Raw genomic sequence first — 115,343 nt, forward strand, 5'->3', positions numbered from 1 at the left:
GGCCGCCTTGGTGAGCCCCACCACCCCGTGCTTGGCGGCGGTGTAGGCGGACGCGGTAGGCAATGCAACCGCACCGAGAATCGAGGACATGTTGACGATGGCGCCGCCGCCCTTTCCGAGCATGGCGGCGATCTCGTATTTCATGCAGTAGAAGACGCCGTTCAGGTTGACTTCGATCAGCCTGCGCCAATCTTCGAGCGGGTAGTCCGCGGTCGCTTGGCGCGGGCCCTCTATGCCTGCATTGTTGACCGCAAGATGCAATCCGCCGCATTCCCGCACGGTGAAGGCGACCATTTGCTCTACCGCCCCCGCGTCGGTGACGTCGACGGTGAAGTCTCGCGCCCTGCCCCCGGCAGAGCGAATCTCGGCCGCGACGCTGCGCGCCGCATCGGCGTCGCGGTCGGCGACTATCACTTCCGCACCCTCGCCGCCAAGTTGCCTGGAGACGGCGGCGCCGATGCCGGAACCCGCGCCGGTCACGATTGCGATTTTTCCTTCCAGGCCGAGTTTCATCGTGCCGCTCCTTGTCTCCGCTGCTTCCCCGAACCAGTCGATCAGACGCCGGTTCCGGTCGCAAGAGGTTTCATCCTTGCGGTCGTATCCGTTGCAAGGCTTGGCCGACACGCGCTTGGGTGTTAAACACGAAATCGTAGGGACTCACAATTTACTCAGCAGGTGAGAATGGAGAAGGATCGCATTACGCGCCGGGTACTCGTGCTGGGTAGCCTGGCTCTCTTCGCCTCTGGCTGCAGTTCGTTGCGCTCGGCGGACAGCCCGCAATCAGCCAGGACCCGTATAGACCCACGATACCGCAGGCAGGAGGTCGCCTATTATGGCGGCGAATCGCCTGGAACGATCGTCGTCAATACGGAAGAACGTTACCTCTATTATGTTCAGGGAGGCGGTTCGGCGATTCGCTACGGGATCGGCGTAGGCGAGGAAGGCCGCACCCTCAAAGGCCGGGCGAAAATCGGCCGCAAGGCGGAGTGGCCCTCCTGGACGCCGACTGCAAACATGATTCGCCGCAAGCCGCATCTGGCGCAATATGCCGGCGGAGTGAGCGGAGGGCTGCATAACCCGCTTGGGGCCGCCGCGCTCTATCTCTATCAGGGCGGAAACGACACCATGTTCCGGCTGCACGGGACGAATGAGCCCTGGACGATCGGCCAGGCCGTATCGAGCGGTTGCATTCGTTTGACGAACGACGACATCGTCGATCTCTACAGCCGCACCCCGGTGGGTGCGACCGTGCTGATCATTTGATGGCGTTTTCCGTTACATTTCGGTATAAATGACTAAGCCCCGTGTGTTCCGACGCGGTTGATAACCCGGTAACCATAAAGCGGTTATCAACTGTGTCCTTTCTGCACTAGGCCCCGGCGCAAATCGCCACTATTACTTGAAGTGTTGCCTTCGATAACCCATTCCGACTATTGAGGAAAGGACTACTTGATGAGCCGAATTCTAGTTGTGATGATTGCGTTGCTTTCTGTTGCCGGCCTCACCGCGTGTGATACGATCGGCAAGGGTAAGGGTAAGGCCCCGCCGCCTGCTGCCGTCGATACGGTAGAACCGGCGCCGGTATACAAGTAACAGTGACTTTGCGCCGTGGGAGAGCTCAACGACCGCCCTCCCACGGCGCGTTATTCAGGCTAGACCGGCTGTGAGACTGACGGCATAGTACGCGTCAAGAACTCCAGAGAGCCGGCCCGAGGTCTGGATTGTCAGACTCGGAAGACAATCTAAGTGGTGTGATGACGCTTGCACGAGGCCGCATATCCCTTGTGATCTTGGTCGCACTGGCAGCAGCTGCATGCCAGACACAAGACAAAAATCCCGAACCCCGCTACGTTTCCAGCAGCCTGAATGGGCCGGCGAAACTCGAATCTCAAGCGAGAGAGCAGGGATATTTCATCGAATTTCGCTCCCGCTACGCGCTGAGCTATGGCCACACCTACGTTATCTACGGGCGCACGAACAAGTCTGGTGCGGTCGTTCAGCGCCAGGTTGCCGGCCTTGCACCGGCTACCCTTGATCCGACACCGTATGTCCTTGGCCATTTCGTGCCCGTTCCGGCTGAAACCGGCGCGAGCGACGGTGACCTTGAGGAAGAATACCGCTCGGCAAGCTGGCGCGTCATGCTGACGCAGGCGGAATACAACAAGGTCGTGGCTTTCATCGACAAACTGAAAGCCAAGTCGAAGTTCTGGCACGCGTCGCTCTACAACTGCAACGCCTTCGTGGCCGAAATCGCCCGCTCCATGGGCTATAAGACACCCGGCATCTGGCTTAGGCCGCAGGAATTCATTACAAGGCTTCGGGAGATGAACGGAGGTTGAGAGGCGACGGGCACAGAGCTCGCGATCCAACCGTCACCGTTCGAAATAGAATCACGCTGCGAAGCATCGGCTGAAGAAGGTTCCCGCCCGATCGTTGACGCCAGGCGCAGGCTAAGGACTTGGGGAACTAGACATGTCGGTATCCTCCATCGGCGAGATCGCCTGGGTGCTCGGAATCGTTGCCTGGTACTTCATTCGCCGCCCTTATGAACGCCGCGCGAAGCGCGTGCGTGTCGTCAGCCACCGCCGCTCAACCTCCGAAAAGCTGGGCCTGGCGGCGGCCCTGCTTGGCCTCGCGATCATTCCCGCTTTTTATGTCGCTACCGGGATCCCGGAGGGGGCCGACCACCCTGCCCGGCTCTGGGCCGTCGTGCTCGGTGCCGTGATTTTCTGTCTGGCCATGTGGGTCTTTCGCAGAACCCACAAGGAACTCGGTCGCAACTGGTCGATCACGCTCGAGATTCGCGACAAGCACGAACTGATTCGCCGCGGTCCTTACGCCCTGGTCCGCCATCCCATGTATACTTCGTTCCTGCTGATGGGCGTAGGCCAGGCGTTTCTTCTGCCGAACTGGGTCGCAGGGCTGGCGGGTCTTGCCGGTTTCGCGGTCCTCTTTCTTCTGAGAGTGGACAAGGAGGAACGCATGATGATGGAAATGTTCGGCTCCGAGTATCGCGACTACATGGCGGACACCAAGCGGATCATTCCTTACATTTACTAGAGGTGCATGATGCGAGGCCGAGCCCTCAAGCTTTCAGCGTCTCGGCGCCTGGTCGGGGATCTCATGCGATTTTCGATGAAGGTGCCGCGGGTGAGCGTGCAGCGGCGGATGAATCTCGGGCCGTTGCTCGAGGCCAGAACATCGCTTGAAAGCAGGCCATCCTGGACGGCGCTCTTCCTAAAAGGATACGGCCTTCTCGCTCAGGAGACGCCCGAGTTGCGGCGCGCTTACGTCAAATTTCCCAGACCGCAGCTATACGAATATCCGGGAAGCATCGCTTCCATCGCGCATGAAAGGGAGTACGAGGGCGAACGAATCGTGCTGCTGACGACGATCAAGAATCCGGAGCGCCGTCCGATCGCGGAGCTGGGGTCCTTGATGCAGACGGCGCGAACCAGTCCCGTGCTGGAGGTCAAGGAATTCCGGCGCGCCCTGAAGATCGCCCGCCTCCCCGGTCCGATCAGATGGCTTCTCATGTGGCTCGGATTGAACATCGGCCGGCAAAGGGCGCGCCGTTTCGGTACATTTCAGCTGTCGGTCTATTCGGGCCTCGGCGCGGAATCGCTCAACCCCCTCACGCCGTTAACCTCGCTTCTCAATTACGGCCCGATCGACAACGATGGCTCGGTCACCGTGCGCATCCACTATGACCACCGGGTCATGGATGGCGCCAACGTCGCGCGTGCCCTCGAGCGGTTCGAGAGGATATTGAACGGCGAAGTCACCGCGGAGCTGGAAGGGCTTGCATCCGGGCGCGACGTAACCGCTGCGGCAGGTTCCGGAGCGGCGCGATGAGGCCGGGCGATCAACTTCGTCCCGCTGTCGTCGTCGTCGGTGCCTCCCGGGGAATCGGCAAGGCAATCGCCGAAGTGGCCGCGAGGGATGGTGCACCGGTCGTACTCGTGGCGCGTTCGGAAGTGGCGCTGGCGGCGGCCGCCGACGATATCCGGAACGCCGGAGGCGAGGCGTTCACGGTCCCGCTGGATTTCCTGGCTGATGATGCGGCGCTCGGTCTCGAGGACTTCCTGTCCGCAAACGGCCTGTTCTGCGACGTACTCGTCAACAGCGCCGGTTATGGATTGCGCGGAGGCGCGACGGTCCTGCCGCTCGATGAACAGCTCGGCCTCGTCGACCTCAACATCCGCGCCCTTACCGAACTCACCTTGCGCCTCCTGCCGGGCATGGTCGCGCGCCGTCGCGGCGGCGTCATCAATCTCGGTTCGGTCGCGAGCTTCACGCCGGGTCCGTATATGGCGCTCTACTATGCCAGCAAGGGCTTCGTCCGCTCCTTTTCGGAAGCGCTGCACCAGGAACTGCGTCACACGGGCGTGACCGTCACTTGCGTGGCGCCGGGCCCGGTCTCGACGGAATTTCTGGCAACCTCAGGCGCCAATCGCGTGGCACTGTTCAAGATCTTGCCCAAGCTCGAGGCGGGCTATGTCGCTGAAAAGGCGTGGCGCGGCTTCAAAACAGGCCGCCGCCTCGTCATACCCGGCCTCTCGGCCAAGCTGACGATCCTGTTGGCGGCGCTGGTGCCCTCCGCGATCATGCTGCCCCTGATCGGCCGATTGCAGCGCAGGAGCAAGGATCCGTGCCCCTGCGGCTCCGGCAAAAGTTTCGCGTCGTGCTGCGGTGCCCGCGGAAATTCGCTCGGAACCACCACGCAAAGTCGGTAGAGAAGCATTCGCGGATTAGGAGCGGTCACGAAACATCGCCCTCTCCATGACGTCGAGTCGTTACGGTCTCTGAATATAGACATTAAAAAGTTTAAATATCTTATTGATATTCAATCGCTATCTTCGATAATCCCCTCTAGCTAAGTCCAGGGAGGAAGCACGTCCCGGCAGGAAAACTGCTACGGCGATCAGCTGATTTCCAGATCCGAGACGTCCCATGGACGACGAGCGGCCTTTCCTTGACACGGGGAAGAACCAGGGCACCGGTTCCAGAAAGACCGAATGCTCTGTCTCCGCCTCACGGATTAGGCGTCTCCGAAGCCACTCTTCGTAGCGTTATCAGTCCTTGCTGTAGTCAGCGCCGTACCATTTGGTCGTCAGTTTTCCAAGCGTGCCGTCAGCCTTCATCGCTTTGATGATTTCACCGATCCTGCCGGTCCATTCCGAGTCGCCCTTATCGGCAATGACGACCGCAGGCGACCGAAAGGGATACACGCCCTCGAGGATACGAACGGGATAGCCGTTTCTGACTGCATTTTGGGCGGTCTGCTCGGGGGCGATGACAGCGTCCAATCGAACCCCGTTTCCAAGACGCAGGTCATCGAAGGGCATCATTGAATCCGGAAACGTGCGCACTTCGCCCGGTTCGAGATTGTATTGGACCGGCGGCAAGCCCGGTGCATCGATCTCCAGGCGACGGTTGATGAAGTCCTCGGATGCCGTACCTGTTTCGACGCCGATAATCTTACCATCCAGCTCCTCTTCCGATTGAATGCTGCTCTCGGCATGAACGACGTAGACATAAGGGCTGTAATAATAGATTCCGGCGAAATCGATGACCTCTGCCCGCGCCTTGGTTGGAGCAACGGAACCGACCCCGAGGTCGAAACGTCCCTGCCAGTGGCCTCCCGTCATGGTTGCCCATTCCGGGGTTTCGAAACGTACATTCGCGCCCAACCGTTTGCCGATTTCATTGGCGACATCGATGTCAAAGCCGACGAGGACGTTGTTCTCATCGAGAAAACCCTGCGGAGGCCAGCCGACATTGGTGGCGACGACCATCTCTTTTCTTTCATTGACGCGATCAAGCGTTGAGCCTGCCATTGCCGAACTGCAGAATATAAACAGCGATACCGATGCTATAGCTACCATGCTTTTCATGTTGTCTCCTACCCCCGTTGAACGGTCAACAATGCCCCGGACGTTTTTTGCTGGGATAGTTCTACAAGCGGACGACCTCCGCAAACCTATTTATTAGAATTCTGCTATCGGAATTTCCGATTCCGACTTCCAGAATAGAGCGATAAACTCAGATGCTGAAATGAAACCATCGCCGCCGGCAAGCTCATTTCGTTTCCGTCGGTGGAGGTCGTCGGCGACGACGTGGCTCAGGAAGCGCCTAACTTTCGGGCGCGCAGATTGCCGTTACCGGCTCAACGGCGTGGTCATGGTTGAGGCGGCGACAGCCGTGGCCTCTATCCTTCGGCCAGAACGTTGTGTGCAATCGTCGCTCGACTGCGCGGCGTCGGACGGACATTCCTATGAATGTTAAAGGGATGGAGCATTTCCGCGATCCCGAAAAAGAATGGGAATGCTCTGGCCGTGAAGCTCACACCGGTGGCAGATCGCCGCGTTGCCAGCCTTCCATGGTCTCCGCCATGAAATCGGTATAGCGCCCTTCTTCGATAGCCTTGCGGATGCCGGCCATCAGCTCCTGATAATAGGCCAGATTGTTCCAGCTGAGCAGCATGCCGCCGAGCGATTCGTTTGAACGAATCAGGTGGTGCAGATAGGCGCGCGAATAGTCGCGAGTCGCCGGACAGGAAGACTGTTCGTCGAGCGGGCGCGTGTCTTCCGCGTGTCGGGCGTTGCGCAGATTGATGCGGCCGTAGCGCGTGAAGGCGAGGCCATGGCGTCCGGAGCGGGTCGGCATGACGCAGTCGAACATGTCGATCCCATGCGCGACGGACTTCAGGATATCGTCCGGCGTCCCGACGCCCATCAGATAGCGCGGCTTGTCGGCCGGCAGGACGGGGCAGGTCACGTCCAGCATGCCGAGCATGACCTCCTGCGGCTCACCGACGGCGAGACCCCCGACGGCATAGCCCTTGAGGTCGAGATCCCTGAGTGCCAGGGCCGAGCGTTCGCGCAGTCTGGGAATGTCGCCGCCCTGTACGATCCCGAACATCGCCTTGCCAGGCTGATCGCCGAAGGCGACCTTGCAGCGCTCCGCCCAGCGCAGCGACATTTCCATCGCACGTTCGATTTCGTCGGGTTCCGCCGGCAGCGCCACGCACTCGTCGAGCTGCATCTGAATGTCGCTGCCGAGCAGGCCCTGGATCTCGATCGAGCGTTCCGGCGACATGTGATAGAGCGCGCCGTCGACATGGCTCTTGAAGGTCACGCCCTGTTCGTTGAGCTTGCGCAGGCTCGACAGCGACATGACCTGGAAGCCGCCGCTGTCGGTCAGGATCGGCCGTTCCCAGCGGATGAACTTGTGCAGCCCGCCAAGCCTGGCGACACGTTCGGCGCCCGGGCGCAGCATCAGGTGATAGGTATTGCCCAGAATGATATCGGCGCCCAGATCGCGCACCTGGTCGAGATACATCGCCTTGACCGTGCCGACGGTACCGACCGGCATGAAGGCAGGCGTACGGATCGTCCCGCGGGGGGTCACGACTTCGCCGCGGCGCGCATTGCCGTCAGCCGCAAGCAGTTTGAATTGGAACGTCTCGGTCATTTAATCTTTCCGGAAGAGCAGGCTCGAATCGCCGTAGGAATAGAAGCGGTAACCCGTTGCGATCGCGTGGGCATAGGCCGCGTGCATCGTTTCGAGCCCCGCAAACGCCGAGACCAGCATGAACAGGGTCGATTTCGGCAGGTGGAAATTGGTCATCAGCATATCGACTGCGCGAAAGCGATAGCCCGGCGTGATGAAAATCCCGGTTGCGCCCGACCAAGGACGGATGTTCCCGTCTTCGGCGGCTGCGCTCTCGATCAGCCGAAGCGATGTCGTGCCGACACAGACGATGCGGCCGCCGCGTTCGCGCACGGCATTGAGCTTCGCAGCGGTCACCGGGTCGACGTGGCCGATTTCCTCGTGCATCACGTGGTCGGCGGTATCGTCTGCCTTGACCGGGAGGAAGGTTCCCGCACCTACATGCAGCGTGACGAAATACCGTTCGATCCCGCCTTCGTCGAGTTTGGCGAAAAGGCGGTCGGTGAAATGCAGCCCTGCAGTCGGCGCGGCTACCGCCCCCTCCTCGCGCGCATAGACGGTCTGGTAGTCGGTCCGGTCCTGCTCGTCGTCGGCACGCTTGGATGCGATGTAAGGCGGCAAGGGAATGTGTCCGACGGCCATGATCGCCTCATCGAGCGAGGGGCCAGAGAGATCGAAGCGAAGCGTCACCTCGCCGGCATCGCCTTTTTCCTCGACCACGGCCTCCAGCGAACCGAGCAGGCAGGCATTGCCGCCATGTCCGAAGCTGATCCGGTCCCCGGGCTTCAATCGGCGGGCCGGGCGGGCGAAAGCTTTCCAGCGACTGGGTGCAACCCGCATATGCAGCGTCAGCGACACGGGCGTGCTTATATCCTCACCCCGGTAGCGAACGCCTTCGAGCTGCGCCGGTATGACCTTGGTGTCGTTGAAGACCAGCGCATCTCCCGGCCGCAGGAACGACGGCAGATCGAGGACGCCGCGATCTTCGAGAACCGGTGCGCCGTCGGGGCGAACGACGAGCATGCGGGCGCTATCGCGCGGGCTTGCGGGCCTCAGCGCAATGGAATTTTCCGGCAGGTCGAAATCGAACAGGTCTACGCGCATCTATGGTATCAATTAAAAGCAAACCCGCCCCGGCGGCTCGCGCGATCGGGGCGGGCAGGTCAGTGCGCTACAGCGCCGCGCGTCTGACAAGACGCGCAAAGGCCGTAGCACTTCGAACCGCTGCATGTTCCGTCCTTGGATCGGGGACGATCCAAGGAAACATGCAGTAGCCCAGATCAGGCGTCGGCGGCAACCCGCATCGAAACGATGGTATCCGGATCGCGGACCGGTTCGCCGCGCTTGATGTTGTCGATATTCTCCATTCCTTCGACGACCTGGCCCCAGACAGAATACTGCTTGTTGAGCCAGGGAGCATCGGTGAAGCAGATGAAGAACTGGGAATTGGCCGAGTTCGGCATCTGGCTGCGCGCCATGGAGCACGTTCCGCGCACGTGTGAAACATCGGAGAATTCGGCTTTCAGGTCCGGCTTGGAGGAGCCGCCCATGCCCGCACGGGACGGGTTAAACTGCTCGCCGCCGGTCTTGCCGTATTGCACGTCGCCGGTCTGGGCCATGAAATCCTCGATCACGCGGTGAAAGACCACCCCGTCATAGGCGCCTTCACGCGTCAGCTCCTTGATGCGGGCGACATGGCCCGGAGCCACATCCGGCCGCAGCTCGATCACCACCCTGCCCTTTGTGGTTTCCATGATGATCGTGTTTTCCGGATCCTTGATCTCGGCCATGATTCTTCTCCTTCTGTTTTCAGTCTTACCTGCCGACCTTAACGCTGATCATGCGGTCTGGATCGGCGACGGCACCATTATTGGCGTCATCGCCGAGCTTAATCTTGTCGACATTCTCCATGCCTTCGACGACCTTGCCGACGACCGTGTATTGGCCGTTGAGGAAGTCACCGGGCGCGAGCATGATGAAGAACTGCGAGTTGGCGCTGTCGGGATCCTGCGCGCGGGCCATTCCGACGGTGCCGCGCTCGAAGGGAACGTCGGAGAACTCGGCCGGAAGGTTGGGCTTGGACGAGCCGCCGGTTCCGGCGCGGTCGCCCTGGAAACCGTCCTTCATGTCGCCGAATTCGACGTCGCCGGTCTGGGCCATGAAGCCCTTGATGACACGATGAAAGGCGACATTGTCATATTCGCCTGCCGCGGCCAGTTCCTTGATCTGCTGGACGTGCTTCGGGGCGATATCCGGGCGCAACTCGATGACGACGGGGCCGTCCTCGAGCTGAACCGTCAGGATATTTTCGCCGGACTGCGCCAGCGCACCTCCCGTGAAGGCGGCGAGCGCCAAGGCTCCGGCAACAGCGAATTGGAGAATCTTCATTGGGACTCCTTGCGTGATGTAAAGCTTATTTGCGCTTCGCCTGCAGCGCCTGGTGAACCGCCCCAGGGACGAAAGCGCTGACGTCACCGCCCATAGCCGCGATCTGCCGAACCAATGTGGCCGTAATGGGCCGGGAGGCGGTACCTGCCGGCAGGAACAGGGTCTGAATGTCAGGGGCCATCTGCCGGTTCATGCCCGCCATCTGCATCTCGTAGTCGAGGTCCGTTCCATCGCGGAGCCCCCGGACCAGCAGCCTTGCGCCGTGCTCGCGGGCGGCATCCACCACCAGGTTGTCGAAAGAGACGACGGATATGTCGGCTGCCCTCTCCGGCAACGTCTCCTCAAGCGCGGCCCGGATGAGATCCGCCCTTTCGTCGAAGGAGAAAAGCGGTGCCTTGCCGGGATGCACGCCAATCGCGACGATGACTTTGGCTGCGACGTTCAATGCCTGCACGAGTACATCGAGATGCCCGTTGGTGATCGGATCGAAGGAGCCGGGATAGAAAGCCGTGGTCATCGCGCCTGTTTCCGTTTGGTGAAGCCTTTTGTCACGGACGGCCGCGGACCGCAAGGGTTGTACGATCCTTGCGCCCTGTTCCCCGGGAAACAGCGGCGGCAAAAGGCTGAATGCTAGATGAATGCAACGTTCAAGAGGGTTTCACACTGCAAGCCGTAACGTGAACCCAAGTTAACGGGAACTTTTTTGAGTACATGCCGTTTAAACCGACGAAAGGAGACGGCCATGGGACTTGCTCTATTTTCGATGGCGATGTTCTTCGCGATGGTCGTTGCGACGATCCATGCGCTGCGAGACGAGGACCGTGACCGCGCGACCGTACTGTTGCCGCTGGCCGATAGACGCAGGCGGAAATGACGAGTTCGAGTGTCGTCGCTTGCCACAGCTGAAACCAATGCCTCCAGGAAACTTCTCGCCGGAAGTTTCACAAGCGATCCCATTCTTCCCCTGATGCGATCGCTTCTACAAGCCGGACGGTCTCCCCTGCCCGTCCGGCTTTTTCTTTGCGCAGCTGCATATAGAACAGAAAGCTCCAGCAACACGCCGATGCCGTTCAGAGCATGGGCGCGCCTTGTATCTTTTCGGTTCGACGGCTCGCGATGAGGCCCGTGCGGTATCAAGCAGTTCCTTGAGGAGAAGCTTTCCATAGAGGTGGATGTCACTACTCGAAACAGCCTTCGTCCGATGCTCCGCACCGATATCGACAAATCCGCGGTCCGCGTTTTCTAATGGCCAAGCGCAAGGTTCTCGCCGAAATCCTGGAAGCCATCCACGGCATCGAGACTCATGCCGCCGGAAAGTCGCTGGGCGACTTTGAACGGGACTGGCTGTTGCGCCTCGCCATTCAGCGCGCTTTGGAAATCATCTCGAAGCAACCCGCCACGTTCCAGACGAACTGCTGACGATCGCGCCGGATGTTCCATGGAAGCAGATTCGCGGCATCGGCAACATCCTGCGCCACGAATACCATCGGATTGCCGACGACATTATATGGGTGGTCGTCACCGAACACATTACCCCGCTTGGGGTTGCTGTTGCAGCATATCGGCGACGAGCCACAGGCGTGAGCGACCAGACGTCTCGCCAAACACCACCGCAACACGTTTCCAGCAATCTGCTAAGAAGCGGCCGGCGCCGCGCTCACCCTACGGAGCAGACGGAAGAAGCGCCAATTGAGCAGCAAGGCCGCAGACGCGAGCCCCAGGACAAAACCGAACCAGACGCCGACGCCGCCGAAACCCAGCGGAAAGGCAAAAGCCCAGGCGCAGAAGAAGCCGATCGGCCAATAGGCTATCATTGCCAGGATCATAGGTATGGTCGTGTCCTTGAGGCCGCGCAGCATGCCGGCGGCGATGGCCTGGAGGCCGTCGACGAGCTGGAAGGCGCCCGCGATGACGATCAGCGGTCCTGCAAAGGCGAGAACCTCGGCTGCATCGGGCCGCCTCGTATCGAGGTAGAGGCCCGCAAGCTCATGCGGGAACAGAGCGAAGATGGTGCTGCCGACGGCAGCAAAGCCGACGCCGAGCGTCAGCACGGCAATTGCGGCACGCTTCACGCCTACCATGTCGCCGCTGCCATAGGCCAATCCAATGCGCACCGTTCCGGCCTGCGCCAGGCCGAGCGGGATCATGAAGGCAATCGATGCGAACTGGAGTGCTATGCCATGGGCAGCCAGTTCGATGGTTCCGATCGTGCCCATGAGCAGCGAAGCCACGGTAAACAGGCTGACTTCCGCGAGAATCGTCACCGAGATCGGAATGCCGAGATAGACCACCTCTCCGAAAGCCGGCCAATCCGGCCGCCAGAAGCGGACGAACAGCTCGAAGCGATGCAGTTCCGGTTGCCGGCGGATATAGCCGATCGTCAGGGCCGCACCGAGCAGCGCCACGCCGAGAGCGGCGACGGCCGCGCCGAAGATGCCCAGCTCCGGAAAACCGAAATGGCCGAAAATAAGGACATAGCAAAGCGCGGCGTTCAGAACCAATGTCACGAGCGTCACGTAGAGGATAACCCCTGCCCGCTCGAGCCCGCTCAAAAATGCCCTGAGGACCATGAAAATGAGGCTGGGGAAGATCGCCCACTGGGCGATATGCAGGTATTCTCCCGCAAGCGCCGCGACCTCGGGTTTCTGTCCGGCAAAGAGCAGGATCGGCTCGGCCATCCAGAGGACCGGCGCAGTCAGCACGCCGTAAAGCAGCACCACCCACATGCCCATTCGTACCGAGCGTCGCACGGAGACCTGATCGCCCCGGCCCTGCGCCTGAGCGACCATGGGAACCACCGCATTGGCAAATCCGCTGCCGAAGATGAAGATCGTGAAGAAGACCTGCGTCGCGAGGATGATGGCCGCCAGCTGAGTGGCACCCAGCTGGCCGACCATGAGCACGTCCGTCGTATTGATCGCCAATTGGGCGAGCTGGGCGCCGATGAACGGCACACCAAGATAGAGGCTCGCGCGAAAATGCGTGGGCCATGAATTGTCGCTCTGCGCAAGCACGAGGTCTTTGGTCGCGGTCAGCATGAGGAATCCTGGCTCTGCACCGGCAATGGGCAAAGGGAAAAATGAAGAAGAGAGAACGAATTAGAGCACCACCAGGGCTTGCGCCAGCGGTAAAGGCCGAACTGCTCAATTTTTCATCGATTGATCAAGAAAATTGATCAATCTGCAGGCATGGAAGCAACGGACCGCTAGGACCTGTGGACACTTATGGATAGGGATTTGACGGCCCATATTGCGAGGGACTTTCGTGGAAAATCCGGCGCCGCAGGCCGTCCGCCTGCAAGCCGGATTTTTCGCGACAAGGCACCGCAATATGGTCCGCCCGAAGGGTTTTGCACAAATCGCCCACTGCCGGCGGCTTTTCCCTTGCAAAGGGGCAACCCTTTGCTGCGGAAAAATCCTTGGCATTGACCGATTTGTGCAAAATCAAACCCCTATCCATAAGTGTCCACAGGTCCTAAGCCTCCGTCACGCTCGCACGGCACCGCGGACGGCGCCTCCCCGGCCGGCGCCGACCTTGGCAAGGAAGATAACCAGCGCGGCGACGATCAAGCAGCCTGCCAGGGCATAGGGAGCGCCGGCAAAGCTATGGGCGGCTGCAGGGTCGGTGAAAAAGGCGAAAATCTGCGTGAACATCAGAGGTCCGAGGATCGTCGTAATGCTCGATATGCTGGTGAGCGCACCTTGCAGCTCGCCCTGTGCCGACGGCGGGACATGGACGGAGGCTATGCTGCGGAGCGGTGGATCGGCTAGGCTTTCGAGCGCGGTCGCGACGATCACCGCGTAGACCATCCACCCCTCCCAGGCGGCCGCATAGCCCGCCATCCCGAGGGCCGTGAAGGTGAGCCCGAGTGCCGCCGTACGCCTTTCTCCCAGTGCCGGCACGACACGCGGGAGCACCAGCGCCATCACGATTGCGCCGCCCACGCCGAAGATCCCCAGCGAAAGCCCGATCTGCCCTTCGCTCCACCCGTAGCGATAGGAGCCGACGAAGGACCAGACGGCCGGGTAGACGGCGTGAGCCAGCCAGTAGAGGAAGAAGACGAGGCCTACCCAGCCGATGCCCGGGTAATGGCGCATCTGCTTGAGCGCGCCGAGCGGGTTTGCCCGGTGCCATTCGAAGCGCCGCCGGTTGGCCGGGGCGAGCGTCTCGGGCAGGAGAAAGACCCCCATGATGAAATTGAGGAATGAAAGCGCTGCCGCACCATAAAAGGGCACTCTCGGGCCCAATTCGCCGAGGAAACCTCCGATGACCGGGCCGAGCGCAAAACCGGTGCCGAAGGCAATGCCGATCAGCCCGAAGTTCTTGGCGCGGTTCTCATCGTCGCTGACATCGGCAATGTAGGCGGATGCCGTGCCGAAGCTCGCGCCGCTGATGCCGGCAAGGCTGCGCCCGATGAAGAGCATCCAATAGCTGGTCGCAAGCGCGCAGATCAGGTTGTCGAGCGCAAAGGTCAGCACGGACGCAAGCAGGACCGGCCGACGCCCGAATCGATCGCTCAGATTCCCGATAAGCGGTGCGAAGAGAAACTGCATCGCCGAGTAGACGAGCAACAGCCATCCACCGTCGACCGCGGCCTCGCCGATATCCGCGCCGGTCAGTTCCTCGAGATAGGCCGGCAACACCGGCACGATGATTGCGATGCCCATGATGTCGAGGAAGAGAATGAGGAAGACGAGGAACAGACCGCGTCTCACGAATTTCTTGTCGAGCATGAAGCTCTCTCCCCGCTTTCCGCCGGAGCGGAGACAGAACGTGAACGACGTTACCAGAATAGGTGTAACGGCTTGCCTGGTCCGAAACAATACGTGAACATGTCAAAGTTTCTGATCATACCGATCGGTTGTACTTATAGCTCGCATTCGCCTCCGCGTGCATCATTTGCCTCGCCGCTCCGACTTCAGGAAGTCCACGAAGGCGCGCAAAGGGCGCCGGGAGGTGCCGGCGACCCGCATGGTAGAGGTATGGTCCGGGAAAGCCGCTTCGGAAGCACAGCTCATGCACACGGACAGTGAGCGGCGGAAATGACGGAGAATCGCCGGACGGGCTGCCCGGTCCGGCGATGTGATCAGACAGCGCCGGAGAAGGTGTCGCAATCCGACATCTTGCCACTGTCGAAGCCCCGCTGGAACCACCGCATCCGCTGCTCCGACGTGCCGTGATTGAAACTTTCCGGGACGACATAGCCCTGCATGCGCTTCTGCAATGTGTCGTCGCCGATCTGGGTCGCAGCGTTCAGCGCCTCCTCCAGATCGCCCCGTTCCAGGAGCCCCTTCTGCTCGGTGTATTTGCCCCAGATCCCGGCGAAGCAGTCCGCCTGCAGCTCGACCCGGACCGACATCTGGTTCGCCTCGGCCTCGCTCATGCGCTGCCGCATCTCATTGAATTTGGGCAATACGCCGATCAGGTTCTGGACGTGATGACCGACCTCATGCGCAAGCACATAGGCCTGGGCGAAATCGCCGGAAGCTTCGAATTTCTGGGCCAGCTCGTCGAAGAAACTCATATCGAGATAGACTTTGCGGTCGCCGGGGCAATAGAAGGGACCCGAGGCGGAAGAGGCAAAGCCGCAGGCCGAACGGACCGAGCCGTTGAACAGCACCAGCCTCGGTTCCTCATATTGCTCGCCGCTCGCCTGGAAGATGCCGTTCCAGGTGTCTTCCGTTTCGGCAAGAACCGTGGCCATGAAGGCCTTCATCTCTTCTTCCTCGGCCGTGCCCTGCGGCGCCCCCGACCCGTCGCTCTGCTCGAAGCCCGGCATGTTCGCCGGACCGCCGCCTTCGAGCACCTGAAGCATGTCGATGCCCATTGCCTTCAGGACGAAATAGAGAATCACGAGGAAGATGAGCGTGCCAAAGCTCATGCCCCCGCCGGCGCGACGCATTCCGCCGCCGCCACCGGGCAGGCGGAATCCACCGCCACGACCGAAAGGGCCGCCTCCCCGGGGGCCGGCCCCGCGCTGATCCTCGATGTTTCCGGACTGGCGGCGGCCCTTCCATTCCATGATCTGTCCTCCAGAAGGCGTCGCCTCTACTTAGCGCGCTGAGTGATTTTATAAGCCGGGGCGGCGATCCTTGTAAAACGCAATCGCCGCCACCCGGTTGCATCCGGCGCATCGTTTTGTCGAGCGGAGCTGCCGGCCCAAAGGGCAAGGCGGCAGGATTGACGCTCGCGCCGTGTTCGGCTCCAATGGAAAACAGGCGGCGGGAGGAACAGATGAAGGCAGTGCGTCTGGAGTCGGTCGGCAATATCTCCGTTCGGAACGTTGGGATTCCTGAGCCCGGGCCTGACGATCTGCTCGTCAAAGTGGAAGCCTGCGGCATCTGCGGGACCGATCGTCATCTCCTTCATGGAGAATTTCCGTCGACGCCGCCGGTCACGCTCGGCCACGAATTCTGCGGCATCGTCGTCGAGGCCGGGAGCGCCGTTCGAGACATCGCACCGGGTGCGAGGATCACCGGAGATCCCAACATCTCCTGCGGCCGCTGCCCGCAGTGCCAGGCGGGCCGGGTCAATCTCTGCCGGAACCTGCGCGCGATCGGCATCCATCGCGACGGCGGCTTCGCCGAATACGTCCTGGTGCCGCGGAAACAGGCCTTCGAAATTCCGCTTACTCTCGATCCCGTGCACGGCGCTTTCTGCGAGCCTCTCGCCTGCTGCCTGCACGGTGTCGATCTTTCGGGAATCAAAGCGGGGTCGACGGTGGCGATCCTGGGCGGCGGCGTGATCGGCCTGCTGACGGTGCAGCTCGCAAGGCTCGCCGGCGCCACGACGGTCATTCTCTCGACACGCCAGGCAACGAAGCGTCGCCTGGCCGAGGAGGTCGGCGCCACCGCAACGGTCGACCCGTCGGCCGGCGACGTGGTCGAGGCGATCGCAGGTCCGGCAGGTCTCGTCCCCGGAGGCGTCGATGTCGTCATCGAGTGCGCCGGAGTCGCGGAAACGGTGAAGCAGTCGACGCGCCTCGCCAAAGCGGGCGGTACGGTCGTGATCCTCGGCGTGCTGCCGCAGGGAGAAAAGGTCGAAATCGAACCGTTCGACATTCTCTTCCGCGAGCTCCGTGTGCTTGGTTCCTTTATCAATCCCTTCGTCCACCGCCGCGCGGCCGACCTGGTTGCGACAGGCGCGATCGAGATCGACCGGTTGATTTCACGGCGCATATCGCTCGATGAAGCACCTGATGTCATTTCAAATCCCGCCGCTGCCGGCGAGGTGAAGGTATTGGTGATCCCGTCCGCCGAGCGGGTGGCGCAGCAATAGTGTTTCTATCGGAGAACCGTAGGTTCGAGAGGCGGAACAAATATCTTTGCTTTCTTGTCGATTCCCGAATTTTCGGGGTTCCGCTGGCGAAAACATTTGCCTATAAGCCGCTTCTAGCCTGAAAAGACCATAAATGCGCGACCCGGCCGGTGACCTCCCAACCTGGCCGGTTTTTCGCGCAGCTAGAAACGGATGATTGCCCATGCCGAAGCGCCAAGACATCAAATCGATCCTCATCATCGGCGCGGGGCCGATCGTCATCGGTCAGGCATGCGAATTCGACTACTCCGGCACCCAGGCGTGCAAGGCGTTGAAGGAGGAAGGCTACCGCGTCATCCTGGTCAACTCCAATCCGGCGACGATCATGACCGATCCGGGTCTGGCGGACGCGACCTATGTCGAACCGATCACGCCAGAGGTCGTCGCCAAGATCATCGCCAAGGAACGCCCCGACGCGCTGCTGCCGACCATGGGCGGACAGACGGCGCTCAACACGGCCCTGTCGCTGCGCCGCATGGGCGTGCTCGACCGCTACAATGTCGAGATGATCGGTGCGAAGCCCGAGGCGATCGACAAGGCGGAAGACCGCGCCCTGTTCCGCGAGGCCATGGCGCATATCGGCCTCGAGACGCCCAAGTCGCGCCTGGCGAACGCCACGGACATCAAGGACCACGACCGCAAGTCGCACGAGGCGGAGCGCTCAGCGCTCAAGGCGAAGCTTTCCGGTGACGAACTCGACAAGGCGCTGGACGAACTCGAAAACCAGTGGAACCTCGGCGAAGGCGATCGCAAGCAGCGCTATGTGAACCACGCCATGGCGATCGCCGCACAGGCGCTCGACGATGTCGGGCTCCCCGCGATCATCCGGCCGTCCTTCACGCTCGGCGGCACCGGGGGCGGCATCGCCTATAACCGTTCGGAGTTCTTCGAGATCGTCGGCAGCGGTCTCGACGCGTCGCCGACGACGGAAGTCCTGATCGAGGAATCGGTCCTCGGCTGGAAGGAATATGAGATGGAGGTCGTCCGCGACAAGGCGGACAACTGCATCATCATCTGCTCGATCGAGAACATCGATCCGATGGGCGTCCACACGGGCGATTCGATCACCGTTGCGCCGGCACTGACCTTGACCGACAAGGAATATCAGATCATGCGCAACGCCTCGATCGCGGTGCTGCGCGAGATCGGCGTCGAAACGGGCGGCTCGAACGTCCAGTTCGCCGTCAATCCCGAGAATGGCCGCCTCGTCGTCATCGAGATGAATCCGCGCGTCTCGCGCTCCTCCGCACTCGCATCGAAGGCCACCGGCTTCCCGATTGCCAAGATCGCCGCCAAGCTCGCAGTCGGCTATACGCTCGACGAACTCGAAAACGATATCACCGGCGGCGCCACGCCGGCATCCTTCGAGCCTTCGATCGACTACGTCGTCACCAAGATCCCGCGCTTCGCCTTCGAGAAATTCCCGGGAGCCGAGCCGACGCTCACGACCGCAATGAAGTCGGTGGGCGAAGTCATGGCGATCGGCCGGACCTTCGCCGAATCGCTGCAGAAGGCGCTGCGCGGCCTCGAGACCGGACTGACCGGACTTGACGAGATCGAGGTGCCTGATTTCGACGACAATGGCGACGGCCGCAATGCCATCCGCGCCGCGCTCGGCACGCCGACGCCGGACCGCCTGCGCATGGTCGCACAGGCGCTGCGTCTCGGCATGAGCGAAGCCGAAGTGCATGAAGCCTGCAAGATCGACCCCTGGTTCATTGCCCAGTTCAAGGCGATCGTCGACATGGAGGCGCGCATCCGCGAGCACGGCCTGCCCGCCGACGCCGAGAACCTGCGCATGCTGAAGGCAATGGGCTTCTCCGACGCCCGGCTTGCGACGCTTACCGGCAAGCGTCCGAAAGAGGTGGCCGAGCTCCGCAACGCACTGAACGTGCGCCCCGTCTACAAGCGCATCGACACCTGCGCGGCCGAGTTCGCATCGCCGACCGCTTACATGTATTCGACCTATGAGACGCCTTTCGTCGGTGCCGCCCGGTCGGAGGCGCAGGTTTCCGACCGGAAAAAGGTCGTCATCCTCGGCGGCGGCCCGAACCGGATCGGCCAGGGCATCGAATTCGACTACTGCTGCTGCCATGCCGCCTTCGCACTGAAGGACGCCGGCTACGAAGCGATCATGATCAACTGCAACCCGGAGACGGTTTCGACCGACTACGACACCTCCGACCGGCTCTATTTCGAGCCCCTGACGGCAGAGGACGTGATCGAGATCATGCGTGCCGAACAGGAAAACGGCACGTTGCACGGCGTCATTGTCCAGTTCGGCGGCCAGACTCCGCTGAAGCTTGCCGAAGCGCTGGAAAAGAACGGCATCCCGATCCTCGGCACCGCGCCGGACGCGATCGATCTCGCCGAGGACCGTGATCGCTTCCAGAAGCTCCTGATGAAGCTCGATCTCAACCAGCCGAACAACGGCATTGCCTACTCCGTCGAGCAGGCCCGCCTCGTTGCCGGCGAAATCGGCTTCCCGCTGGTCGTGCGCCCGTCCTATGTTCTCGGCGGCCGCGCCATGCAGATCATCCATTCGGAAAGCATGCTGCAGAGCTATTTGCTCGACACCGTTCCGGGGCTGGTTCCTGAAGATATCAAGCAGCGCTATCCGAACGACAAGACCGGCCAGATCAACACCTTGCTCGGCAAGAACCCGCTCCTCTTCGACAGCTACCTGACGAATGCGATCGAAGTGGACGTCGATTGCCTTTGTGACGGAAAGGATGTCTTCGTTTCGGGCATCATGGAACATATCGAGGAGGCCGGCATCCACTCGGGCGACTCCGCCTGCTCGCTGCCGGTGCATTCGCTCGGCACGGACATGGTCGACGAACTGGAGCGTCAGACGGGGGCGCTCGCCAGAGCGCTGAATGTCGGCGGCCTGATGAATGTGCAGTTCGCCATCAAGGACGGCACCATCTATGTGCTCGAAGTAAACCCGCGCGCCTCACGCACCGTTCCCTTCGTCGCCAAGACGATCGGCGCGCCGATCGCCAAGATCGCCGCCCGCGTCATGGCCGGCGAAATGCTCGACGAGGCGATCGCCGCCTATGGCAAGAAGCCGGATCCGCGCAACCTGAAACACATCGCCGTCAAGGAGGCCGTCTTCCCCTTCGCCCGCTTCCCGGGCGTCGATACGCTGCTCGGCCCGGAAATGCGTTCGACCGGCGAGGTCATCGGGCTCGACACCGATTATGCGCTGGCCTTTGCCAAGTCGCAGCTCGGCGCCGGCGTCGACCTGCCGCGCGACGGAACGGTCTTCGTCTCGGTTCGCGACGAGGATAAGGAACGGGTGCTGCCCGCGATCCGCATTCTCTCCGACATCGGCTTCAAGGTCATGGCGACCGGCGGCACGGCGCGCTTCCTCGGCGAGCAGGGCATCGTTGCAACCAAGATCAACAAGGTCCTGGAAGGACGGCCCCATGTCGAGGACGCCATCCGCAACCGGCAGGTCCAGCTCGTGATCAACACGACCGACGGCAACAAGGCGATCTCCGACTCGAAATCGCTTCGCCGCGCGACGCTGATGCAGAAGGTGCCCTATTACACCACGATGGCCGGCGCCGAGGCCGCGGCACTCGCCATCAAGGCACTGAAGGCAGGCAACCTCGAAGTGCGTCCGCTGCAGAGCTACTTTGAAGCCTGACACTTGCGGATTTACGCTTGTGAACGCAGCCTGAATGTCCGATTCAGGCTGCGTTCCATTGCGGCATGGTTCCATGTCCCAACATGCGGAAACGGATCACCCGTGACGCGCGTGGTTGGGGCAACGACATGCAGCTATATTTCTTCGATCTCCATTGGGACGACGATTGTTTCACCGATGACGAGGGTATCCTTCACTTCGATGAGGGATCGGCGCTCTATTACGCCTAGCGTATCGCCGACAGGATCGGCCGCGACGCGGATTATGGTTCCCTGAAGGTCAGGATACGCTCGCAGGCAGGCGCGCTCCTCGCAACCGTCACGCCTTCGCGGGGCCGCGTCGCCGAACAGGACGCCCTGCTCGGCCGCCGCCGCCCCGGCCTTTTCCCGCATCCGTTCAAAGCCGGCCTTGCGCCGTCCGCGGCTCGGTGAACGCTACTGGATGGTTGCCCTGCCTTCGCATCGCGCCAGCCGCAGGGTCCTGATCCCGAAGACGAGCGACGCGGCAGCGAGAACGCAGCCGAGCGCGAAAACACCCAGCATTGCGGCCGAAATCACCCGGGCGCTGACACCTTCGTCGAATCCTCCGGCGTTGGCGACCGCTCCGAAAACGGCCGCGCCGATCGCGTAGCCGGCTGATTGCAGCGTCGGCAGCAGCGCCGAGGTCTTGTCGCGTTCCTCGATGGACGAGACGTTCATCAGCAGCTGGCTCAGCGTTCCCCAGCAAAGGCCGAATCCGGCTCCGACAGCGCTCTGGCTGACGAAGACAAGGCCGTATTCGCCGGAGGCGACGGCGAGCGTCAATCCGCCGAGGCCGAGGCAAAGGAACAGCGGCCCGGTCCAGACCAGCCGCACGCGCGTCTCGTGGGAGCGCAGGCTCGCGACGATGATCGCCGTCAGGCTCCAGGATATGGCCATCAAGGCGTTTGAGAAGCCCGCGGCGGTCGGGCCGAAGCCCCAAAGATGTTGCAGTGCGTAGACGAGATAGACGGAGCCGGAGGCTTGTGCCAGAGGCATCAGCAACACGACCCAAAGCCCTGTTCCGAGCGGGCGATCGAACGAAAACGCGCCGAATGGGAGGATGGACTGCGGCGATCGGCGGTCGAAGTGAACGGTCGCGACGAAGACCGCAAGTGCCGCCGCCAGCAGCGCCGACATGCTGTAGCCGTCGGCAGCCGTATTCGAGAGCGAGATCAACATTATGCCGAAGCCGAACGCCACCAGCCGCAGCAAGGGAACCGATCCGGCCGCCCTTGGACTTTGCTTTGGCTGACGAAGGATTGCGACGACGAGCGCTATGAAGATTGCGGCTGCCGGTATGTTGACGAAGAAGGCGGCGCGCCAAGACCAATATTCCGTGAGCAGGCCGGATATGAGCGGCCCGCCGAAGGCGGCGGCAGCCCATACGATCGCTTCTGCGCCGAATATCTTGGGCACCAGCCGCTGCGGAAAGAGCTCCGGTATCAGTGCGTAGCACAGGGCGGCAATGATACCCTCCCCAAATCCCTGGAGCACCCTCCCGGCCAGAACCTGCGGCATGCTGCTCGCCATCGTCGCGATGGCCGTGCCCGTTGCGAAGACGAGCGCGGCAACGATCAGCGTGTTGCGCGCGCCGAACCGGACCTTCAGGCTTGCCGCCAAGGCGCCACCGACGATGGCGAAAACGAGGTAAAGCGTGAAGGCCCAGGACAACAGGGCGGCTCCGCCAAACTCCGCGACGCCGTCGGCAGTGCCGTCGAGACGAAGAACTCGTTGAAGGCAAAAAGCGCGACGCCCAGGCACAGCGTCACGGTTGCGGCGAGGTGGCGCGGGCGCAGGAGCTCGCTCCAGCTCCCCTCCTCCAGGTCGACCTCCGTCTGCGGCGCCGGATCGGCCACTTGTGATTCCTCTTCGACTAAACTCATGATTCGGCCCCGTGTAATTGGTATGGAGCCGGCACTGATACGACCTCAATCGCGGTTGAGGTAAAGAGGCTTTACTGCAGAATTTCACCTTTACCCCAACCCGCCGGAAGCCGCGGATCGATATGAAGCGCCGCGCGAGGATCGCGAAAAATCTGGCTTTCGGACTTCCGATTCTGTTATAAGATCGGTTCGGTTTGTTAGGACGGTTCCGGTGCTTGCGCTCCGGAGGCCGTTTTCTTTTGCGCTGGCGCCGCCGAAAGGCGGCGCCGCGTGCTTGATGAAGGATGATGAAATGGTCGACAAGGTGCCCATGACACAGGGTGGATTCGTCAATCTGCAGGAGGAGCTGCGCTGGCGCCAGCAGGAAGAACGGCCGCGCATCATCGAAGCGATCGCCGAGGCCCGCGCCCATGGCGACTTGTCGGAGAACGCCGAATATCATGCGGCAAAGGAAGCGCAGAGCCATAACGAGGGAAGAATTTCCGAACTCGAAGACCTGATCGCGCGCGCCGAAGTCATCGATCTTTCGAAAATGTCCGGATCGAAGATCAAGTTCGGCGCAAGGGTGAAGCTCGTCGACGAGGATACGGAAGAAGAAAAGACCTATCAGATCGTCGGCGATCAGGAGGCCGACGTCAAACAGGGACGCATTTCCATCTCCTCTCCGATCGCCCGCGCGCTGATCGGCAAGGAAGTCGGCGATTCGATCGAAGTCAATGCACCCGGCGGATCCAAGGCGTATGAGATTCTCGCCGTTCAATGGGGCTGACCTGCCTTTCGGGGCGCGCGCGCGGTCCCGCGCCGCCCCTCCTCCCTTGAATTGATTGTCGCAGGCGCAAGGAGAGCGCACAGGTGGTCGATATCCGCGACGTCGAAGTGATCGCGCCCAATTTCAAGCAGCGTCTGTCCGGCGTTACCTCGACAATCATCCAGCTGGTGCCTGTGCAGCGTGCCCTTGGACAGAAGATCGCGGTTCTCGGACCAGGCCTTCCCAAGAGCCTTCCGTCGGTTCGCTTTCGCGATCTCATTCATCTCTGGAAGAGGCCCGAAGGCCGGCCCTGCCGCGTTTGGCACGCGCGTCGAAACGTCGAAATGCTCCCGGCCATCCTTCTGCGCGACCTGCTGCGCATGAAGATCCGGATCGTCTTTACCTCCGCTTCGCAACGCCGGCACACCGGATGGAGCAAGTTCCTCATCCGCCGGATGGACGCGGTTATCGCCACCAGCGGCAGGACGGCCGCCTATCTCGATGTACCGAACACCGTCATCCTGCATGGGATCGACACCAAGCGCTTTCAGCCACCCTTCGACAAGACGGAGGCGAAGAAGGCGCTCGGCCTCGATCCCGCGAAGAAATTCGTCGGATGCTTCGGGCGCGTACGCCATCAGAAAGGGACCGACCTCTTCGTCGACAGCATGATCGCCCTCCTGCCCTGCCGCCCGGACTGGGGAGCTATCGTTGCCGGGCGGGCCACCGGCCCTCACCTTGTCTTCGAGTCGGAACTGAAGGAGCGCGTCGCCAAGGCCGGGCTCGCCGACCGTATCCTGTTCGTAGGCGAACACACGAATATTCCCGACTGGTACCGCGCTCTCGATCTCTTCGTCGCCCCGCAACGCTGGGAAGGCTTCGGCCTGACGCCGCTCGAAGCAATGGCGACCGGGGTCCCCGTGGTGGCAACCGATGTCGGCGCGTTTTCGGAACTGCTAACCGGCGGCTCCGAGGAGACGGGCCTCATCATTGCGGCCGACGATCTCAAGGCGATGGTCGATGCGGCAGCCGCCTTCATGGACGACCGGCCGCGGCTTGCCGCCGCAAGCGCCAATGGTCTGGCACGGACCTCCAAAAACTTCGCCATCGAGCAGGAAGCCCGCGCGATCGCAGCGGTTTACGAAAGCCTGATGCGTTGATCTTGGCTACGGCTTCGAGGCAAACAGCTGCAGATAGGCGTCAGTGATCGCTTCTCTGGAAAACTGCCCGACAAGCGTCTCGTGTCCGCGCTCGGCCAGGCGCGTTCTTAGGGAATTGTCGGCCACGATCTGCTCGATGGCGCGGGCGAAACCTTCGGCATCGCCGATATCGGCCATCAGACCGTTTTCGCCGTCGCGCATGAACCATTGCGGCCCTTCGGAACGGGTCGATACGACCGGCGTTCCCTGGGCCCAGGACTCGAGGATGACGTTGCCGAGGGGCTCGTGGCTGGACGACATCACGAAGACATCGGCCGCAGCCAGGAAAGGTCTCGTGTCTTCCTGCCAGCCGGCAAAGCGAACGCGGCCGGAAACGCCGAGGCCCGTCGCGAGCTTATGCAGATTGTCGCGCTCCTCTCCATCGCCAAGCAGCCAAAGATAGACCCCCGGCAGTCTGGCGACCGCTTCGATCAGCGTATGAAACCCTTTCCGCTCGACGAAGCGGCCCATGGACATCACGACGGGCGCATCGGCGGGCGTATCGAGCTTTGCGCGGTCAACCGCCACGACACGCCCGGTCCCGGTGAAATTGGAGATGACCCTTATCTCCCGTTTCCAGCCCAGGTCGCTGACGCGCTCGGCAATGCCCGGCGTGTTGCACACGATGCAGTCGGTGTTTCTGAAATAGCTCAGGCGGGTCGGATAATCGCCAAGGCGCGAGATCTTGAATGCGCCTTTGTAGTTCGGCATCAGTTCGCTTGCCCGGGGCGCCCAAGCCATCAGGACATCCGGCTTCTCGCGCCGGGCCATGTGCTTCACCTTCAACGGGAGCAGGATTCGATCGAGCGAGAGGTTGCGAAAATGGCTTTCCCGGATCTTCGCGGCGCCTTCGATGTCTCGCCGCCAGCCGCGCCCGGGGCGGATGATCGCCGTCTGCTCGACGCCGCGTTCCGCAAGCGCATTGACCAGGTGTACGAAGAAGCGCTCGGCGCCGCCGTCCTTGCCGAAGTGAAAGTGAGTGACTTTCATCGCTTTGCGACACCTCTGTCGAACAGGTCGAGATAAGCGTCGGTGATCGCTTTTTCGGAGAAGCGCGTGCGCAAGGTTTTGCTGCCGCCGGCGCTCAGCCTCTCGCGAAGCGCCGGATCGTCGCGCAGCCGGCGAATGGCCTCCGCAAGACCCACGTCATCGCCGCAATCGACCATGAGAGCGTCGCTCTCATGCGTCATCACCCAGGATGGCCCCTCAGCGCGCGAGGCTATCGTGGGCTTTCCGGCGCCCCAGCCTTCGAAGCAGACATTGCCGAGAGGCTCGTGCGACGAGTTGATGACGAAGGCGTCGCCAGCGGAGAGAAAACCATAGGCGTTCGTCTGCCATCCGGTGAAGCGTACGCGATCACGAAGCCCGAGTTCGTCGGTCAGCTGCTCGAGCTGCTCTCGTTCCGGGCCATCTCCGATAAGCCAGAGATAGGAGTTCGCCACCTCCTTCACGGCGCGGATGAGCCCTGCGAAACCCTTACGTTTGACGAAGCGGCCCATGCCGACCACGACGAAGGCGTCCGCCGGTGTCTGCAGGTCGGCCCGCGCTACGGGCGGTGCAGGCCTTGCGCGGGTGAAGTTCGCGATCACCTCGATGTCGCGCTTCCAGCCAAGTTCACGAACCTTGGCGGCCATATCCGGTGTGATGCAGACGAGCGTCTCGACATTGGTATAGTAGCCGAGATGTTCGGGATAATCCCCCAGCCGGGAGATGCGAAATGCCTTGGCATGAGCCGGCATGAAGCGGCTCGCCCGCAACTGCCAGGCCATTATGACGTCCGGCTCGAACTCGCGAAGGACCCGGTTCATCCGCCATTTCAGGAGGAAGCGAGAAAGCGAAATGCGCCGAAAAACCCCTTCATAGATCGTAGCACCGTTCTCCAGGTCCTTGCGCCAGCTGCGGCCCGGTCGGATCAGTGCCCGCTGTTCGACGCCCCTCTCGTGCAGCGCATTGACGAGATTGACGAAGAACCGCTCCGCACCGCCCTCCGTGCCGAAGTGAATATGCATGACCTTCATGCCGAACCCCTTGATCGATCAGTGCGAAAGCGCATCATCCACATTCGGGCGCGCCTTCAGAGCGTGCCGCTGGTAGATCTTCGCCGCCGTCAGGAAGGCATAGACCGCCCCGGTCATGGCCTCGATGAAGCCCGACAGGCCGCAGCGCCAGAGACCGTTGCGGAAATAGAGCCTGAGAAAATAGATCGGCGGAGTGAAGATGAGCTTGTAAAAGCGCGGCCGTTTTCCGGACTCGACCTGCTGGTCCGCCTTCAGCGTCGAGTATTTGTTTTCCTTCAGAATCTGCTCGTCCATGACCAGCGGGCGGAAATGAAGGAGACTGCCGGTCCGGGCATTGCCGACATTTCCCTCGGGCACGATGCCTTCATGGACTTTCTGACTGAGGTCGTAACGTCCCTTGCCGCGCCGGATCAGCCGCAAGTTCCGGCGCTCGCGGACGTTTTCGGGGGTATAGCCATAGCCGATCAGATAGGGGCGACGCGCCACCCGCCAGCCGACGATCTCGTCCGATGCTGCGAGCAGTTCAGGCAGCAGTTCTCGCAGCGCCTTGTCCAATCTCTCGTCCGCGTCGATGTTGAAGCACCAGGGCTGGCTGCATTGCTCGAGCGCAAACTGCTTCTGCCCGGCATAGCCGCGCCACGGCTCGTACATGAAACGGATGGGCCAGCCCGCGTCGATATAGGATTGCACCAAAGCGGCGGTGCCGTCCGTCGACCCGGAATCGACGATCACGATTTCCGCGCAGCGCTCGAGACTCTCGATGCATTTGCCGAGATAGGCCTCCTCATTCAAGCAGATGATGAAGGCTGAAAGGGGAAGCTTGGGGATCATATGGCCGTCCCGCGTCGCCGGAAGCGGCAGGGCTCCCTCGCTCTCGTCGTGGAAATTGTTCAATTCATTCGGTCCGCGAGGCGTTTGGTTGCGATGCGCGGCGGCCGGGCCGCCCTGCACATCAGATTTCTACCTGACATGCGTCCTTCACTTGACGGATCGTCAGCATCGTCCGCACCGTGTCGACATTCTCGGTGGCGGTCAGTTCTTCAATAACAAAATCCTGAAAGCTCGCAAGGTTTTCGGCCACGCACTGCAGCAGAAAGTCCGATTCCCCGGACACCATCCAGGCCTCGCGAACAAGCGGCCACGAGGCGGTGCGGGCGGCAAACGCCTTGAGATTGGCGTCGGACTGGTGCTTGAGGCCGACCATGCAGAAGGCGACGAGGTCGTATCCCAGCGCGGACGCATTCAGAAGCGCACGATAGCCTCTGATGACGCCGGCCTCCTCGAGCTTGCGCACGCGGCGCAGGCACGGAGGAGCCGAGATCCCCACTCTCTCGGCCAGTTCCACATTCGTGATCCGGCCGTCGTCCTGCAGTTCGCGCAGTATCTTCATATCGATGGCATCGAGCTCGACGCGTACGACCATTGCCCAAATCCCCAATCCTGTCGGCCTTGCGGGGAAGGCCTTATTTTATCCGCCGATCAACTGCACGACAGGCCGAAACCGCAGCGCCGATCCGTCCGCACCAAGAGCCGCCCGGCGGCGGCCTTCACGGCGCTTTCTCCGTGCTTGGGTAGCACGTAACCGAATGCCGATACGAGAGCGCTTGCAGTTGCATGCACAAAAACCTTGTGCGCCCGGGCGCTGGAGCGTCTTATGACGGTACTGCGGGTCAAAACCGATGCAAATATGCCCGATCTGGTGTCAAAACGACGCTGACCACGCAACCACTTGTGTGTATCAGAGCGCGCGCCCTTGAAAGTGCGCGCCGTGAATACCTAAAGTAAGGCAATATTTGCATTATCGGATTGCACCGGAGGACGCTCCCGGCTCTCTCCGGCGGACGAAGGACAAAAGCATGACTGCGCGCCACACGAAAGTGCTGATTATCGGTTCCGGACCTGCCGGTTATACCGCTGCCATCTATACCGCGCGGGCCATGCTTTCGCCGGTCCTCATCGCCGGCATGGAACAGGGCGGCCAGCTGATGATCACCACGGATGTGGAGAATTATCCGGGCTATGCCGATCCGGTCCAGGGACCCTGGATGATGGAGCAGATGCTGAATCAGGCGATCCACGTCGGCACGGAAATCGTCAACGACCTCGTAACCGATGTCGACCTGTCCGTCCGCCCCTTCCGGATCAAGACGGATAGCGGCACGGATTGGACGGCGGACGCTTTGATCATCGCCACCGGCGCCAAAGCGAAATGGCTCGGCATCGAAACCGAGCCGACCTTCATGGGATTTGGCGTTTCCGCCTGTGCTACCTGCGACGGGTTCTTTTACCGCAACAAGGAAGTCATCGTCGTCGGCGGCGGCAACTCCGCCGTGGAGGAAGCGCTTTATCTCTCCAATCTGGCGAAGACCGTCACCGTCGTTCACCGCCGGGATGCTTTTCGTGCTGAAAAGATCCTGCAAGAGCGCCTTTTCGCAAAGCCGAACGTCAAGGTGATCTGGGACCACGAGGTTCTGGAATATCTCGGGACGCCTGCAAAGCCGCCGATGCCGGCCTCGGTCAACGGCGTGAAGCTTCGCAACACCAAGACCGGGGAAACATCCGACATGGCAATCGACGGTGTTTTCGTCGCGATCGGTCATGCGCCTGCGGTCGAACTCTTCAAGGGCAAACTTCGCCAGAAGCCGAACGGGTATCTCTGGACTGCGCCGGATTCCACCGCGACCGACGTCCCGGGCGTCTTCGCCGCCGGCGACGTGACCGACGACATCTATCGCCAGGCGGTTACCGCCGCCGGCATGGGTTGCATGGCTGCGCTCGAAGCGGAGAAATACCTTGCGGGTCATATGCCCGTCGCAATTGCAGCCGAATAGAAGCTGCTGAACAGGGCGCGCGCCGGGATCGGGGCGCGGCTCTGAGTGGGAACATGCATCGGTCGTCTCCGGAGAAAAGTGGCAAGCTTCTCCGGCTGAGCCTTTATGGGGGATTCTATGTCGCTGGACTGGGACAAACTGCGCATTTTCCATGCGGCGGCCGAGGCTGGCTCGTTCACGCACGCGGCAGACAAACTCCACCTTTCGCAGTCGGCGATCAGCCGGCAGGTCAGTTCGCTCGAGCAGGACGTCGGCATCAAGCTCTTTCATCGGCACGCCCGCGGCTTGATCCTGACCGAACAGGGCGAAATGCTCTATCGCACGGCGCACGACGTGCTGATGAAGCTCGAAAGCGTCAAGGCCCAGCTTAGCGAGACGACGGACAAGCCGAGCGGCAAGTTGCGGATCACGACCACTGTCGGCCTCGGCCAGGGGTGGCTGACCGACAAGATCCAGGAATTCATGTCCTTGTATCCGGAAATCCAGGTACAGCTCATCCTCGACAACGAGGAACTGGACGTGAACATGCGCCATGCGGACTGCGCCATCAGGCTGCGGCAGCCGCAACAGTCGGATCTGATCCAGCGCAAGCTCTTCACGGTGCACATGCATGTCTATGCCGCGCCGTCCTACATCAACAAATATGGCGAGCCGCAGTCGCTTGACGATCTCGACAATCACCGGATCATCACCTTCGGCGAGCCCGCCCCCAACTATCTGCTCGACGTGAACTGGCTGGAGATTGCCGGACGCGATTCCGACAATCCGCGCATATCGCATCTGCAGATCAACAGCCAGACATCGATCAAGCGCGCCTGCCTGCTCGGCATCGGCATCGCCATGCTTCCGGACTATATCGTCGGTCGCGATCCCGGCCTCATTCAACTGCCGATAAGCGCCGACATCCCCTCTTTCGATACCTATTTCTGCTATCCGGACGAACTGAAGAACGCAGCGAAGCTGAAAGTCTTCCGCGATTACATCGTCGCTAAAGCGAGAAACTGGAACTTCTGACGATCCGTTCAATTGCCCGATTTGTGAGCAATTGCCAACAGCCTGCGTAAGCCTTTGTTATTCCTCGGCTCTTTTCAAGGGAAAGCGAAGCTCTTCGAAAACCGAATCCTTGTGCGCTGCAAAAATGAGCAGCGATGCGCAAACGGCATGGCTGTCATGCATATTAAATGATTGCCGATAGCCCAAAAAAGCAGCATACCACACCCAGCTGATGCATCTTTGGTGGCTTCTCCTCCCAGTGCCACCGCAGCAGCTGTTCCCCTCTGGAGGTTTTAATTACCTTCACAACTACAAGGGCCCAAGTTTTTCTTGTGGCCCTCTTTTTTTGCCTGGCGGAGCCCCACAGCCCTCAGTTGCGAAAATCTTGGGAACGGCTATTGAAAGCGGCTACGGCCCTACCCATATCTTTTTCAGCTGGTGCATCTAGCGGCTTTCTCCTCCCCAGCCGCTGCAGCAGCTGTTCCCCTCTGGAGGTTTGAAACCTTCACAACTGAAAGGGCCCAAGTTTCTTGTGGCCCTCTTTTTTTGTCCGCATTTTGCCCGGCGTTTATGGCCACTTCCTTTGTAGCCCACAGCATTCACGACGTTGTGACTTCCCGTATCGAATTTTAGCGATATATATATCGGGAAAACTGAATACGCCGAAATACGATGGATAGAGACGAAATTCTGAAAGCACTGGCGCATCCGACGCGCATGGAGATCCTGACCTGGCTGAAGGAGCCGCAGGCGCATTTCTCCGGCCAGGAGCATCCGCTCGACATGGGCGTCTGCGCAGGGCAGTTCGAAAGATGCGGCCTTTCGCAGTCGACGGTTTCATCTCATCTCGCCGTGCTGCAGCGCGCCGGTCTGGTGACGACCCGCCGCGTCGGCCAATGGGTCTTCTACCGGCGCAATGAGGAGACCATCGCAGCGTTTCTGAAGACCATCGGCGATCTCTGATAACCCCCACTTCCTCCCAAGTCTCAACCGCAATGGAAAGGACAATCCATGGCCTCTCTCTTCGACCCGATCACGATCGGCGATATCAGCCTCAGCAACCGCGTGGTGATGGCACCTCTGACCCGGAACCGTTCACCCCAGGCAGTGCCCAATGATCTTAACGTCGCCTATTACGAGCAGCGCGCATCCGCCGGCCTGCTGATCACCGAAGGGACGGCAATAAGCCACCAGGGCCAGGGCTATGCCGACGTGCCGGGGCTTTACAAACCGGAGGCCCTCGCCGGCTGGCGCAAGGTCACGGAATCGGTCCACAAAGCCGGTGGCAAGATCGTCGTGCAGATGTGGCATGTCGGGCGGATATCCCACGACTCGCTCCAGCCGCAGGGCGGAAAACCGGTCGCCCCTTCGGCTATCCGCGCCAAATCGAAGACCTACCTCGTCAACCCCGATGGGACGGGCAGCTTTGCCGAAACCTCCGAACCGAGAGCGCTCGAACCGGCGGAGATCGCCGGCATCGTCGAGGATTACCGCAAGGCCTCTCGGGCCGCGATCGAAGCCGGATTCGACGGCGTCGAGATCCATGCTGCCAACGGCTATCTGATCGACCAGTTCCTGCGCTCCGGCTCCAATGAACGCACGGACGCCTATGGCGGCTCGATCGAGAACCGCGCCCGCTTTCTCGTCGAGGTGGTCGATGCCGTTACCAAGGAGATCGGCGCTGGCCGGGTCGGGATCCGCATCTCTCCCGTGACCCCCGCCAACGACGCTTTCGATCCGGACCCGCAGCCGCTCTTCACCTATGTCGTCGAAGGCCTCGCCCGATATCCGCTCGCCTATGTGCACGTCATCGAAGGCGCAACGGGCGGAGCGCGCGACCACCAGCAGGGCGATCGCCCCTTCGACTACACAAGCCTCCGTGCCGCCTACGCAGCGGCCGGCGGCAGGGCGGCCTGGATGACGAACAACGGATACGATCGCGGTATGGCGCTGAAGACGGTCGAGAGCGGCGAAGCCGATCTGGTTGCTTTCGGCAAACCCTTCATCGCCAATCCGGATCTCGTTCGTCGTTTGAGAGACAACGTGGCCCTGAATGCACCGGACCAGGCGACCTTCTATGGCGGTGGCGCCAAGGGTTATACGGATTATCCGTCGCTCGAAAACGTCGCCTGAAATCGATAAGGAGGAAGGAGCCCCGCCCAATGCGCGGGGCTCCTTGCGCAGCGAATCGATTATGCTGCCCCGATGTTCACGTCTTTCATCGATGAATGGTCTCTCGAGCCCGCGGGCGACCCGATCCTCACGAGGACGAGCCGGCTGCTGCCCGTTCGCTGGCGCGGCGTGCCGGCGATGCTCAAGGTGGCAGACGAGCCGGAAGAAAGGTCTGGCGGGCAGTTGATGCGATGGTGGGACGGTCACGGCGCCGCCCAGGTTTACGCCGCAACCGATAGCGCCATCCTCCTCGAACGGTCGGAGAGCCGCCGTTCGCTTTTTCATATGGCGATGACCGGCAGCGACGACGACGCCACCCGGATCGCCTGCCGCGCCGTTGCCATGCTGCATGCAGCACGCCCCTCCCCGCCGGCGGGTCTCGCACCGCTCGAGCGCTGGTTCCAGGCGCTGGCCCCCGCAGCCCGCCTCCATGGCGGTATTCTCAGGACCTGCGCAGACGCTGCCCAACATCTCCTATCCACGCCCGATGTCCCGGTCGTCCTGCATGGAGACATTCACCATGGCAACATCCTCGACTTCGATGCCCGGGGCTGGCTGGCCATAGATCCCAAGGGCCTCTGTGGCGACCGCGGTTTCGATTACGCCAATCTCTTCTGCAATCCGGAGCTTCCCGTCGTAACCGCTCCGGGGCGCCTATCCAGACAGCTTGCAATCGTCGCCCATGAGGCGCGGCTGGAGCCGAAGAGGCTCCTTCAGTGGGTCATCGCCTATGCCGGCCTGTCGGCGGCCTGGTTCCTTGGCGACGGAGAAAGCCCGGAAAGCACTTTAGCAGTGGCCGCGATTGCCGACGCGGAGCTGAGGGGTTAGAGCGGGATGAGGAAAAGTGTGTGCGGTTTTCCGCCCGCATCCCGCTCTCACTTTTGGAATCGATCACGTTCATGTTTTTAGGTCGACCCGACCTAAAAACATCGTGATCTGGTGGACAAAAAGAGATTCGGCTGTTGAGCTGAAAAGTCCGCTGGACCCGGAGGAAGAGTATGGAGATCAGAGACGCCGCCGAAACCGATCTTCCGGCGATATGCGCGATCTACAATGACGCTGTGGCGAACACGACGGCGATCTGGAACGAGACCCTTGTCGACGTCGCCAATCGGAAGACCTGGTTGAAAGCACGCAATGCTGCCGGCTTCCCGGTGCTTGCCGCCCTTTCCCTTGACGGCGAGGTCGTCGGCTACGCCTCCTTTGGCGAGTGGCGCGCCTTCGACGGATACCGGCACACGGTCGAGCACTCGGTCTATGTGCGGGCGGACCAGCGCGGCGGCGGCATAGGCCGGGCGCTGATGCTCGAGCTCATCGATCGGGCCGAAGCACTTGGCAAGCACGTGATGATCGCGGGGATCGAGTCGGGAAACCTGCCGTCGATCCGTCTCCATGAGCAACTCGGTTTTCGCGAGACCGGCCATATGAAGGAGGTCGGCACGAAATTCGGCCGCTGGCTCGACCTCACCTTCATGCAACTGATCCTGCGCACCGGTTCTCCCGACTGAAAGCTTTGCAGCCCGATTTCTCGTCCGCGACGAAGATGCTATCTATATGCACTCGTTGGTCGCCGAGGGCCGCATGGTCGAGTACGAAAAGGCAGGCACAAGCCGCATCCGGAGCACCCTGAAAGGACATCTGGCACGCGTCGCCGCGGCCGTATTGTCCGTGGTCATGTGTTTTGTCTCCGGCCACTCCGGGGCCGCGGAGGCGCGCACCGACGCGCCGGCTCCGCCGCGGAAATGCCTCTACTCGGGCGTGTCCACAGAAAACCCCTTCCTCCGTCTCTGCATCACCTCCGACAATTTCGCCCGGGACGTCTGCGGCATCATCGAACATTATGCCAAGGCGAACGACCTGCCCGCCGCTTTCTTCGCCCGCCTGATCTGGCGCGAAAGCCTTTTCCAGCCGGACGCCATCAGCCCGAAGGGCGCAGAAGGAATCGCTCAGTTCATGCCCGCGACGGCAAAGCTGCGCGGCCTGTCGGACAGCTTCAACGCGGTGGCGGCGCTGGGCAAATCCGCCGAGTATCTGAGCGAGCTCAAGTCCCGTTACGGCAATCTCGGTTTTGCGGCGGCGGCCTACAATGCCGGCGAAGCAGGCCTGGAGCGCTTCCTGGAAAAGGACCGCTTACCCTATGAAACGCGGGATTACGTGCTGGCGATCACCGCCTATTCCGTCGAAGACTGGCGCGACAATCCACCGAAGTCGCTCAACATCGAACTCGACAAGGACAAAAGCTTCCTCGATGGCTGCGTCGCGCTTGCCAATACGCGGCGCTTGCGCGAGCTGGTTATCGCCGATGAAGCCGTCTGGGCGCCCTGGGGAGTTCAGCTTTCGGCCCATTATCAGAAATCCATGGCGCAGCGGCTGTTCCTGAATGCCGTGAAAAGATTGCCCGCTCCGATCAACAGCGAAAAGGCGGTTCTGGTGCGGGAGCGTAATGCCAGCTTCGGATCCAGGCGCCGCTACGCTGCCCGCATCGGCCGGCAGACGCGCGCCGAAGCCGATCAGCTTTGCGCCGCCATACGAAAAAGCGGCGGCGCCTGCGTCGTTTTCAAGAACTGACGGCGCCTTTCGCCGGTACAGCGATGGAACGAGGATGTGCTTGACCTCCTCATCCCTGTGCTCGTCACAGGGATCCAGCCAGGCCAAGTCCTTGGGCTGAAAGAACATTGCCCGCGCCGCAGACGCGGCGCTGCCCTCATCTCTGTGACAAGCACAGAGATGAGGGCGAGGAGAGATTGCAGTCCCCGATACGTTTCCTAGTAGGCCGCGCAGTCGGCACTCGAAGAACTCAAGCCCAACCCCGAGCGCATCTTCTGAAGGTGACCTTTGCACATATGATAAGACCCGCCGCTGGATAGCGGCGGGCCTGAAATCGTTCCTGCGCTTCGATCACTCGTCCGGTGTCGACGCGGTGTCCGTCGGCAACTCCGGTTCGGCCATGACGCCTTCGGCACCTACGGCTTCGATCTCCTCGTCGCCATCCGGCTCGGTGATCCGCTCGACCGAAACGACCTTCTCGTCCTTGGCGGTGGAGAAAATGGTCACGCCCTTGGTGGCGCGGCTCGCCAGGCGAATGCCCTCCACCGGAACCCGGATGAGCTGGCCTCCATCGGAAACGAGCATGATCTGGTCGTTGTGCTCGATCGGGAAGGCGGCGACGAGTTCGCCGATTTCCGCAGTCTTCGAGGTATCGGTGGCGCGAATGCCCTTGCCGCCGCGGCCTGAAGTACGGAAGTCATAGGACGAGGAACGCTTGCCGAAGCCTTTCACCGAGACCGTCAGGATGAATTGCTCGCGCGCCTTCAGTTCCTCGTAGCGCTCGTTGGTGAGTTCGCCGCCATTGGTGACCTCCTCGCCGACAAGCACGATTTCCTCTTCTTCACCGGTCAAGGCGCGACGCTCCGCGGCCGAACGCTTCAGATAGGCGGCACGCTCCCACGGCTCGGCTTCGACGTGAGCGACGATGGCCATCGAGATGATCCGGTCGCCGTCACCGAGCGAAATGCCGCGAACGCCGATCGAGTTGCGGCCCGCGAAGACGCGGACATCGGCGACGGGGAAGCGGATGCACTGGCCGAGCGCCGTCGTGAGCACCACGTCGTCGAACTCGGTGCAGGTGTCGACCGAGAGGATCTCGTCGCCCTCCTCCTCGAGCTTCATCGCGATCTTGCCGTTGCGGTTGACCTGGACGAAGTCGGAGAGCTTGTTGCGACGGACCGTGCCGCGGGTCGTCGAGAACATGACGTCGAGGTTTTCCCAGGTCGTCTCGTCCTCGGGCAGCGGCATGATCGTGGTGATGCGCTCGCCGGGTTCCAGCGGCAGCATGTTGATCAGCGCCTTGCCGCGCGACTGCGGCGTGCCGATCGGAAGCCGCCAGACCTTCTCCTTGTAGACGATGCCGCGGGAGGAGAAGAACAGAACCGGCGTGTGCGTATTGGCGACGAACAGCCTGGTAACGAAATCCTCGTCGCGGGTGGCCATGCCCGAGCGGCCCTTGCCGCCGCGGCGCTGCGCCCGATAGGTCGTCAGCGGCACACGCTTGATGTAGCCCAGATGGGACACGGTCACCACCATGTCCTCCTGCGCGATCAGGTCCTCGTCGTCCATGTCCGGACCGCCTTCGGCGATCTCGGTGCGGCGCGGCGTGCCGAACTCGTCCCGGACTGCGGTAAGCTCGTTCTTGACGATCTGCATGATGCGGAGCCGGGACGACAGGATGTCGAGGTAATCCTTGATCTCCTCGCCGATCTTGTTGAGTTCGTCGCCGATCTCGTCGCGGCCGAGCGCGGTCAGACGCTGCAGGCGCAGGTCGAGGATCGCGCGGGCCTGTTCTTCGGACAGGTTATAGGTAGCGTCGTCGTTGATCCGGTGGCGCGGGTCGTCGATCAGCCGGATGAGCGCATCGACGTCGTGCGCCGGCCAGCGGCGCTCCATCAGCTGTTCGCGCGCGGTCTGCGGATCCGGCGCCTGGCGGATGAGCTTGATCACCTCGTCGATATTCGCGACGGCAATCGCGAGACCGACCAGCACATGCGCCCGCTCGCGCGCCTTGCGCAGCAGGTATTTCGTGCGCCGGCTGACGACGTCCTCGCGGAAGGAGACGAAGGCGCGCAGCATGTCGAGCAGCGTCATCTGCTCCGGCTTGCCGCCGTTCAGCGCCACCATGTTGCAGCCGAAAGAGGTCTGCAGGGGCGTGTAGCGGTAAAGCTGGTTGAGGATGACTTCGGCGTTGGCGTCGCGCTTCAGTTCGATGACGACGCGATAGCCCTGGCGGTCGGATTCGTCGCGAAGATCGGAGATGCCCTCGATCCGCTTCTCGCGGACGAGCTCGGCCATCTTCTCGATCATCGTCGCCTTGTTCACCTGATAGGGGATCTCGGTAATGATGATCTGCTCGCGATCGCCGCGCATCGGCTCGATATGGGCACGCCCGCGCATGATGACGGAGCCGCGGCCGGTCTCGTAGGCCTGACGGATGCCCGAACGGCCGAGGATCAGCGCCCCGGTCGGAAAATCCGGTCCCGGAATGATCTGCATCAGCTCCGGCAGCTCGATCGCGGGATTGTCGATCAGGGCGATACAGCCGTCGATCACCTCTACGAGGTTATGCGGCGGGATATTGGTCGCCATGCCGACGGCGATGCCGCCGGCGCCGTTGACGAGCAGGTTCGGGAACTTTGCCGGGACGACGACGGGCTCGTGCAAGGTGCCGTCGTAGTTGTCGCGGAAATCGACCGTGTCCTTGTCGAGATCGTCCAGCAGCGAATGCGCCGCCTTCTGCAGCCGGCACTCGGTATAACGTTCCGCCGCCGGCGGATCGCCGTCGACGGAGCCGAAGTTGCCCTGACCGTCGATCAGCGGCAGCCGCAGAGACCAGTCCTGCGCCATGCGTGCGAGCGCATCGTAAATCGCCATGTTGCCGTGCGGATGGTATTTACCCATCACGTCACCGGTGACGCGGGCGCATTTTACGTATTTCTTGTTCCAGTCTATGCCGAGCTCGCTCATCCCGTAGAGGATGCGGCGGTGAACGGGTTTGAGACCGTCGCGCACATCGGGAAGCGCACGCGACACGATCACGCTCATGGCGTAATCGAGATACGACCGCTGCATTTCCTCGATGATGGAAATCGGCTCGATGCCTGGCGGATTTTTTCCGCCGCCGGGGGTGCTTTGCTCAGTCAATGGTGATCACGATCTTTGTTCAGAATCAGTCGGTTTTTTATAGCCGAATGCGGCTCGGAGCGCCAATTTTCGGCCGGTGTTTTGAACAGTCTTTTGCCGCAGGAACAGGCTTTTCTAGGGCAAGGAAAGGAGCTCGCAAGGAAAGCTGCGCGCCTCGGGGATGGCGCTGGTTTAAGCCATTGCGTTGCGCTTGGCTACCCGCTCTTTCCAAGCTCGCATCGCTTGCCTAACAATGCGGGCCACACCACCGGGAATAGCCGGGGTAAAATCCGGAAGGGGACACGGATGTTCGACGTCGATCTCTTGATCAATGCGCTGACGACGCTGCTCGTCACGCTTGATCCGCCCGGCCTTGCGCCGATCTTCCTGAGCCTGACCGTCGGCTTGAGCCGGCAGCAGCGCTTCCAGGTCGCGACCCGCGGCTCGCTCATCGCTTTTTTCATCCTCGCCGCCTTTGCACTTTTCGGCGACGGCATCCTCGGTCTGCTCGGCATCTCGATCGGCGCCTTCCGGATCGCCGGCGGCATGCTGCTCTTCTGGATCGCCTTCGAGATGATTTTCGAGAAACGCCAGGAGCGAAAGGAGAAGGCCGGGGAAACGGCGATCACGAAGGACCACCTCCACAATATCGCGGTCTTCCCTCTCGCACTGCCCCTGGTTGCCGGGCCGGGAGCGATCTCGGCAACCATCCTTCTCGGCAGCTCATTTCCCTCGGCACTGGAGCGGGTGCAGCTCATCGTCGTCATCGCCGCATCGATGGCGATACTGTTCCTGGCGCTGGTGATCGCCGAGCGCATCGACCGGTTCCTGGGCGTCACCGGCCGGGCGATCCTCACCCGCCTCCTCGGCGTCATCCTTGCCGCACTCGCCGTTCAATTCGTCGTGGACGGCGTGCGTTCGGCGTTTCAGGTCTGAACGCACAACGAGAACGGCCCGCAACGAAGCGGGCCGGATGGTCTCGGACTGGCTGGCGCAGTCGATCAGAACGGAATGTCGTCGTCGAGATCGCGCGAGAAGTTGCCGCCCTGGTTCGGCTGGTTCGATTGACCGCCGGACCGGGCGCCGCCCGAGGAGGGCCGCGACTGATCGTATTCCTCGTAGCCGCCACCGCCGTAGTCGCTGCCGCCGCGACCTGCGCCGCCGCCCTCGCCTCCGCGGCCGTCGAGCATCGTCAGGGTCGAGTTGAAGCCCTGAAGGACGACCTCGGTCGAATAGCGGTCATTGCCGGTCTGATCCTGCCACTTGCGCGTCTGCAGCTGGCCTTCGATGTAGAGCTTGGCGCCTTTCTTCACATATTGTTCGACGACCTTGCAGAGGCCTTCGTTGAAGACGACGACCGTGTGCCACTCCGTCTTCTCGCGGCGCTCGCCCGAATTGCGGTCGCGCCAGGTCTCGGACGTGGCAATTCTGAGGTTGGCGATCGGCCGGCCGTCCTGCGTGCGCCGGATTTCCGGGTCGGCCCCGACGTTTCCGATCAAGATCACCTTGTTGACGCTACCAGCCATATCGCTTTTCCCGTTTTTGCCGCCGGACCGCTCGGCCGGCTCTCCAATGTCTCATGAGCGAACACCTTAACGGCCCGCCGCCGCCGATACGCCCCGTATCGCGCATAATCCACAGCTGATTTGGCGTGGATATGGCAGAGTTTGTTCTTTTTTTGTTCTAGTATTCCTCTATGATCCTGTCAACCGAATCGCAATTGAGCCGCCTCTTTTGCCGATTGCGCCTCGACATGGGCGCGGCCGTCATTACATAGGGGGCTTTCAACCGACATACAAAGCTGGCCTTCCGATGAGCGAACTCAAGACCATTTCCATTCGCGGCGCTCGCGAGCACAATCTCAAGGGCATCGACCTTGATCTGCCGCGCAACAAGCTGATCGTGATGACCGGCCTTTCGGGCTCCGGGAAATCGTCGCTCGCCTTCGACACGATCTACGCCGAGGGCCAGCGGCGCTATGTCGAGAGCCTCTCGGCCTATGCGCGCCAGTTCCTGGAAATGATGCAGAAGCCCGACGTCGATCAGATCGACGGGCTCTCGCCGGCGATCTCGATCGAGCAGAAGACCACGTCGCGCAACCCGCGTTCGACTGTCGGAACCGTTACCGAGATCTACGACTATCTGCGCCTGCTCTTCGCGCGCGTCGGCGTGCCCTATTCTCCCGCCACAGGCCTGCCGATCGAAAGCCAAACCGTCAGCCAGATGGTCGACCGGGTGCTGGAGTTCGGCGAGGGGACGCGCCTCTACATGCTGGCCCCGCTCGTGCGCGGGCGCAAGGGCGAGTACAGGAAAGAGCTCGCCGAGTTGATGAAGAAGGGCTTCCAGCGCGTAAAGGTAGACGGGCAATTTTACGAGATTGCCGACGTGCCGGCGCTCGACAAGAAGTACAAGCACGACATCGACGTGGTCGTCGACCGTGTCGTGGTGCGGCCCGATATCGGAACCCGTCTCGCCGACAGTATCGAAACCTGTCTTACGCTCGCCGACGGCTTGGCGATCGCCGAATTCGCCGACCGCCCCCTGCCTCCGGAAGAGACCTCCGCCGGTGGCTCGGCCAACAAGTCGCTGAACGAAACGCATGAGCGGGTGCTGTTTTCCGAGAAGTTCGCCTGTCCCGTCTCGGGTTTCACCATTCCCGAGATCGAACCGCGGCTTTTCTCCTTCAACAACCCCTTCGGAGCTTGTACGACCTGCGACGGGCTGGGCAGCCAGCAGAAGATCGACGAGGCGCTGATCGTTCCGGAGCCGAACCGCACCCTCAGGGACGGCGCCATTGCACCCTGGGCGAAATCCACGTCGCCCTACTACAACCAGACGCTCGAGGCCCTCGGCACGGTTTTCGGCTTCAAGCTCGGCAGCCGCTGGAGCGAGCTTTCCGAGGAAGCACAGGAAGCTATTCTCCACGGAACGAAGGACAAGATCACCTTCCACTATCAGGACGGCGCCCGATCCTACAACACGACGAAGACGTTCGAGGGCATCGTGCCGAATCTCGAACGCCGCTGGAAGGAGACCGACAGCGCCTGGGCGCGCGAGGAGATCGAGCGCTATATGTCGGCGGCCCCCTGCCCCGCCTGTGCCGGTTACCGGCTGAAACCGGAAGCGCTTGCCGTCAAGATCCACGCGCTGCATATCGGCGAGGTCTCCGAAATGTCGATCCGCGCCGCACGCGACTGGTTCGAGGTCTTGCCCGAGCATCTCAGCACGAAGCAGAACGAGATCGCCGTGCGCATCCTCAAGGAGATCCGCGAGCGCCTGCGCTTCCTGAACGACGTCGGCCTCGAGTATTTGAGCCTCTCGCGCAATTCCGGCACGCTTTCGGGCGGCGAAAGCCAGCGCATCCGGCTCGCGTCGCAGATCGGCTCAGGGCTGACGGGCGTTCTCTATGTTCTCGACGAGCCCTCGATCGGCCTGCACCAGCGCGACAATGCCCGCCTCCTGGATACGCTGCGGCATCTGCGCGACATCGGCAACACGGTCATCGTGGTGGAGCATGACGAGGATGCGATCCTGACGGCCGATTATGTCGTCGACATCGGCCCGGCGGCCGGCATTCACGGTGGCGAGGTCATTGCGGAAGGGACCCCTTCCGATATCATGTCCAATCCGAAGTCGTTGACGGGGAAATATCTCTCCGGCGAGCTTTCCGTTGCCGTGCCCGGCGAACGGCGCAAACCGAAGAAGAAAAAGGAAGTCACCGTCGTCGGCGCGCGTGCCAACAATCTGAAGAACGTGACCGCGTCGATCCCGCTCGGTGTCTTCACCGCCGTCACCGGCGTATCGGGCGGGGGCAAGTCCACCTTCCTGATCGAGACGCTCTACAAGGCTGCCGCCCGCCGCGTCATGGGCGCGCGCGAAAATCCGGCCGAACACGACCGCATCGACGGCTTCGAGCATATCGACAAGGTGATCGACATCGACCAGTCGCCGATCGGGCGCACGCCGCGCTCCAACCCGGCGACCTATACCGGAGCCTTCACGCCCATTCGCGACTGGTTTGCCGGGTTGCCGGAAGCAAAGGCGCGCGGCTACCAGCCGGGCCGCTTCTCCTTCAACGTCAAGGGCGGCCGCTGCGAGGCCTGCCAGGGCGACGGCGTCATCAAGATCGAGATGCACTTCCTGCCGGATGTCTACGTCACCTGCGACGTCTGTCACGGCAAGCGCTACAATCGCGAGACGCTGGACGTTCACTTCAAGGGCAAGTCGATCGCCGATGTGCTCGACATGACGGTGGAGGAAGGCGTCGAGTTCTTCGCGGCCGTTCCGGCGGTGCGCGACAAGCTGGTGACACTGAACCAGGTGGGCCTCGGCTATATCAAGATCGGCCAGCAGGCGAACACACTTTCAGGCGGCGAGGCCCAGCGCGTCAAGCTCGCCAAGGAGCTGTCGAAACGCTCAACCGGGCGCACGCTCTATATTCTGGACGAGCCGACAACCGGCTTGCATTTCCACGACGTAGCCAAGCTTCTTGAAGTTCTGCATGAGCTCGTCAATCAGGGTAATTCCGTGGTGGTCATCGAGCACAATCTCGAAGTCATCAAGACGGCCGACTGGATCATCGACTTCGGCCCGGAAGGCGGCGACGGCGGTGGCGAGGTCATTGCGCAAGGGACGCCGGAAGAGGTCGTGAAGGAGCCGCGCTCCTATACCGGCCAGTTCCTGAAGGAGCTTCTGGAGCGCCGGCCGGTGAAGAAGGTGGTTGCGGCGGAGTGATGCGTGGCCTCCTGAAGCGGGTGGCGTCTCTGATTCGCCCCGGCTACAGCGGTTTTGCGTGTCTGAGTGAGCATCGAGGAGGAAGAGGATGGCAAATTCGGGACAGATCCGTGTCGGCATCGGCGGATGGAACTTCGAACCCTGGGAAGGCACCTTCTATCCGGACGATCTTCCGAAAAAGCGGCAGCTCGAATTCGCCGGCAAGGAATTGCGGACGATCGAGGTCAACGGCACCTATTACAGCTCACAGAAGCCGGCGACTTTTGCCAAGTGGGCGGCGGAGGTTCCCGACGGCTTCATTTTTTCGCTGAAGGCCAGCCGCTTCGTGACAAATCGCAGGGTCCTGTCCGAAGCCGGTGAATCCATGGAGCGGTTCCTGACGCAGGGGCTGACGGAACTCGGCGACCGCCTCGGTCCCATTCTCTGGCAGTTCGCGCCGACCAAGAAATTCGATGCGGAGGATTTCGAGGGATTCCTGAAGCTCCTGCCGGAAAAGCAGGACGGCCTGAAGCTCCGCCACGTGGTCGAAGTCCGCAACCCCAGCTTCAAGGTTCCGGACTTCGTCAAGCTCATTGAAAAATACAAGGTTGCCGTCGTTCTCGCCGAGCATGCGGACTACCCGATGATCGCCGATGTCACGGGTGATTTCGTCTATGCACGGCTGCAGAAGGGCAGCGACGAGGTGAAGACCTGCTATCCACCGAAAGATCTCGATCGCTGGGCCGAGCGGCTGAAGACCTTTGCCGCCGGCGGTGAGCCGGACGACCTGGAGAAAGCTGCGCCGGAACGCCAGCCCGAGACGGCACCCCGCGACGTCTTTGCCTTCTTCATCACCTCAGGCAAGGTCAACGCTCCCAACGGCGCTAGGGAACTGCAGAAACGCGTGGGCTAAGGCCTGTTGAGATTCGGGATTCCCGCCGCGGCTTGTTTGATTACCTCATCCCTGTGCTCGTCACAGGGATCCAGCCAGACCAAGTCCTTGGGCTGAAAGAACGCTTTCCGCGCCGCAGACGCGGCGCTGCTGGATCTCTGTGACAAGCACAGAGATGAGGCAGGAGAGATTGCAGTCCTCCGATACGTTTCCTGAACCTAGGCGCCCCGCAACTAAAATCGTTAACGTGATCGATTCTAATGAGTTAAGACGCGGGGTGCGGGCGCCAGGGGAGTCCCAACATCGCCCCTCGACTTGATACTGCTGGTACCGCCGAATCACCAAAACGGGGGTTGTGTGCGTCAAGTTCTGCAAAATGGGCGGTCATGCGTGCTGGTCATGCGGCTTGACGGAGTGCGAGTTTCTTGTGCTCTCGCAGGTCGTCCATGTTGATGTAGCGATTGGCCTCCATCCAGTTTTCGTGGGTTTCGACGGCGAGGGCGCGGACGAGTCGTAGGCAGCTCTCGGTGTTGGGAAAGATGCGCACGACGTAGGTTCTGCGGCGGATTTCCTCGTTGAGGCGTTCCAGCATGTTGGTGCTCTTGAGGTGCTTGTGATGCTGGCGCGGCAGACGAAAGAAGGTCAGCGTCTGCTCGATGGTTTCCTCAACCCAGGAGGTCAGGCGCGGATAGCGGACCGACCATTTTCCCAGCCACGCGGCGAGATCGGCCTTCGCCTCATCAAGGTCGCGGCGATCATAGAGCCATCGAAGCTCCTGCAGGCAATCGTCGCCATGTTTGCGCGGCAGGTGATCGAGGGCGTTCCTGAGGAAATGCACGTAACAGCGCTGCCAGGCAGCTTCCGGGATCACCTCGCCAATTGCCGCGACGAGACCGGCATGGTCGTCGGAGACCACCAGTTCGACGCCCTTCAAACCGCGCCCTTTCAGCCTGACGAGGAAGTCCTTCCAGGCGCAACGGCTTTCACGGCCGGCCATCTCGACCGACAGGATCTGCCGCCGTCCGTCCCAGTCGATGCCGACAGCGATCAACACCGCCTGGCTCATCACCACACCGGCCTCGCGCACCTTCTCATAACGGGCATCGAGAATCAGGTAGGCAAACGGCTCTTGAAGCGGGCGCTCGGCAAAGGCCTTCAGGCTCTCGTCCAGCCGCTTGTTGATCGCCGAGATCGATGACGCCGAGAAGGCATGGCCGCACAGCTCCTCGGTGATCGCCTTGACCTTCCGCGTCGACACCCCTTGCACATACATCTCCGCCAAGGTTGCCACCAGCGCCCGCTCGGAGCGCTGATAGCGTTCGAACAATTCGGTGGAGAAGTGCCCCGAGCGATCCTGCGGCACCCGCAGCTCGAGCTTGCCCACCCGCGTGATCAGCGTGCGGCCATAGTGGCCCGAACGGTAGCCGAGCCGCTCCGGCGTGCGCTCGCCTTTCGCAGCTCCCAGCGCCTCGTCCATCTCCGCTTCCAGCACCTCCTGCATCACCGTGCGGATCACCTCGCGCAGCCCATCGGGGTTCGAAAGCAAAATGTCTTTGACGGCGGCGCTGGCTGTCTTACCTTCAGTCTTGGTCATGGTGGCGTTCCTTCCAGGGAATCAGGTGACGTCAACATCACCAGCCTGCCATGACCGCCTCTCTCAGTGAATTTGCAGAACCTTCAGCACACTACCAAAACGGGCCGCATCACACACCCACCTGATTCGCAATCGCGAGTAGCGCTAGGCCGCGTCTTGTACCCGCTTTTTCATCCATAAAAATTTGAATTTGGGCCTGCCGCTAGCTCATCTTCGCAGGCAAGCGGTGGAAGTCCCTGTTTTTCAACGGATTGATCGATGTCCCCGTTTTCCACAGTCGACCCACACAAGATATAGCGCTCAAACTTCCGTCACAAACCACCCCTTGACGCCCCGAGGCGATTCACGGTTAATGGATTTCACGTTGCGACGGCGGCGGACCGGGAAGTTCAGAGGCCGGTTCACACCCCCAAATCGTCGGTTCCGACATGCGGCCCGGGCGGATGACCCCGAGCGGCTGCAGTGGCGGAATTTTGCGCGAAATTTGGGTCGCTCAAGCGGCATTTCGAGCTGGCGTAAAGAGCCTGTTAATACTATATTTAGTGTTTGCAGCCAGCATCATCACAAGATACAGGATTACCCAGGAGCTGGGTTTCCTCACATCGACAGAAATTTTCAGGCTGGCTGCGAGATCCATCGCGGCCGGGCGAGGTTAACTGCGCTTTAGCGCATGGCAACAAAGGACGGGACAATGAAGATCGAGCGTCGTTTCACGAAGGCAGGGCAATCCGCCTATGCCGAGATTGAGTTCCGCAAGGCGACGAGTGAGATCAAGAACCCGGACGGGTCCGTGGTCTTCCGCCTTGCGGATATCGACGTGCCGGCGCAGTTCTCGCAGGTCGCCGCCGATATTCTCGCCCAGAAATATTTCCGCAAGGCCGGTGTGCCGGCAAAGCTGAAGCGTGTCGAGGAAAACGACGTGCCGTCCTTCCTCTGGCGCTCGGTTCCGGACAACGACGCGCTGAAGGCGCTGCCGAAGGAAGAGCAGTACGGCTCCGAAACCGATGCCCGCCAGGTTTTCGATCGCCTGGCCGGCACCTGGGCCTATTGGGGCTGGAAGGGCGGCTATTTCGACACGGAAGAGGACGCCAGCGCCTTCCGCGACGAGCTCGCCTACATGCTCGCCACCCAGCGCGTTGCTCCGAACTCGCCGCAATGGTTCAACACCGGCCTCCACTGGGCCTATGGCATCGACGGCCCCGGCCAGGGCCATTTCTACGTCGATCCCTTCACCGGCAAGCTGACGAAGTCGAAGTCCGCTTACGAACACCCGCAGCCGCACGCCTGCTTCATTCAGTCGGTCGCGGACGACCTCGTCAACGAGGGCGGCATCATGGATCTCTGGGTGCGTGAGGCGCGCCTCTTCAAATACGGCTCCGGCACCGGCTCCAACTTCTCGCATCTGCGCGCCGAAGGCGAAAGGCTCTCGGGCGGCGGCAAGTCCTCCGGGCTCATGAGCTTCCTGAAGATCGGCGACCGCGCCGCGGGCGCCATCAAGTCGGGTGGCACGACGCGCCGCGCCGCCAAGATGGTCGTCGTCGACATCGACCATCCCGACATCGAGGAATACATCAACTGGAAGGTCAAGGAAGAGCAGAAGGTCGCCGCCCTCGTCACCGGCTCCAAGATCGTCGCCAAGCACCTGAAGGCGATCATGAAGGCCTGCATCAATTGCGACGGCAGCGACGATGCCTGCTTCGATCCCAAGCAGAACCCGGCGCTGAAGCGCGAGATCCGTGCCGCCAAGCAGGCGCTGGTTCCGGAAAACTATGTCAAGCGCGTCATCCAGTTCGCGCGGCAGGGCTATAAGGACATCCAGTTCAAGACCTATGACACGGATTGGGATTCGGAGGCCTATCTCACGGTTTCCGGCCAGAACTCCAACAACTCGGTCTCGATCAAGGACGACTTCCTGCGCGCCGTGGAGGCGGATGGCGATTGGCACCTGACCGCCCGCAAGGACGGCCGCGTCATGAAGACCCTGAAGGCGCGCGACCTCTGGGAGTCGATCTCCCACGCGGCCTGGGCCTCGGCCGATCCGGGCCTGCACTTCAACACGACGATGAACGACTGGCACACCTGCCCGGCTGCAGGCCCGATCCGCGCCTCCAACCCGTGCTCGGAATACATGTTCCTGGACGACACGGCCTGCAATCTCGCCTCGCTCAACCTGATGCAGTTCAAGGATGCCGCGACCAAGCGGATCAATATCGGCGACTACGAGCATGCCGTCCGTCTCTGGACCGTCGTTCTCGAAGTCTCTGTGATGATGGCGCAGTTCCCGTCCCGCGAGATCGCCGAGCTCTCCTACGAATACCGCACGCTCGGCCTCGGCTATGCGAATATCGGCGGCCTGCTGATGTCGTCAGGCATTCCCTATGACTCCCCCGAGGGCCGCGCCATCGCCGGCGCGCTGACCGCGATCATGACCGGCGTCGCCTATGCCACCTCTGCCGAGATCTCCGCAAAGCTCGGCCCCTTCCCCGGCTTTGCGCCGAACCGCGACAACATGCTGCGCGTCATGCGCAATCACCGCCGCGCGGCTCACGGCGAGACCGCCGGCTATGAGGGCCTGTCCGTCAACCCGGTCGCGCTCGTCCACGGCGATTGCCCGGACCAGGACCTGATCGCCCATGCCAAGGGCGCCTGGGACAAGGCGGTCGAGCTGGGCGAGAAGCACGGCTACCGCAACGCCCAGGCCACCGTGATCGCGCCGACCGGTACGATCGGGCTCGTCATGGATTGCGACACGACCGGCATCGAGCCCGATTTCGCCCTGGTGAAATTCAAGAAGCTCGCCGGCGGCGGCTATTTCAAGATCATCAACCGCGCGGTTCCCGAGGCGTTGCGCACGCTCGGCTACTCGGAAAGCCAGATCGCCGAGATGGAGGCATATGCCGTCGGCCACGGTAACCTCAACCAGGCCCCGGCCATCAATCCCACGACGCTCAAGGCCAAGGGCTTCACCGACGAGAAGATCGAAGCCGTCAATGCGGCGCTTAAGGCTGCCTTCGACATCAAGTTCGTCTTCAACCAGTGGACGCTCGGCGCCGACTTCCTGAAGGAGACGCTGAAGGTCAGCGATGAGCAGCTCGCCTCGATGGACTTCAACCTGCTCGAGCATCTGGGCTTCTCCAGGAAGGACATCGAAGCCGCCAACATCCATGTCTGCGGCGCGATGACGCTCGAAGGGGCACCGTTCCTGAAAGCAGAGCACCTGCCGGTCTTCGATTGCGCCAATCCCTGCGGCAAGATCGGCAAGCGCTACCTCTCGGTCGAAAGCCATATCCGCATGATGGCGGCCGCCCAGCCCTTCATTTCGGGCGCAATCTCCAAGACGATCAACATGCCGAACGAGGCGACCGTCGAGGATTGCAAGAACGCCTACATGCTCTCCTGGAAGCTCGCGCTGAAGGCGAATGCGCTCTACCGCGACGGTTCCAAGCTCTCGCAGCCGCTGAACGCCTCGCTGATCGAGGACGAGGAAGACGAGGACGCGATCGAGGAGCTGATGCAGGCGCCGGCAGCCGCCCAGGCGGTCGCCGTCACCGAGAAGATCATCGAGCGCGTCATCGAGAAGGTGGTGCGCGCCCGCGAGAAACTGCCGAACCGCCGGCAGGGCTATACCCAGAAGGCGATCGTCGGCGGCCACAAGGTGTATCTGCGCACCGGCGAATTCGGCGATGGACGGCTCGGCGAGATCTTCATCGACATGCACAAGGAAGGTGCGGCCTTCCGGGCGATGATGAACAACTTCGCCATCGCCATCTCGCTCGGCCTGCAATATGGCGTGCCGCTCGAGGAATATGTGGAGGCCTTCACCTTCACCAAGTTCGAGCCGGCCGGCATGGTCCAGGGCAACGACGCGATCAAGAACGCGACGTCGATCCTCGACTATGTCTTCCGCGAGCTTGCCGTTTCCTATCTCGGCCGCCACGACCTTGCTCATGTCGACACCTCCGACTTCAGCAATACCGCGCTCGGCCGCGGCATTCAGGAAGGCAAGACCAACCTCGTCTCCACCGGCTGGACCCGTGGCTACAAGCCGTCCATCGTCGGCGGTACCGGCGAGCGCTCCGAGCCGAAGGGTGCTTCGACGGCCGCCCCGGCCCGCGCCTCGGCCGGCGCTTCCGTCACCTCGATCTCCGGCAATGCCGTGCGAAAGCTTGAGCCGGCAATCGCCGCCGCCACTTCCGAAGTCGTCGCCTTCAAGCGCGATTACGAGGAACGAGCCGTCGAACTCGCCGAGGAGATTGCCGAAGAGGCGGAACAGGAGGTGACTGCCCTCTTTTCCGACAAGGCCGCGGCAGAGGCCGCTGCGGCGAAGTCCGAGGCAAAGAAAGTCGAAGCCGAACGCCGCGCCCGCTCGATCATGCAGGGCTATACCGGCAACATGTGCTCCGAGTGCCAGAACTTCACGATGGTCAGGAATGGCACGTGCGAGAAGTGCGACACATGCGGCGCCACGAGCGGGTGCAGCTGAGACAGCGGCAGAAGTTGTTGTAGTCAGCCATTGGTTACGACGCACAGCCACTGAAATGACGCAGTAATCGATATGGCCGCCTCCCTGGAAGCGGCCATATCTATGTTCTGCACAGGGATATCCGCGGGCTTCACGGAAGAGGAAGCTCAGGCTATGCGGGCCGCGTCTCCATCATCGAGCGCCTCACCGACATCCGCGCCCACCACGCCGCCAGCATCTCGTGCTCCCGGAGCATTTCCTGCCCTTCCGGCGCCCTGAGGAAATAGTCGAATATCGGGGCGGCATAGAGGTCGGCGAGCGACATGGTCTCGCCTGCGAGCCATGGCGCCGTTCCCATAATTTCGGAAATCGCCTTGAGGCAGGTCCTTGCTTTCGGCAGCGCAGCGGCGATTGCGTTCTCGTCAGCGGCCGCGCCGCTCGCCGGCTTTGAGACGCGTTCCACGTAGACTCCCCAGACCAGAGTGGGATAGGCGTAGTTGTCGGCGATACTCATCAGCTGGTTGCAGCGGGCGCGCTCCCGCGGATCGAGAGGTTGAAGCCTCCTCCCGTCGAACACGTCATCGACGTAGCGCGTTATCGCGCCGGTCTCGTAAAGCCTGAAGCCCTCATATTCGAAGGCAGGGATGCGACCGAAGGGATGCCGCTCCAGATAGTCCTGTGGCGGGCCATCGCTCGCGAAGATGTCTACGGGGACGAGTTCGTAGTCCGTTCCCTTCTCGGCCAGCGCCAGCCGCACGATCCGCACGTAAACGCTGTACTCCGCTCCGAACAGGCGCGGCCTTCCGGTCATTGCAGCCCTCCCCATTGCCTGAAGATTTCGACCTGATGATGTAGCACCACTTCCAGGCATCAATGTGCGGATGCGGCAGGCGGCTGTCACTCCGAAAGGAAAAAGCAAAAGAGTCAATGTGAAAGCGATGGACGGGCGGCTCAGGATACCGCAATTTATGCGCGTCTGACGAAGCAGAATCGGAGAGTTCATGCCCCTCAAATATCTGACCGCCCTATTGGCGCTTGCCGTCCTGTCGGGGTGCACCAGCACCGGCGGAAACAACACGACCTATGCTCAGTGGTACGGGCCGAATCCCGTTCCCAATTTCAGCGCCGCGAGCCCCGGTGGTGTTCGCGTAGGCTATTAAGCACCCGGACCGGCCAAGGACGCTCGCGGAATTGCGCAGCGGCCGATGTTCTTCAAGGTGTGGGTGAACCGGTTCCCTGACGGAGGCGGCGCAGTCGCAGCGCCTCCGTGTTTGCCATGCGAGCCGGCGCCGCCGTTTGGCTCGCAATGGAATTGGCCGCGCAGAGGTGACACTCACCTCGGGAGGTGACACTCACCTCGGGAGGTGACACTCACCTCGGAGGCGGCGATCACCTTGGAGGTGACGATCACCTCGGAGGTGACGATCACCTCGGCGGGACGAGACCTTGATAGTAATCCCCGTCACCGCCGACCACCCGGTCCCCGGTGTGCGAGCACGCCGCCAGCGTGGCGAGTGCGAGCAACAACACGATCTTGCGCATAGGCCCCCCGTACCTTTCCTAACAGTTTGACGGCCATTGATATTCTGCCATTCGCGCAGGATCAATTCCCAACCGCGCAATCCACACGGTCCTGCGGCAGCGCTTCTTACACCATCCGGGCTACTACATCGGTCCCAAGAAATCGGAACCGATTGGCGCGATGCCGCATGCAACGTCTCATCAGCGCTTCGGGGGTATCAAGCCGGGATAGTATTGCCCGTCCCCTCCATAATACCGTTCGGCGCTGGGCGTCGCCGTTTGTGAGCACGCGCTGAGAACGAAGACCGCCACCAACATTCCGATTGCCCGCATAGAGTATGTCCTTTCGCATATAGATTTCCGCAACCGGGTCGCGCCGACGCGCTGCATCGGCTCTCCGTTGCACCTGCAATTGTACATGCGATTCAACCGGCGATGCACACGATTCCGTGATGTCTACCATCAAGTGCAGGTCCCGTATTCCCCCAACCGGTCCACTTGGGTGTCGAACCGGTCAGGTGCCGCAAGCCGGTCACTATGGTGGCTGCGCCCGGAGTGAGCGTTGCCGCAGCGGTGCCGACCGCCAGGACATAGTCGACCTCCCCCGCCTTCTCGAAGGTGAGCGTCACGGGCACGGAGCGCGGGCGCCTCTCAGCGACAGCCCTCTTGCGATGCGACGGAAGCGGGTTCGTGCGCCGCATTTGGGGCTTCGATTGATGCGTGTCGTTCTTAAAGCCGCTATAGACCTGAGCGACATGCTTCAGAGAGGCGTCGGGGGTACGACGCCGCTATAGTATTGGCCTTCTCCCGTATAGTACCGTTCGGCGCTGGGCCTTCCTGTTTGCGAGCACGCGCTGAGAGCAAAGATCGCCAACAACAATACGATCGCGCGCATAGACTTACGTCCTTTCGTGAGTGAACTTCTTCAATATGACTTTTATGAACTAGATTTTTTCCGGCGCAGAAGCCGCGCCGGTTCTCGGTTACGGCTGCGATTGTACATGCCGTTCAACCGGCGGTACACAAAATTGCGCAATGTTCAGCCCCGCAGCCCTCGAATCGTTACGATTTTCCTAAAATTCAATCACCCGATTTCACCTGCTCGCAAGCGCAGTCTGGCACAGGAAAGGATTATCGTGCCCGAGGACTGACAGGATGACCCAGGTCGTTACCATCTCCGCGACGACGGCGGCCTATGCGGCGGATGCATTGAAGCCGCCCACGCGCTTGCGTGGCGATGGACCTGTCGACGAGGCAATCACACTGCTTTGCGCGCGCGGCCAAGAGCGGGCGGCGGTCACAAAGATCAGAAGCGCGCTGCCGCTGCACCTCATGCTGATCGCTGCAGAGCGCCGTCTGCCGCAACAGACGCAGGCCGAAACGCTGCGCCGCTATCTCGAAAACGCCGAGGACGAGGACGAGGGCGGAGGCGATCGCCGGCGGGAAGACAAGCCTGCCGGCGATGAACAGGATCTGGGCGAAATCACCAAAATGCTCGACCGGCTCGTTCAGGGATCCTGAGCCGGTCGACGCGCTTTCCTGTCAGTGTTCTATTGATGGCTGTGGCCGGAGTGAGCGTTGCCCGCGGCGGTGCCGACCGGCAGGACATAGTCGACCTCCCCCGCCTTCTCGAAGGTGAGCGTCACGGGCACGGCATCGCCTTCGGCAAAGGGCTTCTTCACCTCCATGAACATGAGATGCAGGCCGCCGCTCTTCAGCTCGACGGTTCCGCCGGCGGGAACGGCAATGCCGTCCTCGAGCTTGCGCATTTTCATGACGTCGTTCTCCATCGTCATTTCATGGAGTTCGACCCGGCCCGCGGCCGGGCTCTCGACGGCAAGCAGCCGGTCGTCGGCACTGCCGCCGTTCCTGACCACGAAGCCGCCGCCGCCGACCTTGGCGCCGGGCAGCATGGCCTTCACGGCTCCGCCCGAGATCTCGAGATCGCCGAGCTTGACCGTTTCGGGCGCGGACTGATGATGCCCTCCGTGACCGGAATGCTCGTCGCCCGCCGCCATGGTAACGGTGATCGTCGGCGCCGGATGCTCGAGGGAATGGGCGTCCTCGCCCTCCGCCGCCACCTGATCCCAGACCACCTTGCCGTCGGCGCCGCAAAGCTGCGTCGTCGGAAAGGCAAGCACGGTCTCCTTGTCGAAGCCCGCGAGTTTTCCGCGCACGACGAAGGTGTCGTAATGTTCGTCGGGAAGGTTGCCGCCTTTCCAGCGAATTTCCAAGGGACCGGAGGAAACCTTGGTGCCGTGATCGTCATAGGTTTTCCGGTAGTCGCCCTTGATGATCTCCAGCTCCCAGCCGGGCTTAGGCTGGGGCTTGGCAAAGACGAATCCCTCCGGCAGCTGCACCCGCACTTCGGTCGTCGCCTTGCCGTCGCAGCCATGCGGCACCTGAAGCGTGGCGTTGACGGTCGTTTCGGCCGGCGCGCTGCCCGTCTCGAATGTCGCATGCGCATGGGCGAGCCCTGTGGCGGTGAATGTGAGGCCGGTGGCAAGCAAGGAAAGTCTGATCGTGTTCATGTCGTAATTTCCGAACCACGTGCCGGAACGCGGCCTTCGTGGGTCAATGCCGCATAGCGGCGCAAGAAATTCTGGGTTGGATTCGAGGAGATTTACGGCTGGGCCGGCGGGCCGCGCGGTGGCGGCAGCAGGCGCAGGGGCAGAAGCACCGCCTCGGCGGCGACGATCGGCGTTCCGGCAGTCCAGTCGCCGTTTTCGGCCGGCAGGCTTTCATCGGGCGCCGCCGGCAGGAGCACGGAGGCGGCGAGCCGGCAGGCTTCGCAAACGGGAGCAGATGACGACGACTTGCCGTGGCCGGCGTCATGATCGACGCCGCCCGTGCCGAAGCAGATACCGGCGAAGGTGCCGTCGGGGAGAAGATATTCGGCGGAAATCGCCGGGCCGGCCGCTTTCGCAAGGGCTGGCTTATGGGCGAAGGACAGGAATAGGAGTGCGAAGGCTGCGAGCAGCCGCATCGCAATTCCCCATTTCCGCTCGCGCCCTGTCATGGCCACCTCTCTTCGGTCTTCCCTATCCGCTGCCCAAAGAAATTGCAAAGGCCGATTTTGCCGCACTTGTCGCGGAGGATGAAGTCAGGGCGACAAAAATATGTTTGGTCGCGACATAGGCCCTTGCCAAAATCCGGCCTTCGCCGTTATCTGGATTCGACCTCGTTGGGAGAAACCGGTTCGATCCGGTGCCGAAGGAGCAACCGCCCCGGAAACTCTCAGGCCAAAGGACCAGCAAGGTGCCGGTAGGACTCTGGAGAGAAGCGTTCGCGCTCGCCGAAGGGATAACAATCTCAGGCAAAGGGACAGAGGGGGCTCGAATTTGTCGGCGCATGACGCCGGTATTGTGAGCCGGCGCGAAAACGCGCCAGACCTGGAGGCCGGACTTGGAAGACGTTTCCACCTTGAAACACACGCCTTTGCACGCGCTGCACCTTTCGCTCGGTGCACGCATGGTGCCCTTCGCCGGTTACGACATGCCGGTCCAATACCCGGAAGGCGTATTGAAGGAGCACCTGCATACCCGCGCCGCCGCCGGCCTCTTCGACGTGTCCCACATGGGACAGATCGTCGTGCGGCCGAAATCGGGAAAAATCGAGGACGCGGCGCTGGCGCTGGAAAAGCTCGTGCCGGCGGATGTTCTCGGCCTCGCGGAAGGCCGACAGCGCTACGGCCTCTTCACCAATGCCGCAGGCGGCATTCTCGACGACCTGATGATCGTCAATCGCGGCGATCATCTCTTCCTCGTCGTCAACGCGGCCTGCAAGGATACCGATCTTGCGCATCTCAAGGACGGTCTCGGCAGCGTCTGCGACGTGACCATGCTGACCGACCGTGCCCTGATCGCCCTTCAGGGACCCCGGGCCGGAGCGGTCCTCTGCGAACTCTGGGCGGACGTCTCGTCGATGCGCTTCATGGATGTCACCGAAGCCGACCTTCACGATGTGAGCTGCATCATCTCCCGCTCCGGCTACACCGGCGAGGATGGCTTCGAGATCTCCATTCCCGCGGAAGCGGCTGTGGATGTGACGCAGCGCCTGCTCGAACATCCCGACGTTTTGCCCATCGGGCTCGGCGCGCGCGACTCGCTCCGCCTCGAAGCGGGGCTTTGTCTCTATGGCAACGATATCGACACGAATACGAGCCCCATCGAAGCAGGCCTCGAATGGGCGATCCAGAAAAGCCGCCGCGCCGGCGGTGAGCGCGCCGGCGGCTTTCCGGGCGCCGGCCGGATACTGGCCGAGCTCACCGACGGAGTTTCCAGGCGGCGTGTCGGCCTGAGGCCCGAAGGCCGGGCGCCGGTCCGCGGCAATGCCAATCTCTTCGCCGATGCGGAGGGCAGGACGGCGGCAGGAACCGTCACCTCCGGCGGCTTCGGTCCAAGCGTGGATGGACCGGTCGCCATGGGCTATGTCGACGCCGAGCACGCCGAAGTCGGCACCAGACTGTTCGCAGAGGTGCGCGGCAAATACCTGCCCATCGCCGTCACTGCCCTGCCCTTCATCAAACAAACCTACAAACGCTGATCAGGAGAACCTGCGTATGCTGAAATTCACCGAGGAACACGAATGGCTGAAGATCGATGGCGACGTCGCGACCGTCGGCATCACGGAGCATGCCGCTGGCCAGCTCGGCGATCTTGTCTTCGTGGAACTGCCGGAAGCGGGTGCCAGCTTCTCCAAGGGCGACTCGGCCGCGACGGTCGAGTCCGTCAAGGCGGCATCGGACGTCTATTGTCCGCTTGATGGAGAAATCGTCGAGGTCAATCAGGCGATCGTCGACGATCCGTCGCTCGTCAACAGCGATCCGCAAGGCGCGGCCTGGTTCTTCAAGCTGAAGCTCGCCGATCCGGACGCTGCCAATGCGCTCCTGGACGAAGCGGCCTACAAGGAGTTCGTCGCCTGATGAGCATGCCCAAGGATTTTACCTTCACCGATTACAAGCCTTACGACTTCGCCAATCGACGTCACATCGGCCCTTCGCCGGCCGAGATGGACGAGATGCTGAAGGTCGTCGGCTATCCGAGCCTCGACGCGCTCATAGACGACACCGTGCCGCCGTCGATCCGCCAGCGGACGCCGCTTGCCTGGGGCGCGCCGATGACCGAGCGCGAGGCACTCGACAAGCTGCGCGAGACGGCGAACCGCAACCGGAAGCTCGTCTCCCTGATCGGTCAGGGCTACTACGGGACCATCACCCCGCCGGTCATCCAGCGCAATATCCTCGAGAATCCGGCCTGGTACACCGCCTATACGCCCTATCAGCCGGAAATCAGCCAGGGGCGGCTGGAAGCCCTGCTCAACTACCAGACCTTGGTTTGCGATTTGACCGGCCTGGACGTCGCGAACGCCTCGTTGCTCGACGAGGCGACGGCGGCAGCCGAAGCCATGGCCATTGCCGAGCGCGTCGCAAAGTCCAAGGCGAAGGCTTTTTTCATCGATGAGAACTGTCATCCCCAGACGATCGCGCTCCTGAAGACCCGGGCGGAGCCGCTCGGCTGGCAGATCGTCGTCGGCGATCCGTTCGAGGATCTGGACGCTGCCGGCGTCTTCGGCGCGATTTTCCAGTACCCCGGTACCTACGGCCATGTCCGCGACTTCTCGGGCCTGATTGCCAAGCTCCACGAACAGGGGGCAATCGCCGCCGTCGCAGCCGATCCGCTGGCGCTGGCGCTTCTGAAGTCTCCCGGTGAAATGGGCGCCGACATCGCGATCGGTTCGACCCAGCGCTTCGGCGTTCCGGTCGGCTACGGCGGACCGCACGCCGCCTATATGGCGGTCAAGGATGCCTATAAGCGCTCCATGCCCGGCCGCCTCGTGGGCGTGTCGGTCGATGCGCGGGGCAACCGCGCCTACCGGCTGTCGCTCCAGACCCGTGAACAGCATATCCGGCGCGAAAAGGCGACATCCAACATCTGTACCGCGCAGGTGCTGCTTGCCGTCATGGCCTCCATGTATGCGGTCTTCCACGGTCCGGACGGAATAAAGGCGATCGCCCAGAGCGTGCACCAGAAGACGGTCCGGCTTGCCATGGGATTGGAGAAGCTCGGCTATACCGTCGAGCCGGATGTCTTCTTCGATACGATCACCGTCGAAGTCGGCAAGCTGCAAGGCATCATTCTCAAAGCCGCCGTGGCCGAGGAGGTAAACCTTCGCAAGATCGGCACGACCAGGATCGGCATCAGTCTCGACGAGCGTTCGAGGCCGGTCACGCTCGAGGCCGTCTGGCGCGCCTTCGGCGGCGATTTCAAGGTCGAGGAGTTCGAGCCGGACTACCGCCTGCCGCAGGAACTGCTTCGCACCAGCGCCTATCTCACCCACCCGATCTTCCACATGAACCGCGCCGAGAGCGAGATGACGCGTTACATGCGCCGGCTCGCCGATCGCGATCTTGCGCTCGACCGTGCAATGATCCCGCTCGGCTCCTGCACGATGAAGCTCAACGCGACCGCGGAGATGCTGCCGATCACCTGGCCGGAGTTCTCGGAAATCCATCCCTTCGTGCCGGCCGACCAGGCACTCGGCTATCAGCATCTCATCGAAGACCTGTCGCAAAAGCTGTGCGCGATCACCGGCTACGATGCGATCTCGATGCAGCCGAACTCGGGTGCCCAGGGTGAATATGCCGGTCTGCTCGCGATCCGCGCCTACCATATCGCCAACGGCAACGAGCATCGCGACGTCTGCCTGATACCGACCTCGGCGCACGGCACCAACCCGGCCTCGGCGCAGATGGCCGGCATGAAGGTGGTGGTCGTCAAGGTGAGCGACGCCGGCGAGATCGATATGGACGATTTCCGCGCCAAAGCGGAGCAGTATGCGGACACCCTCTCCTGCTGCATGATCACCTATCCCTCGACGCACGGCGTGTTCGAGGAGAACGTCCGCGAAGTCTGCGAGGTCGTGCATAAGCACGGTGGCCAGGTCTATCTGGACGGCGCCAACATGAATGCGATGGTTGGCCTTTCCCGCCCTGGCGACATCGGCTCGGATGTCAGCCATTTGAACCTGCACAAGACCTTCTGCATTCCGCATGGCGGCGGCGGTCCCGGCATGGGCCCGATCGGCGTCAAGTCGCATCTCGCCCCCTTCCTTCCGGGACACCCGCAGACCGACGGGCACGAGGGCGCCGTATCCGCCGCACCGTTCGGGTCGGCCTCGATCCTGCCGATCTCCTGGAGCTACTGCCTGATGATGGGCGGCGAAGGCCTGACGCAAGCGACCAAGGTGGCGATCCTCAACGCCAATTACGTCGCCGCCCGGCTGAAGGGTGCCTATGACGTGCTCTACAAGTCGGCGAAAGGCCGGGTCGCGCATGAATGCATCATCGATACCCGTCCGCTCGCCGAAAGCGCCGGCGTCACGGTCGATGACGTCGCCAAGCGCCTGATCGACTGCGGCTTCCATGCGCCGACGATGAGCTGGCCGGTCGCGGGCACACTGATGATCGAACCCACGGAATCGGAAACGAAGGCCGAGCTCGACCGCTTCTGCGACGCCATGCTGGCAATCCGCGAAGAGGCCCGCGCCATCGAGGACGGCCGGATGGATAAGGTCAACAATCCGCTGAAGAACGCGCCGCATACGGTCGAGGACCTCGTCGGCGACTGGGACCGGCCCTATTCGCGCGAGCAGGCCTGCTTCCCACCGGGGGCCTTCCGCGTGGACAAATACTGGTCGCCGGTCAACCGTGTCGACAATGTCTATGGCGACCGCAATCTCGTCTGCACCTGCCCGCCGATCGAGAGCTACGCGGAAGCGGCGGAATGATGATGTGATCCGATCGGGCGCGGTTCAAGCGCCGCGCCTGCCTGCCACGTCCTGAAAGCAAAAAGCCCGGCTCCTAAGCCGGGTTTTTCGTTGGCCTACTGCATGTTTCCTTTAATCGTATCCGATTAAAGGACAAAAACATGCAGCAGATCAAAGTGCTACAGCGACCTTTGCGCGTCTGATAAGACGCGCGGCGCTGTAGGCACTTCCTGGAGAAGTGCGGAGCAGCTTTCCCTCTGCAGGAAAGAAAAAGCCGCCCGGAGGCGGCCTCTTCGTGTCCTGAGAGATGCGATTACTCGGCGCTCTCGTCCGCAGCCTTCTTCTTGGCCGGGGCCTTCTTCTTCGGCGCGGCGGCTTCTTCGCCCTCGCCGGCTTCGGCCTTGGCGGCTGCCTTCTTCTTGGAGGCCGTTTTCTTGGCCGGCTTTTCGTCGGCTTCGTCGTCAGCCGTCAGCTCTTCCTTCGAGACCTTCTTGTCGGTCACCGAAACCTCGGTGAGCAGGTGGTCGACAACCTTCTCTTCGAAAAGCGGTGCTCGCAGCGAGGCGGCAGCACCGGGCGTGTTGCGGAAATATTCGAGGATTTCCTTTTCCTGGCCGGGGAACTGGCGCAGCTGCTCGAACAGCGAACGCTGCATCTCGTCATCGCTGACCTGAACGCCGGCCTTTTCGCCGATCTCGGAGAGAACCAGACCGAGGCGGACGCGACGCTCGGCGAGCTTGCGATATTCGGCTCGCGCTTCCTCTTCCGTCGTGTCTTCATCGGCGAAGGTCTTGCCGGCCTGCTGCAGGTCGGTGTTGATCTGGCGCCAGATGTTCTCGAACTCGGCATCGACGAGGCGCTCGGGCGTATCGAACTGATAGAGTTCGTCGAGCTGGTCGAGAAGCTGGCGCTTGACCTTCTGGCGGGTGATCGAGCCGAACTGGCTTTCGATCTGGCCGCGGACGATTTCCTTCAGCTTGTCGACGGATTCGAGGCCGAGCTTCGTTGCCAGCTCGTCGTTGATCTCGATCGGGGCAGCGGCAGCGACGTCCTTGACGGTGATGTCGAAGGTCGCTTCCTTGCCGGCAAGGTTGGCTGCCGGATAATCGGCCGGGAACGTGACCGTGATGGTCTTTTCATCGCCGGCCTTTACGCCGACAAGCTGCTCCTCGAAGCCCGGGATGAAGCGGTTGGACCCGAGCACGAGCTCAGCATCTTCGTCCTTGCCGCCGTCGAAGGCTTCGCCGTCGACCTTGCCGAGATAGTCGACCGTGACGCGGTCGCCATTGGCAGCCTTGCCCTTCTTCGATTCGTAGGTGCGGGCGCTCTCGGCGATGCGCTGGATCTGCTCGTTGACTTCATCCTCGCTGACGTCGACGACCTCACGGGTGACCTTGATGCCGCTTGCATCCTTGAGTTCGATCGGCGGAATGATTTCGTAGGCGACCGTGAATTCGAAATCGGCCTGGGCGTTCAGGATCTTGTCGGCTTCCGCCTCGTCCTCGGTCATCGCGATTTCGGGCTGGGTTGCCGACTTCTCGCCGCGGCTCGTGAGGATTTCCGTCGGCTTTTCACGAACGATCTCGTTGACGAGATCGGCCATGATCGACTTGCCGTAAACCTTCTTCAGGTGTGCAACCGGCACCTTGCCGGGACGGAAGCCATTAATGCGGACACGATCCTTCACCTCGACGAGGCGCTCGTTCATCCGAGCCTGCATTTCGTCGGCCGGGATAACGACCTTGAGTTCGCGCTTCAGCCCTTGAGCGAGCGTTTCGATAACCTGCATGTTAAAACCTTCACTTCACGTTGACAGTGCTCTTCCCTTGAAAGGCTAGGCGAGCACGTGAGCCGATCCATTTGCCGGGAGTGGCTTTACGCAATTCCGACCGCTTTGCAAGCAAAATGGCGCCTTGCCGGCCCTCCTCAGCGCCGAATACCGACGCGTGACTGCTATATCGTCCTGGTGCGGGTAGAGAGACTTGAACTCCCACGCCTTGCGGCACCAGAACCTAAATCTGGCGTGTCTACCAATTTCACCATACCCGCGTTCAGACGATCGCACCGCCCAATCGCATTCCTCACAAGATTTCATCAGCGGAATGCCGCGGATATTCTTGGGCCATGCGAAAGGTTCAGGGCTCCCGAGCGCGGCGTCTCTATAACACTCGTTTTCAACGGATCAAAGGGAAAATGCTCGCGCCCGTTGCCCGCTCGCAGCCCGCGCTTCGAACGGCAAGTTTGAGGCTCCTTAGCAGAGGATGCCGGCAGAAACGTGATGCCGCGTCCCGACGCGTAACAGCCACTGGATCCGCGCCTTCCATTGTCGGGACGGTGGACGGCGATCCGCGTTGCGCAATCCGCATATCTTCCATGTGGACATTGCACTGCACAAATCGATTTGAAGCCACTATATTCCAATCATCGAGGCGCCGCGGTGATAGCCGGACGGGCGCCGGCGGGAATGATCGCCCGCGGCGGGAAGTCCCGCAAAGATCCGGGCTTAAGCTCGACAGAATTCGAAGCAGCGCACTCCTCCTCCCATCGCCGCTTCGATGGATTGGCAACACTCCTCCTCCCGGTTGCCAATCGCCTTTATGACGCCCGCCGGTCCTCCTCCCCCGACGGGCGTCATTTTCCCTCAGATATCCCCGCGCATTTTGTAAAACGATCCACTTGCCCATTATTTCGGCATTTTGTGATCATCGACGCCTGAGCCATGCATCACTTGCATAGGTGCCATTCGTGGCAGCCCCTGGTAAAATCCGGGGGTTCGGCCTATATTCTAATCATCGATCGGGCAGCGCACTCCTCCTCCCAGCGCGCCCGATACGGATTGGCGACACTCCTCCTCCCGGTTGCCAATCAGATCAAACAACGCCCGCTGGACCTCCTCCCCCAGCGGGCGTTGTTTATTTCTCCCTCCGCCCATAGCAGTGACGCCGAGACCCACACTACGGCGCGCCGCGTTCTAAGGTCTGTTGAGATTCGGGATACCCGGGGCGGCTTGTTTGATTCCCTCATCCCTGTGCTCGTCACAGGGATCCAGCCAGACCAAGTCCTTGGGCTGAAACAACGCTTCCCGCGCCGCAGACGCGGCGCTGCTCTCATCTCTGTGACAAGCACAGAGATGAGGAGAGGAGAGATTGCAGTTCTCCGATACGTTGTTTCCTGGGCCATGCAGTCGGCAATCTTGTCCACACCGCCCTGAACGCCGACAAACCCACGAGAGCCTCAACGCCATCATCTATCTCGCAGCAGCCGTCATAAACTCCAGATGAAATCTCAGCAGGCCCTAAAAGACCGCCACGGTCCTTGGAACGGTCTGGAAATGCGCAGGAAGCCCGCATCGGCACCAAAAGGTTAAGCCGCGGTTAACGCCGTTGAAAAGCTTTGCACGTCGCGCATGGGTGCGATGCAGCATTATCTCTGTAATCCCGGCTCAAACCGATTATATTCCGGTTCATAAGATGATGGCCAGCAAGAGAGATAGAGCGCTGGCGAACGACCTAGAAAGGAATAGGATCATGAACCTCGCACGTTCTTTCAACAACTGGCGCAAGTATCGTCAGACCTGCAACGAACTCGGCCGCATGAGCGACCGTGAGCTGACCGATCTCGGCATCGGCCGCGCAGACATCCCCTACGTTGCCCGTCAGGCAATCAAGTAAGCATCAAAGCTTTCGCCAGATTATGGCCTTTCAAACGCCTTCCGGCTCCGCCGGTGGGCGTTTTTTTATTCTGCTGGGCCGTTCTGATCTCGTGCAGTAGTCCCTGAGAAAGCAACTTAACCGATACTTGATCGATGGCGCATTTTCGAGCCGGGCGAAATGCATGCTCACGAAATGATCGATGCACTGCACAAATGCATAGCAGATGCATCTACTTTGCACTCCATCTCCCAGTTAGACAAGCGTATAAGAACCTCAACGACGCAGACAATCACTGTCGCGAGCGATCTTCTTGAGGAAACGACCATGAACCCGATTCGCATTGCAAAAAGCTGGATCAACTACCGCCGTACCGTTGCCGAGCTGGGCAGCCTTTCCAACCACGCTCTGAACGATATCGGCATTACCCGCTACGACATCCGCAACATCGCGGCTCGCTCCTTCCGCTAATCGGATCGAGTATTGCTTGGCTTGAAGACGGCGCCCTCGGGCGCCGTTTTCGTTTCTTGGAAGCGACGGATGCCTGTGGTAGGAAGCCGCCCATGAACAAAACGACGTCCTCCCATTCGCCCATCCACGTCATCGGCGGCGGCCTCGCCGGGTCGGAAGCCGCCTGGCAGATCGCCGAAGCGGGCGTGCCGGTCATCCTGCATGAAATGCGCGGCGTGCGTGGCACCGATGCGCACAAGACCGAGAGCCTCGCCGAACTCGTCTGCTCAAACTCTTTCCGCTCCGACGATGCGACCAGCAATGCCGTCGGCGTGCTCCATGCGGAGATGCGTCTTGCGGGCTCGCTCATCATGCGATGCGCCGATCTTAACCAGGTGCCTGCAGGCGGTGCGCTCGCGGTCGACCGCGAAGGCTTTGCCGAGGCAGTCAGCGCAGCGATCGCAGGCCATCCGCTGATCACGGTTCTTCGGGAAGAGATCCGGGGCCTGCCGCCGAAGGACTGGGATCTCGCCATCATTGCGACGGGCCCGCTGACAGCACCGGACCTCGCCGAGGCGATCCGCGCGGAGACCGGCGCCGATGCCCTCGCCTTCTTCGACGCCATCGCACCGATCGTCCATGCCGACACGATCGACATGGATATCTGCTGGCACCAGTCGCGCTACGACAAGGTCGGCCCGGGCGGCACGGGCAAGGATTATATCAACTGCCCGCTCACACAGGAGCAGTATGACGCCTTCGTCGATGCGCTCATTGCCGGCGACAAGGCCGGCTTCAAGGAATGGGAAGGCACGCCCTATTTCGACGGCTGCCTTCCGATCGAAGTGATGGCAGAGCGCGGCCGAGAGACCCTGCGTCACGGGCCGATGAAGCCGATGGGCCTCACCAATGCCCATAATCCGTCGGTCAAGCCCTATGCAGTAGTGCAGCTTAGGCAGGACAACGCGCTCGGCACGCTCTACAACATGGTCGGCTTCCAGACGAAACTGAAATACGGCGCGCAAGGCGAAGTCTTCCGGATGATTCCGGGGCTACAGAATGCCGAGTTTGCGAGGCTCGGCGGCCTGCACCGCAACACCTATATCAACTCACCGACGCTCCTCGATCATTCGCTGACGCTCAAGTCACGTCCGGGACTGCGCTTTGCCGGCCAGATAACCGGCTGCGAGGGCTATGTGGAAAGCGCGAGCATCGGCCTCCTGGCGGGCCGCTTCGCCGCGGCGGAACGCAAAGGCGTGTCTCCCGTGCTACCGCCGGTGACCACGGCCTTCGGTGCTCTCCTCGATCACATCACCGGCGGCCACATCGTCTCCGACGACGAACCGGGCAAGCGCTCGTTCCAGCCGATGAATATCAATTTCGGGCTGTTTCCGCCGCTCGAGCCGGGCGCCCTGACAAGGCCGGAGGGTGCCAAACGCTTCCGGGGCAAGGAGAAGGCGCTCGCCAAGAAGCAGGCGATGGCATCGCGCGCGCTGAGCGATTGCGCAAGCTGGCTCGACCAAGCCGTCTGACGAGAGATGAGAACTCCGGTTTCAACCGGTCAATCCAGACCCTGCGCCGCGTCACCCGCTACTTCCAACTCCGATTTCGGACTGAAAGTGCCGAGCAGCCAGAGCGAAACCTCGGCTGCCTCGGCGGCCGTCCGAAACTCGAAAGCATTGTCCAGATAGGCGAAATCCGGGAAGTGGACGATCAGCCCCCGCCCACTCTCGGACGTGTTGACCCGCACCTTGCCGGGCTGAATGACGTGGCAGACATAATGCGTGCCGTGCGATTGTATGAACCCGGCCTTGCCATCGTGCAGCCGCAGGAAGATCGCCGTTCTGTCGACGGTCGAATGCAGCGCCCGGATCGCTTCGTCGGGGAATGCCCGGCCGAATTCCACGATCGCCGACCCGGCATCCGGATTGTCGGCATCGCGCTCTGCACGTGCGCTCATCCGAATATAGAACAGGCAGACGGCGGCGATCGCCACCAGGAGCAGTAACCAAAGCATTGCGTGGGTCCCTTGATAGCGACGGGATTCCGATTGAGGAGGATCATATCCCGCGAGACTTGCGCCAGCGTGACGGCCGGGCGGCTAGCGAACGCTAAAACTCCCGGCGCCGGCTCGCCCGCCACATCCGCCATTGCCGCTGCCATTGCGGCGGCTGCAGTGACTGACGAAGGATTCGTGCTCCGGCGGCCTCCGCGCGATCGAACACCGGTTCGGCGAGGGCAACGGGAATGAACGCCGAGAAATTCCGGCCCGAGATCGCGCCTGCGCCTTCACGTGCCTTGGCGAGATGATCGCGGCCGAGGCCGCAGAAGGCGCGAACGGCCCTTTCGATCGCACTCTCGTCGGTCCCGGCAAGAAGCGTTTCCCTGTCGAGGCCCGTTGCGCTCAAAAGCTCGGCAGGAAGATAGACCTGGCCACGCCCGACATGAACCGGCAGAAGCAGCAGGAGACCGGCAACCGTCTGAGCAACCCCGGCATGGCCGGCTGCGTCTGCAGACCTCGCTGCGTTGTCGGGGTCCAGGATGAGAGATGAAAGCTGAATGAGTGCCGATGCGGTTTCGCCGGCATAACCCTCCAGCGCCGCCCTGTCCTGCATCGGGTCGTCGTAAAGATCGAAAATGCGTGCATCGATCATGTCCTGAAGGACGCGAACCGGAAGGTGATGCTCGCGAATGCAACGCAGGAGCGCTTCGGCCAGCGGATGCCCCGCGCCGTCGGACTGCTCGTTTTCGAGAGTGTCACGCCACCATTGCAGCCGGATCTCGCCCGGGAGCGGCTCCTTGACCATGTCGCGGACACGGGCGATTTCCGCGTAAAAGGCATAGAGCGCCGCGAGCGAGTGGCGCTTCTCTGCCGGAGAAAGCAGACAGGCCAGGTAGCGATCGCGGTCGGTGTCCCGCAAGGTTGCGAGAATCTGATCATCGGACTGTTGCACGCCGAGCTTCCTTCGAACGCCTCACACCGCGATCAATGCCGCGGCGACGGCGCGCGATTCCGCCAACATCACGTTATAGGTCCGCACCGCCGCCCCGGTGCTCATCGGATCGGACGAGATGTTGGCGGCCCTGAGCGCTTCCTTCAGGTCTCCCGGCAAGGGACGGATTTCCCGGCCGGTGCCGACGAGCAGCACCTCGACGTCACGCGCCTCATCGAAGATGCGCTGGAATTTCGCGACCGCGAGCACGTCGCCTTCGGCAACGTCCCAGGCGTATATGCCGGAAGGCAGCATCAGAACCGACCCGCGATGCGACATATCGGCGAAGCGGAAGCCGCCATTGCCGTAGGCGTCGACAGGTGCGCGTCCTGGAAAGTGCGCTTCGCGCATTTCGATCCCTTTTGCCATGATCACACCGCACCCTTTGCTTCCGTCTCCGACGACGCATCCGGCTCCGCCGGGTCCTGCGTGCCTCCAAGACGATTGTTTCGGCGATTGAAGAGGATGAGCAGCGGTCCCGCGACATAGATCGAGGACACGGTGCCCACAAGCACACCGAATATGAGTGTCGCGCTGAAGGATTGGACGAGACCACTGCCTCCGAACAGATACAGCGCAACGAGAGCAAGGAGCGTCGTCACGGCGGTCAGGACGGTCCGCGACAGGGTCTGGTTGATCGACGTGTCGATCAGGACAGAGAGCGGCATCCTTCGATAGCGCACCAGATTCTCCCGGACTCGATCATAAATCACCATGGTGTCGCTCAGCGAGTAGCATACGATCGTCAGCAGCGCTGCGATGCTGGCGAGATTGAATTCGATGCCGGTCAGAACGAGGAACCCGAGCGTCAGCAGCACATCGTGCAACGTCGCGACGATGGCTCCGACGGCAAATCGCCGGCCGAACCGAAGCCACACGTAAAGCAGAACGGCCAGCACGGCTGCGGCAACCGCGAGCGACCCTGCCCGCGTCAACTCTCCGGAAACACCGGGGCCAACCACCTCGACACGCCGGAAGACATATTGATCCTCAAGTTCGGAGCGAACCAGCCCGACGGCCGTCTGCTCGGCATTGTCGCCGGCTTCCTGCGACGGGATACGGACGAGAACGTCTCGCGCCGATCCAAGTTCCTCGACTTGAACGTCTCCGAGGTTCAATTCGTCGAGACGGGCACGGATGTCGGCACCATCGGCGACGCCGGTCCGTGCTCTCAATTCGATGACGGAGCCGCCCCTGAAATCTGCTCCCATGTTGAGCCCGAGGCTCGTCAGGAGAACCAGCGAAGCAAGCGACAATGCCGTCATAAGAATAAAGACCGGATTGCGGATCGCCATGAAACGGAAATCCGCCCGGCTGAAAAATCCGGTCCGAATGCCGCGCGGCAGACGCTGCGGCAGGCGGCGGCGATACCACCCGCGAATAAGGCGGCGTGTCAGGCTGTGCGCCGTCAGAATGGTGGTGACGCTGCCGATGGCAAGCGTAACCGCAAAACCTCGAATAGCGCCCGACCCAAGATAGAGGAGGATGGCGCCGGCAATGAATATCGTCAGATTCGCGTCGACGATGCTCCTCAAGACGCGCTCGAATCCCTCGTCCAGCGCCCTTCGCAAGGGTTTGCCGCTGGTGCGCGCTTCTTCCCTGAGCCGCTCGTAGATGAGCACGTTCGAGTCGACCGCAATTCCGATCGTGAGGATGATCCCGGCAATTCCGGGCAGCGTCAGCGTGGCGCCGGTGACGGACAGGACCGCGATGATCAGCACGACGTTGACGATGACGGCAATGACGGCCACGACACCGAAGAAGCCGTAGAAGCCAATCATACAGGCTGCTACGGCAATGGCCGCGATCAGGCCCGCCGTGAGGCCGTTTGCAACGGCGTCAGCCCCGTCCTCGGGACCGACGGTGCGCTCCTCGATGACCGTCAGCGAAACGGGAAGCGGGCCGGCCCGCATCAGGGCGGCAAGATCGTTCGCCCCGTCCTCCGAGAGATTTCCGGAAATCCGGACGGCATCACCGGAAAGCGCGCCATCCAGAACGGACGTCGAGATAACCTGTCCGTCGAGCACGATCGCGAACTGCTTCCGCGGATCCGACTGCAGGAACGGCGCGACCCGCGCGGCAGCCCCGGCTGCAATCCTTGCATTGACGACAGGTTCGCTCGTTGCCGGATCGAAGCCCGGCTGTGCCTCGACGAAGTCCGGCGCCGCAGCAAAGGCGCGTCTCTCGACGAGGTAGGGTATCGGCGGATCGTCCAGCGAATAGAGGACCTCGGACCCCGCAGGCGGCCTCGTATCGACGGCCTGTTGTGCTGGCATCGAGGAATCCAGCCACTTCAGGGCGACATCTCCTCGCTGCCCGAGGAGATCCTTCAATCTTTGCGGCTCGTCCAGACCGGGGACCTGCACGCTCAGCCGGTCACCGCCGCGACGCTCTATGATCGGTACGACCGCGATGACTTCGCCGACACGCCGGCGTACGACCTCGATGGACTGGGCGACGGCATCTGAGACCCTCAGATCTATGCCCTCGTCCGTCAGGCGAAGCCGAAGCGTGTCGCTGGTCGCGCTTTCCTCGTAGACCAGTTCCTGGATGGAATTCCCGAAAAGGCCGCCCTGTCGAACGGGGGCGACCAACGCCTTCAGCGCGTCACGCGCCGCTGGTGCTTTCGTTGCATCGCGGAGACGAAACTGCAGACCCTGCCCGCTTCCGGACAGCCCCGTATAGCGGATATCCGCCTGTCTCAGCGCATCGGCGATCGTGTCGATGGTCGATTGCAGGCGCTCCGCGACGATGTCTTCGCGGCTGACCTTGAGGACGATATGGGAACCGCCCCTGAGATCGAGCCCGAGCGGCACCTGCCGATGCGGCAGCCAGGTCGGCCAGTCCGCAAGCTGCTCTCTGGAAAGGAGATTCGGCAGTGCGAAGGCGAGGCCCGCAAGGACGACCAGCCAGATGAGAATGTTCTTGAACGGCGACAACCTGGGCATATTTCGAAATGCTCCATCTGCCGGTCTCTGCCGGTCGCGGCCCTTGCCCTAACCACGGTGATTTTGGCCTCGCGTCGCTCCAAAATCAAACCGTGATCGATGCCGATCGAAGGCGCGGTATGCGGGCGAAAACCGCGCACGCTTCTTCAAGTACCCGCGCCGGGGTTACTCCTTGACGGGCTCGCCCTTCACGCGAACCTCGGAGACGCCGCTGCGCACGACGCGGACCTTGATGCCCTCGGCGATCTCCACTTCGAGCTCCGTATCGTCGACGACCTTGGTCACCTTGCCGACAATGCCGCCTCCGGTGACGACCTGGTCGCCGCGCCGGATGTTCTTCAGGAGCTCTTCGCGGCGCTTCATCTGCGCACGCTGCGGCCGGATGATCAGGAAATACATCACCACGAAGATCAGCAGGAAAGGCAGGATGGACATCAGAATGTCGGCGCCGCCGCCCCCAGGGGCCGCCGTCTGCGCGAAAGCTTCGGTAATAAACATCGATCACTCCTTGAGTTCAAATTGCGCGCTTGCCCCCGCGGCAAACCTGCCGGAATATAGGCAAGCCGTCCCGTAACACAAATCGTCGGTACACTTCCCCGTTTCTCCTGCCTCTGGCACAAATTCCGCAGCAGGAGAACCCCCTGGTTGCAGGCTGCCGGTCTTTTCCAGCGCAAACCGCCGTGCTACCGAGAAAAACGCCGCCGGCGGCAGCTTCAACGGATTCGACCGGAGGACGAACGTCGCGGCGATTCAAGGATTTGGGTGGGCTGACGCACGCCCGTTATCGCGCGGGTCGGCCGCCCATGTTCGAAATTCAGCCTGCCGGAGACACATGAAATGCCCGAAAGCAAGATCGACGTCCTGCTCACCGAAATACAGAAGCTTTCGGCCGCGATGGAGCGCATCGCCGGACCGGCATATGCCGTCAACAATTGGCATGAGGCGGAGTGTTTCGTCTGGGCACCGGCCACGCGCCACCTGCAGCCCGTCCCGAGGCCGAATCGCATCGACCTCGCGCTCATCGCCGGCGTCGACCATGTCCGCGACATTCTCTTCGACAACACGCTCCGCTTCGCCGAAGGCTATCCGGCGAACAACGTGCTCCTGTGGGGCGCCCGCGGCATGGGCAAATCGTCGCTGGTCAAGGCGGTCCACGCAAAGGTCGCCCACGACACCGGCAGCGCAATCAAGCTCGTCGAAGTACACCGGGAGGATATCGCCACCCTGCCCGTGCTGATGGAAATCCTGAAGGCGGCGCCGATGCCCGTGATCGTCTTCTGCGATGATCTCTCCTTCGATCACGACGATACCTCCTACAAGTCGCTGAAGGCGGTTCTCGACGGCGGCGTCGAGGGGCGCCCGGCAAACGTTCTGCTCTATGCGACGTCCAACCGCAGACACCTGCTTCCCCGCAATATGATGGAAAACGAACAATCCACCGCCATTAACCCCTCGGAGGCCGTCGAGGAAAAAGTGTCGCTCTCCGACCGCTTCGGGCTTTGGCTTGGTTTCTACAAATGCAGCCAGGACGACTATCTGGCGATGGTCGACGGGTATGCGCAGTACTTCAAGTTGCCTCTCGAGCCCGAAGCGCTGCATGCCGAGGCTCTTGAATGGGCGACGACGCGAGGATCGAGATCCGGCCGCGTCGCCTGGCAATTCATTCAGGATCTGGCCGGTCGTCTGCGCAGACAACTCGACACTCCTGCGTAATTGCACTTGCCGCCAGGTGGCGTGATCGCACAAGCGCCGCGCGTCTTGCCAGACACGCGGCGCTTTCGATTTGCCTACCAGCCGGACACAGCCGGTGCCACGGCTTATTCCAGATAGGTCGCAGGGTTGACCGGGGTCGCATTCTTGCGCACCTCGAAGTGAACTTGTGGCCGGGTCGCTCTGCCTGTCATGCCGGAGGATGCGAGCGTCTGGCCGCGCTGGACTTTCTGACCGCGTTGGACCTTGAGTTCGGCAGCGTTGCCGTAAACCGTCACCGTACCGTCGTCGTGGCGCACCAGAACGGCATTGCCGAGTTCTTTCAGGCTGCTGCCCGAGTAGATTACGACGCCGTTCTCGGCTGCCTTGATGGGCGTCCCCTCCGGCACCGAAATGTTGATGCCATCGTTTCGGTTGCCGTCGACATTGGCGCCATAGGCCGCGACGACCGCGCCACGGACCGGCCAACGGTACTTTCCGATGCCGGTCGATTTCGGAAGATCCTCGTTACCATCCGACCGGATGGCAACCTCCGACACGCTTTCCTTGGCGGCAGGCGCCTTGGTTTCAGTCAGCTTGCCCTGCTCCGTCGAAGCCGCCTGGGCCTCGTTCTTCTTGGCCGAAACAGAAGCCGTGACCACCGCATCGGTCGCCGGTGTTTTCGCCGAGGCACTCGGGATGTTGAGTTTTTGCCCGATGCGGATGGCTTCTGTCGAAAGCCCGTTTGCCTGCTTCAGGGCAGCGACCGAAACGCCGTTCGCCTTGGCGATACGGTTGAGCGAGTCGCCCGGCTTGACCGTATAGGCACCATTTCCACCGCCCTCGCCGGCGCTGTTGAGCTTGCCCGCCGCGACATCGCTGCGGCTTTCGCTCTTTTCACGCGATTGGGACTGGCCGGGGAGGATCGCCACCTCGCGCTGATCGGTCGGCAGCGGAGACGGACGCTTCTTGCCGCCCTCCACGTCGGCGATCGAACCCGATGCAGCCGCCTTCGCGGCGCTGCCTGCAGTACCGAATGTCGGAATGACGAGGCGTTGGCCCGGCTCTACCTGGCTTGCCGATTTCAGGCCATTCGCCTTCAGTATCTCCTTCTCGGGGACGCCGAACCGTCTGGCGAGGACCGTAACCGTGTCGCCTTGACGGACCATGATCGTCGGCGCGTTGGAGGCGCTCCAGCCCCCCTTGCCCGACATATCCTTGGCAGCCCCCGCCAGCGGCTCCGCCTTCGGGAGGGCCGCAGCCTGCGATTCGAGGGAAGCGGTCTGAACCTGCGGCTGCCGGGATGCGGCCGACGGCTCATCGAGGCTCGTTCGCTGAACGCTCATCGGCGTCGATGCGACACGGGCGCTGGATACCGGCGCGGCCGCCGTATTGTAGCCTCCGTCGCCGCCGCCGGAGGGATAGGATTGACCGAGCGCTGCACTGTTTCCGTAGGAGGGCGCCGCACCGCCGCTCGCGACATCGCCTCGCGGTACCGTACTCGAGCCCTGCGGGATCGAACCCGTCATTATGTCGTCGGACCGCGAAAAGAGCCCGCCGAAGCGGCTGGCGTCAGAACTGCAACCGGTCGCTACACCCGCAAGCAGGATCGCCGCACAGAGACGGATCACGGACTTGCCTGCCTGGGGAGATACAAATTTACGCATGACGCTTTACCCACTCCGAACGCAACTCGCTGTAGAATGATTAAAGCGCATTAGAGTTACCGCCCGGTTAAAGGCGGCACCATTTTGGCGAAATGCTAACCATAGCCGCGCCGAAGCGGGCGTTTTCCGGTCATATATGCGCTGCCGGACCCTGAGACGGCTCGTTATAGCAGCTCGGAATAAAGCCGTTCGATTTCGGTCATCGGTCTCGGCTCGGGCGCATCTACCTCATAGCTGATGTTGGACGCATCCCAGGCGAAAAAGGCGCGCTCTGCCGGCGACATCGTGGTTGTGGCCGGCGAAGGGGCAATCTTGTCTTCCTCGAGAAAGACGCTGACCAGGTTCTCGAATTCGGCGTCCATGTCGAGGCCGCTGTCGGCATCATAATCGAGCGACCGCAGGCCCGCGACCGCCGCTTCGCGCGTCCCGAAATAGCGCAGGCTGTTCTGATCCTCAGGGCGAAGGCCGTCATAATAGTCGATGAAGGCTCGGTAATATGCCCTGTAGTCACCGGTTTCGGCGAGCCTGCCGAACGCCTGGTGTTCGCGTGCCGCTAGTTGCGGCGAAAGACGATTGTTCCACTCGTCCTTCGTGAGAGGCGGCAATTTCTCAGGTGTTCTTTTGGCCCGGCCGAGATAGAGCAGCGCGTCGGCGGAAAGCGAAATGCGCGGTGTCGGATCGACGAAGCCCGTAGGCGGAACCGCCACCCCGCTCTCGCCCTTGTCTGCGGCACCGGCCTGGTCAGCCGAACGCCCGGCGAGATTGCCCAAGCCGTCACCTGCCGCAGCGGCAGCGTTCAACCTGTTCTCGATCTGCATATGCCGTCTCCGTCTGTCGCACGACGACCGCGATGCGGAGCCGATGCACACTCCGCGCCATCTTCATGCTGCCCCGGCTCTGATCACGATGATTTCAGCTCGGGTAACTAAAGCGGGAAGCTTGCGCGGGGCTGGAGCGGGTTAAAATTGTCTTAACGCACTCATCCCGCTTTAAAGGAACGACGCTACCTGGGGGACGATCGGGAGGTAAGGCGCGTCGAACAGATCTTCCCGGTCGAAGCGGCTACCGGTGCGGTTGACGCGAACGATGCGGCAATGCGTTTCGCTCATCATGATCGGCACCAGCAGGGTGCCGCCGGAGACGAGATGATCGGAGAACGTCCGGGGAAGGCTGTTGAACGCGGCGGTTATGAGGATCCGGTCGAAGGTGCCCTCACCCGGCACTCCTGCGCTGCCATCGGCCTGGCGGACGACGACGTTGCGCAGGCCCGCCTTCTCCAGGTTTTTCTGCGCCGATGCGACGAGTGTCTGATACCTGTCGATCGTCAGCACGCGCTCGGCGATCCGCCCCATCACGGCCGCGGTAAAGCCGCTGCCGGTTCCGACCTCGAGTATGCGCTGGCCGGCCTTGAGATTGAGACAGTGCAGGAGCCGGACGGCCATGTCGCAGCCCTCCATGAACGAACCGCACTCGAGCGGAATCAGCCGTTTGGAGTAGACCTCGTCCTGGTATTGCGGCGGAGCGAAGAGCGTCCGCGGCGTCTGCTCCACAGCCTTCAGCAGCTCATGATTGACGATGCCGCCCGAGCGAAGCCGCAGCGCCATCGCTGCAAACCCCTCCTGCTGCGAAATTCGTCCGTTCAAGCGACACTTCCTTCCCGCAATGCCTGCGCGATGCATTCCTGAGCGGCATGATCGGTCATGTCCAGTTTAAGCGGGGTTACCGAAATCCTGTTGTCGCGGAGAGCCCTGATGTCGGTGCCTGAACGGAAATCGCCGGCACGCTCGCCGAAACGGAGCCAGAAATAGGGAAAGCCGCGTCCGTCCGTGCGTTCGTCGATGCTGAGACCGAATTCGAGCTTGCCCTGCGATGTGACTTCAACGCCCGCAACGGCATCGACGGCGCAGTTCGGAAAGTTCAGGTTGATGAGCGTTCCGTCCGGCAAGTCGACACCCATCAATGTGCGGATGAGCGCCGGTGCGTGCGTCTCGGCTACATCCCAGGGAACGTCGCGGCCGACGGCATGTTGATAGGCCTGGCTGAGCGCGATCGAACGAATGCCCTGCAGCGTTCCCTCGATGGCGCCGGCCACCGTTCCGGAATACGTGACATCGTCCGCAAGATTGGCGCCGACATTGACGCCGGAAAGCACGAGGTCGGGCTTGCGATCAAGAATCTTCTTGACCGCCATGATCACGCAATCGGTCGGCGTGCCCCGGAGCGCGAACCGCCGTTCGGAAACCGGGCGCAGACGCAGCGGCTCCGAAAGCGTCAGAGAATGAGCAAGCCCGCTCTGGTCCACTTCCGGCGCCACCACCCAAACGTCGTCCGATATCGTCCGGGCGATCCGTTCCAGCACGGAGAGGCCCTCGGCGTGAATGCCATCGTCATTCGTCAGCAGGATGCGCATTGCCGGTCTTCTTCCGCTTCTTCGTGCTTAGGCCGATTTCTCGATCCGCCGCAGGCCGCCCATATAGGGCACAAGGACGTCCGGCACCGTGATCGAGCCGTCATCATTCAGGTAATTCTCGATCACGGCAATCAGCGCCCGGCCGAGAGCGACGCCGGAGCCGTTGAGCGTGTGGACGAACTTCGTCCCCTTCTCTTCTTTCCCGCGGTAACGTGCGTTCATACGGCGGGCCTGGAAATCGCCGCAGACGGAGCAGGAGGAAATTTCGCGATAGGCGTCCTGGCCCGGCAGCCAGACCTCGAGATCATAGGTCTTGCGCGCGCCGAACCCCATATCGCCGGTGCAGAGCGTCATGACGCGGTAGTGCAGGCCGAGGCGCTTCAGCACCTCCTCGGCACAAGCGGTCATCCGCTCGTGCTCGTCGATCGAACTTTCGGCGTCGGTGATCGACACCAGTTCGACCTTGTTGAACTGATGCTGGCGCAACATGCCGCGGGTGTCACGACCTGCGGAACCGGCCTCGGAGCGGAAGCACGGGGTCAGCGCAGTGAAGCGCAACGGTAGTTTTTCACCGTCGAGAATCTGCTCCCGCACCATGTTCGTCAGCGGCACTTCCGCGGTCGGGATCAGCCAGCGCCCCTCGGTCGTACGGAAGAGATCGTCGGAGAATTTCGGCAACTGTCCGGTGCCGTACATCGCATCGTCGCGGACGAGCAAAGGAGGCTGAACCTCGATGTAGCCATGCTCCCCGGTGTGCAGATCAAGCATGAACTGGCCGAGTGCCCGCTCGAGGCGCGCAAGCTGGCCCTTCAGGATGGTGAAGCGCGAGCCGGCAATCCGGGCCGCTCCTTCGAAGTCCATCAGTCCCAGCGCCTCGCCAATCTCGAAATGCTCGAGAGGCTTGTGGTTCCAGCCGGGCTTGGCGCCGACGACCCGGGTCACGACATTCGCGCTTTCGTCCGCACCGACGGGCACGTCGGCGAGCGGCGTGTTGGGGATGCGCGACAGCGCATCCGAGAGCTCGGCCTCGATCCGGCGGCTTTCCTCTTCGGCCGCCGGCAACGCATTCTTGAGGTCGGCGACTTCGGCCTTGAGCCTGTCGGCCAGCTCGCTGTTCTTCTGGGCCATCGCCGCGCCGATCTCCTTCGACGCAGCATTGCGCCGCGACTGCATGTCCTGCAACGACTGGAGGACTGCGCGGCGGCGTTCGTCAAGTGCGATCAGGGACGCCGACAATGGCTCCGCACCCCGTTTCGCCAGGGCTTCATCGAGCGCGTCTGCATTCTCACGGATCCATTTGATATCGAGCATAGTCGTTCCACGCGTTGGTTGCTGCATGACATCGGAGCCGTTGACGACGAAATCCTGCAGCGATTCAGAATGCCACAGCGCCCCTCGCGCGTCCGAAGAGCGCGGGCGCTGCAGTAACGGCGCAAGAACTCCGCGGTCAGCCCTTGGCGGGGTCAGCCGTCTCGGACGAACTTTCCTGCTCGGAGGCAGCCTCGCGCTCGAGGGCCTCGGCAGCCCTTCGCCTTTCGACGATTCGCGCCGTGTAGATTGAAATTTCGTAGAGAAGGATGGCTGGCAGCGCAAGGCCGATCTGGGAAACCGGATCCGGCGGCGTCAGAACCGCTGCGACCACGAAGGCGATCACGATCGCGTATTTGCGCTTTTCGGCAAGCCCCTGGGAGGTGACGAAGCCGACACGCGCGAGGAGCGTCGTGATGACCGGCAACTGGAACACCAGACCGAAGGCGAAGACCAGAGACATGATGAGGCTGAGATACTCGGACACCTTCGGCAGGAGCTGGATGGCGACCTGCCCTTCGCCGCCGCCCTGTTCCATGGCGAGGAAGAACCACATGACCATCGGCGTGAAGAAGAAATAGACCAGCGCGCCGCCAAGCAGGAACAGGAGTGGCGAAGCGACGAGGAACGGCAGGAAGGCAGCGCGTTCGTTCTTGTAAAGGCCGGGTGCAACGAACCGGTACACCTGCGACGCGATGACTGGAAATGCGATCACCAGCGCACCGAACATCGCGACTTTGATCTGCGTGAAGAAGAACTCCTGCGGCGCCGTGTAGATGAGCTCGACGTTGCGGTGGCTGAGCCCGGCCCAGCTCACGGCCCACTTGAACGGCAGAACAAGGAGGTTGAACAGCTGCTTGGCAAAATAGAAGCAGACGAGGAACGCCACGAAGAATGCGCCCACCGCCCACATCAACCGCGTGCGCAGTTCGATCAGATGCTCGATAAGCGGCTGCGGCCGGTCCTCGATATCGCGGCTCATGCATCACCTTTCTTGCGCGAAGCCGCGCGCGTCTTCGACTTGTTCGCAGCCGGCGCTTCGCCCGGCGCCTTGCGCGCCGGCGACTTCTTCGGCGCCGTTTCGCCCGCGGCCTTCTTCGTGACGGAAGTGCCTGGCTTCTTCGACTGCGCTCTGGGCTTGGGCGCAGGTTTCGGTTCGCTCGCCTTCGGCACGTCGGCGGCACGGTCCATCTGCCTCGATGCCGAGCTCACCGCTGCCGCCGCCACCTTTTCCGTGGCTTTTGCCGCCGTTTCGCCGACGGCGTCGGTATTGACCGGTTCGACCAGCGGTTCGGGCGTTGCGGAGGCTGGCGGTCTGTCGGGCGCGGTCGCCTTTTGCAGATCGGATTTGATCTCGTTTCCGAGCTGCCGCAGCGGGTTCATCGCATCCCGCAATGCCGCGGTCGGATTGAGACTTTGCGCATCGCTGATCGTCTTGCGCACGTCGTCGAGATCGGCTTCGCGCAGCGCCTCGTCGAACTGCCGCCGAAAATCGGACGCCATTCCGCGCATCTTGGACGTCATCCGTCCAAACGCGCGCAGCATCGGCGGCAGGTCCTTCGGACCGACGACGATGATCAAGACGATTGCGATAACAACAAGCTCGGTCCAGCCGATATCAAGCATCCGACGCGCCCTAAAAACCCGTGATGCGGGCTACCGGGTGCCTGTCGCACCCAGCCCCGTCAGCTTCCGACCGTCAGCGGACTTCGTCAGATTTGTGGTCGACGGTCTTGCCGTCGATCGATTTGTCGGCCGAAGCGACCTCGTCGTCGCCCATGCCCTTCTTGAAGTTCTTGATGCCTTTGGCAACGTCGCCCATCAACTCGGGGATCTTGCCGCGGCCGAACAGCAGCAGAACCACCGCCAGAACGATCAGCCAATGCCAGATACTAAAGGAACCCATCCACTTACTCCCTCGAGACCCTAAACAGATTAGAGCCCAGCACGTTGTCATTTTTCAGGCGCACCCCTCAGGGGACGCCTCCTCTTGGCGGACCCTAAGGTGTTGATGCGTCTTTTTCAAACACCAATATGTCGCGCTCGTTAACGGAAAGCGTGACGTCACGCAATCCTTGCGGCAGCAAATCGGCGCGGATGCGGGCGCGAACCGTGCGTTCGGACTGCGGCACGGCGAGTTCCAAAAGCTCCACGACGCCCAGGAAGCGCCGGGACACGATGCGCGCCGGAATTTCTCCACCGGTCTCGTCGAGCCGGATGCCGGAAAGACGCACGGCTACGCTCAGTGGCTGCCCCTCCGTATATTGCCCGGTTGCCACAACCCCCAGCGGCGTTTCGACATGACCGTCCCGCACGCGCGCATCGAAGACGTTTATTTCGGAGAAGAAGCCGGCAGTGAAGAGATCGCAGGGCCGGCGATAGAGCTCGTCCGCCGTGCCGACCTGCACCAGGCGGCCGTCCTTCAGGAGGGCGATCCGGTCAGCCATACGCATCGCCTCCTCGGCGTCGTGCGTTACGACGATGGCGGTCGCGCGCGTCTCGCGCAGTATGGCCAGCGTGTCGGCGCGGATGGAATCCTTCAGGCGGGAATCGAGGCCGGAAAAAGGCTCGTCCATCAGCAGCACCGCCGGCCGCGGCGCAAGTGCACGGGCCAGCGCCACGCGCTGCTGCTCGCCGCCGGAGAGCACATGCGGATACCGCTCGGCATAATGCAGAAGGCCGACCCGCTCCAGCGCGGCATCGGCCTGCAGCAATGCCTTCTTCTTCGGCAATTCGGTCAAGCCGAAACAGACGTTCTCACGGATGGTCATATGAGGAAAAAGGGCGAAGTCCTGGAACATCAGGCCGACGCCGCGTTGCTCGGGCGGAACGAAGATGGAAGGGCCGGATATTTCCTGTCCGTTCAGCAGAAGGCGCCCGCCCGTCTGCTTCTCGATGCCCGCGGCGATACGCAACAGCGTTGTCTTGCCGGAGCCGGACGGTCCGAGCAGGCAGAGCACTTCGCCGGCTTCGGCCTTGAGCGTTACGCCCTTGATCGTATCCTTGGAATGGTAACGATGGCTGATATTCTCGAATGCCAGGTTCGCTGCGAACGACACACCCGAGCGCCTCGTCATCGCGACGGCGCCGTTACGCGCATCTGAAACCATGCTTGCATTCCTCGACCCGAAGATCCCGTTCTATACCTAAAGCCGATATCCATACTCAGGATTTTTAATCGTCTTCTTCAGGCTTCGGTGTCAAGAGGCCCAGTTCTTCGAGGTCCATCTGGGTGATGGGATCCTCGTTTTCGGCAAACTCATCGTCGCCGATCGGAACCGGAATGTTCAGATGGGAAGGGACACGCCCGGACAGCAGGCCGGCCCCCTTCAGTTCCTCGATGCCGGGAAGATCGCGGATCTCTTCGAGGCCGAAATGATCGAGGAAGTCTCTCGTCGTGCCGAACGTCACCGGACGCCCGGGCGTGCGCCTGCGACCGCGGAACCGCACCCATCCTGCCTCCATGAGCACGTCGAGGGTACCCTTCGAAGTCTGGACGCCGCGGATATCCTCGATCTCTGCCCGTGTCACCGGCTGGTGATAGGCGATGATCGCCAGCACCTCCAGCGCCGCGCGCGACAGTTTGCGGACCTCCTGCTCGTCCGTATTGACGACGAAGGACAGATCCGCGGCAGTGCGGAAGGCCCAATGGTCGGCGACCTGAACAAGGTTGACGCCGCTGCCCGCATAACGGTTCTTGAGCCTCGCCATCACGCTTCCGACGTCCACACCGCGCGGCAGGCGCCCGGCGATATAGGCTTCTGAAACCGGTTGGGCGGAGGCAAATACGAGGGCCTCGGCGATCCGCTCGGCTTCCTGCTCGAGCCTCGGATCGAAAGAAAATTCTTCCTCGTAATCCTCGTCACCGGGCAGGAATTTCTGGGCTTCAGCCACGCGCCGCCTCCATCTCCGCCAAGGTTGCCGCATCGAACGGATTTGGCCCGCGCCGCAGATAGATCGGCGTGAAGGCCCCTTCCTGACGGATTTCCAACCGCCCTTCGCGCACCATTTCGAGTGACGCCGCAAAGGAGCTCGCAATCGCCGTCGCGCGCTCCTTCGGGCTTGTCATGTAGCGGATCAGGAAATGGTCGAGCGCCGTCCAGTCGTCAAGGCTCCCGACCATTCTCGCCAGGATCAAACGCGCATCGCCGAGCGACCAGACATGCCGCTTCTCGATCGTCACCTGGGTTATCGCCTGACGCTGCCTGAGCGTCGCATAAGCTGTCAGCAGGTCGTAGAGCGAGGCGTCATAATCGGACTTCCTCTCCGTGACGATGTGCTCGGGCGCACCGCGCACGAAGATGTCCCGGCCGAGGCGGTTCCTGTTCACGAGTTTCATCGCGGCGTCGCGCATCGCCTCCAGACGTTTCAGGCGGAACGCAAGCGCCGAGGCCATCTCCTCGCCCGATGGGCCTTCATCCTTTGCCGGCTGAGGGATGAGCAGGCGCGACTTGAGATAGGCCAGCCACGCCGCCATGACGAGATAGTCGGCTGCAAGCTCAATACGGATAGACCGTGCCCGCTCGACGAAGGCGATATATTGTTCCGCGAGCGCCAGCACCGAAATGCGGGAAAGATCGACGCGCTGGCTGCGCGCAAGGTGCAGCAGGAGGTCCAGCGGACCTTCGAAGCCGGCGATGTCAACGACGAGCTCGTCCTCGTGCAATCCGCGACGGGCAGACTCGTCCTGCCACAAAGGCTCCATCGGCGCCTTCGCGGAAGGCATTTCCTGCCTTTCGTCCGATTTGCTCACGACCCTGCCCTTTCAGCAACGGACCCGCCCGCCAGGCTCAAGAGCCTAGGCGAGCGCAAACATTGCGTTGAACTCCGCGCGCAGTGCAGCTTCGACTGCGTCGTCCGGTTCCCGGAAAGCGGCCTCGGCAGCCCTCGCCCGGCGGAGCCTCTCCCCGGAGAGAACCGGAACGACATCTGCCACGGCCTTCATTTCTTCCATAATGCCGTGACAATGCAAGACGAGATCAAGACCGGCGGCGATTATTCCGCCGGCACGTGCCGTCATGTCGCCGGCAAGCGCATTCATGGAGACGTCATCGGACATCAGCAGACCGTCGAAGCCGATGTGGCCCCGGATGATCTCGCGCACGACTTTCGCAGAGGTCGTCGCCGGGTTGTCCGGGTCGATAGCAGTGAAGACCATGTGCGCCGACATGGCCATCGCTTCGTCCTTCATTGCCGCGAAGGGCAGAAAATCGCTGCTCTTCAATTCATCGAGACCGGCGCTGACGACCGGCAGGTTGTGATGCGAGTCGACGAAGGTCCGGCCGTGACCGGGCATGTGCTTCATCACCGGCAGCATGCCGCCCGCCTTCAAACCTTCGCTCATCGCGCGACCGATCGCGGTTACCGTCGCCGGGTCATGCCCGTAGGCACGATTGCCGATCACGTCATGGCTGCCGGGTACCGGCACATCGAGTACCGGCAGGCAATCGACCGTAATGCCGAAGCGCATCAGGTCGAAGGCATGCAGACGCCCCATGAGCCATGCGGCACGCAGGCCGAGTTCCCTGTCCCGCCGATAGATTTCACCGATGGCCGCGCCGTTCGGATATTGCTGCACGAGCGGCGGGCGTATGCGCTGAACGCGACCGCCCTCCTGATCGATCAATACCGGGGCCCGGGGGCTGCCGATGCTCTCACGCAGGCTCGCCACCAGGTCGCGGATCTGCTCTTCCTCGCCGATATTGCGTCCGAAGAGAATGAAGCCCCATGGGCGCTCGCCCGCAAAGAAGTCGCGTTCTTCCTGCGTCAGCGTGAGGCCCTTGCAGCCGGATATGAATGCTTTTGATTCGCTCATGCGAAAAGCATACTGCATGTTTCCCGGAGCGGGAAAAGTGTGTGCGGTTTCCGCCCACTCCCGCTCCAGCCCTTTGCACAACGAAAACGGGCGCGGCATCCCTGCCGCGCCCGTTCTCGTTTCGGACTTTGCCGTGTTTATTTCGTTACCAGGCAGCTTCCGCCGGCGCTTTTATAGCGAGAGCAAAGCGAATTGGCCTCCTCGCGCGAACCGACGGGGATCCTGACCCGGTAATACGTGCCCTTGCCGGCGATCTCTGCCTTGCGGATGTCCACCCCGCGACCGCCGATCACGCTCGCGAACTTCGAGGAGAGATTGTTGTAGCTCTTCTGCGCCTCGGCCTCCGAAGGCAGAGAGGCAATCTGGATCACGTAGCTGCCGGCGGGAACCGAAGCCGTCGCCAGCGGTGCGGCTGCCGTTTCGGTTGCCGGCTGGCTTTCCGCGGGGGCCGCGGCGGGAGCAGCCGCCTCCGGCTGAGCGGCCGGGCGTGCCTGCGGCAGCGCGGTCGTCTTTACGCTTCGAACGGGAGTGACTCCTTCGGACGCCGCAGCGAGCTGATCCGGCGGCGCGGCAGCGGTTGCTTCGGCTTGTGAACCGGCGGCAACCGCTTCACCGGACGCACGGGCCGGGATCGGCGCCGCACCGCCGGCTGCTACCGCCGCGCTTTCCGGTTGCGGAGCCGGTTCCTCACGGGGGACAAGCGTACCGTCCGGCTTGACGATCATGGTGCGGACCTTGCGCGGTGCAACGGCGGGAACCGCTTCCTCTTCATCAGTCGCATTGCCGGCATCAGCCCCCGGCAGCAAGCGGGCGACCTCGTCGTCGTCGGCGGGCGAAGCACCCGGCAACATCTCGACGTCTCCACGTCCCTCGAGCGGCAAAGTCTCCGGCGTCAGCGTCCGCTGCACCACGTCCATCGGCTCCTCCGTCGAGGAGACCAGGCTCTGCTGGAGCGGCGCCTTGCCCGAGACGCCGGCAACGCGGTCGTAAACCGCCTTGTCCTGGTTCGGCACAGTCTTGCCGCCCTTCTCCTCGGGTACGACCTTCACCGGCGCCTTGTCCGCCAGGATGATCTTCGGACCATCGCCGGAAAGCACCGCGTTGCTGCCGCCCATCCAAGCGTAGACGGCGGCGCCGCCGACGATGATGATCCCGGCAACGCTGGCGGCCAGCAGCATCGAGCGCTGGGACCGCCGGCCATAACCCTCTTCACGATATTCCTCGGCCCGAGCATGGGGCATCGCCGTCACGCGCTCGGCTTCCTGCGTTGCGCTCCGGCGCTCCGCCATCGAGCGCTGGAAGTCTTCCTCCATCGCCTTCTCGAACTCGTCGAAATCATCGGCCGGTGCGAGTGCAGGACCCGCCTTGTCCGCCGATACAGACACGGGCTCGAGGTCTGCGCCGTTCTTGGCAGCAGGCGTCGGCGCGCTGAACAGCTGCGCCATCTCGGCGTCGATATCCAGATCGTAATCGGCCGGATAAGCCGCTGCTTTTTCCTCGGTCTCAACCGGAGGGAGTTGTGGAACGTCCAGTTCGCCGATCGGTGCGACGCCGCTTTCGGTCTCGCCGATCATCGCCGGGTCGAAAGGCAAGGCTACGCCGGCGGATGGCTTTTCGGGCTCCACCGGCACAGACATGTCCCGCGCCGATACCGGCGCTTGATGGACGAATGTCTCCGGCTCGCGTGGCGCGGCCATAGCCTGCAGATACGGCTGCGCAGGCGTTTCCACGAGCGCCGGGTGCGCTACGGCGGCTTGCGTAGCGACAACGCTCGCCGGCGCCTCAGCAACCGGGCTGTCCGCAAGATCGAGGTCGAGCGCTATGTCAGCCAATTCGAGTTCGAAGTCCTCGATGTCGAAGCTCGGCTCGACTTCCGCTTCCGGCATCCTGTTTTCGGGGATCTGAGGCGCTGCTTCCGCACGCATCTCGGGCGCACGTTCAGGCGACACGCTCTGCGCGACGACCGCCGGGCTTGTGGCAGCCGCGCTTGCGACAGCGGTCTCGACGGTCGGTGTGGCAAAAGCCCGCTGCTGCGAAACGCCGCCTGACGACGCTACCGGAGTCGCGCGGCTGAACGTCGGAGTAAAGGGATAATTGTTCTTCTTCACCGCCGCCGGAGCGGGCCGATCCTGAGTTTCGGCCACGGCCGGCGCAGCGGCTTCTGCGGCGGCAGGCACCGGAAAACGCTCGACATCGGTCAGGAGCCGGTCGGCGTCGGTGGAAGCTGACGGTTGCGACGGCATTTCCGGGGGTGCGACGGCAATGTCCGCCAGCTCGTCGCTCTCGACCGCACCGGCGAGATCGCCGGCCATGTCGACATAGACGGGCTCTGCAAGCCCGGCCTGCTCGGCGAGTTTGCCGGCTACGGCCAGCTTGGCGGAAAGCGGCTCCTGCCAGTCGGAGAAGATAGGAACATCGCTTACGTCGGCAGGTACGGAACCCGGCTGGGCAGCGTCGGTCGCATCCGGCGACGCATCGTAGCCAAGCGACAATTCGAGCTCGCGCTCTAGGTCCACGGCCGGTTCGTCATGCGGCGCCGCGACCGCAGCCAGATCGCCATTCGACGTCCATTCCACCGGGGTCTCGATCGAAGGCAACGCGGCGGCCTCGGCGACCTCCTCGGGGGCCGGAGCGACATCGGCGACGACTGCATTCTGAGCAGCCTGCTCGTCGAAGACAGAGTGCAGGCCATCGGTCGGCACTGCGGCAGACGGATGTTCGACAAGGCCGCTATCGGGCCGAACAGGCGCCGCATGGGGCGTATCGTAGCTATCGAAGGCGCGGAGGAGCTCCTCCTCGAGATCGAAGGCCGGCTCGCGCCGCATCGCCTCCTGATGGCGCTGAAGTTCCTGCAGTTGCTGAACGGCTGGCCGAGCATCGTAACCGACAATGCGGGCAAGTTCGCTCAACGGATCATCATCGGCCAATGGTTCGAATTCTGCCGGCCCGCTTCGTGCGAATTGTTTGTCTGCCATACTCTCCACTCACAACTGCCTGCGTTGAATTGCCAGTGCATTGTGGGGAATTGGTGACACGACTTACCGCATCTCATCCGGTGCAGAAGTGCCTGTGATCGACAGGCCTGACTTCAATACCGAGGCGACAGCATGCACCAGCCCGAGTCTGGCAATGCTTAATTCTCTATTCTTATCGTTAACAAAACGTAATTCCGGGTTTTCCTTACCTTTGTTCCAGTGTCCGTGGAAGACCGCGGCAAGATCATACAGGTAAAAAGCGATCCGGTGAGGCTCGTGCGAGAGTGCTGCCGCCTCCACCACACGGGGATATTCTGCAAGCTTGGCGACGAGCTGCATTTCGGTGGGATCGACGATCGCGCCGGCCGCGGCCGCGAAATCGACTGAGGACAGATCAAGATCCGGGAATGCTTCCGCAGCCTGCCGGAAAACGGAACGGCAGCGCGCATGGGCGTATTGAACGTAGAAGACCGGGTTGTCCTTCGACTGTTCCGTCACCTTTGCGAAGTCGAAGTCGAGCGGCTCGGAGCTCTTGCGGTAGAGCATCATGAACCGCACGGGATCGCGCCCGACTTCGTCGACGACGTCGCGCAGCGTCACGAAATCGCCCGAGCGCTTGGACATCTTCACGGGCTCGCCGTTGCGATAGAGCTTCACGAGCTGGCAGAGCAGCACCGTCAGCTTCGCCGTTCCGCCGGAGATCGCGCGCGCAAGCGCTTCCAGCCGCTTCACGTAGCCGCCATGGTCGGCGCCGAGGACATAGATCATCTCGTGGAAACCACGATCGAACTTGTCCTTGAAGTAAGCAACATCGGCCGCGAAGTAAGTATAGCTGCCATCGGACTTGATCAGCGGGCGATCGATGTCGTCGCCGACCTCGGTCGAGCGGAAGAGCGTCTGCTCCCTGTCCTCCCAATCTTCCGGCAGCTGCCCCTTCGGCGGCGGCAGCGTGCCCTTGTAGACGTGACCCTTGAAGGTCAAATCGTTGATGGCTGTGCGGATCCGCGCTGCACCGTTGTCGTGCAGGGCCCGCTCGGAAAAGAACACGTCATGGTTGACGTTGAGTGCCGCCAGATCCTCACGGATCATCGCCATCATCGCGTCGATGACGCGCTCCTTGACGAGCGGCACCCATTTGTCCTCCGGCATGATCCTGAGGCTCGTGCCGTACTCGTCCGCGAGCGCCTCGCCCACCGGCACGAGATAGTCACCGGGGTAGAGTCCCGCCGGGATTTCGGCGATATCCTCGCCGAGCGCCTGACGGTAGCGCAGGAATGCCGAGCGGGCGAGCACCTCGATCTGCGAACCCGCGTCGTTGATGTAGTATTCCTTGGTCACGTCATAGCCCGCAAAGGCCAGCAGGTTGGCGAGCGCGTCACCGACGACCGCACCGCGGCAATGGCCGACATGCATCGGACCCGTCGGATTGGCCGAGACATATTCCACGTTGATCTTGCGGCCGGCGCCGAACGTGCTGCGTCCGTAATCGACGCCGGCACGGGTGATGGCTGCCAGAAGCTTCTGCCAATAGGAAACCGACAGGCGGACATTGATGAAACCGGGACCGGCAACGGAGACGCCGGCAACCTCCGGATCCTGCCCGAGCTTGTCGACGATAAGGTCCGCAAGCGCCCGCGGGTTCATGCCCAGGGGCTTGGCGAGCACCATTGCGGCATTGGTCGCCACATCGCCGTGACTTGCATCACGCGGCGGCTCTACATTGATGCGCCCGAAGTCCAGCTCGGATCGCTTTTCACGAATAATCTCAATCGATTCCAGAATTCTGTTAATTCTTGCTTCGAAGTCTGTGAAAAGGTTCATCTAATCCGTCCGCTTTTTCCAGCCACACTGGAGAATGGCGCAAATTCAAAGGAGGCCGGGTCCATCGAGAACCTGCAGCCTCCACGCGGGGGCGTCACTAGCGCAAATCGGGCGTATGGTCAAACAAGCGCCTATGCACGCTTATCGCGAAAGTATCGGTCATACCGGCGAGATAATCCCCGACGTGACGCGCCCGGGCCGGCTCCGCCATACCGGCGATCTGGTCGATCCAGTAATGCTCCTTCATCAGCGACGGATCGTCCATGAAGGCCCGGTAGAGGTCCGTTACGATCGATGCCGCTCCCTGCCGTACCCGCATCACCTCCGGATGCCGATAGATGCGCGTCATCAGCAAATTCTTGATCTGGCGGTCCGTCTCGCTCATCTCATCCGAGAAGGTGGCCATGACCCTGCCCGCGCATCGCACGTCTTTCGCGCTTTCCGGCCGGACTTCACCAAGCCTTTTCTGCGCCACGGCGATGACGTCCTCCACCATGGCGGTGATCTGCCGCCGCATGATCTCATGCGTGAACCGGCTGCTTTCAAGGCCCGGATATCGGTCGTGGACCTCGCGCATCAACCGGGCGAGAAACGGTATCTCTTCCAGCATTTCGAAAGTGAGATAGCCGGCACGCAGACCGTCGTCGATATCGTGGGTATTATAGGCGATATCGTCGGCAATTGCCGCCACCTGCGCCTCGAGGCTCGCAAAGCTCGCAAGCTCGAGGTCGTGAAGCGCGCAGTAATCGAGAATCGGCTGCGGAACCGGGCCGCGGAGGCCCTGCCCGTCGGCGGTCATCAGCGGGCCGTTGTGTTTGACGAGCCCTTCGAGACTCTCCCAGGTGAGATTGAGGCCGTCGAACTCCGCATAGCGCCGCTCCAGCTTGGTGACGATGCGCAGCGACTGGGCGTTGTGATCGAAGCCGCCATAGGGCTCCAGCACCTCGTGCAGTGCGTCCTCGCCGGTGTGCCCGAACGGCGTATGGCCGAAATCGTGGACGAGCGCCACACCCTCGGCGAGATCCTCGTCCAGTTTCAGCGCCCTGGCGAGAGCGCGAGCGATCTGGGCGACTTCGATCGTATGCGTGAGCCGCGTGCGGTAGTGGTCTCCGTCGGCGGCAATGAAGACCTGCGTCTTGTGCTTCAGCCGCCGGAAGGCCGTGGTATGAACGATGCGGTCGCGGTCGCGCTGGAAATCGGAACGGGTCGGGCTCGATGCCTCGGGGTAAAGTCTGCCGCGGGAAGCCCAGGGGTTCGATGCATAAGCTGCGTGTTCACCGTAACCGAAACCAAGGGCCTGCCTGTCGACTGTCATTTCACACCTGCGCGCGTCATCCCATTGACGGGACATTCAAGCCTTCATACCTATAGAAAGCGCTACAGGAAAGCGACGCCGGCCGGCGACTCCGTCCCCTCGGGGCGGAACAGCGGCTTGCGGCAAGCCTGAAGATCGCCTGTCATGGCACGCGATTATAGCGTCAGAGCGAAGACGAATCTCTCCGGTTCTTGACCCCGGCAGGAGGCAAATAAGATGCAGGAAACAGTTACGCTTTCGGATGCGGCGGCCAGACGCATTGCCGCCATTCTCCAGGCGGAGAAGGACAAGAGCGCGATGCGCGTCTCCGTCGAAGGCGGCGGGTGCTCGGGCTTCTCCTACAAGTTCGATTTGGTGGACGCGGCAAATGCCGACGATCTCATCCTCGAAAAGGACAACGCCAAGGTCCTGATCGACAGCCTGTCGCTGGTCTATATGGGCGGCTCGGAGATCGATTTCGTCGACAACCTCCTCGGGCAGTCCTTCCAGATCAACAATCCGAACGCCGTCGCAAGCTGCGGATGCGGAACAAGCTTTTCGATCTGACGCCTCGCGCTGCATGACGCCACAGCTAAAGGTAGGGCGATCCGAGCCAGAGCAATCGGTTTGCCAGACGGTTTACGAGCGGCTGCGCGCGGAGCCCTGCAAGGGTCACTTCATCCGCGGCCGCGCGTATGGCACGGACCTTTTCGCCGATTGCGCGTGCGAAGGCTTCGTCGAGTATTTCGAGGTCGAACTCGAAATTGAGGCGCAGGGAGCGGGGATCGAGATTGGTCGAACCGACATAGGCCCAGCGATCGTCGATGACCATCAGCTTGGAATGGTTGAAGGCGCCCTTTGCCCGCCAGACGCGGCAATGACCTTTCAGCACCTGGTCGAACTGTGCCGTCATAGCGCGGTCGACGAGTGTCAGATTGTTGACGGAGGGCACGACGATGTCGACTTCGACGCCCTTCCTCGCCGCCGTCACGAGCGCGCTGACCAATTCCTTGTCGGGCAGGAAATAGGGCGACATCAACCGGATATGTTTTCGCGCCATCGAAAAGGCGCCCATAAGCATCTTGTGATTCGTCTCGTTGGTATTGTCAGGACCTGAGGGAACGGCCCGCATCAGCACCGATCGCCCGTCCGGCTCCGCCGGAAGGTCGGCGAGCCGCCAGCCCTCGCCTGCCAGTATCTCCTTGCTCGAAAACTGCCAGTCTTCCGCGGCAACCTGAAAGATATCGGCGACAACGGGTCCGGTCACGCGGAAATGCGTGTCGAAAGAAGCAGCCTTGCCTGCGATTTCAGCGGCGAAGCCCACGCGGATGTTCATGCCGCCGGCGAAAGCGACCGCGCCGTCGACAACCATGATCTTGCGGTGTGTCCTGAGATTGGCATAGGGCAGCCTCAGGCCCATGATGATATTGCCGTTGAAGACGGCGGTCGGCACGCCTCCTTCCTTCAGATAGCCCACAATGGACGGCACGGAATAGCGCGCACCCACGGCATCGATCAGGACGCGCACGGCGACGCCGCGTTTCACTGCGGCGATCAGGGCATCGGCGAACCGCATGCCGATGGGATCGCGGTCGAAAATATAGCTCTCGATGAGAATGCTGCGACGGGCGGAGGAGATCTCGTCGAGCATCGCCGCATAGACCGCGTCGCCGCCCTCGAGCATGGTGATGTGGTTTCCCGCCGACATCGTGAAGCGCGCAACCCGGTCTCCAAGCATCTTCATTGCCGCGAAACGCTGCCCGAAACGGGCCACCACCTGATCATGCGTGACATCGAAGCGCCCGAAAGGGTCCCGCTCGGTCGAGCGCAGCAGCGAGCGCTGCAAGCCGATAGACGAGCGGCGCATCCGATTGATGCCGGCAACCGCGTAGATGACCGCACCGATGACCGGTGAGAGCAGCACAACCCCGACCCAGCCGGCGGCCGCCCGCACATCGTCTTTCGTCATCGCCGCATGGATGATTGCCGGGACGCCGAGGACGACCGAAAGCAGCGCCAGAAAATGCGGCCAGTAACTCTCTATGAACGCGATCATGCGCGGGACTATAGACGGACGCGGTGCGGAATCAATTCGGCTACTTAAGGGTGAAATCTAGCGCGGGGAAGAAGCGGAAGATGCGCCGGAACGGCGGCCGCCTGATCCGGACCCATGTGGCGGGTCCCGGATTTGTCAAAAGAATTTCCAGCGGCTAGAACGAACCGACCGAACGGACTCAAATCTCGTGAGATGCAAGGCTGCCCAATGAAGATTGCCACATGGAACATCAATGGCGTCAAAGCGCGTCTCGACGGCCTCGTTGGCTGGCTGAGGGAATCGAACCCCGACATCGCCTGTCTGCAGGAGATCAAATCCGTCGACGAAACATTTCCGAGAGGCGAGATCGAGGCGCTCGGCTACCATGTGGAGACGCATGGACAGAAAGGCTTCAATGGCGTCGCCCTGCTCTCCAAGGTGAGACCGGACGAGATCAATCGCGGATTGCCGGGAGACACCGCCGACGAACAGTCGCGCTTCATCGAAGGCGTGTTCTCCGTCAATGGCGGAGCCCTTCGGGTCTGCTGCCTCTATCTGCCCAACGGAAATCCGGTAGAGACGGAAAAATACTCCTACAAGCTCGCATGGATGCGGCGCCTGGCCGCCTTTGCGGAACAGAGGCTCGTCCTCGAGGAACCGCTCATCCTGGCCGGCGACTACAACGTCATTCCGGAGGCGCACGACTGCTGGGACGTAAAGGTCTGGCGGAACGACGCTCTCTACCTGCCGGAGACACGTGCCGCCTTTCGGCGGCTGCGCAACCTTGGCTTCACCGACGCGGTGCGCGCGACCTCCGACGAGGCGCCGCTCTATTCATTCTGGGATTATCAGGCCGGCTGCTGGCAGAAGAATTTCGGCATCCGCATCGATCACCTGATGCTGTCGCCGGAGGCGGCAGACAAGCTCGTGTCGACCTCTATCGAAAAGCACGTCCGGGCCTGGGAAAAGCCGTCCGACCATGTGCCCGTAACGGCTGAATTCGCGTTCGAGACGGCCTGAGGCGAGCCGACCTTCCCTGCCCTAAGGTCGCCATCCTCGGGTCAGGCCACGCGGGACCTCAATCGTCGTCGTTCTGCAGATGCATGTTCTGGGACATCGTTATCGCTACCCGGCGGTCGTCTTCGGTGGCGAGCGAGAACGCCTGTTCCTGCATGGCCTGGAGCCAGGGCCGGTCCTTGGGGGAACATTGGCCGAGCGCCGCCGTCATGTATGCGAGACCGCGAGCAGTCTGACCTTCCTGGAAAATGACGTTGCCGAAAACGCCCATGGCGCCGGCATGACCATTCTTGCGCGCCCGGTTCAGCCATTTCTTGGCCTGCTGGACATTGACGCTTCCGCCCTCGCCCGAAAGCAGCATGCGCGCGAGCTGAAATTGCGCTTCCGCCACGCCGAAAGTGGAGGCCGCCTGGAAATACAACTGCCTGGCCTGCGACAGGTCGGACCTTACCGGGGTATCGGGAATGCCGCGCCGGTAGTAGCCGGCAAGCGAAATCAATGCATTGACGAAGTAGCCGGTATCTTCCGAGCCGGGCTCGACGCCCTGTTGCGCAATTTCGCTGTAGATCTTGAAGGCTTCGAGATCGTTCTCCGCGACACCATCGCCATAGGCGTACATATTCGCGAGCGCCCAGCGAGAGCCCGTGTGCCCCTTTTCGGCCGCATAGCGGTAGGCCTCGACCGCTTCGTCTTTCCGGCCGCTCTTGTAGGCGGAAAAACCGAACTTGAAGAGCGCGAAGGGGCCTGACTCCTTGGTCACGCCGGCTCCGGGATCGAAAGCCCGTGCTGGCCCGGCCGCGGCTGCGCCAACCGCCAGCGACATGCCAAGCACCGCAACCCTAAGCGACTTCAATTCACCCGCGCGCATAACAATCAGTTTCTTTCGTTCGAGCCGGCCACGCCGACCCCATCACCGTCGCGAAGATGCTGTACGCACTGGCTCCTGCGCCCACCGGTGCTCCGGCTGCGTGCCTGAGGCCAATTGCTACGGAATATCATGACGGCACACAAACTCACTTCACCTCAACGCGGGCATGGAACTCGACTAGCCTTCGTCCCTATATCGCTGCTCTCATTTTGTGGCGGGAAATGGACATAATCGACCCGGCCCGGATAGTAGCAAACCGTAGCAGGAAATGTGTTGCTGAATCGTCACATTCACAACCGCTTATAAGCGTGGTTACCAGACACAAAAAAGGCCCGGGGAGACCGGGCCTTTTGGAGTAATTGCCGAGAGGTCAGAACCTGACCTTCAGAGAGGTTGAGATGGCCCCGACGAAGTCATTGCCGAAGTCGTAGGAGACGTCACCGCCAATTGTTTGTCCTTCGAAATCAACCGGCCCTGAACTGCCGCTGGTCAGGATTCCGACGACACCGGCGAGACGGATTTCCACATTTTCGGTCGGCGTATAGGAAACACCTGTGCCGAGCGTCCAGGTATCGGTCTGCGCGCCGTATCCCTGGCTTGTTCCACGATCCCAGGTGAGGCTGACTGCACCGCTCCACTGATCGTTGAACTTGTGGCCGATGCCGCCGGTAACCGTCCAACCGTCCCGGTAAAGGAGGTCGAGGCTGGTGCACGGCGTAGTAGGCGATATCGTCGCAGGGCAGAATGTTACAACCTGCAGCTGACTCCAATCGGTCCATTTGATGGAGCCAAACGCCAACCAGCCGGGGGCAATGCCCGATTGAACCTTGAGTTCAAGCGAATCCGGCATCGAGGCCGAACCCTGAACGTCATATTTGGTGCCGGTGATCACCCGAGGACCAACCGGAAAAGGGTTCGGAAACGCAAGCTGACGCAGATCGATGAAGCCCGAAAGATCATCCAGATCCACAGCACTGTTATAAACTAAGCTCGCCCGCATCGCATATTCGGGAATTTCGTACGCGACGCCGGTGCGCCAGCCCCATCCGCTATCTTCCAGCTCGAGACGACCGACGCCGGAAAAGGTTGAAAACGGAAACGGCGCGAAGGTGTAATCCTGCACGAGCCGTTCTTTAAAGCCTCCCACTTCCTGATAGAACCCACCGCCAATAACACGGAAATAGCCGGGTCCCATTTGCCACTTATAGGAACAGGTGGCCGCATAGTTGTCGCTCTCCACCTTCGTCTCGATGTTGTTGTTGGCACCGGCCCAGTTTTTGCCGGGGTTGGTGTGGGCGCCCCAAGGCTGCGAGTAGTCCGCCATACAGTCAATACTGTCACCCAAGGCAGCCTTAATGCCGATGCGGGGCGCCCAATAGCTCTCGGTGTCGTCCGCGGTGCTTGGACGATAATTCAGGTTTCCGCCACCGAATGTCCCGCCGAGTATGTCCGTATCGGCGGTATCCGTATCCTCTACATTCTTCAGCTTACGCTGCGGATTGACATAGGTCGCCGTCGCTTCTGCCGCATAGTCCGACGGGTCGAACAAGAGATCGATATTATAGCCGCTGCGTTCAAGCCCTCCCGCCTGCGCAGCCGAGGCCACGAGCATTCCGGCAACCGCAGCCAGAATACCCTGCTTCAATCCAATTCGAGCCATCAAGCTCCTCCCCTGCATTCCAAATCATGCGACCACCCAGCTCGATGCCGCGCTTGAGGGAAGTATCCTCACGATTGCGTGAAATGGCAAACTGCAAACCCCGGGAAAGGCCCGGCGGGCACGGTCACCGGATTTACGTAAGAATTCCCATTTCTCGCCACAATTCGAACTCCAGTAGAATTTCATTCCTTTAAGGCCAGGATTTTGATCACCCGGAGGAACTAATTTCTATTTAAGGCGGCGTGTGTGACGCTTGAACAACAACATGGCTTTTTACGCGAAACCCTTGCGGAGCACTATTGAAACGCCGGCACGTAAAACCTAAGCGTGCATTGTCGGCCGCCCCCACCTCATTACCTCGCGCAGTGACCAAGCATCCGATTCGCGGCACGGGCGAGAAATTAGAAAATCCGCGGCATTGCTGCCGCGGATTCCATTTCACCGCGAACCTGCCGGGGCGATGAAGCTTCAGCCCGCTTCCGAAACGCGGGACAAAGCAACGCCGAGCGATTCTCTTTGCAGGTCGAGTTCGACCAGCCGCTCGCGCTCGGCCTCGACCAGTTCAGGCTTGGCATTGGCGACGAATTTTTCGTTGGCGAGCTTGCCGAGGATTCGCTCCCGCTCGACGTCGACCTTTGCGATGGCCTTTTCCAGGCGCAACTTTTCGGCCGCGAGATCGATGAGACTGCCGAGCGGAAGGCAAGCCGTCGCTTCGCCGACCACGATCTGAGCGCTGCCGCGGGGCGCCACTGACGCGTGCTCGATGTTCTCCACCCTCGCCAGACGCTTGATCGCGGAGGCGTGCCTGTCGAGCCGCTCGCTCGTCAGCGCCTTCGCCCCAACGATGACCAGTGGTGCCATCGCCGCCGGAGGGACGTTCATTTCGGCGCGAACCGAACGAATGCCGGAGACGAGGTCGATCAGCCAGTTGATTTCGTCCGCGGCCGCGTCATCCGCATAGAAGGCGGCAGGCCATTCGGCATGACAAAGGAGCGTCGTACGCTCTCGCCCGGGACCGGTCGTCTTTTCCCAAAGCTCTTCCGTCATGAAGGGCATGAACGGATGCAGCAGCTTATAGATCTCATCCAGGACATAGGCCGTGCAGGCCTGGGACTCGCGCTTGGCCGCCTCGTCGTCGCCGTTGAAGACAGGCTTCAGGAGTTCGAGATACCAGTCGCAGAACTGGTTCCAGACGAAGCGGTAAAGGGCTCCCGCCGCTTCGTTGAAGCGGTAATCCTCGATCGCCTCGCTCACGTCACGAATGGTGCGCGACAGTTCCGTCAGGATCCAGCGGTTGATCGTCAGCGACGCGGCCTCGGGGATGAAGCCTTCGCTGCTTATTGCCCCGTTCATCTCGGCAAAGCGGGTCGCATTCCACAGCTTGGTTCCGAAGTTGCGGTAGCCTGCTATCCGGGCCGGGTCGAGCTTCACGTCGCGCCCCTGAGCCGCCATGATCGCCAGCGTGAAGCGCAATGCGTCGGCGCCGTATTCGTCTATCAGCTCCAGCGGATCGATGACGTTGCCCTTGGACTTCGACATCTTCTGCCCGTTCTTGTCACGGACGAGCGCATGGACATAAACCGTATGGAACGGCTCGACTGGCGTGCCGTCCGCATCCTTCATGAAATGAAGGCCCATCATCATCATCCGGGCGACCCAGAAGAAGATGATGTCGAAACCGGTTACCAGCACATCGGTCTGATAGTATTTGTCGAGCTCGGGCGTCTCCTTCGGCCAACCGAGCGTCGAGAAGGGCCAGAGCGCCGAGGAGAACCAGGTGTCGAGGACGTCCTCGTCGCGTGTCAGGATCTCACCCGGCTTGAAGTTTTCGAGCAGGTCTTCGACATAGGCCTTCATCGGTCCTTCATGGGCGATGTAGTGCTGGATCGCCGCATGCAGCGCTTCCTCCTCGTTTCGCTCAACGAAGATCTGCCCATCGGGACCGTACCAGGCGGGAATCTGATGGCCCCACCAGAGCTGGCGGGAAATGCACCAGGGCTGAATGTTCTCCATCCATTCGAAATAGGTCTTTTCCCAGTTCTTCGGGACGAAGTTCGTCCTGCCTTCCTTGACCGCCGCAATCGCCGGCTTCGCCAAAGTCTTGGCGTCGACATACCATTGCTCGGTCAGGCGCGGCTCGATCGGCACGCCGCCGCGGTCGCCATGGGGCACCATGTGCTTGTGGGGCTCGATATGATCCACGAGGCCGGCCTCTTCAAGCATCTCGACGATCAGCTTGCGGGCTTCGAAGCGATCCTTGCCTTCCAGCCGGTCCCAGGCGCCATGGAGCGCCGCCGGATGGTCGAGACCTTCGAGGAAATCCTCATTGTTCTTGATCGTTATCCGGCCGTCTGCCGTGAGAACGTTGACCTGCCTCAGTCCTTGGCGCTTGCCGACGTCGAAATCGTTGAAGTCATGGGCAGGCGTCATCTTTACCGCGCCGGTGCCGGTCGTCGGATCCGGATACTCGTCGGCGACGATCGGGATGCGGCGCCCGACGATCGGCAGGATGACATGCTTGCCGACGATGCCTCTGTAGCGGACGTCATCCGGGTGCACGGCAACGCCGGTGTCGCCGAGCATGGTTTCCGGACGCGTGGTCGCGACGACGAGATAGTCGCGCGTCTCCCATTCCGTCGCATTGCCGTCCTCATCGAAGGCGACAGGATGCTGATAGGTCACGCCCTCTTCGAGCGGGTAGCGCAGATGCCAGAGATGGCCGTTGACCTCGACCGGCTCGACCTCGATGTCGGAAATCGCGGTCTGCAGCTTCGGGTCCCAGTTGACCAGACGGGTGTCGCGATAGATGAGGCCTTCCTTGTAAAGGCTGACGAAGACCTCGATAACCGCCTCGGACAGGCCCTCGTCCATCGTGAAGCGCTCGCGCGACCAGTCGCAGGAGGCGCCGAGCCGCTTCAATTGATTGAAGATCAGGCCCCCGGACTCGGCCTTCCACTCCCAGACCCTCTCTATGAAGGCCTCGCGGCCCATGTCGCGGCGGCTCGGAAGCTGACGTTCCATGAGCTGGCGCTCGACGACCATCTGGGTCGCGATACCCGCATGATCCATACCCGGCTGCCAGAGCACATCCTTGCCGCGCATGCGCTCGAAGCGGACCATGATGTCCTGCAGCGTGTTGTTCAGCGCGTGACCCATGTGCAGCGAACCCGTCACGTTCGGCGGCGGGATCACGATCGTGAAGGTCTCCGCGTCCGGCTTCGCGTTGACACCGGCGCGGAAGGCATCCGCTTCGTCCCAGGCCTTGGCGATCTTCGGTTCTACCGCTGCGGAATCGTAGGTTTTATCAAGCATTCTTTGGCCGATTTCTGGAGATTGATGTCAGCGTTTGTAAACCGGAAGGCCCGGGGCAAGTCAACCTGAACGGGGAAAAAGCCGCAGCCATCGTGCTTGCGGCTTCCATCTTAGAGCACTTCCAGGAAAAGTGTGTAACGGTTTTCCGTCCGGAAGTGCGCAGGTTCAAAGACTTAGAGCACTTCCAGGAAAAGTGTGTAACGGTTTTCGCTCGGAAGTGCGCAGGTCAAAATCGCTTTCGGGAAAAGTGCGCAGCGATTTTTCCGGGATTGCCACGACGGCAGAAGCAATTCCTGCCTGTCTGCCGTTTACGTCAGCGCCGGGGCCCGCGCGCAACGCGCTCGATCTCTTCGCGCACCAGTCTTTCGACCAATGTCGGCAAGTTGTCGTCCAGCCATTCCTGCAACATCGGACGCAGCATCGCCTCGGCGATCTCGTCGAACGAACGCCGGGGTCCGTTCTCGACGGCATGTGCCAACTCGTCGAAGGCGCGCGCGACCTGCCGGCTGACAGCCGGGGAAACGATCGTTCCAGGCGTGCTTTCCGGCGCCGTCGCCTCGTCCGAGTCCGTCGCATGCGCGGCCGCCGACACATCCCCGGCCACGGGAGCCGACTCGGCGTTCGCGGCCGCACTCGCCGGAATGGCCGACGAGGGGAAAGCAGCGATGCGGGACATCATCGCCGGGCTATCCGCTGGCGACCGCGCCTCCTCGGCTCCTGCTTGATCCCTCGGAACCGTATGCACCGCCTGCCGCTCCGAAGCTGCCCTCACCCTTGCCGCGACATCGGCAAGCGAAAGCGGCGCAGACGGCGATACCGGCGCGTTGGTACGGGTGTCGACTGCGGATGGTGACGTCCTGACCGAGGAAAACTGGTCCTCGACGGATCCGAACGCATCCGCTTCGATCTCCGAATCTATCGACAGTTCGATATCGTCGCCGGCGTCGTCCTCGAACGTCTGCCGCGCGGAGGTTCCGGCCGGACCAGGCTCGTTACTCTCTATGATCTTGCGAATGGATGCCAGAATCTCATCCATCGAAGGTTCACGTGCGACGTTGAGCTGCGCCATTTCAATCCCCGTTTGCTGCGGACGAACACGGAAAAAAGCCCTCCGTGTGCCGATTCGAACAAACCTTAAGTGAGTTCGCCGACGAAACAAACGCCGCGAATCAGCTCGGTAAATTCTTGCACAGATTTGTTTTTTTCGGCAGGGGCAACGGCACTTGCGCTCTAACACAAAACGCCGCGGCCCTCAGGGCACGCGGCGTTCTGTGTCGAATTGGCTGAGGGCCGCTTAGCGCCCGTCGACGGTGCGCAGGCCGAACCACTTGTCCTTAACGGCCTCGTAATGTTCCTCGGCCCGATACTCGGCCACCTGCAGGCCCTGGCTCCTGACGGTCAGGTGGCCCATTGCGGCGAGCAAGGCGTAGCTTGCAACCACGGCGTCGCGCTGCGCTCCGGCCAACGACTCCTGCGCGTCCAGAACGTCCTGCTGCGAAATGAGAACGTCGAGGGTGGTGCGCTGACCGACCTTGCGTTCTTCCACAACGCCTTCGAGCGCCAGATTGGCGGCGGCGATCTGCGACCGGCTGGCCTTGATTCTGGCGAGTGCGGATTCGAGCTGCGCGTGGGCCGAGACGACCGTCTGCTGCACCGAGGCCCGCGCCGAGTCGACGAGGATTCGCTGCTGCCCCAGGATTTCCTTCGCCTGACGAATCTGTCCGTATTCGGCACCGCCCTGATAGATCGGAACTTCGAGGCGAGCCGTGACGCTCGCGGTGGTATCGTCGAGGCCTTGACCGGCATTACCGGTGTTGCGGGTCACGGCGCCCTGGAGAACGACGCCCGGCAGCATCGTGCCTTCCGCCGATTTCACCTGGTAACCGGCCGAATCGACGGCATATTGCGCCGCCAGGATTTGCGGGTTCTCCCGCAGCCCCGTCGCAACGGCCTGATCGAGGGACCTCGGCATGGCCTTCGTGGCCGGTCCGGGCTGTCTGATGCCGGTCGGCGCTGCGCCGACGATCTGCACATAGACCGCTTCGCTCTGCTTCAGCTGCGCGATTGCCGCGACGAGCAGCGACTGTGCGTTGGCGAGTTCGGCTTCCGCCTGGCTCACATCCGTCCGCGTGCCTTCGCCCACTTCGAGGCGGGCCTGTGCGGCGCTCAACTGTTCCCGAAGGAAGGCGAGGTTCTGCCGGCGAATGGAAACGACCTGCTGATCGCGGGCTATGTTCGCATAGGATTGCGCGGCCGAAAGAAGGATCTGAATCTCATTGGCCTTCAGCGTCTCGCGGCTCGAAAACACGTCCGCTTGGGCCGCCCTGACATTGTTCAATGTCTGAAATCCATCGAAGATCGTCTGCGTGATGGAGATGCCGACCTGTCCTGCGTGAAGGTCCTGCGCACGGCTCTTTTCCTGGTCCAGCCGCGTTAGCGTTCCAGTCGCCGACGCGGAAATCTGCGGCCGGTAGCCGGCCTTCGCAATCGGCACCCCTTCGTCGGTCGCGCGCAGGCCGGCGCGAGCGGCGTTGAGATCCGGGTTGTTCGCATAGGCCTTGGCCATCGCCCCGAAAATCGTCTCCGCGAGAACGGCGTGGGGCGCGAGCAGCACACTGGTCGAGACAGCCGCCCACAAGGCTGCTTTGCGGACAATCGACACCATCTTCCCTCCGATCAATCGGGGCAGCGTCGCCACCCCGCATTTTTCAGCAGACCGTTTGGCGGCCTGCACAAACACTGCAGTGAAGCCCAGCGCCACCCATGGCGGGCAAATCACCGCTTCCAGGCTCTTTTGAACTCCGGATTCGGTTCTACGACAACTGCGCACCGACCCTCTACACGGCCATTTCAAAAAGAAACAAATAATACGTTGCCGATTGGCAACATTGCAGTTTTAGCTTCAGCACTCATATGTTGAGCTACCTCAATAAGAGGCACATCAAAAAACAAAAGAACGGTCGCGGCGGAAGCCGGGAAGCGGCTTCACGGCGGTGTTGAAGTCAGCTCGCTCGGACGTCATGCCCGATTCGCGCACGTAAAGTTTCGCACGAGATGCGTTACCAAAACCTTCCACGGCCACGAGCCGGCCGCCGTCGCGAAGCTGCTCGAACAGCTCGGCAGGGAGCATCTCGACGGCACCGTCGATGAAGATGACGTCATAGGGCGCTTCCGCCGCATATCCCTTGGTCAGATCGCCGCTCACCACGGCGACGTTGTCGTAACCGAGGCGTGTCAGCGTTGCCGTGGCCGTGGCGGCCAGGGCTTCGTCGCTCTCCAGCGCCACGACGGAACCGGCGAGAAGCGAAAGCAGGGCCGAGGCGTAACCTGTCCCGCAGCCGATCTCGAGGACCAGATCCGATTTGGAGATCTCCGCGAGCTGGAGGAGCTTTGCCAACGGCGACGGCTCCATCAGGTAACGCGGCTGGGAACCGCCGACGAGCTCGATATCGGTGTCGATATAGGCCAGCTCCCGCATCTTGGCAGGCACGAACTCCTCACGCGGGACCGACAGGAAAGCAGACAGGACTGAATGGGAGGTCACATCCGTGGTCCGGATCTGATTGTCCACCATCTTGATGCGGGCTGCTTCGAAGTTCATGATATTGCCTCGTGTCGGAATGGGCGCGGCGCCGGAAAGACCGTGCGATCTTGCGTCCGGCGGCGGCCAGCCTGTTGCCTGAAGCGCAACGCACCGATCGTATGCATGCGACGCGCCCTAGGTTGTTGTCTCTGTGCATGTCGTTGGCCCAAAACCGCTCCGCGCTTTCGGACGCATGCATAAAGCTCATAGATCGCCGCACGGCCGGTTTCAAGCGACTGCGCATCTGTGCACGCAAAAAGGCACCGCCAGCCCACATCGGGACCGGCGGTCGGGACATGAGGAAACCTGCCGAGACGCGGGATGCGGTGGGGGAACCGCACTCCCTTCTCCTCATCCCGCTCTCTAAGGCCTGTTGAGATCATAGGCGAAGGTCAAACCACTTGTCGTCTCCCCGCATGCGGGCTTACGGCATGCACATATCTCTTGCGCGCCGGTGCGGCGGATACTGCTCATGAAAGGGATCCCTCGGGAACCCAACCGCCTCAACCCCGCTCCGTCGGGGTTGCCCCTCAACCGGCTGCCGCCACCTTCTCCCCGCAGGCGGGGAGAAGGGATATGCCGCGCCCGCTCGCTCCCTCGGGCGGGCGGTGAATGCGGGGTTCAGTTGGCGCCGCTTGTCCCTTCTCCCCGCCTGCGGGGAGAAGGTGCCGGCAGGCGGATGAGGGGCGGGTGACCGCTAATGCCAATGTTAGCGCATACGGGTTTGATCCCAAGGACCCATCCGCAAGCCTCGCCACTGCTGGAAATACAGATGCCGCCACTCCGGAGTGCCGTGGCATCGTTTTGGACATGCGAAGGTCTAGCCGTTTATCGTGCTCGTCACAGGGATGAGGAGAGCAAACAAGCCGCTGCGGTTTGCCCGAATCTCAACAGGCCTTAGCGGGCGGGTGCGGCCTCAAGGCCGACGAGTGCGATCTTGCCGTAGCCGGCATTCTGAATGAGGTTCATGACCGTCATCAGTTCGCCGTAGTCGACCAGCCGATCGGCGCGCAGGAGCACGCGTGTTTCCGTGTTGCCGCCGGTTATCCGGTTGAGTTCGGCAACGAAAGCTTCGCGAGGCGCCTCTTCATTGCCGATGGCAAGCGTGAGGTCGGCCTTCAACGTCACGAAGACCGGCTTGTCGTCGCGCGGCGTCGGCTTTGCCACGGATTGCGGCAGATCGACCTTCATGTCGACCGTCGCGAGCGGCGCAGCCACCATGAAGATGATGAGCAGCACGAGCATGACGTCGATGAAGGGGGTGACGTTGATCTCGCTGTTCTCGTCGAGATCGCCGCTGCTCTCGGAAATTCTTCCAGCCATTTTCGCTTATCCGATTCTGGCGATCGAGTCGGGGGCGTGGGCGAAGCCGTCCTGGCGGCGCGGCGGCGCTCTGCGGGCGTGGCGATGATCGAGATCGCGGCTTACCAGTCTTTCGACGGCTGCCGCCGCATCTGCCAGGATGAGTCTGTAGCCCCCGACGGAGCGGGCAAAATAGTTATAGATCACCACCGCCGGTATTGCCGCGACGAGGCCGATCGCAGTCGCCAGCAGCGCCTCGGCGATGCCCGGCGCGACGATGGCGAGATTGGTCGTCTGCGCCTTGCTGATGCCGATGAAGGAATTCATGATTCCCCAGACGGTGCCGAAGAGGCCGACGAATGGACCGACGGACCCGATCGACGCCAGGATTCCCGTACCGGCGCTCATCCTCTTGCCGGCGCGAACCTCGATACGCGTGAGGAGAGAAGAGACGCGTTCCTTGACACCGGCTGCCGGCGCAAGGTCCAGAACGGCTTCCGAGCGTGTCATTTCGTCGATCGCTGCGGCGACCATCTCCCCAGCCACGCCGGCGCGGCGCTCGAGCTTTGGCTGCACCTCGGCGAGACCATTCGCGGAAACGAGCGCAGCCACGGCGCGCTTGAGGCGCGATTTGGCATATATGAGTTCCAGCGTCTTCACGAGGAAGATCGCCCAGGTGGCGACGGAGGCGAGCGCCAGAGCGACCATCACCGCCTTTACGACGATATCGGCAGCGAGGAACATACCGACCGGCGAAAGATCATGCGGAAGCACGGGGTTGACTTCCGTCGCGTCGCCCGCTGCTGCCTCGAGCGGCGCCGGTTGCGCGCCCGGGTCATCGGCGCCGGGAACATCTGTCGCCGGCGGCTGCGCATCGACCGAGACGGACGAGGGCTGTTGTACGGTCTGCGCGAGGCCGTTCGCGACCGGGCCGGCAAGGAAAACAGCCAGCGTTGCCGCCAGCAACACGTTCAATTTCGGCCGGATCCGATCAGACATCTCGTTCCTCTTTTCCCGCATTCGCCCGAGCGTCACGGGCCTGCAATCGATTTCAACCATCAGGTGGGCGCGGGATGCAAACCGCGGCCGCTTGCGCCTCCCTTGTCGGTGAAGCGCCTTCGCAACGCTCTTTACGACAAACAATGGCGGGATGACAAGATTGTGGAGTACAATAATCAAGAATATGCGGCAGATGGGGCGATGAGGAATGCGCGGGCCGTCAGGGCGGTGAACCTTGCGAAATAAAACTGCCCGTCCGCCAGTCGTAGCGGCGATGACGCTGCCAGGGGCGCTCAGTGGAGGAGAACGACGAGACGACGCGTATGCGAGGCGGCGCGCCCGGTTGTTCCTGCTCGGCATGGATCTCGACCGCCCCCGTCCGGCGCAGCGTCTCGGTGCTTATGACCAGCGATCCGCCGGGCGGGCAGCCTGCAGACGGGCGGCGGCTGGCGACGACGACCAGATCGACGCGACCGCACAGGAAGGAGAGCGATTCGGCCTTTTCGATAACAGCCACTGTCCATCCCTCTCGGCTGCGCCCGGCGCACCCTGTTCCCTTTCTGCAGGCGAAGACGCCGGCTCGAGCCGAGGTCAGGAAAGCTGATGTCCCGGCGGCGGTGTCCGGTTCCGCTGCAAGGTCGACCGGTGCCTTATGTGCTGCGATCGCAAGCGCGCGCTGCCATTGCGAGAAGATGAACTCCGGCGGACGGCTCCGATTGGTCGCGATTGCATCCGCGGCGACCAGACCGACCAGTTGAGCATCCTCCGATATGGCGATCGATGGGCGCTCCTTCCGCGGCTCGAGCACGATCGCGGATGCACCCAGAGCGATCAGCCCCGCACCGACGAGCGCCAGCCGCGTTCTCAGCACGCAGAGCAGGATGCCGCCGAAGGCAATAAGGAAGAACTGCACGTCGCCCATGCGACCGGTCGTCCACTCGCCGTCGAGGGATGCGACATATCTCGCGACCGCCAGCATCCAGTCCAGCCCCTGCCCCATGACCACGAGGGGGTAATATTCGAGCCCGAAGGGCATAAGCAGCATCGCGAACAGCGCGAACGGCATGATGAGCACGCTGATCAGAGGCGTCGTGAGAACGTTTGCGGCCAGCCCGTAACCGGGGAGCCGGTTGAAATGGGCAGCCGCGTAAACCGCCGTCGCCAACCCGCCGATGACGGAGGTGGCGACAGTACCGATGGCGAGGCCGGACACGACCCCCGCGCCCCCCCGGTTCCTCGGGGTTTCGCGATCCTTTCTCCTGTGGTCGCGCCAGCGGGAATAGCCCGCAACGAGGGCCAGCGTCGCCGCAAAGGACATTTGGAACCCTGGTCCGGCTGCCGCCGATGGCGTCCAGGCGAGGATGACGAGTGCGGCAAGCGCCACGTTGCGCAGGCTGATCGAAACGCGGTCGACGAACAATGCGACGAGCATGATCGAGATCATGATCCAGGATCTGAGCGCCGAGACCGCGCCGCCGGAAATCAGGATATAGAAGAAGACCATGAGAAGAGCGCCGACGGCGGCGATCTTCTTGACGGAATATCTTTCGGCCAAGCCGGGAACGAAGCTCAGCAGGGTCCGGGCGCCGATGAGAAACGTGCCCGCCGCCAGCACCATGTTAAGGCCCGAGATCGCCAGGACGTGCGACAGGCCGGCGGCGCGCAGCATCTCGACGGCCTCGCGGCTGATCGCGCGCTCCTCGCCGGTCACCAGCGCCGCAGCGATTGCACCGGTATCGCCGCCGATCGCTGTCCGGATTCGGTTGCCGATCGCCTCGCGGACCAGTGCCAGATATGCGGCCGCCTTCGCCGGCAGCGAGGCCTGGGACCGATCCGTGACAGCGCCGGCATCCACCGGCGCTCGCGGCGCGCCATAGAAATACCCGACCGCGCCTACGCCTTTGAAGTAGGCGCCGAACGCGAAGTCATTGAGACCCGGCAGAGCCGGCCCGGAGGGCGGCGACAAACGCGCCTTGCCTTCGATCGTCGCCCCGACCGGAAACGCCTCGTGACGGCTCCGCGCCAGGAGCGTCGCCCTTTCCGGAGCCCTGCGAAGACGCGGGCCGGAGGTTTCCTGGATGCGAACGAGATAGCGCCAGCGCCCCCTGTCGTCCGGATCCCGCGACAGCACGGTTCCGCGAACGGTCGTCGTAACGGGAGTATCGAGAATGACCGTGTCGCGCCTTGCTGTTTCGGCCGCGGCGAGCAGCATGCCGGCCGTAAAGAGAGCAGGCGCGATCAACAGCGGCCGCCAGTTTCGCAGGTCTCCCCGGCAAAGCACCGCAGATATGCCGAAAACGCAAAGCAGCGCTGCAAGTTTGGCAGTTCCGACGGTTTCGGGCAGCGCGAGCCATGCAAGCGAGCCGAGCGCAAGCACGACCGGGATCAGGACGAAGCCGTGGCCGTATTCCTGCTCTTCTGCAACTGCAGCGCCTATCCGGAGGGAAACCGCCGTGGCCGCCGAGCGTATCCGATGGCGAATGTGTGTCGCATGCCGGCCGGCAGGCGCCCGGCGGCCGGAGCCGATGACGGGCAAATCGCCAGTGAGAACCTGCGTCGCCTCGCTCTCGGGCCACGCGCTGCGTTCCCCATCGCGCACGACCGCTTGTGCCCCGCTCTCCCCCATTCCGCTCCGCCCGCGCCTGTTTTCGCGATCCTGCAGCCAACCATGCAATCTTGCAACTCGAAGGCTGATGCTCAAAAAAGAGGCAGACTAGATAGAATGGTACCGCATTATCAGCTTAGCGATCATTGATCTCTTCGAACGAATTGCCGTAACATGCGTTTGTTGCGTTGCCATATGCGTTTTCGCATCGCACAAGTTTGCCTTTGGTACTGCTTGGCAGTCGAAAATAAATCATATAGCAAATTCGCAACGCTCAAATTCGCGGCACAGAGCTATGCCACGATGTCACAAAAACGGAGGGTCCCATGTCAGAGAAAAGCGCGACAGTAACATTCGGCGGAAAATCCGCGGACCTGCCGGTGCGATCGGGATCAATCGGTCCGGACGTCGTGGACATCGGCTCGCTCTACAAGCAGACGACGATGTTCACCTACGATCCGGGCTTTACCTCCACGGCATCGTGTGAATCGAAGATCACCTATATCGATGGCGACGAGGGCGTCCTGCTTCACCGCGGATTTCCGATCGAGCAGCTTGCTGAGCACGGCGATTTTCTCGAAGTCTGCTACCTGCTTCTCTACGGCGAACTGCCGACAAAGGCTCAGAAGGCCGATTTCGATTATCGCGTCACGCATCACACCATGGTCCACGAGCAGATGTCGCGGTTTTTCACCGGCTTCCGCCGCGATGCCCATCCGATGGCCGTCATGTGCGGCTGCGTCGGTGCCCTTTCCGCCTTCTACCACGACTCGACCGACATCACCGATCCGCATCAGCGGATGGTCGCATCGTTGCGCATGATCGCCAAGATGCCGACGATCGCCGCGATGGCCTACAAGTACCATATCGGCCAGCCCTTCGTTTACCCGAAGAACGATCTCGACTACGCCTCGAACTTCCTGCGCATGTGTTTCGCCGTGCCTTGCGAGGAATATGTCGTCAATCCGGTCCTGGCGCGCGCCATGGACCGGATCTTCATCCTCCACGCCGACCATGAGCAGAACGCATCGACCTCGACCGTTCGCCTCGCCGGCTCGTCGGGTGCCAATCCCTTCGCCTGTATCGCTGCCGGTATCGCCTGCCTTTGGGGGCCCGCCCATGGCGGCGCCAACGAGGCGGCGCTCAACATGCTCGCCGAAATCGGCACGGTCGACCGCATTCCGGAATATATCGCCAAGGCCAAGGACAAGAACGATCCGTTCCGTCTGATGGGCTTCGGCCACCGGGTCTACAAGAACTACGATCCGCGCGCGAAGATCATGCAGAAGACCACGCATGAGGTTCTCGCCGAACTCGGCCACAAGGACGACCCGCTCCTGGAAGTCGCGATGGAGCTCGAACGCATCGCCCTGACGGACGAGTACTTCATCGAGAAGAAGCTCTACCCGAACATCGACTTCTACTCCGGCATCACCCTGAAGGCCCTGGGCTTCCCCACCACGATGTTCACGGTGCTCTTCGCCCTTGCCCGCACCGTCGGCTGGATCGCCCAGTGGAACGAGATGATCGAAGATCCGGAACAGCGCATCGGCCGTCCGCGCCAGCTCTATGTCGGCGCACCGCTGCGCGACTATGTGCCGATCTCAAAGCGGTAAACGCGGGACGACCTCGAAAGCCTACACCACCAACCGTCATCCTCGGGTCAGGCCCGAGGATGACGGTTGGTGGGTTTGCGCGTAATGACTGCGGCGAGGTTCTTGCACGAACCGCAGATCGGCCTTGCGAAGGCTGAGGCCGTCTTTAAGGGGCATAGTAACGTCCCTCTCCAGTCACCCTCGACTCCTCCGCCGTCATCCTCGGGCTTGACCCGAGGATCCAATCACGAGCGTCGTTGGTATCGGGAATGGAAGATCGAGCTCATCGAGAAGATGAACCCCGATTGGCGCGACTTGTATTTCCAGCTTTGGTGAGCTTGCATATGGATTCTCGGGTCAAGCCCGAGGATGACAGGTGGTTGGGTTTGTAAAGACTATGGCGAGGTGCTTGCACGGAACCGGCTGATCGGTCTTGCGAAGGCTGAGGCCGTCTTTAAGGGGCTAGTAACGTCCCATCCCAGTCACTCTCGACTCCCCCCGTCATCCTCGGGCTTGACCCGAGGATCCAATCACGAGCATCGTCCGGATATGGCGGGCTATGTCTATATCGTCACGAACCACAAGCGCGGAACGCTCTATATCGGCGTTACGTCCGATCTCGAGCGCCGCATCTTCGAACACCGAGAAGGCTCGACGCCGGGCTTTGCGTCGAAATACGGGTGCAATCGACTGGTGTGGTATGAGGAGCACCTGCAGATCGGTACGGCCATTCAGCGCGAGAAATCGCTGAAGCGCTGGTATCGCGAATGGAAGATCGAGCTCATCGAGAAAATGAACCCCGACTGGCGCGACTTGTATTTCCAGCTTTGGTGAGCTCGCATATGGATCCTCGGGTCAAGCCCGAGGATGACATGCGGTAGGGTTCGTAAAAACTAGGGCGAGGTTCTTGCACGAACAGGCAGATCGGCTTTGCGAAGGCTGAGGTTAAGGGTCACAGCAACGTCCCTTCCCAGTCCCCTCGACTCCTCCCCGGTCATCCTCGGGCTTGACCCGAGGAAGCACTCGCCTCTCCTCATCCGGCCCGAAGGCAAGCGAGGACGATATCCGCCGCCTTTTCGCCGGGCGGCCGATCCGTTTCCATTCGCTGTTGAACGAGGGCGAAGCCGTCGAGCATCGCACGACGTTGCGCCGTATCGCTCGAAAGCCGTTCGAACCAGCGCGTCAGAACGGCCGGCCGGATCGACTTGTTGAAATATTCGGGCACGACCGGAAAATCCGCGATGAGGTTCGGAAGCGCCGCGGTCCATATCCGAATGCGGGAATGCAGGAGGCTGACGATCCAGTCGGCAGAGTAGGTGGACACGACCGGAACTCCAGCGAGCGCCAGTTCGAGGATCACCGTACCCGAGGCGGCAATGGCCGCGTCGGCTTGGGCAAAAGCCTCCCATTTCCCGTCCGCCGTTACGCTTATCTCGGGCTGGATCCTCCAGGATGCCGTCAACGCCCTCACACGCTCTTCCTGGCGCGGCACGGTCGGCAAGAGGAAACGAATGCCTTCGTGCCGCTCCGCGAGTTCTTCGGCTGCTTCGCGGAAGATCGGAAGCAGGCGGCTGACCTCGCTCCCGCGCGATCCGGGCAGCAGGAGACAGGCCTTCGGCTCGCGCCGATCCTGCATCTGCTGTCTAAGCCGCTGGCGCTCCCGGACAGCGAGGACATTGCCGTCCGATGCGAGCCGATGCCCGACATAGGTCGTCGGCGGACCGCCGAGCTTCGCCATCGCTTCCTGCTCGAAGGGCAGAACCGCGAGCACGTGATCCACATAAGCACGCATGCGCGGCGCCCGCTCCGGCTTCCACGCCCAGACGCTCGGGCAGACGTAGTCGATCACGGGCAAGTCCGGCAATGCGGCGCGGACGCGTTGCGCCACGCGGTGGGTGAAGTCCGGGCTGTCGATGATCAACAAAGCATCCGGACGCGCAGCGGCGATCGCGCGGGCGGTCTGCCCAATCCGCAACAGAAGCTTCGGCAGGTTCGCCAGAACCTGCGAGAAACCCATGATCGACAGTTCGGAATAGTCGAAAAGCGACCGGAGCCCTTCGGCTTCCAGCCCCTCGCCACCAACGCCCACGAGTTCGAGCGGACCGCCCAGACGGTCACGCAGCGCCCGTACCAGGTCGGCCCCGAGCAGGTCTCCGGAAACTTCTCCGGCGATAACCGCCAGCCTGTAGGCCCTGCCCGTCATCTCCGGTCCCTGCGGCCGTCGCGCTCGATACCGAGAATGAACAGCCCGCTCCTGTCGGCCTCCTGCACGAGACGCGCGCGCTCGAGAACCAGCGCGCGTCCCGCCTCGACGGCAATGCCCGCGAGGCCGGCTGCATGCGCTCCTGCGACCGTCGACGGACCGATCGAGGGCAGGTCCGCCCGTTCGTCCTGTTGCGGCTTGCAGAGCTTGACGAGAACGCCGCGACGACGGATTGAAATCCGCCCGTCTTTCCTGAGGTCGGCCACTCTCGCCAACATGGCGTCCGTCCCTTCCGCCCCCTCCAGCGCCACCACCCTGCCGCCGACTGCAACGGCGCCCTGGCCCACATCCAGCGCCCCCAGCGCGTTGGCTGCGGCGATGCCGGCTTCGATGTCCCGCCGGTCTTCGTCCGTCGGGGCATGGGCGCCGAGCGGACCGGTATCGGCAAGAAGCCCCGGAACGACCTCGTGCGCGCCGATCACATGGGCGCCACTTGCCTCGATCAATTCGATCACCATGCGCAGCACGGCGTCGTCCCCGCCGGATATCAAGGTGCGGAAAACCCGCGGCACCTTGGCCAGCGTCTTCAGCGTAGGACGGATATCGCGCCACTCCGGCCGTCGCTGCACCGCACCGGAAAGGACGACCCGGTCGATTCCCTCGGTCTCGAAAGTGCGGCTGATCGCGGCAAAGTCTCCGATTGCGCAAACGGCATGGTCGAAGCCGGTCCAATCGGTATCGGCCTCACGCGAAAGCGCGATGATGAACGGGTCTTCACCCTGAAGGCGTGCGGCCTCGGCCACGTGATGGGGAAGCGTTCCGGCGCCGGCGATGATGGCAAGCCTGCCTTTTGACTGCGGCAGGCGATGAATCGCCACCGCCATCAGCCCTTGGCGCCGCGATTCGGCGACGACAGCGCGCGGTCGCTCTCCGCGGCGATGAAATCCAGGATCTCGATTGCCGGCGCGCAATCGAGATATTCGTTGCGGATAGCGGCTGCGTTCGCGCGGATCGAGCCGTCTCCTTCGAATATCTGCTTATAGCACCGCCGAACGCGATGAATCGCGGGACGATCGATCCCCGCACGGGTCATCCCGACCACGTTGAGTCCGCTCAACACGCCGGGGTTGCCGTTGAGCATTCCATAGGGAATGACGTCATAGCTCACCGCCGACAGGCCCCCGATGAAGGCCTGACGCCCGATGCGGGTAAACTGGTGAACCGCGGAGCCGCCCCCGAGTATGGCTCGATCCTCGACGGTCACGTGCCCCGCAAGCATGACATTGTTGGAAAGGATGATGTTGTTGCCGAGGCGGCAGTCATGCGCCACGTGCGAATAGGCCAGGAACAGGTTGTTGTTGCCGATAATGGTTGCGCCGCCATGCTCCACCGTACCCGTATTCATGGTCACGCCTTCGCGGATGGTACAGTTTTCGCCAATCACCAGTTTCGTATTCAAGGCGCTGTGGTGCACGCTCTGCGAATCGCCGCCGATGACGGCACCCGGAAAGATCTTCGTGCCCTTGCCGACGCTCGTATGGCCGATGACCGCGACGTGACTCAGAATTTCGACGTCATCCGCAAGAACGACATTCGGCCCGATGTGGCAGAACGGGCCGATCTTCACGTTTTCGCCGATTACCGCACCGTTCTCGATGGCCGAGGACGGGTGGATCTTCGCACTTGATGCTATCATTCTCAGGCGTCTTCCTTGCTGACAATCATCGCGCCGATATCAGCTTCCGCGACGAGTTGCCCGTCAACTTTTGCATCGCAGTGAAATTTCCAGATATTGCCGCGCTGCTTCTGCTTCACGACATGGAACTCCACCCGGTCGCCCGGCACGACGGGTTTGCGGAACCGGGCATTGTCGATCGTCATGAAATAGACGAGATTGCTTCCGATTCCCGTCTTGCGCGCACAGATCGCGCCGGCCGTCTGCGCCATGCCTTCGATCAGAAGAACGCCCGGCATGATCGGCTTCTCGGGAAAATGCCCGGTGAAATGCGGCTCGTTGGCCGTCACGTTCTTGATTCCGATGGCCGAATTGTCGTCATCGATCTCGATGATGCGGTCCACCAGCAGGAAGGGGTAACGATGGGGAAGAAGCCTCAGGATTTCCTGTATGTCCGCCGTGCCGAGGACCGTTGCAGCCTCATTCATCCTTGCCACCCTTCTTCTTCTGCCTCTCGCTCGACCTGAGGGCCATTTCGGCGACATCGCGCAGGAAATCCCGCATCGGTCGCGCCGGAATCCCGCCATAGCGCTCGCCGGCCGGCACATCGCTCGCCACGCCGCTCATCGCGGCGATCTGCGCTCCGTCTCCAATGGTGATATGCCCGTTGACCCCGACGCCTCCGCCGATCATGACGCCGTCGCCGATCTGCGTGCTGCCGGCGATACCGACCTGGCTGACGATGCCGCAGTAGCGGCCGATGCCGACGTTATGGCCGATCTGCACGAGATTGTCGATTTTCGTCCCCTCGCCGATCACGGTGTCATCCATTGTGCCGCGGTCGATCGTCGTGTTCGCACCGATCTCGACGTGATCCTGGATGATCACCCGCCCGACCTGGACGATCTTGATCATTCCGCCCTTCGGGCCCGGTGCGTAGCCGAATCCGTCCTGGCCGATGCGTGCGCCCGGATGAATGATGACGTTGTTGCCGATCAACGCACAAAGGATGCTTGCACCGGCGGAAATGGTGCAATCCCGGCCGATCCGCACGCCCTGTCCGATCATTGCTCCCGCTGCGATGCGCGTTCCGCTTCCAATCTCGGCGCCGGCTCCAATCACAGCCATCGGCTCGACCTCGACGCCCGCCTCCAGGCGCGCCGTCGGATCGACGAAGGCTCCCGGCGCTACGCCCCTCTCGCTCGTATTATACGAGGGCCGCATGGCCCTTTCGTGAAGCAGGGTGCCGGCAAGCGCGAAGGCAGTGTGCGGCTTCGATGTCAGCAGCACGGGAATAGTGTCGGGGACGATCGACGAAATTGCTTTGTCGCAGATGATCGCGGCGGCGCGACAGGTCTGCAACTCTTCGCGATTCTTGCGCGACAGCATGTAGCAGATGTCGCCCGGCTTGGCGCGATAAACAGGCGCGACCGCACGCACGGTGCGGTCGGCGGCGCTTGTATCCAGCAACTCCGCCCCAATCTGATTCGCGAGGTCGCCCAGACGAATCCCCTGATGGGGCGGAAAAAACCAATTCTGTTCCATGGACACTCCAGAACGATTCTCTGGCAGTTCTGGACTGCTCTTTATCAGAACGACGAGTTGATACCGAACTTGAAGTTCTGGACCTCGTCGAAGTCTTCCTTCGCAACCGGCACGGCGTAGTCCACACGCAGCGGACCGAAAGGCGAAGCCCAGATCAAGCTGACGCCGACCGAGGCGCGCAGCGAGGCATCGTCCCCGCGTACCGATTCACCAGGACCGATCTCGACGTCGTTGCCGTAGAGCGTGCCCGCGTCGACGAAGAGCGCGCCGCGGAAACCGCTGTCACGCGGAAGACCCGGCAGCGGGAACGTCGCTTCCGCAGACGCCGTGAAATAGGTCGTACCGCCCAGTGCGTCGCCGTTGTTCATGCGCGGGCCGAGACCGTTGCGCTCGAAGCCACGGATGTCGTTGCTGTTCAGCTGGAACTGGTCGAAGACTTCCAGCGAACCGGACGTCTCGAACAGATGACCGGCGCTACCGGAAAGCGAACCGATGATGTCGGCCTCGTCATGCAGCGTGTAGTACCACTTGGCTTTACCCGTCAGCTTGTAGAAGTCCGACGTGCCGCCAAGGCCGGCAAACTCCTGCGTCACCGAAGCGAGGATGCCCTCATGCGGCAGTTGAGCATCATCCAGCGTGTTGTAGGTGATGGACTGCGAGATGGACGAGCGCGTCCAGGGGCTGCCGTCGATTACACGGTCATAGGGGGACGAGAGTTCGTCCCGGTCGCCGAAATATTCTAGCTCCGTGTAGTTGTAGCGTAGCGTGGTCGACAGGTTTTCGGTGATCGGCGCGGTCACGCGCAGGCTGAAGCCCTGATCGTTGTAGCTGTAGTTGTCGTCGTCGAAGTCGTTTTCGTTCTTGAAGAGGTCGAAGCCCGCAGCGAGACGATAGCCGAGGAAATAGGGCTCAGTGAACGAAACATTGTAGGTCTGGCTGTCCTCGCCCTTGCCGGCGGCAAGACGAATATACTGGCCGCGGCCCAGGAAGTTCTTTTCTTCGATCGAAGCTTCGACGAGGAAGCCGCCGCCGTCGCCGGCGGAATAGCCGGCGCCGATGCCGAACGAACCGGTCGACTGATCCTGTACGTCGACGACGATGACTACACGGTCAGCCGCGCTGCCCGGCTGCGTCGAGATGTTGACCGACGAGAAATAGCCGAGCGCCTCCAGGCGGCGCTTGGCGCGAGCAACCATTTCCTGGTTGAAGGCATCGCCTTCGCCGACATCGAACTCGCGACGGATAACGTAGTCACGCGTCCGGGTGTTACCGCGAATCTCGATGCGCTCGACATAGGCGCGCTCGCCCTGGTCCACGAGATAGTCGACGGCGATCGTGTGGTTGGCGAGATCGCGGTTGCCGCGCGGCGTGACGCGCGCAAAGGGATAACCCTCCGACGCGACGCGCTTCGAAATCTCGCTCATAGTGCTCTGAATGTCCTTGGCCTTGTACACCGTGCCTTCGCGGCTCTGAACGAGACCCCTCAGTTCCTCGGCGTCGATGCCTTCGACCGTCGACTCGATATTGACCGGACCGAAGTCGTATCGAGGACCTTCCTCGATGGTGATCGTCACCGTGTATTCGTTGGTCGCCTCATTGAGCGCCGCTTCGGACGAGACCACCTGAAAATCGGCATAGCCGCGGTTGTAATAAAACTGCCGCAGCAATTCCTCGTCGGCCCGCAACTTATCCGGATTGTAGACGTCCTTGCGCGTGAGGAACGAGAAGATGCCCGATTCCTTGGTCGCAATCACCGACTGCAGACGGCCGTCGCTATAGGCCTCGTTGCCTACGAAGTTGATCTGCGTGATCTTCGTGCGCTCGCCTTCATTGATGACGAAGGCCAGGTTGACACGGCCTTCGGCAATCGGAACGACCTGGGTCGTCACGGTCACGTCGCTGCGGCCGATGGCGGCATAGGCGTCCCTGATGGCCTGAATGTCGGTTTCGACGGTCGCCTCGCTATAGGGACCGAGCGGTTGGGTGCGAACGACACCCTGGAGCTTGTCATCCTTGATCTTGCGGTTGCCGTTGAAGACCACCTGGTTGACGAGCTGATTCTCGCTGACGGAAACGACAAGCGATCCGCCGGAAACCGTGATGCTGACATCGGAGAAATAGCCGGTGGCATAGAGCCGCTTCACGGATGCGTCGATATCGGCATTGCTGAAGCTCTTGCCGGGAACGATCGTGATATTGGCGCGAACGGTTTCCGCGCTGACGCGCGTTGCCCCACGCACTTCAACCCGATTGATGACCGCGGCTTGCGCGACTGAGGTACCAGCAACAAGTCCTACCCCGGTACCCGTGGCGACCATGCTTGCTGACAGAGCAAACGCCGACACCGCGTTCAAAAACCTTGAACCAGCTTTCATGTCAAAATCTTACCTTTTCCCAACGTCCCGCGGCAGTTTCGTGCCGACTCCGGTCACGGTTGCCGTTTTAACCGCTTTTCCCATACAAGCAAGTCAGCTCGTTAATTTCTGTTTACTTCAATTCCAACCGTGGCTTAACAGCCACTACGGCCTCTTATTATCGTAAACAAACCGTTATCGAGCAGCCGGCGAAACTCACTCGCTCCCCGAATCCTTAACGATGTCCGCTCCCGCCCAAGACTCCGCCC

94 protein-coding genes, 1 tRNA gene, 4 pseudogenes and 1 riboswitch (1 of these 100 cut by a window edge) are annotated in these 115,343 nt (G+C 61.9%); of the genes and pseudogenes, 39 read left to right on the forward strand and 60 right to left on the reverse strand.

Annotated features, from left to right (window positions below; translation table 11 throughout):
• Positions 1–513 carry the 5' portion of an SDR family NAD(P)-dependent oxidoreductase gene (locus M1D43_RS05460; RefSeq protein WP_010969328.1) on the reverse strand. 243 nt of this gene lie to the left of the window's left edge, so only the first 513 of its 756 coding nucleotides appear in the window; it begins with the start codon at positions 511–513; its stop codon lies beyond the left edge, outside the window.
• 168 nt (positions 514–681) lie between these two features.
• On the opposite strand from M1D43_RS05460, the gene M1D43_RS05465 reads away from it, so the two are divergent.
• From M1D43_RS05465 to M1D43_RS05490, 6 genes are all read left to right on the forward strand, one after another.
• On the forward strand, positions 682–1,263 hold the full coding sequence (locus tag M1D43_RS05465) for a L,D-transpeptidase (protein ID WP_153313696.1): 582 nt from the start codon (positions 682–684) through the stop codon (positions 1,261–1,263).
• 189 nt (positions 1,264–1,452) lie between these two features.
• A complete protein-coding gene (locus M1D43_RS05470; RefSeq protein WP_003529619.1) occupies positions 1,453–1,593 on the forward strand; it encodes a hypothetical protein in 141 nt (46 codons plus the stop codon).
• A gap of 161 nt (positions 1,594–1,754) precedes the next feature.
• Positions 1,755–2,339, forward strand: coding sequence for a lipoprotein (locus M1D43_RS05475; protein WP_010969326.1), 585 nt, complete (start codon positions 1,755–1,757; stop codon positions 2,337–2,339).
• A gap of 133 nt (positions 2,340–2,472) precedes the next feature.
• Positions 2,473–3,060: a protein-S-isoprenylcysteine O-methyltransferase gene (locus M1D43_RS05480; RefSeq protein ID WP_010969325.1), complete on the forward strand. Its 588-nt coding sequence runs from the start codon at positions 2,473–2,475 to the stop codon at positions 3,058–3,060.
• 9 nt (positions 3,061–3,069) lie between these two features.
• Complete coding sequence (locus tag M1D43_RS05485) at positions 3,070–3,855, forward strand: hypothetical protein (RefSeq protein ID WP_013844449.1); 786 nt, start codon at positions 3,070–3,072, stop codon at positions 3,853–3,855.
• Positions 3,852–4,736: an SDR family NAD(P)-dependent oxidoreductase gene (locus M1D43_RS05490; protein WP_153313698.1), complete on the forward strand. Its 885-nt coding sequence runs from the start codon at positions 3,852–3,854 to the stop codon at positions 4,734–4,736. Before M1D43_RS05485 ends, M1D43_RS05490 begins: the two co-directional genes overlap by 4 nt.
• 339 nt (positions 4,737–5,075) lie before the next feature.
• Here the strand turns inward: M1D43_RS05490 and M1D43_RS05495 are convergent, their stop codons facing one another.
• The 6 genes from M1D43_RS05495 to coaD all read right to left on the reverse strand — a co-directional run bounded on the left by M1D43_RS05495 (position 5,076) and on the right by coaD (position 10,360).
• The gene (locus M1D43_RS05495) at positions 5,076–5,897 is read right to left on the reverse strand and encodes a transporter substrate-binding domain-containing protein (protein ID WP_153313699.1); all 822 of its coding nucleotides are present in this window, start codon (positions 5,895–5,897) and stop codon (positions 5,076–5,078) included.
• Between the two features lie 448 nt (positions 5,898–6,345).
• Positions 6,346–7,476: a tRNA guanosine(34) transglycosylase Tgt gene (tgt, locus tag M1D43_RS05500; RefSeq protein WP_003529609.1), complete on the reverse strand. Its 1,131-nt coding sequence runs from the start codon at positions 7,474–7,476 to the stop codon at positions 6,346–6,348.
• Positions 7,477–8,559 carry a tRNA preQ1(34) S-adenosylmethionine ribosyltransferase-isomerase QueA gene (gene queA, locus M1D43_RS05505; protein ID WP_003529606.1) on the reverse strand — a complete coding sequence of 361 codons (1,083 nt, stop codon included), beginning with the start codon at positions 8,557–8,559 and terminating at the stop codon, positions 7,477–7,479.
• Positions 8,560–8,735: 176 nt separating this feature from the next.
• Positions 8,736–9,245: a peptidylprolyl isomerase gene (locus tag M1D43_RS05510; protein WP_003529604.1), complete on the reverse strand. Its 510-nt coding sequence runs from the start codon at positions 9,243–9,245 to the stop codon at positions 8,736–8,738.
• A gap of 25 nt (positions 9,246–9,270) precedes the next feature.
• On the reverse strand, positions 9,271–9,843 hold the full coding sequence (locus M1D43_RS05515; protein ID WP_010969321.1) for a peptidylprolyl isomerase: 573 nt from the start codon (positions 9,841–9,843) through the stop codon (positions 9,271–9,273).
• A 25-nt stretch (positions 9,844–9,868) separates the two neighbouring features.
• The gene (gene coaD, locus M1D43_RS05520; RefSeq protein WP_003529599.1) at positions 9,869–10,360 is read right to left on the reverse strand and encodes a pantetheine-phosphate adenylyltransferase; all 492 of its coding nucleotides are present in this window, start codon (positions 10,358–10,360) and stop codon (positions 9,869–9,871) included.
• 225 nt (positions 10,361–10,585) lie between these two features.
• Between coaD and M1D43_RS05525 the strand changes: the two genes are divergently transcribed.
• The 3 genes and pseudogenes from M1D43_RS05525 to M1D43_RS05535 form a co-directional block, all read left to right on the forward strand.
• Positions 10,586–10,717 carry a hypothetical protein gene (locus M1D43_RS05525; protein ID WP_003529597.1) on the forward strand — a complete coding sequence of 44 codons (132 nt, stop codon included), beginning with the start codon at positions 10,586–10,588 and terminating at the stop codon, positions 10,715–10,717.
• 371 nt (positions 10,718–11,088) lie between these two features.
• Positions 11,089–11,262 (forward strand): ribonuclease HepT family protein, encoded by a 174-nt coding sequence (locus M1D43_RS05530; protein WP_010969320.1) that lies wholly within the window; start codon positions 11,089–11,091, stop codon positions 11,260–11,262.
• Positions 11,263–11,264: 2 nt separating this feature from the next.
• Positions 11,265–11,324: pseudogene (locus M1D43_RS05535) on the forward strand (HepT-like ribonuclease domain-containing protein); the annotation flags it as partial.
• A 153-nt stretch (positions 11,325–11,477) separates the two neighbouring features.
• On the opposite strand, the gene M1D43_RS05540 reads toward M1D43_RS05535, so the two are convergent.
• From M1D43_RS05540 to ypfJ, 3 genes are all read right to left on the reverse strand, one after another.
• Positions 11,478–12,881, reverse strand: coding sequence for an MATE family efflux transporter (locus tag M1D43_RS05540; RefSeq protein ID WP_013844444.1), 1,404 nt, complete (start codon positions 12,879–12,881; stop codon positions 11,478–11,480).
• A 447-nt stretch (positions 12,882–13,328) separates the two neighbouring features.
• Entirely contained in the window at positions 13,329–14,576 is a 1,248-nt protein-coding gene (locus M1D43_RS05545) for a TCR/Tet family MFS transporter (protein ID WP_127541410.1), read from the reverse strand.
• Between the two features lie 353 nt (positions 14,577–14,929).
• A complete protein-coding gene (ypfJ, locus tag M1D43_RS05550) occupies positions 14,930–15,865 on the reverse strand; it encodes a KPN_02809 family neutral zinc metallopeptidase (protein WP_015007502.1) in 936 nt (311 codons plus the stop codon).
• A 212-nt stretch (positions 15,866–16,077) separates the two neighbouring features.
• Between ypfJ and M1D43_RS05555 the strand changes: the two genes are divergently transcribed.
• From M1D43_RS05555 to M1D43_RS05565, 3 genes and pseudogenes are all read left to right on the forward strand, one after another.
• Entirely contained in the window at positions 16,078–17,121 is a 1,044-nt protein-coding gene (locus M1D43_RS05555; RefSeq protein WP_127638367.1) for a zinc-dependent alcohol dehydrogenase family protein, read from the forward strand.
• A gap of 202 nt (positions 17,122–17,323) precedes the next feature.
• Complete coding sequence (gene carB / locus M1D43_RS05560; RefSeq protein WP_027993493.1) at positions 17,324–20,815, forward strand: carbamoyl-phosphate synthase large subunit; 3,492 nt, start codon at positions 17,324–17,326, stop codon at positions 20,813–20,815.
• A gap of 83 nt (positions 20,816–20,898) precedes the next feature.
• A pseudogene (locus M1D43_RS05565) lies at positions 20,899–21,246 on the forward strand (DUF6894 family protein).
• 3 nt (positions 21,247–21,249) lie between these two features.
• Here the strand turns inward: M1D43_RS05565 and M1D43_RS05570 are convergent.
• Positions 21,250–22,691, reverse strand: a pseudogene (locus M1D43_RS05570) (MFS transporter).
• Positions 22,692–23,010: 319 nt separating this feature from the next.
• Here M1D43_RS05570 and greA point away from each other — a divergent pair.
• The gene (greA, locus tag M1D43_RS05575) at positions 23,011–23,487 is read left to right on the forward strand and encodes a transcription elongation factor GreA (RefSeq protein WP_003529568.1); all 477 of its coding nucleotides are present in this window, start codon (positions 23,011–23,013) and stop codon (positions 23,485–23,487) included.
• A gap of 83 nt (positions 23,488–23,570) precedes the next feature.
• Positions 23,571–24,626 carry a glycosyltransferase family 4 protein gene (locus M1D43_RS05580; RefSeq protein ID WP_318853748.1) on the forward strand — a complete coding sequence of 352 codons (1,056 nt, stop codon included), beginning with the start codon at positions 23,571–23,573 and terminating at the stop codon, positions 24,624–24,626.
• Positions 24,627–24,632: 6 nt separating this feature from the next.
• Here M1D43_RS05580 and M1D43_RS05585 read toward each other — a convergent pair whose 3' ends face one another.
• The 4 genes from M1D43_RS05585 to M1D43_RS05600 form a co-directional block, all read right to left on the reverse strand.
• Complete coding sequence (locus tag M1D43_RS05585; protein WP_153313783.1) at positions 24,633–25,655, reverse strand: glycosyltransferase; 1,023 nt, start codon at positions 25,653–25,655, stop codon at positions 24,633–24,635.
• Positions 25,652–26,683 carry a glycosyltransferase gene (locus M1D43_RS05590; protein WP_153313784.1) on the reverse strand — a complete coding sequence of 344 codons (1,032 nt, stop codon included), beginning with the start codon at positions 26,681–26,683 and terminating at the stop codon, positions 25,652–25,654. Before M1D43_RS05590 ends, M1D43_RS05585 begins: the two co-directional genes overlap by 4 nt.
• A gap of 18 nt (positions 26,684–26,701) precedes the next feature.
• Entirely contained in the window at positions 26,702–27,514 is an 813-nt protein-coding gene (locus M1D43_RS05595; protein WP_010969309.1) for a glycosyltransferase family 2 protein, read from the reverse strand.
• A gap of 121 nt (positions 27,515–27,635) precedes the next feature.
• Positions 27,636–28,106 (reverse strand): Lrp/AsnC family transcriptional regulator, encoded by a 471-nt coding sequence (locus tag M1D43_RS05600; RefSeq protein WP_003529557.1) that lies wholly within the window; start codon positions 28,104–28,106, stop codon positions 27,636–27,638.
• 433 nt (positions 28,107–28,539) lie between these two features.
• On the opposite strand from M1D43_RS05600, the gene trxB reads away from it, so the two are divergent.
• The 7 genes from trxB (at position 28,540) to M1D43_RS05635 (ending at position 35,247) form a co-directional block, all read left to right on the forward strand.
• Complete coding sequence (gene trxB, locus M1D43_RS05605) at positions 28,540–29,514, forward strand: thioredoxin-disulfide reductase (protein ID WP_003529556.1); 975 nt, start codon at positions 28,540–28,542, stop codon at positions 29,512–29,514.
• Between the two features lie 117 nt (positions 29,515–29,631).
• Entirely contained in the window at positions 29,632–30,528 is an 897-nt protein-coding gene (locus tag M1D43_RS05610; protein WP_003529555.1) for a LysR family transcriptional regulator VtlR, read from the forward strand.
• Positions 30,529–31,179: 651 nt separating this feature from the next.
• On the forward strand, positions 31,180–31,470 hold the full coding sequence (locus tag M1D43_RS05615) for an ArsR/SmtB family transcription factor (protein WP_003529553.1): 291 nt from the start codon (positions 31,180–31,182) through the stop codon (positions 31,468–31,470).
• Positions 31,471–31,518: 48 nt separating this feature from the next.
• Positions 31,519–32,640: an alkene reductase gene (locus M1D43_RS05620; RefSeq protein WP_127638362.1), complete on the forward strand. Its 1,122-nt coding sequence runs from the start codon at positions 31,519–31,521 to the stop codon at positions 32,638–32,640.
• Between the two features lie 72 nt (positions 32,641–32,712).
• Complete coding sequence (locus M1D43_RS05625; RefSeq protein WP_153313785.1) at positions 32,713–33,507, forward strand: aminoglycoside phosphotransferase family protein; 795 nt, start codon at positions 32,713–32,715, stop codon at positions 33,505–33,507.
• A gap of 170 nt (positions 33,508–33,677) precedes the next feature.
• Positions 33,678–34,187, forward strand: coding sequence for a GNAT family N-acetyltransferase (locus M1D43_RS05630; protein WP_010969303.1), 510 nt, complete (start codon positions 33,678–33,680; stop codon positions 34,185–34,187).
• 46 nt (positions 34,188–34,233) lie between these two features.
• The gene (locus M1D43_RS05635; protein WP_192923429.1) at positions 34,234–35,247 is read left to right on the forward strand and encodes a lytic transglycosylase domain-containing protein; all 1,014 of its coding nucleotides are present in this window, start codon (positions 34,234–34,236) and stop codon (positions 35,245–35,247) included.
• 330 nt (positions 35,248–35,577) lie between these two features.
• Here M1D43_RS05635 and gyrA read toward each other — a convergent pair whose 3' ends face one another.
• Positions 35,578–38,373, reverse strand: a complete 2,796-nt coding sequence (gene gyrA, locus M1D43_RS05640; protein WP_153313786.1) for a DNA gyrase subunit A — start codon at positions 38,371–38,373, stop codon at positions 35,578–35,580.
• A 285-nt stretch (positions 38,374–38,658) separates the two neighbouring features.
• On the opposite strand from gyrA, the gene M1D43_RS05645 reads away from it, so the two are divergent.
• The gene (locus M1D43_RS05645) at positions 38,659–39,288 is read left to right on the forward strand and encodes a MarC family protein (RefSeq protein WP_003529547.1); all 630 of its coding nucleotides are present in this window, start codon (positions 38,659–38,661) and stop codon (positions 39,286–39,288) included.
• Positions 39,289–39,353: 65 nt separating this feature from the next.
• On the opposite strand, the gene M1D43_RS05650 is transcribed toward M1D43_RS05645, so the two are convergent.
• A complete protein-coding gene (locus tag M1D43_RS05650; RefSeq protein ID WP_003529546.1) occupies positions 39,354–39,878 on the reverse strand; it encodes a single-stranded DNA-binding protein in 525 nt (174 codons plus the stop codon).
• Between the two features lie 286 nt (positions 39,879–40,164).
• Between M1D43_RS05650 and uvrA the strand changes: the two genes are divergently transcribed.
• On the forward strand, positions 40,165–43,086 hold the full coding sequence (uvrA, locus tag M1D43_RS05655) for an excinuclease ABC subunit UvrA (protein WP_003529545.1): 2,922 nt from the start codon (positions 40,165–40,167) through the stop codon (positions 43,084–43,086).
• A gap of 88 nt (positions 43,087–43,174) precedes the next feature.
• Positions 43,175–43,978, forward strand: coding sequence for a DUF72 domain-containing protein (locus M1D43_RS05660; protein WP_127541421.1), 804 nt, complete (start codon positions 43,175–43,177; stop codon positions 43,976–43,978).
• A 376-nt stretch (positions 43,979–44,354) separates the two neighbouring features.
• On the opposite strand, the gene M1D43_RS05665 is transcribed toward M1D43_RS05660, so the two are convergent.
• Positions 44,355–45,551 (reverse strand): IS256-like element ISRm5 family transposase, encoded by a 1,197-nt coding sequence (locus tag M1D43_RS05665; protein WP_153313422.1) that lies wholly within the window; start codon positions 45,549–45,551, stop codon positions 44,355–44,357.
• A gap of 691 nt (positions 45,552–46,242) precedes the next feature.
• Between M1D43_RS05665 and M1D43_RS05670 the strand changes: the two genes are divergently transcribed.
• Positions 46,243–50,034 carry a vitamin B12-dependent ribonucleotide reductase gene (locus M1D43_RS05670; RefSeq protein ID WP_003529536.1) on the forward strand — a complete coding sequence of 1,264 codons (3,792 nt, stop codon included), beginning with the start codon at positions 46,243–46,245 and terminating at the stop codon, positions 50,032–50,034.
• Between the two features lie 151 nt (positions 50,035–50,185).
• Here M1D43_RS05670 and M1D43_RS05675 read toward each other — a convergent pair whose 3' ends face one another.
• Positions 50,186–50,824 carry a glutathione S-transferase family protein gene (locus tag M1D43_RS05675; protein ID WP_153313559.1) on the reverse strand — a complete coding sequence of 213 codons (639 nt, stop codon included), beginning with the start codon at positions 50,822–50,824 and terminating at the stop codon, positions 50,186–50,188.
• Positions 50,825–51,014: 190 nt separating this feature from the next.
• Here M1D43_RS05675 and M1D43_RS05680 point away from each other — a divergent pair, with 190 nt between their 5' ends.
• Positions 51,015–51,173: a hypothetical protein gene (locus M1D43_RS05680; protein ID WP_010969297.1), complete on the forward strand. Its 159-nt coding sequence runs from the start codon at positions 51,015–51,017 to the stop codon at positions 51,171–51,173.
• Positions 51,174–51,959: 786 nt separating this feature from the next.
• Here M1D43_RS05680 and M1D43_RS05685 read toward each other — a convergent pair.
• Positions 51,960–52,235: a hypothetical protein gene (locus M1D43_RS05685; protein ID WP_153313558.1), complete on the reverse strand. Its 276-nt coding sequence runs from the start codon at positions 52,233–52,235 to the stop codon at positions 51,960–51,962.
• A gap of 454 nt (positions 52,236–52,689) precedes the next feature.
• On the opposite strand from M1D43_RS05685, the gene M1D43_RS05690 reads away from it, so the two are divergent.
• Positions 52,690–53,055, forward strand: a complete 366-nt coding sequence (locus tag M1D43_RS05690; protein ID WP_498814140.1) for a hypothetical protein — start codon at positions 52,690–52,692, stop codon at positions 53,053–53,055.
• A 29-nt stretch (positions 53,056–53,084) separates the two neighbouring features.
• Here M1D43_RS05690 and M1D43_RS05695 read toward each other — a convergent pair whose 3' ends face one another.
• Both M1D43_RS05695 and M1D43_RS05700 read right to left on the reverse strand, forming a co-directional pair.
• Complete coding sequence (locus tag M1D43_RS05695; RefSeq protein WP_153313557.1) at positions 53,085–54,065, reverse strand: DUF1775 domain-containing protein; 981 nt, start codon at positions 54,063–54,065, stop codon at positions 53,085–53,087.
• A 92-nt stretch (positions 54,066–54,157) separates the two neighbouring features.
• Positions 54,158–54,553 (reverse strand): hypothetical protein, encoded by a 396-nt coding sequence (locus M1D43_RS05700; RefSeq protein WP_153313556.1) that lies wholly within the window; start codon positions 54,551–54,553, stop codon positions 54,158–54,160.
• A 156-nt stretch (positions 54,554–54,709) separates the two neighbouring features.
• A riboswitch (glycine riboswitch) is annotated at positions 54,710–54,797 on the forward strand.
• Positions 54,798–54,939: 142 nt separating this feature from the next.
• Between M1D43_RS05700 and gcvT the strand changes: the two genes are divergently transcribed.
• From gcvT to gcvP, 3 genes are read left to right on the forward strand one after another with little or no spacing between them, the layout of a single operon-like run.
• On the forward strand, positions 54,940–56,079 hold the full coding sequence (gene gcvT / locus M1D43_RS05705) for a glycine cleavage system aminomethyltransferase GcvT (protein ID WP_153313555.1): 1,140 nt from the start codon (positions 54,940–54,942) through the stop codon (positions 56,077–56,079).
• A 16-nt stretch (positions 56,080–56,095) separates the two neighbouring features.
• Complete coding sequence (gene gcvH, locus M1D43_RS05710; protein WP_003529528.1) at positions 56,096–56,458, forward strand: glycine cleavage system protein GcvH; 363 nt, start codon at positions 56,096–56,098, stop codon at positions 56,456–56,458.
• Positions 56,458–59,322 (forward strand): aminomethyl-transferring glycine dehydrogenase, encoded by a 2,865-nt coding sequence (gcvP, locus tag M1D43_RS05715; protein ID WP_153313554.1) that lies wholly within the window; start codon positions 56,458–56,460, stop codon positions 59,320–59,322. Before gcvH ends, gcvP begins: the two co-directional genes overlap by 1 nt.
• A 292-nt stretch (positions 59,323–59,614) precedes the next feature.
• On the opposite strand, the gene tig is transcribed toward gcvP, so the two are convergent.
• Both tig and M1D43_RS05725 read right to left on the reverse strand, forming a co-directional pair.
• Positions 59,615–61,090, reverse strand: a complete 1,476-nt coding sequence (gene tig, locus M1D43_RS05720; protein WP_028010816.1) for a trigger factor — start codon at positions 61,088–61,090, stop codon at positions 59,615–59,617.
• Positions 61,091–61,265: 175 nt separating this feature from the next.
• A tRNA-Leu gene (locus tag M1D43_RS05725) sits at positions 61,266–61,350 on the reverse strand.
• Positions 61,351–62,828: 1,478 nt separating this feature from the next.
• Between M1D43_RS05725 and M1D43_RS05730 the strand changes: the two genes are divergently transcribed.
• The 3 genes from M1D43_RS05730 (at position 62,829) to trmFO (ending at position 64,933) form a co-directional block, all read left to right on the forward strand.
• A complete protein-coding gene (locus M1D43_RS05730; RefSeq protein WP_003529522.1) occupies positions 62,829–62,972 on the forward strand; it encodes a DUF1127 domain-containing protein in 144 nt (47 codons plus the stop codon).
• Positions 62,973–63,278: 306 nt separating this feature from the next.
• A complete protein-coding gene (locus tag M1D43_RS05735) occupies positions 63,279–63,422 on the forward strand; it encodes a DUF1127 domain-containing protein (RefSeq protein ID WP_003529520.1) in 144 nt (47 codons plus the stop codon).
• 92 nt (positions 63,423–63,514) lie between these two features.
• Positions 63,515–64,933 carry a methylenetetrahydrofolate--tRNA-(uracil(54)-C(5))-methyltransferase (FADH(2)-oxidizing) TrmFO gene (gene trmFO, locus M1D43_RS05740; protein WP_127634137.1) on the forward strand — a complete coding sequence of 473 codons (1,419 nt, stop codon included), beginning with the start codon at positions 63,515–63,517 and terminating at the stop codon, positions 64,931–64,933.
• Between the two features lie 29 nt (positions 64,934–64,962).
• On the opposite strand, the gene M1D43_RS05745 is transcribed toward trmFO, so the two are convergent.
• The 5 genes from M1D43_RS05745 to yajC form a co-directional block, all read right to left on the reverse strand.
• A complete protein-coding gene (locus tag M1D43_RS05745; protein WP_153313553.1) occupies positions 64,963–65,418 on the reverse strand; it encodes a hypothetical protein in 456 nt (151 codons plus the stop codon).
• Between the two features lie 94 nt (positions 65,419–65,512).
• Positions 65,513–66,355, reverse strand: coding sequence for a phytoene/squalene synthase family protein (locus tag M1D43_RS05750; protein WP_003529514.1), 843 nt, complete (start codon positions 66,353–66,355; stop codon positions 65,513–65,515).
• Positions 66,356–66,376: 21 nt separating this feature from the next.
• Positions 66,377–66,763, reverse strand: a complete 387-nt coding sequence (locus M1D43_RS05755; protein ID WP_003529512.1) for an Mth938-like domain-containing protein — start codon at positions 66,761–66,763, stop codon at positions 66,377–66,379.
• A 2-nt stretch (positions 66,764–66,765) separates the two neighbouring features.
• A complete protein-coding gene (gene secDF, locus M1D43_RS05760) occupies positions 66,766–69,342 on the reverse strand; it encodes a protein translocase subunit SecDF (protein WP_153313552.1) in 2,577 nt (858 codons plus the stop codon).
• Between the two features lie 165 nt (positions 69,343–69,507).
• Positions 69,508–69,840 (reverse strand): preprotein translocase subunit YajC, encoded by a 333-nt coding sequence (gene yajC / locus M1D43_RS05765; RefSeq protein ID WP_003534584.1) that lies wholly within the window; start codon positions 69,838–69,840, stop codon positions 69,508–69,510.
• Positions 69,841–70,179: 339 nt separating this feature from the next.
• On the opposite strand from yajC, the gene M1D43_RS05770 reads away from it, so the two are divergent.
• On the forward strand, positions 70,180–71,055 hold the full coding sequence (locus M1D43_RS05770; RefSeq protein ID WP_028010820.1) for an ATP-binding protein: 876 nt from the start codon (positions 70,180–70,182) through the stop codon (positions 71,053–71,055).
• A 104-nt stretch (positions 71,056–71,159) separates the two neighbouring features.
• Here the strand turns inward: M1D43_RS05770 and M1D43_RS05775 are convergent, their stop codons facing one another.
• From M1D43_RS05775 to M1D43_RS05845, 15 genes are all read right to left on the reverse strand, one after another.
• Complete coding sequence (locus M1D43_RS05775) at positions 71,160–72,698, reverse strand: LysM peptidoglycan-binding domain-containing protein (RefSeq protein WP_153313551.1); 1,539 nt, start codon at positions 72,696–72,698, stop codon at positions 71,160–71,162.
• 164 nt (positions 72,699–72,862) lie between these two features.
• Positions 72,863–73,516: a biotin biosynthesis protein BioC gene (locus M1D43_RS05780; protein WP_153313550.1), complete on the reverse strand. Its 654-nt coding sequence runs from the start codon at positions 73,514–73,516 to the stop codon at positions 72,863–72,865.
• A gap of 171 nt (positions 73,517–73,687) precedes the next feature.
• The gene (locus M1D43_RS05785; RefSeq protein WP_127541441.1) at positions 73,688–74,341 is read right to left on the reverse strand and encodes a protein-L-isoaspartate(D-aspartate) O-methyltransferase; all 654 of its coding nucleotides are present in this window, start codon (positions 74,339–74,341) and stop codon (positions 73,688–73,690) included.
• Positions 74,338–75,108, reverse strand: a complete 771-nt coding sequence (surE, locus tag M1D43_RS05790) for a 5'/3'-nucleotidase SurE (RefSeq protein WP_153313549.1) — start codon at positions 75,106–75,108, stop codon at positions 74,338–74,340. The genes M1D43_RS05785 and surE overlap by 4 nt, the downstream gene beginning before the upstream one ends.
• Positions 75,109–75,135: 27 nt before the next feature.
• Entirely contained in the window at positions 75,136–76,419 is a 1,284-nt protein-coding gene (gene serS / locus M1D43_RS05795) for a serine--tRNA ligase (RefSeq protein WP_153313548.1), read from the reverse strand.
• Positions 76,420–76,555: 136 nt separating this feature from the next.
• On the reverse strand, positions 76,556–77,398 hold the full coding sequence (tatC, locus tag M1D43_RS05800; protein WP_003534569.1) for a twin-arginine translocase subunit TatC: 843 nt from the start codon (positions 77,396–77,398) through the stop codon (positions 76,556–76,558).
• A complete protein-coding gene (tatB, locus tag M1D43_RS05805; protein WP_153313547.1) occupies positions 77,395–78,042 on the reverse strand; it encodes a Sec-independent protein translocase protein TatB in 648 nt (215 codons plus the stop codon). The genes tatC and tatB overlap by 4 nt, the downstream gene beginning before the upstream one ends.
• 73 nt (positions 78,043–78,115) lie before the next feature.
• Positions 78,116–78,322 (reverse strand): twin-arginine translocase TatA/TatE family subunit, encoded by a 207-nt coding sequence (locus M1D43_RS05810; RefSeq protein WP_003534564.1) that lies wholly within the window; start codon positions 78,320–78,322, stop codon positions 78,116–78,118.
• Between the two features lie 94 nt (positions 78,323–78,416).
• Entirely contained in the window at positions 78,417–79,526 is a 1,110-nt protein-coding gene (locus M1D43_RS05815; protein WP_010969280.1) for an ABC transporter ATP-binding protein, read from the reverse strand.
• Positions 79,527–79,590: 64 nt separating this feature from the next.
• The gene (gene scpB / locus M1D43_RS05820; protein WP_010969279.1) at positions 79,591–80,310 is read right to left on the reverse strand and encodes an SMC-Scp complex subunit ScpB; all 720 of its coding nucleotides are present in this window, start codon (positions 80,308–80,310) and stop codon (positions 79,591–79,593) included.
• Complete coding sequence (locus M1D43_RS05825; protein ID WP_014526708.1) at positions 80,303–81,142, reverse strand: segregation and condensation protein A; 840 nt, start codon at positions 81,140–81,142, stop codon at positions 80,303–80,305. The genes scpB and M1D43_RS05825 overlap by 8 nt, the downstream gene beginning before the upstream one ends.
• Before the next feature lie 72 nt (positions 81,143–81,214).
• Positions 81,215–82,249 carry a beta-N-acetylhexosaminidase gene (gene nagZ / locus M1D43_RS05830; protein WP_027990060.1) on the reverse strand — a complete coding sequence of 345 codons (1,035 nt, stop codon included), beginning with the start codon at positions 82,247–82,249 and terminating at the stop codon, positions 81,215–81,217.
• Positions 82,250–82,368: 119 nt separating this feature from the next.
• Positions 82,369–85,206 carry an SPOR domain-containing protein gene (locus M1D43_RS05835; protein ID WP_153313546.1) on the reverse strand — a complete coding sequence of 946 codons (2,838 nt, stop codon included), beginning with the start codon at positions 85,204–85,206 and terminating at the stop codon, positions 82,369–82,371.
• A 63-nt stretch (positions 85,207–85,269) separates the two neighbouring features.
• The gene (argS, locus tag M1D43_RS05840) at positions 85,270–87,027 is read right to left on the reverse strand and encodes an arginine--tRNA ligase (RefSeq protein WP_010969275.1); all 1,758 of its coding nucleotides are present in this window, start codon (positions 87,025–87,027) and stop codon (positions 85,270–85,272) included.
• A 97-nt stretch (positions 87,028–87,124) separates the two neighbouring features.
• Positions 87,125–88,342, reverse strand: a complete 1,218-nt coding sequence (locus M1D43_RS05845; protein ID WP_003534550.1) for a deoxyguanosinetriphosphate triphosphohydrolase — start codon at positions 88,340–88,342, stop codon at positions 87,125–87,127.
• A 216-nt stretch (positions 88,343–88,558) separates the two neighbouring features.
• On the opposite strand from M1D43_RS05845, the gene erpA reads away from it, so the two are divergent.
• Complete coding sequence (gene erpA / locus M1D43_RS05850) at positions 88,559–88,888, forward strand: iron-sulfur cluster insertion protein ErpA (protein WP_003534548.1); 330 nt, start codon at positions 88,559–88,561, stop codon at positions 88,886–88,888.
• Positions 88,889–88,913: 25 nt separating this feature from the next.
• Here the strand turns inward: erpA and M1D43_RS05855 are convergent, their stop codons facing one another.
• Positions 88,914–90,377, reverse strand: coding sequence for a phospholipase D-like domain-containing protein (locus M1D43_RS05855; protein ID WP_153313544.1), 1,464 nt, complete (start codon positions 90,375–90,377; stop codon positions 88,914–88,916).
• A gap of 207 nt (positions 90,378–90,584) precedes the next feature.
• Here M1D43_RS05855 and xth point away from each other — a divergent pair, with 207 nt between their 5' ends.
• Positions 90,585–91,376: an exodeoxyribonuclease III gene (gene xth, locus M1D43_RS05860; RefSeq protein WP_153313543.1), complete on the forward strand. Its 792-nt coding sequence runs from the start codon at positions 90,585–90,587 to the stop codon at positions 91,374–91,376.
• A 58-nt stretch (positions 91,377–91,434) separates the two neighbouring features.
• On the opposite strand, the gene exoR is transcribed toward xth, so the two are convergent.
• The 9 genes from exoR to M1D43_RS05905 all read right to left on the reverse strand — a co-directional run bounded on the left by exoR (position 91,435) and on the right by M1D43_RS05905 (position 105,723).
• Positions 91,435–92,241 carry a two-component system ChvIG regulator ExoR gene (gene exoR / locus M1D43_RS05865; RefSeq protein ID WP_153313542.1) on the reverse strand — a complete coding sequence of 269 codons (807 nt, stop codon included), beginning with the start codon at positions 92,239–92,241 and terminating at the stop codon, positions 91,435–91,437.
• Positions 92,242–92,611: 370 nt separating this feature from the next.
• The gene (locus M1D43_RS05870; RefSeq protein WP_010969273.1) at positions 92,612–93,901 is read right to left on the reverse strand and encodes an OmpP1/FadL family transporter; all 1,290 of its coding nucleotides are present in this window, start codon (positions 93,899–93,901) and stop codon (positions 92,612–92,614) included.
• 468 nt (positions 93,902–94,369) lie between these two features.
• Positions 94,370–97,213 carry a valine--tRNA ligase gene (locus tag M1D43_RS05875; protein ID WP_153313541.1) on the reverse strand — a complete coding sequence of 948 codons (2,844 nt, stop codon included), beginning with the start codon at positions 97,211–97,213 and terminating at the stop codon, positions 94,370–94,372.
• Between the two features lie 313 nt (positions 97,214–97,526).
• Positions 97,527–98,282 carry a PopZ family protein gene (locus M1D43_RS05880; RefSeq protein WP_153313540.1) on the reverse strand — a complete coding sequence of 252 codons (756 nt, stop codon included), beginning with the start codon at positions 98,280–98,282 and terminating at the stop codon, positions 97,527–97,529.
• A 225-nt stretch (positions 98,283–98,507) separates the two neighbouring features.
• Complete coding sequence (gene tolC, locus M1D43_RS05885; RefSeq protein ID WP_013844327.1) at positions 98,508–99,878, reverse strand: outer membrane channel protein TolC; 1,371 nt, start codon at positions 99,876–99,878, stop codon at positions 98,508–98,510.
• 276 nt (positions 99,879–100,154) lie between these two features.
• Complete coding sequence (locus tag M1D43_RS05890; protein WP_010969269.1) at positions 100,155–100,814, reverse strand: protein-L-isoaspartate O-methyltransferase family protein; 660 nt, start codon at positions 100,812–100,814, stop codon at positions 100,155–100,157.
• 879 nt (positions 100,815–101,693) lie between these two features.
• Positions 101,694–102,119 carry a TonB system transport protein ExbD gene (gene exbD, locus M1D43_RS05895; RefSeq protein WP_010969268.1) on the reverse strand — a complete coding sequence of 142 codons (426 nt, stop codon included), beginning with the start codon at positions 102,117–102,119 and terminating at the stop codon, positions 101,694–101,696.
• A 6-nt stretch (positions 102,120–102,125) separates the two neighbouring features.
• Positions 102,126–103,097 carry a tonB-system energizer ExbB gene (exbB, locus tag M1D43_RS05900; protein ID WP_153314649.1) on the reverse strand — a complete coding sequence of 324 codons (972 nt, stop codon included), beginning with the start codon at positions 103,095–103,097 and terminating at the stop codon, positions 102,126–102,128.
• Between the two features lie 220 nt (positions 103,098–103,317).
• A complete protein-coding gene (locus tag M1D43_RS05905) occupies positions 103,318–105,723 on the reverse strand; it encodes a ComEC/Rec2 family competence protein (RefSeq protein WP_153314651.1) in 2,406 nt (801 codons plus the stop codon).
• A gap of 305 nt (positions 105,724–106,028) precedes the next feature.
• On the opposite strand from M1D43_RS05905, the gene gltA reads away from it, so the two are divergent.
• From gltA to M1D43_RS05920, 3 genes and pseudogenes are all read left to right on the forward strand, one after another.
• A complete protein-coding gene (gene gltA, locus M1D43_RS05910) occupies positions 106,029–107,318 on the forward strand; it encodes a citrate synthase (protein ID WP_003537363.1) in 1,290 nt (429 codons plus the stop codon).
• A 231-nt stretch (positions 107,319–107,549) separates the two neighbouring features.
• Positions 107,550–107,633 (forward strand): annotated as a pseudogene (locus M1D43_RS05915) (GIY-YIG nuclease family protein); the annotation flags it as partial.
• 213 nt (positions 107,634–107,846) lie between these two features.
• Positions 107,847–108,131, forward strand: coding sequence for a GIY-YIG nuclease family protein (locus M1D43_RS05920; RefSeq protein ID WP_010969264.1), 285 nt, complete (start codon positions 107,847–107,849; stop codon positions 108,129–108,131).
• A 199-nt stretch (positions 108,132–108,330) separates the two neighbouring features.
• Here the strand turns inward: M1D43_RS05920 and lpxB are convergent, their stop codons facing one another.
• Genes lpxB through bamA form a run of 6 tightly spaced genes read right to left on the reverse strand, consistent with a single transcriptional unit; the run spans position 108,331 to position 115,095 of the window.
• Entirely contained in the window at positions 108,331–109,500 is a 1,170-nt protein-coding gene (gene lpxB, locus M1D43_RS05925) for a lipid-A-disaccharide synthase (RefSeq protein WP_003537362.1), read from the reverse strand.
• A complete protein-coding gene (locus M1D43_RS05930; RefSeq protein WP_027990051.1) occupies positions 109,497–110,384 on the reverse strand; it encodes an LpxI family protein in 888 nt (295 codons plus the stop codon). Before M1D43_RS05930 ends, lpxB begins: the two co-directional genes overlap by 4 nt.
• A complete protein-coding gene (gene lpxA, locus M1D43_RS05935; protein WP_162098024.1) occupies positions 110,384–111,202 on the reverse strand; it encodes an acyl-ACP--UDP-N-acetylglucosamine O-acyltransferase in 819 nt (272 codons plus the stop codon). The genes M1D43_RS05930 and lpxA overlap by 1 nt, the downstream gene beginning before the upstream one ends.
• On the reverse strand, positions 111,199–111,663 hold the full coding sequence (fabZ, locus tag M1D43_RS05940) for a 3-hydroxyacyl-ACP dehydratase FabZ (RefSeq protein ID WP_010969260.1): 465 nt from the start codon (positions 111,661–111,663) through the stop codon (positions 111,199–111,201). The genes lpxA and fabZ overlap by 4 nt, the downstream gene beginning before the upstream one ends.
• The gene (gene lpxD, locus M1D43_RS05945; RefSeq protein WP_498814147.1) at positions 111,656–112,720 is read right to left on the reverse strand and encodes a UDP-3-O-(3-hydroxymyristoyl)glucosamine N-acyltransferase; all 1,065 of its coding nucleotides are present in this window, start codon (positions 112,718–112,720) and stop codon (positions 111,656–111,658) included. Before lpxD ends, fabZ begins: the two co-directional genes overlap by 8 nt.
• A 44-nt stretch (positions 112,721–112,764) precedes the next feature.
• A complete protein-coding gene (bamA, locus tag M1D43_RS05950; protein WP_153313791.1) occupies positions 112,765–115,095 on the reverse strand; it encodes an outer membrane protein assembly factor BamA in 2,331 nt (776 codons plus the stop codon).
• Positions 115,096–115,343 lie beyond the last annotated feature (248 nt).

This window comes from Ensifer sp. R1-3 (assembly GCF_056739175.1).

Excerpts from the sequence above, each read along its gene's own strand:
- M1D43_RS05465 (WP_153313696.1), top strand. The coding sequence starts at position 682 with ATGGAGAAGGATCGCATTACGCGCCGGGTACTCGTGCTGGGTAGCCTG.
- M1D43_RS05470 (WP_003529619.1), top strand. The coding sequence starts at position 1,453 with ATGAGCCGAATTCTAGTTGTGATGATTGCGTTGCTTTCTGTTGCCGGC.
- M1D43_RS05475 (WP_010969326.1), top strand. The coding sequence starts at position 1,755 with ATGACGCTTGCACGAGGCCGCATATCCCTTGTGATCTTGGTCGCACTG.
- M1D43_RS05480 (WP_010969325.1), top strand. The coding sequence starts at position 2,473 with ATGTCGGTATCCTCCATCGGCGAGATCGCCTGGGTGCTCGGAATCGTT.
- M1D43_RS05485 (WP_013844449.1), top strand. The coding sequence starts at position 3,070 with ATGCGAGGCCGAGCCCTCAAGCTTTCAGCGTCTCGGCGCCTGGTCGGG.
- M1D43_RS05490 (WP_153313698.1), top strand. The coding sequence starts at position 3,852 with ATGAGGCCGGGCGATCAACTTCGTCCCGCTGTCGTCGTCGTCGGTGCC.
- M1D43_RS05495 (WP_153313699.1), bottom strand. The coding sequence starts at position 5,897 with ATGAAAAGCATGGTAGCTATAGCATCGGTATCGCTGTTTATATTCTGC.
- tgt (WP_003529609.1), bottom strand. The coding sequence starts at position 7,476 with ATGACCGAGACGTTCCAATTCAAACTGCTTGCGGCTGACGGCAATGCG.
- queA (WP_003529606.1), bottom strand. The coding sequence starts at position 8,559 with ATGCGCGTAGACCTGTTCGATTTCGACCTGCCGGAAAATTCCATTGCG.
- M1D43_RS05510 (WP_003529604.1), bottom strand. The coding sequence starts at position 9,245 with ATGGCCGAGATCAAGGATCCGGAAAACACGATCATCATGGAAACCACA.
- M1D43_RS05515 (WP_010969321.1), bottom strand. The coding sequence starts at position 9,843 with ATGAAGATTCTCCAATTCGCTGTTGCCGGAGCCTTGGCGCTCGCCGCC.
- coaD (WP_003529599.1), bottom strand. The coding sequence starts at position 10,360 with ATGACCACGGCTTTCTATCCCGGCTCCTTCGATCCGATCACCAACGGG.
- M1D43_RS05525 (WP_003529597.1), top strand. The coding sequence starts at position 10,586 with ATGGGACTTGCTCTATTTTCGATGGCGATGTTCTTCGCGATGGTCGTT.
- M1D43_RS05530 (WP_010969320.1), top strand. The coding sequence starts at position 11,089 with ATGGCCAAGCGCAAGGTTCTCGCCGAAATCCTGGAAGCCATCCACGGC.
- M1D43_RS05540 (WP_013844444.1), bottom strand. The coding sequence starts at position 12,881 with ATGCTGACCGCGACCAAAGACCTCGTGCTTGCGCAGAGCGACAATTCA.
- M1D43_RS05545 (WP_127541410.1), bottom strand. The coding sequence starts at position 14,576 with ATGCTCGACAAGAAATTCGTGAGACGCGGTCTGTTCCTCGTCTTCCTC.
- ypfJ (WP_015007502.1), bottom strand. The coding sequence starts at position 15,865 with ATGGAATGGAAGGGCCGCCGCCAGTCCGGAAACATCGAGGATCAGCGC.
- M1D43_RS05555 (WP_127638367.1), top strand. The coding sequence starts at position 16,078 with ATGAAGGCAGTGCGTCTGGAGTCGGTCGGCAATATCTCCGTTCGGAAC.
- carB (WP_027993493.1), top strand. The coding sequence starts at position 17,324 with ATGCCGAAGCGCCAAGACATCAAATCGATCCTCATCATCGGCGCGGGG.
- greA (WP_003529568.1), top strand. The coding sequence starts at position 23,011 with ATGGTCGACAAGGTGCCCATGACACAGGGTGGATTCGTCAATCTGCAG.
- M1D43_RS05585 (WP_153313783.1), bottom strand. The coding sequence starts at position 25,655 with ATGAAAGTCACTCACTTTCACTTCGGCAAGGACGGCGGCGCCGAGCGC.
- M1D43_RS05590 (WP_153313784.1), bottom strand. The coding sequence starts at position 26,683 with ATGAAGGTCATGCATATTCACTTCGGCACGGAGGGCGGTGCGGAGCGG.
- M1D43_RS05595 (WP_010969309.1), bottom strand. The coding sequence starts at position 27,514 with ATGATCCCCAAGCTTCCCCTTTCAGCCTTCATCATCTGCTTGAATGAG.
- M1D43_RS05600 (WP_003529557.1), bottom strand. The coding sequence starts at position 28,106 with ATGGTCGTACGCGTCGAGCTCGATGCCATCGATATGAAGATACTGCGC.
- trxB (WP_003529556.1), top strand. The coding sequence starts at position 28,540 with ATGACTGCGCGCCACACGAAAGTGCTGATTATCGGTTCCGGACCTGCC.
- M1D43_RS05610 (WP_003529555.1), top strand. The coding sequence starts at position 29,632 with ATGTCGCTGGACTGGGACAAACTGCGCATTTTCCATGCGGCGGCCGAG.
- M1D43_RS05615 (WP_003529553.1), top strand. The coding sequence starts at position 31,180 with ATGGATAGAGACGAAATTCTGAAAGCACTGGCGCATCCGACGCGCATG.
- M1D43_RS05620 (WP_127638362.1), top strand. The coding sequence starts at position 31,519 with ATGGCCTCTCTCTTCGACCCGATCACGATCGGCGATATCAGCCTCAGC.
- M1D43_RS05625 (WP_153313785.1), top strand. The coding sequence starts at position 32,713 with ATGTTCACGTCTTTCATCGATGAATGGTCTCTCGAGCCCGCGGGCGAC.
- M1D43_RS05630 (WP_010969303.1), top strand. The coding sequence starts at position 33,678 with ATGGAGATCAGAGACGCCGCCGAAACCGATCTTCCGGCGATATGCGCG.
- M1D43_RS05635 (WP_192923429.1), top strand. The coding sequence starts at position 34,234 with ATGCACTCGTTGGTCGCCGAGGGCCGCATGGTCGAGTACGAAAAGGCA.
- M1D43_RS05645 (WP_003529547.1), top strand. The coding sequence starts at position 38,659 with ATGTTCGACGTCGATCTCTTGATCAATGCGCTGACGACGCTGCTCGTC.
- M1D43_RS05650 (WP_003529546.1), bottom strand. The coding sequence starts at position 39,878 with ATGGCTGGTAGCGTCAACAAGGTGATCTTGATCGGAAACGTCGGGGCC.
- uvrA (WP_003529545.1), top strand. The coding sequence starts at position 40,165 with ATGAGCGAACTCAAGACCATTTCCATTCGCGGCGCTCGCGAGCACAAT.
- M1D43_RS05660 (WP_127541421.1), top strand. The coding sequence starts at position 43,175 with ATGGCAAATTCGGGACAGATCCGTGTCGGCATCGGCGGATGGAACTTC.
- M1D43_RS05665 (WP_153313422.1), bottom strand. The coding sequence starts at position 45,551 with ATGACCAAGACTGAAGGTAAGACAGCCAGCGCCGCCGTCAAAGACATT.
- M1D43_RS05670 (WP_003529536.1), top strand. The coding sequence starts at position 46,243 with ATGAAGATCGAGCGTCGTTTCACGAAGGCAGGGCAATCCGCCTATGCC.
- M1D43_RS05675 (WP_153313559.1), bottom strand. The coding sequence starts at position 50,824 with ATGACCGGAAGGCCGCGCCTGTTCGGAGCGGAGTACAGCGTTTACGTG.
- M1D43_RS05680 (WP_010969297.1), top strand. The coding sequence starts at position 51,015 with ATGCCCCTCAAATATCTGACCGCCCTATTGGCGCTTGCCGTCCTGTCG.
- M1D43_RS05685 (WP_153313558.1), bottom strand. The coding sequence starts at position 52,235 with ATGCGGCGCACGAACCCGCTTCCGTCGCATCGCAAGAGGGCTGTCGCT.
- M1D43_RS05690 (WP_498814140.1), top strand. The coding sequence starts at position 52,690 with ATGACCCAGGTCGTTACCATCTCCGCGACGACGGCGGCCTATGCGGCG.
- M1D43_RS05695 (WP_153313557.1), bottom strand. The coding sequence starts at position 54,065 with ATGAACACGATCAGACTTTCCTTGCTTGCCACCGGCCTCACATTCACC.
- M1D43_RS05700 (WP_153313556.1), bottom strand. The coding sequence starts at position 54,553 with ATGACAGGGCGCGAGCGGAAATGGGGAATTGCGATGCGGCTGCTCGCA.
- gcvH (WP_003529528.1), top strand. The coding sequence starts at position 56,096 with ATGCTGAAATTCACCGAGGAACACGAATGGCTGAAGATCGATGGCGAC.
- gcvP (WP_153313554.1), top strand. The coding sequence starts at position 56,458 with ATGAGCATGCCCAAGGATTTTACCTTCACCGATTACAAGCCTTACGAC.
- tig (WP_028010816.1), bottom strand. The coding sequence starts at position 61,090 with ATGCAGGTTATCGAAACGCTCGCTCAAGGGCTGAAGCGCGAACTCAAG.
- M1D43_RS05730 (WP_003529522.1), top strand. The coding sequence starts at position 62,829 with ATGAACCTCGCACGTTCTTTCAACAACTGGCGCAAGTATCGTCAGACC.
- M1D43_RS05735 (WP_003529520.1), top strand. The coding sequence starts at position 63,279 with ATGAACCCGATTCGCATTGCAAAAAGCTGGATCAACTACCGCCGTACC.
- trmFO (WP_127634137.1), top strand. The coding sequence starts at position 63,515 with ATGAACAAAACGACGTCCTCCCATTCGCCCATCCACGTCATCGGCGGC.
- M1D43_RS05745 (WP_153313553.1), bottom strand. The coding sequence starts at position 65,418 with ATGCTTTGGTTACTGCTCCTGGTGGCGATCGCCGCCGTCTGCCTGTTC.
- M1D43_RS05755 (WP_003529512.1), bottom strand. The coding sequence starts at position 66,763 with ATGGCAAAAGGGATCGAAATGCGCGAAGCGCACTTTCCAGGACGCGCA.
- secDF (WP_153313552.1), bottom strand. The coding sequence starts at position 69,342 with ATGCCCAGGTTGTCGCCGTTCAAGAACATTCTCATCTGGCTGGTCGTC.
- yajC (WP_003534584.1), bottom strand. The coding sequence starts at position 69,840 with ATGTTTATTACCGAAGCTTTCGCGCAGACGGCGGCCCCTGGGGGCGGC.
- M1D43_RS05770 (WP_028010820.1), top strand. The coding sequence starts at position 70,180 with ATGCCCGAAAGCAAGATCGACGTCCTGCTCACCGAAATACAGAAGCTT.
- M1D43_RS05775 (WP_153313551.1), bottom strand. The coding sequence starts at position 72,698 with ATGCGTAAATTTGTATCTCCCCAGGCAGGCAAGTCCGTGATCCGTCTC.
- M1D43_RS05780 (WP_153313550.1), bottom strand. The coding sequence starts at position 73,516 with ATGCAGATCGAGAACAGGTTGAACGCTGCCGCTGCGGCAGGTGACGGC.
- surE (WP_153313549.1), bottom strand. The coding sequence starts at position 75,108 with ATGCGCATCCTGCTGACGAATGACGATGGCATTCACGCCGAGGGCCTC.
- serS (WP_153313548.1), bottom strand. The coding sequence starts at position 76,419 with ATGCTCGATATCAAATGGATCCGTGAGAATGCAGACGCGCTCGATGAA.
- tatC (WP_003534569.1), bottom strand. The coding sequence starts at position 77,398 with ATGAGCCGCGATATCGAGGACCGGCCGCAGCCGCTTATCGAGCATCTG.
- tatB (WP_153313547.1), bottom strand. The coding sequence starts at position 78,042 with ATGCTTGATATCGGCTGGACCGAGCTTGTTGTTATCGCAATCGTCTTG.
- M1D43_RS05810 (WP_003534564.1), bottom strand. The coding sequence starts at position 78,322 with ATGGGTTCCTTTAGTATCTGGCATTGGCTGATCGTTCTGGCGGTGGTT.
- M1D43_RS05815 (WP_010969280.1), bottom strand. The coding sequence starts at position 79,526 with ATGGTTTCAGATGCGCGTAACGGCGCCGTCGCGATGACGAGGCGCTCG.
- M1D43_RS05825 (WP_014526708.1), bottom strand. The coding sequence starts at position 81,142 with ATGCCTTCCGCGAAGGCGCCGATGGAGCCTTTGTGGCAGGACGAGTCT.
- nagZ (WP_027990060.1), bottom strand. The coding sequence starts at position 82,249 with ATGCAGTATGCTTTTCGCATGAGCGAATCAAAAGCATTCATATCCGGC.
- M1D43_RS05835 (WP_153313546.1), bottom strand. The coding sequence starts at position 85,206 with ATGGCAGACAAACAATTCGCACGAAGCGGGCCGGCAGAATTCGAACCA.
- argS (WP_010969275.1), bottom strand. The coding sequence starts at position 87,027 with ATGAACCTTTTCACAGACTTCGAAGCAAGAATTAACAGAATTCTGGAA.
- M1D43_RS05845 (WP_003534550.1), bottom strand. The coding sequence starts at position 88,342 with ATGACAGTCGACAGGCAGGCCCTTGGTTTCGGTTACGGTGAACACGCA.
- erpA (WP_003534548.1), top strand. The coding sequence starts at position 88,559 with ATGCAGGAAACAGTTACGCTTTCGGATGCGGCGGCCAGACGCATTGCC.
- M1D43_RS05855 (WP_153313544.1), bottom strand. The coding sequence starts at position 90,377 with ATGATCGCGTTCATAGAGAGTTACTGGCCGCATTTTCTGGCGCTGCTT.
- xth (WP_153313543.1), top strand. The coding sequence starts at position 90,585 with ATGAAGATTGCCACATGGAACATCAATGGCGTCAAAGCGCGTCTCGAC.
- exoR (WP_153313542.1), bottom strand. The coding sequence starts at position 92,241 with ATGCGCGCGGGTGAATTGAAGTCGCTTAGGGTTGCGGTGCTTGGCATG.
- M1D43_RS05870 (WP_010969273.1), bottom strand. The coding sequence starts at position 93,901 with ATGGCTCGAATTGGATTGAAGCAGGGTATTCTGGCTGCGGTTGCCGGA.
- M1D43_RS05875 (WP_153313541.1), bottom strand. The coding sequence starts at position 97,213 with ATGCTTGATAAAACCTACGATTCCGCAGCGGTAGAACCGAAGATCGCC.
- M1D43_RS05880 (WP_153313540.1), bottom strand. The coding sequence starts at position 98,282 with ATGGCGCAGCTCAACGTCGCACGTGAACCTTCGATGGATGAGATTCTG.
- tolC (WP_013844327.1), bottom strand. The coding sequence starts at position 99,878 with ATGGTGTCGATTGTCCGCAAAGCAGCCTTGTGGGCGGCTGTCTCGACC.
- M1D43_RS05890 (WP_010969269.1), bottom strand. The coding sequence starts at position 100,814 with ATGAACTTCGAAGCAGCCCGCATCAAGATGGTGGACAATCAGATCCGG.
- exbD (WP_010969268.1), bottom strand. The coding sequence starts at position 102,119 with ATGGCTGGAAGAATTTCCGAGAGCAGCGGCGATCTCGACGAGAACAGC.
- exbB (WP_153314649.1), bottom strand. The coding sequence starts at position 103,097 with ATGTCTGATCGGATCCGGCCGAAATTGAACGTGTTGCTGGCGGCAACG.
- M1D43_RS05905 (WP_153314651.1), bottom strand. The coding sequence starts at position 105,723 with ATGGGGGAGAGCGGGGCACAAGCGGTCGTGCGCGATGGGGAACGCAGC.
- gltA (WP_003537363.1), top strand. The coding sequence starts at position 106,029 with ATGTCAGAGAAAAGCGCGACAGTAACATTCGGCGGAAAATCCGCGGAC.
- M1D43_RS05920 (WP_010969264.1), top strand. The coding sequence starts at position 107,847 with ATGGCGGGCTATGTCTATATCGTCACGAACCACAAGCGCGGAACGCTC.
- lpxB (WP_003537362.1), bottom strand. The coding sequence starts at position 109,500 with ATGACGGGCAGGGCCTACAGGCTGGCGGTTATCGCCGGAGAAGTTTCC.
- M1D43_RS05930 (WP_027990051.1), bottom strand. The coding sequence starts at position 110,384 with ATGGCGGTGGCGATTCATCGCCTGCCGCAGTCAAAAGGCAGGCTTGCC.
- fabZ (WP_010969260.1), bottom strand. The coding sequence starts at position 111,663 with ATGAATGAGGCTGCAACGGTCCTCGGCACGGCGGACATACAGGAAATC.
- lpxD (WP_498814147.1), bottom strand. The coding sequence starts at position 112,720 with ATGGAACAGAATTGGTTTTTTCCGCCCCATCAGGGGATTCGTCTGGGC.
- bamA (WP_153313791.1), bottom strand. The coding sequence starts at position 115,095 with ATGAAAGCTGGTTCAAGGTTTTTGAACGCGGTGTCGGCGTTTGCTCTG.